General features: G+C 71.8%; 60 protein-coding genes and 1 tRNA gene (1 of these 61 running past the window's edge). 45 read left to right on the top strand and 16 right to left on the bottom strand.

The window, feature by feature from the left end:
• The 10 genes from IEY87_RS46755 to IEY87_RS24415 all read left to right on the top strand — a co-directional run.
• A partial coding sequence (locus tag IEY87_RS46755) for a type I polyketide synthase (RefSeq protein WP_189141078.1) occupies nucleotides 1-5,165 on the top strand: 5,165 nt, incomplete at its 5' end.
• A 12-nt stretch (nucleotides 5,166-5,177) separates the two neighbouring features.
• Nucleotides 5,178-10,559, top strand: coding sequence for an SDR family NAD(P)-dependent oxidoreductase (locus IEY87_RS24455; protein WP_308426452.1), 5,382 nt, complete (start codon nucleotides 5,178-5,180; stop codon nucleotides 10,557-10,559).
• 33 nt (nucleotides 10,560-10,592) lie between these two features.
• The gene (locus tag IEY87_RS24450) at nucleotides 10,593-15,458 is read left to right on the top strand and encodes a type I polyketide synthase (RefSeq protein WP_189141076.1); all 4,866 of its coding nucleotides are present in this window, start codon (nucleotides 10,593-10,595) and stop codon (nucleotides 15,456-15,458) included.
• Nucleotides 15,455-24,934 carry a type I polyketide synthase gene (locus IEY87_RS24445; RefSeq protein ID WP_189141075.1) on the top strand — a complete coding sequence of 3,160 codons (9,480 nt, stop codon included), beginning with the start codon at nucleotides 15,455-15,457 and terminating at the stop codon, nucleotides 24,932-24,934. Before IEY87_RS24450 ends, IEY87_RS24445 begins: the two co-directional genes overlap by 4 nt.
• 62 nt (nucleotides 24,935-24,996) lie before the next feature.
• Nucleotides 24,997-25,845, top strand: a complete 849-nt coding sequence (locus IEY87_RS24440; protein ID WP_189141074.1) for a 3-hydroxyacyl-CoA dehydrogenase family protein — start codon at nucleotides 24,997-24,999, stop codon at nucleotides 25,843-25,845.
• 26 nt (nucleotides 25,846-25,871) lie between these two features.
• Nucleotides 25,872-26,126 (top strand): acyl carrier protein, encoded by a 255-nt coding sequence (locus tag IEY87_RS24435; protein ID WP_189141073.1) that lies wholly within the window; start codon nucleotides 25,872-25,874, stop codon nucleotides 26,124-26,126.
• Nucleotides 26,123-27,280 carry an acyl-CoA dehydrogenase family protein gene (locus tag IEY87_RS24430; protein ID WP_189141072.1) on the top strand — a complete coding sequence of 386 codons (1,158 nt, stop codon included), beginning with the start codon at nucleotides 26,123-26,125 and terminating at the stop codon, nucleotides 27,278-27,280. The genes IEY87_RS24435 and IEY87_RS24430 overlap by 4 nt, the downstream gene beginning before the upstream one ends.
• Nucleotides 27,277-28,365 (top strand): HAD-IIIC family phosphatase, encoded by a 1,089-nt coding sequence (locus IEY87_RS24425; RefSeq protein ID WP_225277524.1) that lies wholly within the window; start codon nucleotides 27,277-27,279, stop codon nucleotides 28,363-28,365. The genes IEY87_RS24430 and IEY87_RS24425 overlap by 4 nt, the downstream gene beginning before the upstream one ends.
• 9 nt (nucleotides 28,366-28,374) lie before the next feature.
• The gene (locus IEY87_RS24420) at nucleotides 28,375-29,169 is read left to right on the top strand and encodes a thioesterase II family protein (RefSeq protein WP_189141071.1); all 795 of its coding nucleotides are present in this window, start codon (nucleotides 28,375-28,377) and stop codon (nucleotides 29,167-29,169) included.
• Nucleotides 29,160-29,843, top strand: a complete 684-nt coding sequence (locus tag IEY87_RS24415) for a 4'-phosphopantetheinyl transferase family protein (protein ID WP_189141070.1) — start codon at nucleotides 29,160-29,162, stop codon at nucleotides 29,841-29,843. The genes IEY87_RS24420 and IEY87_RS24415 overlap by 10 nt, the downstream gene beginning before the upstream one ends.
• Here the strand turns inward: IEY87_RS24415 and IEY87_RS24410 are convergent.
• From IEY87_RS24410 to IEY87_RS24390, 5 genes are read right to left on the bottom strand one after another with little or no spacing between them, the layout of a single operon-like run.
• Entirely contained in the window at nucleotides 29,806-30,963 is a 1,158-nt protein-coding gene (locus tag IEY87_RS24410) for an acyl-CoA dehydrogenase family protein (RefSeq protein ID WP_189141069.1), read from the bottom strand. The genes IEY87_RS24415 and IEY87_RS24410 overlap by 38 nt on opposite strands.
• 4 nt (nucleotides 30,964-30,967) lie before the next feature.
• Nucleotides 30,968-34,759, bottom strand: a complete 3,792-nt coding sequence (locus IEY87_RS24405; RefSeq protein WP_189141068.1) for an SDR family NAD(P)-dependent oxidoreductase — start codon at nucleotides 34,757-34,759, stop codon at nucleotides 30,968-30,970.
• Complete coding sequence (locus IEY87_RS24400) at nucleotides 34,756-39,474, bottom strand: type I polyketide synthase (RefSeq protein ID WP_189141067.1); 4,719 nt, start codon at nucleotides 39,472-39,474, stop codon at nucleotides 34,756-34,758. The genes IEY87_RS24405 and IEY87_RS24400 overlap by 4 nt, the downstream gene beginning before the upstream one ends.
• Nucleotides 39,475-39,517: 43 nt before the next feature.
• Complete coding sequence (locus IEY87_RS24395) at nucleotides 39,518-40,318, bottom strand: ABC transporter permease (protein WP_189141066.1); 801 nt, start codon at nucleotides 40,316-40,318, stop codon at nucleotides 39,518-39,520.
• Nucleotides 40,308-41,138, bottom strand: coding sequence for an ABC transporter ATP-binding protein (locus IEY87_RS24390; RefSeq protein WP_225277570.1), 831 nt, complete (start codon nucleotides 41,136-41,138; stop codon nucleotides 40,308-40,310). The genes IEY87_RS24395 and IEY87_RS24390 overlap by 11 nt, the downstream gene beginning before the upstream one ends.
• Before the next feature lie 187 nt (nucleotides 41,139-41,325).
• Here IEY87_RS24390 and IEY87_RS24385 point away from each other — a divergent pair, with 187 nt between their 5' ends.
• The 3 genes from IEY87_RS24385 (at nucleotide 41,326) to IEY87_RS24375 (ending at nucleotide 43,936) form a co-directional block, all read left to right on the top strand.
• Complete coding sequence (locus tag IEY87_RS24385; protein ID WP_189141064.1) at nucleotides 41,326-42,003, top strand: phosphotransferase; 678 nt, start codon at nucleotides 41,326-41,328, stop codon at nucleotides 42,001-42,003.
• 72 nt (nucleotides 42,004-42,075) lie between these two features.
• Nucleotides 42,076-42,492: a DUF1707 SHOCT-like domain-containing protein gene (locus IEY87_RS24380; protein ID WP_189141063.1), complete on the top strand. Its 417-nt coding sequence runs from the start codon at nucleotides 42,076-42,078 to the stop codon at nucleotides 42,490-42,492.
• Between the two features lie 169 nt (nucleotides 42,493-42,661).
• Entirely contained in the window at nucleotides 42,662-43,936 is a 1,275-nt protein-coding gene (locus tag IEY87_RS24375; protein ID WP_189141113.1) for an acyltransferase family protein, read from the top strand.
• A gap of 120 nt (nucleotides 43,937-44,056) precedes the next feature.
• Here the strand turns inward: IEY87_RS24375 and IEY87_RS24370 are convergent, their stop codons facing one another.
• Genes IEY87_RS24370 through IEY87_RS24345 form a run of 6 tightly spaced genes read right to left on the bottom strand, consistent with a single transcriptional unit; the run spans nucleotide 44,057 to nucleotide 49,441 of the window.
• Nucleotides 44,057-44,251, bottom strand: coding sequence for a DUF4236 domain-containing protein (locus tag IEY87_RS24370; protein ID WP_189141062.1), 195 nt, complete (start codon nucleotides 44,249-44,251; stop codon nucleotides 44,057-44,059).
• A gap of 55 nt (nucleotides 44,252-44,306) precedes the next feature.
• Nucleotides 44,307-44,510 carry a DUF4236 domain-containing protein gene (locus IEY87_RS24365; RefSeq protein WP_189141061.1) on the bottom strand — a complete coding sequence of 68 codons (204 nt, stop codon included), beginning with the start codon at nucleotides 44,508-44,510 and terminating at the stop codon, nucleotides 44,307-44,309.
• Between the two features lie 27 nt (nucleotides 44,511-44,537).
• The gene (locus IEY87_RS24360) at nucleotides 44,538-46,550 is read right to left on the bottom strand and encodes a glycoside hydrolase family 127 protein (RefSeq protein ID WP_189141060.1); all 2,013 of its coding nucleotides are present in this window, start codon (nucleotides 46,548-46,550) and stop codon (nucleotides 44,538-44,540) included.
• Nucleotides 46,543-47,307 (bottom strand): carbohydrate ABC transporter permease, encoded by a 765-nt coding sequence (locus IEY87_RS24355; protein WP_189141059.1) that lies wholly within the window; start codon nucleotides 47,305-47,307, stop codon nucleotides 46,543-46,545. Before IEY87_RS24355 ends, IEY87_RS24360 begins: the two co-directional genes overlap by 8 nt.
• A complete protein-coding gene (locus tag IEY87_RS24350; RefSeq protein ID WP_189141058.1) occupies nucleotides 47,304-48,188 on the bottom strand; it encodes a carbohydrate ABC transporter permease in 885 nt (294 codons plus the stop codon). Before IEY87_RS24350 ends, IEY87_RS24355 begins: the two co-directional genes overlap by 4 nt.
• A complete protein-coding gene (locus IEY87_RS24345; RefSeq protein ID WP_225277525.1) occupies nucleotides 48,185-49,441 on the bottom strand; it encodes an ABC transporter substrate-binding protein in 1,257 nt (418 codons plus the stop codon). Before IEY87_RS24345 ends, IEY87_RS24350 begins: the two co-directional genes overlap by 4 nt.
• A 153-nt stretch (nucleotides 49,442-49,594) precedes the next feature.
• On the opposite strand from IEY87_RS24345, the gene IEY87_RS24340 reads away from it, so the two are divergent.
• The 18 genes from IEY87_RS24340 (at nucleotide 49,595) to IEY87_RS24255 (ending at nucleotide 70,167) form a co-directional block, all read left to right on the top strand.
• The gene (locus IEY87_RS24340) at nucleotides 49,595-50,569 is read left to right on the top strand and encodes a LacI family DNA-binding transcriptional regulator (protein ID WP_229699378.1); all 975 of its coding nucleotides are present in this window, start codon (nucleotides 49,595-49,597) and stop codon (nucleotides 50,567-50,569) included.
• 239 nt (nucleotides 50,570-50,808) lie between these two features.
• The gene (locus IEY87_RS24335; protein WP_189141111.1) at nucleotides 50,809-51,792 is read left to right on the top strand and encodes a LacI family DNA-binding transcriptional regulator; all 984 of its coding nucleotides are present in this window, start codon (nucleotides 50,809-50,811) and stop codon (nucleotides 51,790-51,792) included.
• A 69-nt stretch (nucleotides 51,793-51,861) separates the two neighbouring features.
• Nucleotides 51,862-52,845: an ABC transporter substrate-binding protein gene (locus tag IEY87_RS24330; RefSeq protein ID WP_189141056.1), complete on the top strand. Its 984-nt coding sequence runs from the start codon at nucleotides 51,862-51,864 to the stop codon at nucleotides 52,843-52,845.
• Between the two features lie 64 nt (nucleotides 52,846-52,909).
• A complete protein-coding gene (locus tag IEY87_RS24325) occupies nucleotides 52,910-54,421 on the top strand; it encodes a sugar ABC transporter ATP-binding protein (protein ID WP_189141055.1) in 1,512 nt (503 codons plus the stop codon).
• Nucleotides 54,418-55,431, top strand: coding sequence for an ABC transporter permease (locus tag IEY87_RS24320; protein WP_189141054.1), 1,014 nt, complete (start codon nucleotides 54,418-54,420; stop codon nucleotides 55,429-55,431). Before IEY87_RS24325 ends, IEY87_RS24320 begins: the two co-directional genes overlap by 4 nt.
• Entirely contained in the window at nucleotides 55,428-56,414 is a 987-nt protein-coding gene (gene yjfF, locus IEY87_RS24315; protein ID WP_189141053.1) for a galactofuranose ABC transporter, permease protein YjfF, read from the top strand. Before IEY87_RS24320 ends, yjfF begins: the two co-directional genes overlap by 4 nt.
• A gap of 186 nt (nucleotides 56,415-56,600) precedes the next feature.
• The gene (chvE, locus tag IEY87_RS24310; protein ID WP_189141052.1) at nucleotides 56,601-57,719 is read left to right on the top strand and encodes a multiple monosaccharide ABC transporter substrate-binding protein; all 1,119 of its coding nucleotides are present in this window, start codon (nucleotides 56,601-56,603) and stop codon (nucleotides 57,717-57,719) included.
• Nucleotides 57,720-57,777: 58 nt separating this feature from the next.
• A complete protein-coding gene (gene mmsA, locus IEY87_RS24305; RefSeq protein ID WP_189141051.1) occupies nucleotides 57,778-59,307 on the top strand; it encodes a multiple monosaccharide ABC transporter ATP-binding protein in 1,530 nt (509 codons plus the stop codon).
• Between the two features lie 5 nt (nucleotides 59,308-59,312).
• Nucleotides 59,313-60,572 (top strand): multiple monosaccharide ABC transporter permease, encoded by a 1,260-nt coding sequence (gene mmsB, locus IEY87_RS24300; protein WP_225277526.1) that lies wholly within the window; start codon nucleotides 59,313-59,315, stop codon nucleotides 60,570-60,572.
• A gap of 75 nt (nucleotides 60,573-60,647) precedes the next feature.
• A complete protein-coding gene (locus IEY87_RS24295) occupies nucleotides 60,648-61,631 on the top strand; it encodes a LacI family DNA-binding transcriptional regulator (RefSeq protein ID WP_189141109.1) in 984 nt (327 codons plus the stop codon).
• Nucleotides 61,632-61,686: 55 nt separating this feature from the next.
• A complete protein-coding gene (araB, locus tag IEY87_RS24290; protein ID WP_189141108.1) occupies nucleotides 61,687-63,345 on the top strand; it encodes a ribulokinase in 1,659 nt (552 codons plus the stop codon).
• The gene (locus IEY87_RS24285; RefSeq protein WP_189141050.1) at nucleotides 63,342-63,989 is read left to right on the top strand and encodes an L-ribulose-5-phosphate 4-epimerase; all 648 of its coding nucleotides are present in this window, start codon (nucleotides 63,342-63,344) and stop codon (nucleotides 63,987-63,989) included. Before araB ends, IEY87_RS24285 begins: the two co-directional genes overlap by 4 nt.
• Complete coding sequence (gene araA, locus IEY87_RS24280; protein WP_189141049.1) at nucleotides 63,986-65,440, top strand: L-arabinose isomerase; 1,455 nt, start codon at nucleotides 63,986-63,988, stop codon at nucleotides 65,438-65,440. The genes IEY87_RS24285 and araA overlap by 4 nt, the downstream gene beginning before the upstream one ends.
• Nucleotides 65,441-65,585: 145 nt before the next feature.
• The gene (locus IEY87_RS24275; RefSeq protein WP_189141107.1) at nucleotides 65,586-66,497 is read left to right on the top strand and encodes an NADP-dependent oxidoreductase; all 912 of its coding nucleotides are present in this window, start codon (nucleotides 65,586-65,588) and stop codon (nucleotides 66,495-66,497) included.
• Nucleotides 66,498-66,573: 76 nt separating this feature from the next.
• The gene (locus IEY87_RS24270) at nucleotides 66,574-67,776 is read left to right on the top strand and encodes an FAD-binding protein (RefSeq protein WP_189141048.1); all 1,203 of its coding nucleotides are present in this window, start codon (nucleotides 66,574-66,576) and stop codon (nucleotides 67,774-67,776) included.
• 90 nt (nucleotides 67,777-67,866) lie between these two features.
• Complete coding sequence (locus IEY87_RS24265; RefSeq protein ID WP_189141047.1) at nucleotides 67,867-68,658, top strand: LLM class flavin-dependent oxidoreductase; 792 nt, start codon at nucleotides 67,867-67,869, stop codon at nucleotides 68,656-68,658.
• Nucleotides 68,659-68,693: 35 nt separating this feature from the next.
• Nucleotides 68,694-69,086, top strand: coding sequence for a DUF3224 domain-containing protein (locus IEY87_RS24260; protein ID WP_189141046.1), 393 nt, complete (start codon nucleotides 68,694-68,696; stop codon nucleotides 69,084-69,086).
• 25 nt (nucleotides 69,087-69,111) lie between these two features.
• On the top strand, nucleotides 69,112-70,167 hold the full coding sequence (locus IEY87_RS24255) for a type III polyketide synthase (protein WP_189141045.1): 1,056 nt from the start codon (nucleotides 69,112-69,114) through the stop codon (nucleotides 70,165-70,167).
• Between the two features lie 8 nt (nucleotides 70,168-70,175).
• On the opposite strand, the gene IEY87_RS24250 is transcribed toward IEY87_RS24255, so the two are convergent.
• Nucleotides 70,176-71,960: an asparagine synthase-related protein gene (locus IEY87_RS24250; protein ID WP_189141044.1), complete on the bottom strand. Its 1,785-nt coding sequence runs from the start codon at nucleotides 71,958-71,960 to the stop codon at nucleotides 70,176-70,178.
• Nucleotides 71,961-72,102: 142 nt separating this feature from the next.
• Between IEY87_RS24250 and IEY87_RS24245 the strand changes: the two genes are divergently transcribed.
• From IEY87_RS24245 to IEY87_RS24210, 8 genes are all read left to right on the top strand, one after another.
• Complete coding sequence (locus IEY87_RS24245) at nucleotides 72,103-73,566, top strand: vWA domain-containing protein (RefSeq protein ID WP_229699376.1); 1,464 nt, start codon at nucleotides 72,103-72,105, stop codon at nucleotides 73,564-73,566.
• Between the two features lie 39 nt (nucleotides 73,567-73,605).
• Nucleotides 73,606-74,091, top strand: a complete 486-nt coding sequence (locus IEY87_RS24240; RefSeq protein WP_194511334.1) for a MarR family winged helix-turn-helix transcriptional regulator — start codon at nucleotides 73,606-73,608, stop codon at nucleotides 74,089-74,091.
• On the top strand, nucleotides 74,084-74,941 hold the full coding sequence (locus IEY87_RS24235) for an alpha/beta fold hydrolase (RefSeq protein ID WP_189141041.1): 858 nt from the start codon (nucleotides 74,084-74,086) through the stop codon (nucleotides 74,939-74,941). Before IEY87_RS24240 ends, IEY87_RS24235 begins: the two co-directional genes overlap by 8 nt.
• A gap of 88 nt (nucleotides 74,942-75,029) precedes the next feature.
• A tRNA-Ala gene (locus IEY87_RS24230) sits at nucleotides 75,030-75,102 on the top strand.
• A 176-nt stretch (nucleotides 75,103-75,278) separates the two neighbouring features.
• Nucleotides 75,279-76,232, top strand: a complete 954-nt coding sequence (gene sigJ / locus IEY87_RS24225; protein ID WP_189141040.1) for an RNA polymerase sigma factor SigJ — start codon at nucleotides 75,279-75,281, stop codon at nucleotides 76,230-76,232.
• Nucleotides 76,233-76,325: 93 nt separating this feature from the next.
• On the top strand, nucleotides 76,326-77,627 hold the full coding sequence (locus IEY87_RS24220; RefSeq protein WP_189141039.1) for an NAD(P)/FAD-dependent oxidoreductase: 1,302 nt from the start codon (nucleotides 76,326-76,328) through the stop codon (nucleotides 77,625-77,627).
• Nucleotides 77,628-77,730: 103 nt separating this feature from the next.
• Nucleotides 77,731-78,759, top strand: a complete 1,029-nt coding sequence (locus tag IEY87_RS24215) for a serine/threonine-protein kinase (RefSeq protein WP_189141038.1) — start codon at nucleotides 77,731-77,733, stop codon at nucleotides 78,757-78,759.
• 44 nt (nucleotides 78,760-78,803) lie between these two features.
• On the top strand, nucleotides 78,804-78,986 hold the full coding sequence (locus IEY87_RS24210) for a hypothetical protein (RefSeq protein WP_189141037.1): 183 nt from the start codon (nucleotides 78,804-78,806) through the stop codon (nucleotides 78,984-78,986).
• Nucleotides 78,987-79,133: 147 nt separating this feature from the next.
• Here the strand turns inward: IEY87_RS24210 and IEY87_RS24205 are convergent, their stop codons facing one another.
• Nucleotides 79,134-79,967, bottom strand: a complete 834-nt coding sequence (locus IEY87_RS24205) for a DUF3800 domain-containing protein (protein WP_189141036.1) — start codon at nucleotides 79,965-79,967, stop codon at nucleotides 79,134-79,136.
• Between the two features lie 189 nt (nucleotides 79,968-80,156).
• On the opposite strand from IEY87_RS24205, the gene IEY87_RS24200 reads away from it, so the two are divergent.
• The 3 genes from IEY87_RS24200 (at nucleotide 80,157) to IEY87_RS24190 (ending at nucleotide 82,593) form a co-directional block, all read left to right on the top strand.
• Nucleotides 80,157-80,369 carry a hypothetical protein gene (locus tag IEY87_RS24200; protein WP_189141035.1) on the top strand — a complete coding sequence of 71 codons (213 nt, stop codon included), beginning with the start codon at nucleotides 80,157-80,159 and terminating at the stop codon, nucleotides 80,367-80,369.
• A gap of 95 nt (nucleotides 80,370-80,464) precedes the next feature.
• Nucleotides 80,465-80,902: a UTRA domain-containing protein gene (locus IEY87_RS24195; RefSeq protein ID WP_225277528.1), complete on the top strand. Its 438-nt coding sequence runs from the start codon at nucleotides 80,465-80,467 to the stop codon at nucleotides 80,900-80,902.
• Between the two features lie 200 nt (nucleotides 80,903-81,102).
• A complete protein-coding gene (locus tag IEY87_RS24190) occupies nucleotides 81,103-82,593 on the top strand; it encodes an AAA family ATPase (protein WP_189141034.1) in 1,491 nt (496 codons plus the stop codon).
• Between the two features lie 27 nt (nucleotides 82,594-82,620).
• Here IEY87_RS24190 and IEY87_RS24185 read toward each other — a convergent pair whose 3' ends face one another.
• Entirely contained in the window at nucleotides 82,621-83,442 is an 822-nt protein-coding gene (locus IEY87_RS24185) for an SAM-dependent methyltransferase (RefSeq protein WP_189141033.1), read from the bottom strand.
• 135 nt (nucleotides 83,443-83,577) lie between these two features.
• On the bottom strand, nucleotides 83,578-84,459 hold the full coding sequence (locus tag IEY87_RS24180; protein WP_189141032.1) for a ketopantoate reductase family protein: 882 nt from the start codon (nucleotides 84,457-84,459) through the stop codon (nucleotides 83,578-83,580).
• 55 nt (nucleotides 84,460-84,514) lie between these two features.
• On the opposite strand from IEY87_RS24180, the gene IEY87_RS24175 reads away from it, so the two are divergent.
• From IEY87_RS24175 to IEY87_RS24165, 3 genes are all read left to right on the top strand, one after another.
• Nucleotides 84,515-85,141, top strand: coding sequence for a TetR/AcrR family transcriptional regulator (locus tag IEY87_RS24175; protein WP_189141031.1), 627 nt, complete (start codon nucleotides 84,515-84,517; stop codon nucleotides 85,139-85,141).
• Between the two features lie 147 nt (nucleotides 85,142-85,288).
• The gene (locus IEY87_RS24170; RefSeq protein WP_189141030.1) at nucleotides 85,289-86,479 is read left to right on the top strand and encodes a cytochrome P450; all 1,191 of its coding nucleotides are present in this window, start codon (nucleotides 85,289-85,291) and stop codon (nucleotides 86,477-86,479) included.
• A 19-nt stretch (nucleotides 86,480-86,498) separates the two neighbouring features.
• On the top strand, nucleotides 86,499-86,696 hold the full coding sequence (locus IEY87_RS24165) for a ferredoxin (RefSeq protein ID WP_189141029.1): 198 nt from the start codon (nucleotides 86,499-86,501) through the stop codon (nucleotides 86,694-86,696).
• Nucleotides 86,697-86,721: 25 nt separating this feature from the next.
• On the opposite strand, the gene IEY87_RS24160 is transcribed toward IEY87_RS24165, so the two are convergent.
• Nucleotides 86,722-87,037: the end of a GlxA family transcriptional regulator gene (locus IEY87_RS24160; RefSeq protein WP_189141028.1), read on the bottom strand. The gene runs 635 nt beyond the window's last position; 316 of the gene's 951 nt are visible here — the last part of the coding sequence; its start codon lies off the right edge, out of view; the stop codon is at nucleotides 86,722-86,724.

Raw genomic sequence — 87,037 nt, 5'->3', positions numbered from 1 at the left:
TGGAGCGGGCCGGGATCGATCCGGTGACGCTGCGCGGCAGCCGCACCGGCGTCTACGCCGGCAACATGTTCAACGACTACTCCTCACGGTTCGTGCACGGCGCGGTCCCGCCGGAGGTCGAGGGTGTGCTCCTGTCCGGTAGCACCCCCAGCGTGCTGTCCGGCCGGGTCTCCTACACCCTCGGGCTCGAAGGCCCCTCGCTCACCGTGGACACCGCCTGCTCCTCCTCCCTGGTCGCGCTGCACCTGGCCGTGCGCGCGCTGCGCCAGGACGAATGCGCCATCGCGCTCGCGGGCGGCGTCACCGTGCTGGCCTCGCCCGACGCCTACGTGGAGTTCTCGCGCCAGCGTGCGCTGGCTCCCGACGGCCGCTGCAAGGCGTTCTCCTCCACCGCCGACGGGGCCGCGTGGTCCGAAGGCGTCGGCGTCCTCGCCCTGGAAAGGCTGTCCGACGCGCGGCGCAACGGCCGCCGCATCCTGGCGGTGATCCGCGGCTCCGCGGTCAACCAGGACGGCGCCAGCAACGGGATGACCGCCCCGAGCGGCCCGGCCCAGGAGCGAGTGATCCAGCAAGCCCTCGACGACGCGACGCTGAACGCGAGCGACGTGGACGTGGTGGAGGCGCACGGCACCGGCACCAGACTCGGCGACCCGATCGAGGCCCAGGCGCTCCTGTCCACCTACGGCCGGGCCCGCACAGAGGACAGCCCGATCTGGCTCGGCTCCCTGAAGTCGAACATCGGCCACACCCAGGCGGCCGCCGGAGTGGCCGGTGTGATCAAGATGGTCAAGGCGCTGGAGCACCGCACGCTCCCGCCGACGCTGCACGTCAAGGAGCCGACCCCGCACGTCGACTGGTCCGCGGGGAGCGTCCGGCTGCTCACCGACCCGCGCGACTGGCCGCCCGGCGAGCGCCCCCGCCGCGCCGCCGTCTCCTCCTTCGGCATCAGCGGTACGAACGCGCACGCCATCATCGAGGAGTACATCCCCGAGCCCGTACCTGAGTCAGCCCCTGCCGAACAGGTCGTCACCGGCCCGCTCGCCTGGGCCGTGAGCGGCCACACCGCGCAGGCGCTGCGCGCGCAGGCCGAGCGGCTGCACGCGCACGTCACCGCGCGGCCGGAGCCGCACCCGGCCGACGTGGCCCACTCCCTGGTCGCCACCCGGTCCGTGCACCCGCACCGCCTGGTCGTGCTCGGCCGCGACCGCGAAGCCCTGCTCGCCGGCCTCGGCGGGCGGCCCGCAGGCGAGGTGGTCGAAGGAGTGGCGGCCGAGCGCACCCGTACCGCCTTCCTGTTCACCGGACAGGGCGGGCAGCGGCCCGGCATGGGCCGGGAGCTGGCCGCCGCCTCGCCGGTGTTCGCCGCCGCCCTCGACGAAGCGTGCGCGGCGCTCGACGTACATCTCGACAGGCCACTGCGCGAGGTGATGTGGGCCGCGCCCGGCACGCCGGAAGCGGCGCTGCTCGACGAGACCGCGTACACCCAGCCGGCCCTGTTCGCCTTCGAGGTGGCCGCCTTCCGGCTGCTGGACGCGCTCGGGGTCGCGCCCGCGTACGTCGCCGGGCACTCGGTCGGCGAGTTCGCCGCCGCGCACGTCGCCGGTGTCTGGTCGCTGCCGGACGCCGCCCGCCTGATCGCCGCCCGAGGCCGGCTCATGCAGGAGCTGCGCGCACCCGGCGCCATGATCGCGGTGGCCGCGACGCCGGAAGAGCTCCGGCCCACCCTGGCCGGGCTGGAGGACAAGGCCGGCATCGCCGCCGTGAACGGACCGGCCGGCGTGGTGATCTCCGGCGACGAGAAGACCTGCCTCGCGGTCGCCGAACAGTGGCGCGAACGCGGCCGGCGCACCCGGCGGCTGACCGTCAGCCACGCCTTCCACTCCCCGCTGATGGAGCCCATGATCGCCGGGTTCGCCGCCGAGCTGGAGTCGGTGACGTTCACCCGGCCCCGGATCGCGAGCGTCACCGGCCTCACCGGCGTCCTCGACACCCCGTGGACCGACCCCGAGTACTGGCTGCGGCAGATCAGGCTGCCCGTCATGTTCCAGCCGATGATCGCCCGGCTGGAGGAGCAGGGCGTGAACCTCTACCTGGAGGTCGGGCCGAAGGCCGTGCTCGCCGGTATGGCGCCCGACTGCGTCACCGGCGAGGACGCCACGATCCTCTCCCTGCACCGCCGCGACCGCGCCGAACCCGACGCGCTGGCCGCCTGCCTCGCCGCCGCCTGGGTGGCCGGCGCCCCCGTCGACTGGCCGGCGCTGCTCCCGCGGGGGAACCGGGTGGATCTGCCGACCTACGCCTTCGAACGCGAGCGGTACTGGCTCGGCCCGCCCGCCCGCGTCGCGGACCTGCCCGCCGTGGGCCTGCGCGAGGTCGCCCACCCCCTGCTGGGCGCCGAGGTCGAGCTCGCCGAGGACGGGCCCACCATGCTCACCGGCCGCCTGTCGGTGACGGACACGCCGTGGCTCGCCGAGCACGTCGTCGCCGGGGCCGTGGTGCTGCCCGGCGCGGTCCTGGCCGATCTAGTCCTGGAGGCCGCCGCGCGGACCGGGCTCGGCCTCGTCGAGGAGCTGATGTTCGAGGCGCCGCTGGTGCTGCCACGGCACGGCGGGGTCACGGTCCAGGTCATCGTGGATCCCTCTGACGCCTCCGGGGCGCGGCCCGTACGGGTGCACTCGCGGCCGGACGGCGACCACGAGGCCGGCTGGACCCGGCACGCCTCGGGCGTACTGGGCGATTCGGCCGCTGGTGGTGGTGTGTGGGAGTGGGCTGGGGTGTGGCCGCCGGTGGATGCGGTGGTGGTGGAGTTGGAGGGGGGTTATGAGCGGTTGGCGGAGTCGGGCTATTCGTACGGTCCGGCGTTCCAAGGGCTTCGGGCGTTGTGGCGGCGTGGTGAGGAGTTGTTCGCCGAGGTGGTCGCGCCCGATGGTCTGGACGTCACCGGTTTCGGCGTCCACCCCGCGCTGTTCGACGCCGTGTTCCACCCGCTGCTCGTCGCCGACCCGGCCGACGGGCTGCGCCTGCCCTTCGAGCTGCGCGGCCTGCGCCTGTACGAGGCCGAGGCCGGTGCGCTCCGGGTCCGCCTGACCAGGACCGGCGCCGACGGCTGCGCCATCGACGCGTCCGGCCCCTCAGGGCGTCCGGTCTTCTCCCTGGCCTCCCTGCGCGTACGCCCGGTCCCGGCCTTGGCCACCGGTACGGCGAGTCTGCCGCTCTACGGGGTGGAGTGGGCGGATGCGCCTGCCGGTTCGGGCTCCGGTTCGGGTTCGGGTGATCCGGTGGTGGTGTGGTGTGTGAGTGAGCTGGTGGGTGTGCCGGCTGCGGTGCGTGAGTTGACGTCGCGGGTGTTGGCGGCGGTGCAGGACGAGGGGTTGGCGGGGTCGCGGTTGGTGTTCGCGACCCGGCCGGGGGACCTGGCGGGTGCGGCCGTGTGGGGGTTGGTGCGGTCGGCGCAGAGCGAGCAGCCAGGCCGGTTCGTCCTGGCCGAGGTGCCGGAGGGTTTCACCGACTGGGCCACGGTGCTCGCCTCAGGCGAAGCACAGGTCCGCGTCGTGGATGGCCGAGTGCTGGCCCCCCGTCTGGCCCGCCGAGCACTCCCCACCCCGACCGCCCTCCAGCCCCCCGCCCCGCCCAGTACCCCCGCCTCTGCTCTCCCTGCCCCGACCGGTGTCCCCGCCTCTGCCCTCCCTGCCCCGACCGCCCTCCAACCCTCCGCCTCGCCCGGTGTCCCCGCCTCTGCTCTCCCTGCCCCGATCGGCCTTCGGACCTCCGCCTCGCCCGGTGTCCCCGTCTCTGTTCTCCCTGCCCCGATCGGCCTTCGGACCTCCGCTTCGCCCGGTGTCCCCGTCTCTGCTTTCCCTTCCGTTCCAGGTGGGGATGGGGCGGTGTTGGTGACCGGCGGGACGGGTGGGTTGGGGGCGTTGGTGGCGCGGCGGTTGGTGGAGCGGCATGGGGTTCGGGATCTGGTGCTGGTGTCGCGTCGGGGGCCGGGCGCTGTGGGGGTTTCGGGTCTGGTCGCGGATCTGGAAGGGGTTGGGGCTCGGGTTCGGGTGCTGGCCTGTGATGTGTCGGATCGGGATGCGCTGGCAGATGTCGTGGCTTCGGTGGGGCCGTTGGCGGGGGTCGTACATGCGGCTGGGGTTCTGGATGACGGGGTGGTGGGGAGTCTGACGCCTGAGCGGGTGGATGTGGTGTTGGGGCCGAAGGCGGATGCGGCCTGGTTCCTGCATGAGCTGACCAGCGGGATGGCGCTGCGGTTCTTCGTGTTGTTCTCCTCGCTGGCCGGGGTCGTGGGCAACGCGGGGCAGGGCAACTACGCGGCGGCGAACGCCTTCCTGGACGGATTGGCCGTTCACCGACGGGAGGCCGGGCTGCCGGCGGTGTCGGTGGCGTGGGGGCTGTGGGATGTCGAGTCCGGCATGACCGGGGGCCTGGACGTCGCCCGGTTGGCTCGCGCGGGGGTCGCTCCGCTGGGCGAGCAGGAAGGGCTCGCTCTGTTCGACACGGCTCTGGCCGGTGAGGTGGAGCCGGTCGTGGTGGGGGCGCGCTGGGACACGGCCGGGCTGCGGGCAAGGGCCGAAGGTGGCGACCTGCCGGGAGTGCTGCGCGGGCTGGTACGCCTGCCGCGCCGTACCCAAGGAAAGGGAGCCGCAGCGGGCCTGGTGGCCAGACTCGCCGAGCTGAGCAAGGAGGAGGCGCTGCGGTTGCTGACCGACTCGGTCCGCAACCAGGTCGCGGCCGTCCTCGCGCACGGCAGCGCGGACAAGATCAGCGTCGACCGTGCCTTCAACCAGCTCGGCTTCGACTCTCTCACCGCCGTCGAGCTGCGCAACCGGCTCAACGCCGACACCGGACTGCGCCTGCCCGCGACCCTCGTCTTCGACCATCCGACCGTACGGGAGCTGGCCCAGCACCTGCTCGACTCGCTGGCCCCGGCCCAGCCCTCACCCGAGGACATGCTGCGCGGCGCCCTGGAGCACGTGGGGTCGATGCTCACCACTGCCAAGGACGACGGCGAGATCATCCGCGGCAAGCTCGTCGCCGTGCTGCGGAGCGGCCTGGCCCGCTTCAGCGGGGAGCCGGAAGGCCAACCCGACACGATGGTGAACAAGATCGACTCAGCCTCCGACGAGGAGATCTTCGCCCTCATCGACAACGACCTGTGACCCACTCCCGTGATGACTGGAAAGGCCGGAGCGATGGAGACCGAGCAGAAGCTTCGCGATTACCTGAGGCGTGCGACCGTCGAACTGGCGGAGGCTCGTCAGCGGTTGTCCGAGGATCAGGGGCGTAGGCATGAGCCGATCGCGATCGTCGGTATGGCGTGCCGGTATCCGGGTGGGGTGGGGAGTCCGGAGGAGTTGTGGGATCTGGTGGTGTCGGGTGGGGATGCCATCGGGGAGTTTCCGGTTGATCGTGGGTGGGATCTGGAGGGGTTGTTCGATCCGGATCCGGAGGCTGTGGGGAAGTCGTATACGCGTCATGGTGGGTTCGTTCATGAGGCGGGGGAGTTCGACGCGGCGTTCTTCGGGATGAGTCCGCGTAGTGCGCTGGCGACGGATCCGCAGCACAGGTTGTTTCTGGAGTCGTGCTGGGAGGCGTTGGAGCGGGCCGGGATCGATCCGGTGACGCTGCGCGGCAGCCGCACCGGCGTCTACGCCGGCAGCATGTACGAGCACTACTCGACCCGCTTCCTGGACAAGGCGCCGGACTCGGTCGAAGGCACCCTGTTCACCTCCAGCGCCGCCAGCGTGCTGGCCGGCCGGGTCTCCTACACCTTCGGCTTCGAGGGACCGTCGATGGCGGTCGACACCGCCTGCTCCTCCTCCCTGGTCGCGCTCCACCTGGCCGTACAGGGGCTGCGGCGCGGCGAGTGCTCGCTGGCCCTGGCCGGCGGCGTGTCGGTGATGGCGTCGCCGGTGCCGTTCGTGGAGTTCTCGCGCCAGCGGGCGCTGGCTCCCGACGGCCGCTGCAAGTCGTTCTCCTCGACCGCCGACGGTGCCGCGTGGGCGGAGGGCGTCGGCGTCCTCGCACTGGAAAGGCTGTCGGACGCCCGGCGTAACGGCCGCCGCATCCTGGCGGTGATCCGCGGCTCCGCGGTCAACCAGGACGGCGCCAGCAACGGGATGACCGCCCCGAGCGGCCCGGCCCAGGAGCGAGTGATCCAGCAGGCGCTGGACGACGCGATGCTCGACATGCGTGACGTGGACGTGGTGGAGGCGCACGGCACCGGGACCACACTCGGCGATCCGATCGAGGCGCAGGCCCTGCTGGCCACCTACGGCCGCGTCCGCTCCCAGGACAGCCCGGTCTGGCTCGGCTCGCTGAAGTCGAACATCGGCCACACCCAGGCGGCCGCCGGAGTGGCCGGCGTGATCAAGATGGTCATGGCGCTGGAGCACCGCACGCTCCCGCCGACGCTGCACGTCAAGGAGCCGACCCCGCACGTCGACTGGTCCGCGGGCGGCGTCCGGGTGCTGACGGAGGCCGTGCAGCTACCGGGCGACCGGCCGCTGCGGGCCGGCGTGTCGAGCTTCGGGGTCAGCGGTACGAACGCGCACGTCATCGTGGAGGGCACCCCCGAACCGGAGCGCGTGGCACAGGCCGCCGGGGAGCCGCTGGTCTGGCCGGTGTCCGCGAAATCCGCCGAATCCCTCCGCGCGCAGGCCGCCCGGCTGCTCGCCTACGCCCAGGACATCGCCGCTGACGAGCTGGCCGGCGCCGGGCGGGTGCTGGCCCGGCGGGCGAGGTTCGAGCATCGTGCGGTCGTCGTGGCTCAGGACCGGGACGAACTGCTGGCCGGGCTGGCGGCGCTGGCCGAGGGCAGCCCGCATGCGGCGGTCGCGAGTGGCGTGACGTACGCCGAAGCCCGGCCAGTGTTCGTCTTCCCCGGGCAGGGCTCGCAGTGGGACGGCATGGCGGTGGAGCTCCTGGACACCGACGAGACGTTCCGGGCCGCCCTCCTCCGCTGTGACGAGGCGCTGCGCCCGTACACCGGATGGTCGGTCGTGGACGTGCTGCGTGGCGCGCCCGGCGCGCGCCCGCTGGACGGCACCGACGTGATCCAGCCGGTGCTGTTCGCCGTCATGGTCGCGCTCGCCGAGCTGTGGCGCTCGCTCGGCGTGCGGCCCTCGGCGGTGGTCGGCCACTCCCAGGGCGAGATCGCCGCCGCGTGCGTCGCGGGCGCGCTCTCCCTGCCGGACGCCGCCAAGATCGTGGCGCTGCGCAGCCGCGCGCTGATCCAGCTTCGCGGCAGCGGCGGCATGCTCGCCGTGGCGCTGCCCGCGGCGCGGGTCCAGGAGCGGATCGAGCCGTGGGCGGACCGCCTGTGGGTGGCCGTGCACAGCAGCCCCGCCGGCTCGGTCGTGGCAGGAGAGGTCGCAGCGCTGGAGGAGTTCGCCGCCGCCTGCGGTGACACCGTGCGGGTACGCCGGATCGCGGTCGACTACGCCTCCCACACCCCGCACGTCGAAGCGCTCCGCGACGAACTGCTGACCGTCCTCGCCGACGTGCGGCCGCGCGCCACCGACATCGGCTTCTGCTCCTCCCTCGCCGGCGAGCTCATCGACCCCGCCAAGCTGACCACCCAGTACTGGTACGACAACCTGCGCAACCCCGTACGGTTCCAGCAGGCCGTCACCGCCTTCACCGGCACCCCGCTGTTCGTCGAGGTCAGCCCGCACCCGGTGCTCGGCACCGACACCGAAGCCAGCTGCGACGCGGCGGGCGTGCCCGCGGGCAGCTGCCACACGCTGCGCCGGGGCGCCGGCGACCGCCGCCGCTTCCTCACCGCGCTCGCCCACGCCTGGGTGCTCGGCGCGCCGGTCACCTGGAGCGACGCGCTGCGCCCCGCGACGCACCCGCGCCGGGAGCCGCCGACGTACGCCTTCTCCCGGCGCAGGTTCTGGCTCGTCGGCGGCGAGTCCGGCCGGCTGCCCGGGGCGGGCGTCGGCGGCTCGCGCCACCCGATGCTCGACGCCGTCATCCCGATGGCCGGGGACGGCTACGTGCTCACCGGCCGGATCTCCCTGCGCGGCATGCCCTGGCTGACGGGTCACGCCGTGGCCGGCCGCGTGCTGCTCCCCGGCGCCGCCTTCGCCGACCTGGCCCTCGAAGCCGGTACGCAGGCGGGCTGCGCGCGGCTGGACGAGCTGGTCATCGAGGCCCCGCTCTTCCTGCCCGAGCAGGGCGCGGTCACTGTCCAGGTCACCGTGGACCCGCCGGACGCGGGGCGTCGGCAGATCGCCGTCCACTCCCGCGCCGAGGACGACGAGGACGACGGCTGGACCCGGCACGCCTCGGGCGTACTGGGCGATTCGGCCGCTGGTGGGGGTGTGTGGGAGTGGGCTGGGGTGTGGCCGCCGGTGGATGCGGTGGTGGTGGAGTTGGAGGGGGGTTATGAGCGGTTGGCGGAGTCGGGCTATTCCTACGGTCCGGCCTTTCAAGGGCTTCGGGCGTTGTGGCGGCGTGGTGAGGAGTTGTTCGCCGAGGTGGTCGCGCCCGATGGTCTGGACGTCACCGGCTTCGGCGTCCACCCCGCGCTTTTGGACGCGTCCTTCCACCCCCTCGTGCTGGCCGCCGGGGACGACGAGCTGCGGCTGCCGTTCGCCTTCGGAGACGTCCGGCTGCACGCCCCCGAGATCTCCACCCTGCGCGTACGCCTCACGACCACCGGCGAGGACTCCGTCATCGAGGCCGCCGACGTCACCGGCACGCCCGTCCTGTCCATCGGCTCCCTCCGCGCCCGGCCCGCCGACGTCCACCCGTCCACCCGAACCGGCCTCCCGCCGCACGGCATGGAATGGGTCGAGGCGCCTTCGGGCTCGGCCTCGGGTTCGGGCTCCGGTTCGGGCTTCGGTTCGGGTTCGGGTGATCCGGTGGTGGTGTGGTGTGTGAGTGAGCTGGTGGATGTGCCGGCTGCGGTGCGTGAGTTGACGTCGCGGGTGTTGGCGGCGGTGCAGGACGAGGGGTTGGCGGGGTCGCGGTTGGTGTTCGCGACTCGGCCGGGGGACCTGGCGGGTGCGGCGGTGTGGGGGTTGGTGCGGTCGGCGCAGAGTGAGCAGCCGGGCCGGTTCGTCCTGGCCGAGGTGCCGGAGGGTTTCACCGACTGGGCCTCGGTGCTCGCCTCGGGCGAATCACAGGTCCGCGTCGTGGATGGCCGAGTGCTGGCCCCCCGTCTGGCCCGCCGAGCACTCCCCACCCCGACCGCCTCCCAGCCCTCCGTCTCGCCCGGTGTCCCCGTCTCTGCTTTCCCTTCCGTTCCAGGTGGGGATGGGGCGGTGTTGGTGACCGGCGGGACAGGGGGGTTGGGGGCGTTGGTGGCGCGGCGGTTGGTGGAGCGGCATGGGGTTCGGGATCTGGTGCTGGTGTCGCGTCGGGGGCCGGGCGCTGTGGGGGTTTCGGGTCTGGTCGCGGATCTGGAAGAGACCGGGGCCCGGGTTCGGGTGCTGGCCTGTGATGTGACCGACCGGAATGCGCTGGCCGAGGTCGTGGCTTCGGTGGGGCCGTTGGCGGGGGTCGTACACGCGGCTGGGGTTCTGGATGACGGCGTGGTGGGGAGCCTGACCCCCGAGCGGGTGGATGTCGTGCTGAGGCCGAAGGCCGATGCGGCTTGGTTCCTGCATGAGCTGACCAGCGGGATGGCGCTGCGGTTCTTCGTGTTGTTCTCCTCGCTGGCCGGGGTCGTGGGCAACGCCGGGCAGGGCAATTACGCGGCGGCGAACGCCTTCCTGGATGGGCTGGCCGTTCACCGACGGGAGGCCGGGCTGCCGGCGGTGTCGGTGGCGTGGGGGCTGTGGGATGTCGAGTCCGGCATGACCGGCGGTCTGGACGTGGCCCGGTTGAGCCGCGCCGGCGTCGCCCCGCTGCGGGTGGAAGAGGGCCTGGGCCTGTTCGACGGCGTGCTGGACGGCGACGCCGAGCCGGTCGTGATAGGCGCCCGCTGGGACGCGGCCGGGCTGCGCACCAGGGCCGAGGGCGGTGACCTGCCAGGAGTGCTGCGCGGGCTGGTACGCCTGCCGCGCCGTACCCAAGGAAAGGGAGCCGCAACGGGCCTGGTGGCCAGACTCGCCGAGCTGAGCAGGGACGAGGCGCTGCGGTCGCTGACCGACTCGGTCCGCGACCACGTGGCGGCCGTCCTCGCGCACGGCGACCCCGACCAGGTCGACGTGGACCAGGCGTTCAACCAGCTCGGCTTCGACTCCCTGACCGCCGTCGAGCTGCGCAACCGGCTCAACGCCGACACCGGACTGCGCCTGCCCGCGACCCTCGTGTTCGACCATCCCACGGTCCACCTGCTCTCGGCCTACCTCGCCGAAGTCCTCGTACCGGCGCCACCCACGGCCGAGGAGACGCTGCGCACCGCCCTGGAACGGGTCGACGACCTGCTCGCCTCGGCCAACGGCGAGGCGCGGAGCATGCGCGACCGGCTCACCGCCATCCTCCAGGGCGCGCTCACCAAGCTAGGCGGCGCCGTGCAGAACGACGTCGGCGGCGTCATGGAGAAGATCGACTCCGCCTCGGACGAGGAGATCTTCGCCCTCATCGACAACGACCTGTGACCCATGACTCCCGCGACCGGAAAGGCACCGACGATGGGGACAGAGGACAAGCTCCGCGCCTACCTCAAGCGCGCCACGGTCGAACTGGCCCAGACCCGCCGCCGGCTCACCGAGACGGAGGAGCGCGCCTGCGAGCCCATCGCGATCGTCGGCATGGCCTGCCGTTACCCCGGTGGCGCGGACACGACCGAGGGCCTGTGGGAGCTGCTGCGCGAAGGCCGCAGCGCCGTCCGCGAAGTGCCGGCGACCCGCTGGGACATCGACGACTACTACCACCCCGACCCGCGCACCCCCGGCGGCATGTACACCAGGTACGGCACCTTCCTGGACGACATCGCCGGCTGGGACGCCGAGTTCTTCGGCCTCTCACCCCGCGAGGCGCTGCGCATGGACCCCCACCAGCGCCTGCTGCTTGAGCTGGCCTGGGAGGGCCTGGAGAACGCCGGCCTGGCACCCTCCGCGCTGGCCGGCACCCGCACCGGCGTGATGGTCGGCTTCATGGACACCCTGCAGTACGGCCGGATGCAGATCGAGCGGCAGGGCGCCGACGCCCTCTCCGACCCCTACCTCGGCCAGGGCTCGGTGGCCAGCATCGCCGCCGGGCGCATCGCCTACCAGCTCGACCTGATCGGCCCCACCGTCACGGTGGACACCGCCTGCTCCTCCTCGCTCATCGCGGTCCACCTGGCCGCCGAGAGCCTGCGCCGGGGCGAGAGCGACCTGGCCCTCGCCGCGGGCGCCTCGCTGACCCTGCACCCCTCCCTCTACATCCAGGCGTGCGCGGGCCTGATGATGTGCTCCGACGGGCGGTGCAAGACCTTCGACGAGGACGCCGACGGCTACGTCATGGGCGAGGGCGGCGGCCTGGTCGTCCTGGAGCGGCTGTCCAGCGCCGTCGCCAACGGCCGCCGCATCCACGCCGTGCTGCGCGGCTCCGCGGTCAACCAGGACGGGCGCAGCAACGGGCTCACCGCCCCGAGCCGGCGCGCGCAGGCCGACGTGATCGGCCGCGCGCTCGCCGCCGCCCGTGTCACTCCGGACGACATCGCGTACGTGGAAGCGCACGGCTCGGGCACCCACCTCGGCGACGCCATCGAGTTGTCCGCCCTGCACGACGTCTTCGGCCGCCGCTCGCCGGACCGGCCGCTGCGCGTCGGCGCGATCAAGACGAACATCGGTCATACCCAGGCGGCGGCGGGGGTCGCCGGCCTGATCAAGACGGTGCTGATCCTGAAGAACGGGCAGATCCCGCCCAGCCTGCACCTGACCACCCCGGCCGCCGCGTTCCCCGAGGACGGCACCGTCCGGCCGGTCACCGGCCTGGAACCGCTGCCCGAGGAGGAGGACCGGCCCCGGCTGGCCGGCGTCAGCTCCTTCGGGCTGTCCGGCACCAACGCCCACCTCATCCTGGAGAGCGCCCCCGTACCGGCCCCGCGCGAGGAGCCGGCGGGTGCCGCCACGCACGCGCTGCCCCTGTCGGCAGGCAGCACCACCACGCACGTGCTGCCCCTGTCGGCCGGCAGCGCCGCCGCGCTGCGCGAGCAGGCCACCCGGCTGGCGGACTGGGTCGGCGCCCACCCCGGCACGACCATGCCCGACCTCGCCCGCACCCTCCAGAGCGGGCGCGCCGAGCTGGACCACCGCCGCGCCCTCCTCTGCGGCACCCCCGACGACGCCGTACGCCGGCTGCGCGCCACCGCCGAGAACGGCGGCGGCCACCGGGTCAAGGGCCGCCCCCGCGTCGCGTTCCTGCTCCCCGGCGTCGGCGACCAGTACGAGGGGCTCGGCCGGGAGCTGTACGCCACCGAGCCGGTGTACGCCCAGGCGGTGGACGCCTGCGCCGAGCTCGTCCTGCGCCGCTCGGGCACGGACCTGCGCCCCCTGTTCCTCCCCGAGCGGGAGTCGGCCGCCGACTCCGCCGACCTCGCCGCCCTGCTCGGCCGGGGCGGCGGCGCCGCACAGACCTTCGGCCCGCTCGACCACGCCGAGGTCGCCCACCCCTTCCTCTTCACCGCCGAGTACGCACTGGCGCGGCTGTTCGAGCACTGGGGGGTCACCCCGGACATGCTCATCGGCTACAGCCTCGGCGAGTACGTCGCCGCCTGCCTGGCCGGGGTGTTCACCCTGGAGGACGCGCTGCACGTCGTCCAGGAGCGGGCCCACCTGATCACCGCCGTGCCCGCGGGGCGCATGATCGCCGTCGCCGCGCCCGAGGAGCGGATCGCCGCGGCCCTCGCGGCAGGCGGGATCGACGTGGACGTCGCCGCCCGCAACGGCCCGTCGATGACCGTGCTGAGCGGGCCGCCCGCCGAGATCGAGGCGGCGGCCGCCCGGCTGGCCGACGGAGGCATCGCCTGCCGGACGCTGCGCTCGGCGCACGCGTTCCACTCCCGGCTGCTGCAGCCCGCCCGGGAGAAGCTCGCCGCCGTGCTCGACACCGTGCCGAGGCGCGCCCCGTCCGTCACCGTCATCTCCAACCTCACCGGCCGCCCGCTCACCGCCGAGCAGGCCACCAGCACCTCGTACTGGACCGACCAGCTTGTCAGCACGGTCCGTTTCGCGGACGGGGTGCGGCACTGCGTGAGCCAGGACGTGGACGCGTTCGTCGAGCTGGGGCCCGGCCAGACGCTCGGCGGGCTGGTCCGGCAGAACCTGGCCGGAGGCGCCACGGCCGCCGTCCTCGGCACCCTGCCGGCCCGCTGGACCGGCGGGCCGCGCCCCGACGCGTACGACGAGCTGCTCCGGACGCGCGCCCGGTTGTGGGAGCTCGGCGCCCCGGTGACGTGGGAGCCCATCGGAGAGGGCCAGGTGCTCAGCCTGCCCACCTATCCGTTCCAGCGCACCCGCTTCTGGCCCGAGCAGACCGTGCCCGCCGGATCGGCCACCCCCGCGCCTAGCCCCGAGCCCGCCGACTTCACCTTCGCCCACTCCTGGCGGCAGGACCCGGCGCGAGACACCCCCGCCGCCGCCCTCGTCCTGCCCGGTCCCCTCGTCGTCTTCGCCGACCCCGGCGGCGTGGGCACCGCCCTCGCCGACCTGGCCGCCGCCTCCGGGACCCCCGTGCTGGAGGTGATCGCCGGCGACGGCCCGCCGCGCCGTGAGGGCCGCCGCCTGACCATCGACCCCGCCGTCCCCGCCCACTACACCGACATCCTCACAACCCTCAACGACCCGTCGTACAGCCACGGCCCACTCCACGTCGCCCACCTGTGGAGCCTGACCTCCCCAGCGGGCTTGAACGGCACGGGTCTGCGGGCGGCGATCGCCAATGGCTTCGACAGCCTCATGCTGGCCCTGCAAGCGCTCGGCGACCTGCCCGGCGACCGGGGGGTGCGGCTGCTGACGGTCACCCGAGGCGCCGCCGAGATCCTCGGCGGCGACATCCCGGCACCCCACCAGGCCCTGGCCCACGGACTCGGCCGGGCGGCCCGCCACGAATACCCCGGCCTGACCTGGCAGGGCACCGACCTCGACCCCACCCCCGACGCCACCTTCGGCTTCACCACCTCCGACCCCGCCCCTGGCCCCGCGCTCGGTGCCCGATCGGATCTGGACGCCGCGCGGGTCGCCCGGGAACTGCTGCATCAGCCGGACCCCGACGCGACGACCCCGGAGGCGGACGACCCGCTCGCCGGATGGCGGCGTGGCCGTCGCTGGGTGCGGTCCTGGGCCCCGGTCGCCACCGCGCCGCCCCCTGCCCCCGTATGGCGCGAGGACGGGACGTACCTGATCACAGGCGGGACGCGCGGGCTCGGCATGGCCCTGGCCCAGCACCTCGTACGGGCAGGGGTGCGGCGGCTCGCGCTGGTGGGCCGCACTCCGCTGCGGCGCGGCGCGGCCGACGGCGAGCGGGCGGAGCGGACCCTGCGCGACGTCGCCGAGCTGGAGGCGAGCGGCGCGGAGGTGCTACTGCTCACCGCCGACACCGGCGTACCCGAACAGCTCAGGCAGGCGCTGCGGCGCGGCAGGGAGCACTTCGGCGCGCTGACCGGCGTGATCCACGCGGCCGGCCTGCCGGCGGGCGGCCTGCTGCGGCGGCGCACCGTGGCCGAGGCCGCAGCGGTGCTCGCGCCCAAGGTGCTGGCGATGGGACCGCTGGCCGAGCTGGTCGGCCCGGAGACCCCGGCCGCCGATCGGCCGGAGCTGCTCGTGCTGTACTCGTCCGCGGTGACCGCGTTCGGCGGCATCGGCGAGGGCGACTACTGCGCCGCCAACACCGTCCTGGACGCGTACGGCGACGCGCTGGCCGCCATCAGCCCGTCGACCAGGGTCGTGTCCGTCGCCTGGGGCCCCTGGCAGCACGACGTGTGGCAGTCGGAGAACCTCAAGTCGGCCGGCGGCCTGGCCGACCGGGTGGCCGCCTACCGCGCCCGCTACGGCTTCGCCGATGACGCCGGCTGCGACCTGCTGGACGGGATCGTGGCGGGCGGCCACGGCAGCGTGATGGCGGTGCGGCAGCCGCTGCACGAGGTGATGAGCGCCTGGTCCGACATGCTCGACCTGGACGACCTGATCGGCGCGGCCGCAGCGGTGCCGGCGGGCGAGCGGTTCCCGCGCCCGCAGCTGCGTACCGACTTCGCGGCGCCGCGGACCGAAGCGGAGACCGAGATGGCCGAGCTGTGGGGCGCCTACCTCGGCATCGACCGGGTCGGCGTGCACGACCCGTTCTTCGACCTCGGCGGCAACTCGCTGCTCGGCATGGCCATGGTGCTCGCCCTTGAGCAGAGGCTGGGCCACCCGGTCCCGCCCGCGCTGCTGTTCGAACACCCGACCATCGCGGAGTTCGCCGCCGCCTTGGACGGCGAAGGCGGCCCGGACGGCGGCGTACCGGAATCGCTCACCACCAGTTCGGCGCGGGGGCAGCGGCGGCGCCGGGCCCGTTCCAGTAACCGGAAATGAGGACGGAAGACGTGATCGACGACATCGAGGGCGAGAACTCCGGCACCGACATCGCGATCGTCGGCATGTCGGGCCGCTTCCCGGGGGCGTCCGACGTCGCCGAGCTGTGGTCCGCGATCCGGGCCGGCACATCCGGCATCACCCGGTTCACCGACGACGAGCTGCGGGCCGCCGGCGTCCCTGACGACCTGCTGGCCGATCCCGCGTACGTGAAGGCCGCGCCGGTGATCGAGGACGTCGAGCTGTTCGACGCGGCCTTCTTCGGGTTCAGCCCGAAGGAGGCGCAGATCCTCGACCCGCAGCACCGGCTGTTCCTTGAGCACAGCCACGCGGCACTGGAGGACGCCGGCTGCGACCCCAAGCGCTTCGACGGCTCGATCGGCGTCTTCGGCGGCTGCGCGCACAGCTCGTACATGCAGAACAACCTGCTGCCCAGCGGCATCGGCGAGGTCATGGGCGACCTCGCACTCGGGCTCGCCAACGACAAGGACTCGCTCACCACCCGCGTCGCCCACACGCTGGGCCTGTCCGGCCCGTCGTACGGCGTGCAGAGCTACTGCTCGACGTCGCTGGTCGCGGTCTGCGCCGCCGCCACCAGCCTGGCCGGGTTCGAATGCGATCTCGCCCTGGCCGGCGGCGTCGCGGTCAGCGTGCCGCAGCACGTCGGCTACCTCTACCAGCAGGGCGGGATCTCGCCGCCCGACGGCGAGTGCCGGGCCTTCGACGCGGGCGGCCTCGGCGCCCCGCTCGGCAGCGGCGTCGGCGTGGTCGCGCTGCGCCGGCTGGAGGACGCGCTCGCCGACGGCGACCAGATCTACGCCGTCCTGCGCGGCTGGGCGGTCAACAACGACGGCGGGCGCAAGGTCGGCTTCACCGCGCCCGGCGTGCAGGGCCAGGCCGCGGTGATGGCCGAGGCGCTGGCGAGCGCCGACCTGACGCCCGCCGACATCGACTACATCGAGGCGCACGGCACCGGCACCGCGCTCGGCGACGCCGCCGAACTGGCCGCGCTGCAGCAGGTGTTCCGCGGGCAGTCGCTGCTGATCGGCTCCGTCAAGACCAACCTCGGCCACCTCGACCGGGCCGCCGGCGTCACCAACCTCATCAAGGCGGCCCTCGCGCTGCGCAACGACGAGATCCCGGCGACGCTCAACCTGTCGGCGCCCAACCAGCAACTCGCCGCCGGTGACGCCCAGTTGGAGGTGGTCACCCGGCTGCGCGCCTGGCCGCGCGAGGCGGGACACACCCGGCGGGCGGGCGTGAGCGCGTTCGGCATCGGCGGCACCAACGCGCACGTGGTGCTGGAGGAGGCGCCGCTCGTCCCCAGGACCGAGGAGGAGCCCCGGCCCGAGCCGCTGGTGTGGTCCGCGCGCTCGGCCGCCGCCGCCGACGCGATGACCCAGCGGCTCGCCGCGCATCTCGCGGGCCCCGGCGGCGGCACGCGCCTCGCCGACGTCGCCCACACGCTGCAGAGCGGACGCCAGGTCTTCGCCCACCGCAGGACGCTGGTCGCCTCGTCCACCGCCGAGGCCGCCGCGGCCCTGCGCGACGGGGCGGTGCTCGGCCGCGAGGAGAGCCGCGCCGACCGGCCCGTGGCCTTCCTCATCGCGGGCACCGGCGAGCAGTACCCCGGCATGGCCGCCGAGCTTTACCGCACCGAGCCCGTCTTCCGCAAAGTGCTCGACGAGTGCCGCGCCGTCCTGCGCCGCCGCATGGGCGGGGACGACCCGCTCGCCGAGATGCTCGCCCCCCGCCGCACCGAGGAGGCCGGCGGGCTGGGCGCTCTGCTCGGTCGCGGCCCGGCCGCCGCCGCGACCCCGACCGCCGTCCTGCAGCCCGCCCTGTTCGCGGTCGAGTACGCGCTCGCCCGCCTGGTGCAGGCGTGGGGCGTCCAGCCCGCCATCCTGGCCGGATACAGCCTGGGCGAGTACGTCGCCGCCTGCCTCGCCGGGGTGCTGTCCCTGGAGTCGGCGCTCGCCCTGGTGGCGCACCGCGCGAGCCTCATCGGCGAACTGCCCGAAGGCTCGATGAGCGCCGTGCCGCTGTCCGCCGCCGACGCCGTCGAACGCCTGCGGCGCGCCGGGATCTCCGGCGTGGACGTCGCCGCCGTGAGCGGACCCGAGCTCACCGTGCTGGCGGGCGAACCGCACGCCATGGCGGCGGTACGCGCGCTGCTGGAGGCCGACGCGGTGCCGTGCCGCCCGCTGGCCACCACCCACGCCTTCCACTCGGCCATGATGGAGCCGATCCGCGCGCCGCTCACCGCGTGGATCGCCGCCAACGTGCCGCTGAACGCGCCCCGCGTGCCGTACGTCTCCAACGTCACCGGCGCCCTGGCCACGGCCGAGCAGGTGACGGACCCGGCCTACTGGGCCGAGCACATGTGCGCGCCGGTCCAATTCGACGCCGTCCTGGCCACGCTGCTGCGGGAGGAGGGCGACGCGGCGCTGCTGGAGATCGGCCCCGGCCAGTCGCTCGGCGCGATGGCGCGCGGACACCGGGACTGCGCCCGCGAACGCTGGCCGCTGATCGTCGGCACCCTGCCGGGCGCCCAGGACCCCCGCGCGGCCGGCGCCGCCCTGGCCGACGCGGCCGGCCGGCTCTGGCTGGCGGGCGTGGCGCTCGACTGGCCCGGCTACCAGCAGGACCGGCCGGTGGCCAAGGCCGGCCTGCCCACCTACCCGTTCCAGCGCGAACGCTACTGGGTCGACCCGCCCGCCACCGCCCTTCCCCGCCCCGCCGCCACTCTCGGCGCACCTTCCCCCGCTGCCGCCCAAGGTGCTGGTACGGGTGCCGCTCCCGGTGCCGCCAAGTCGACGGCCGAGCCGCACGTGCGACTCCTGACCCCGCGCTGGACCCCGGCGGACACGCCCGAAGCGTCCACCACGGGCACGCCTGAGGCGCTCGCCCGCTGCGTCCTGCTGGGTGGCCGTGCCCAGGCGGCTGAGACTTTGGCCCGTACGTTGCGCGCCCACGGCCTCGAGGTCGTGACCGTCGCCCCGTCGGACACCTCTGCCGAGGTTCCGGGTGGGCTCGCCGAGACCTCGGGCGGCGGCCGTACCGTCCTGGTGGATCTGCGCCTCCTCGACGAGGAGGACCCTTCCGCCGGCGCGCACGACGGGCTGCTTCCACTGGCCCGGCTGCTCGACGCCTGGGGTGAGGCCGGTGACGGGGTACGGATCATCCTGGCCACCTCCGGCGGGCAGGCCGTGGCGGAGGGCGAGGTGCCCGCGCTCCGGCAGGCCGCCGCCGCGACCCTGCCGATGGTCGCCAACCAGGAATACCTGAACCTCGACTGCGCCACCGTGGACCTCGACCCGGCGGCGAGCCCTGACGCCGTCGCCGAGGCACTCGCCGCCGAGGTGAGCCGGCCCTCCGGCGAGGTGTTCGTCGCCTACCGCGACGGCCGCCGCCTGGTCCGCGCCTTCACCCCGGACGAGCCCGTCAAGACGGTGCCTGACCGTTCTGCCCAAGGAGTGCCGGACGGGTCTCGTCGGGCCGTGCCGGAAGGGGCCGAGCAGGGTGTGCCGGAGGTTGTCGCCGCTGTTCGGGAGGGGGGCACGTACCTGATCACCGGTGGGCTCAGTGATGTGGCGCTGCTCGTGGCCGAGCATCTGGTCCGGGCCGGTGCCGGGCGGCTGGTCCTGACCAGTCGCGGTGGGGTGCCCGACGTCGAGGGGGATCCGCGCCGGGAAGCGGTGCGGCGGTTGCGGGAGCTCGGGGCCGAGGTGCTCACCCCTCGGGTCGACGTCACCGACGAGGCCGCCATGCGGGCGCTGCTCGACGGCGAGCAACGGTTGGACGGCGTGGTGCACGCCGCCGCCGACACCCGGCCTGACACCTTCCGCCCGCTGCGCGATCTGGACGAGGCCGCCGTCGAGCGGCACTTCACCGCCAAGGTGACCGGCGCGCTGGTCCTGGAACGGCTGCTGAACGCGTTGCCCGCCGATCGCGCCCCGAGTTTCTGTGTGCTGTTCTCCTCCACCTCCGCCGTGCTCGGCGGCGTCGCGTTCGCCGGTTACGCCGCGGCCAACGCCGCCCTGACCGCGATCGGCCTGCGCAACCACGCCCGCGGGACGCGTACACGATGGGTGAGCGCCGGCTGGGACACCTGGGCGGTCACGCTGGGCCGGGTCGAGGGCGGCTTCGGCGCGGCCATGGCCGCGCACTCCATGACGGCCGAGCAGGCGCTCGCCGCCTTCGACGAGCTGCTGGTCACCTCCCGGCCCAGCCTGGTGGTGGCCGCCGGCGGCCTGGACGACCGGCTGCCGCACGCCCTCGCCGCCGACTTCGACGGCCCGGCCGCAAGCGCCGCGGGCGCCGGGACCGGCGACCGGTTTCCGCGCCCGGAGCTGCCACAGCCTTACACTCCGCCGCTGTCGGCGACGGAACGCGACCTGGCCGGCCTCTGGTCGGAGGTGCTCGGCGTCGAACCGGTCGGCACCCGGGACAACTTCTTCGACCTCGGCGGCAATTCGCTGGTCGCGCTCCAGATGCTCGCGCTGGTGAAGAAGCGCTTCGGTGTGGCGGTGCCGACGGTCTCGCTGTTCGAGGCGCCGACGGTGGGCACGCTGGCCACCACCCTGGACGAACGCCGCACCCCGGCAGCGCTTAAGGGCGCCGGGCTGCCCGTGTTCGCCCGTGACAGGGGGGCGCCTCCCTCGGGCGACGACGACAGGCGGATCGCCATCGTCGGCATGGCGGGGCACTTCCCCGGCGCCTCCGACGTGGGACAGTTCTGGCGCAACCTGCGCGACGGCGTCGAGTCCATCAGCTTCTTCTCCGAGGAGGAGCTGCTGGCCGCCGGGGCCGACCCCGAGCAGATCAAGGACCCCGCGTACGTCCGCGCCCGGCCGGTGCTGGACGACATCAGCGGCTTCGACGCGGCCTTCTTCGGCATGAGCCCCCGGATGGCCGCGATCAACGATCCGCAGCAGCGGGCCTTCCTGGAGGTGTGCTGGGAGGCGCTGGAGCACGGCGGCTACGCGGCCCCCGGCCACCGGGGCCGGGTAGGCGTGTTCGGCGGCGCCAACATCAGCACCTACCTGCTGCGGATGACGGACCACCTGCTGGGCGGCGGGCAGCAGGAGTTCAGTGACTTCGAGGTCATCATGGGCAACGACAAGGACGCCCTGACCACGACGGTCTCCTACCTGCTCGACCTGTACGGCCCGAGCGTGGCGGTCCAGACCTTCTGCTCCACCTCGCTGGTGGCCGCGCACCTGGCGGTGCAGAGCCTGCGCAACGGCGAATGCGAGCTGGCCCTGGCCGGAGGCGTCTCGATCCGGGTGCCCGACCGGGTCGGCCACCTGTTCGGCCCCGGCGGGCAGGAGTCGCCGGACGGCCACGTGCGCGCCTTCGACGCCCAGGCGCGGGGCAGCATGTTCGGCGACGGCGCGGCGGCCGTCCTGCTCAAGCGGCTGCCCGACGCGGTGCGCGACGGCGACCACATCTGGGCGGTGATCCGCGGCTCCGCGATGAACAACGACGGCGCGCTCAAGGTCGGCTACACCGCGCCCAGCGTCGTCGGCCAGTCCAGGGTGATCGCGGACGCGATGGCCGACGCGGGCGTCACCGGCGAGGACATCAGCTACGTCGAGGCGCACGGCACCGCCACCGAGCTGGGCGACCCGATCGAGGTGGCCGCGCTGACCCGCGCGTTCGGCCCCACCCGGGACAAGGAGTACTGCCCGATCGGGTCGGTGAAGACCAACGTCGGCCACCTCGACCGGGCCGCCGGCGCCAGCGGGCTGATCAAGACGTCGTTCGCGGTGCGCGAGGGCGTGATCCCGCCCACCCTGCACTACACCAGCCCGAACCCGGAGATCGACTTCGAGGACAGCCCGTTCTACGTCAACGCCGAGCTGTCCCCGTGGCGGACACGCGACGGCCGCCCGCGGATCGCGGGCCTCAACTCCCTCGGCATGGGAGGCACCAACGTGCACATGGTCATCGAGGAACCGCCCGTCCGTCCCGGCGCACCGCCGCAGGCCCGCCGCTTCCAGGTGCTGCCCGTCTCAGCGCGCAACGCCCCGGCGGCCGACGCCGCGGTACGGCGGCTCGGCGAGCACCTGGCCGCCGAGCCCGGCGCGCCGCTGGCCGATGTGGCCTACACCCTCCAGGTCGGGCGCAAGACGTTCGAGCACCGGCGGGCACTGGTCGCCGCCGACGGCGCGTCCGCCGCGACCGCCCTGACCGGACCGCGCCAGGAAGGACTGCTGGGCCGGGTGGACACCGTACAGGGCCGCCGGACCGCCTTCCTGCTGGCCGGCGTCGGCGAGCAGTACCCCGGCCTGGCCGCCGACCTCTACCACCACGAGCCGACCTTCCGCACCGCCCTGGACGAGTGCCTGACACTCCTGAACCAGCACCTCAACAGCACCGACAGCACCGGCGACAGCGCCGCGAGCACCGGCACCGGCAGCGTCTATATCGCTGACCTGCTGATCGGTGCGCGCGAGGCGGGCGCGGGCCTGGCCGCGCTGCTGGGGCGGGCGCCCGCGGAAGGGGCGACGGGCCGCGCCGCCGCGCTGCAGCGCACGGAGGTGGCCCAGCCCGCGCTGTTCGCCGTGGAGTACGCACTCGCGCGCACGCTGATGTCCTGGGGGCTGCAACCGGCGATCATGCTCGGCTACAGCCTCGGCGAGTACGTCGCCGCCTGCCTCGCCGGCGTCCTGTCGCTGCCCGACGCCATCGCCCTGGTCACCCACCGGGCCCGGCTGATCTCCGGGATGCCGCCGGGCGCGATGCTGGCCATCTCCCTCCCGGCGGGCGACCTGCGCAGGCGCTTCCGGCTGGAGGAACGCGGGCTGGACGTCGCCGCCGTCAACGGCCCCCAGGCGGTCGTGGTCGCCGGGCCGGTCGAGGCGGTCGAGACGCTGGCCGGGGACCTGCGGCAGGCCGAGATCGCGTGCCGCACGCTGGAGACCACCCACGCCTTCCACTCCCGCATGCTGGAGCCGCTGACCGACGAGCTCACCCAGTGGATCAAGGCCGAGGTCACGCTCAACCTGCCGGCGTTGCCGTACATCTCGAACGTGACCGGCGCGCTGGCCGACGCCGAGCTCGTCTGCGACCCCGGCTACTGGGCCCGGCACATGTGCGCGACCGTGCGCTTCCAGGCGGGGGTCGACACCCTGCTGGCCGAGCCGGAGCTCGCCATGGTCGAGATCGGTCCCGGTCAGTCGCTGGGGGCGCTGGTGCGCGGGGCGGGCTGCCCGGCGGAACGCTGGTCGTTGATCACCCACACGCTGCCCGCCGCGAGCGACCCCACGCCGGGTGACGAGGTGCTGGCGGGCAGCCTGGCCCGGCTCTGGCTCGGCGGTGTCACCATCGGCTGGGACGCCTACCACGGTCGCGTCGAGGGCGCCGACCCGGCGACGCTGCCCGGCCGGGTGCCGCTGCCCACGTACCCGTTCCAGCGGCAGCGTTACTGGATCGACCCGCCCGCCAGGAAGGAGCGGGCGGCCGAGCCGGAGGACCTGTTCGAGGCCATCACGACCCTGCCCAAACTGCCCGAGGAGCAGTGGCTCTACCTGCCCGTGTGGCGGCAGACGGCCGCGCCCGCGCCGGCGGAGCGGCAGCCCGCCTCGTGGCTGGTCTTCACCCGCGCGGGCCTCGCAGACAAGGCGCTCGCCGACCTACGCGAAGCCGCCGCCGCAACCGGCGCCACGATCACGCCAGTACGCCCCGGCGAGACGTACGCCGTCAACGGCGAGGGGCACACGGTCAGGCCGGGCAGTGTCGCCGACATGCTCGCCGTGCTGCGCGACCTGCGTACGGCGGGACGGCGGCTGGAGCGGGTCGTCCACCTGTGGACGCTGGAACGGGCGCCGCACGACACCACCATCGCGTACGGCCTGCACACGCTCGTCGCGCTGGCCAGGGCGGCAGGGGAGTCCGGCATCGGCGACTGGTCGCTCGACGTGGCCGTCTCCGGCACCCAGCGGGTCCTGGGGGAGGAGGTGGCGCATCCCGCCGGCGCGACCCTGATGGGACCGTCCCTGGTGATCCCGTTGGAGTATCCGGGCGTGACCACCCGGCTGATCGACCTCCCGGCCGGCCCGTCCGCACGCGACCTGCACGGCCTGACCGCCGAGCTGGCCCGCCCGCAGCACGACCGTACGGTCGCGCTGAGGCACGGCCGCCGCTACATCCCCGACTACGCCGTGATGCAGCCCCCACCGCTGCCCGGCGGACCGGTCGCCGATGCCACCGGGCTGCGGGAGGGCGGTGTCTACCTGATCACCGGTGGGCTGGGCGGCATCGCCCTCGGCCTGGCCGGGCATCTGGCCCGCGACTACCGGGCCAAGCTCGTCCTGCTGGCCCGGCGTGGCCTGCCACCGCGCGCCGAGTGGCCCGCGATCCTGGCCACCGGCGGCTCAGGCGGCAGTGGTGGCTCCGGTGGGCGTTCGGTGGATGAGGTGACGTGGCGGAGGGTGGCGCAGGTCACCGAGTTGATCTCGCTCGGCGCCGAGGTGGAGATCGTCGCCGGGGACGTCGCGGACGCCGGGGACGTGCGCCGGGCCGTGGAGGCGGCCACCGAGCGCTTCGGCGCGCTGCACGGCGTGCTGCACGCGGCGGGCGTACCGGCCATGGGGCTGATGCAGTTCAAGCGGCCCGAGGAGCTGGACGAGGTGCTCGCCCCCAAGATCGGCGGCACGCTGGCGCTGGCCGAGGCGCTGCGCATCGGCCGCGAGGACGAGGTCGAGTTGGACCTGCTGGTGCTGTTCTCCTCGATCACCTCCGCGACCGGCGGCGGCCCCGGCCAGGTCGACTACTGCGCCGCCAACGCCTTCCTGGACGGCTACGCCCACGAGCTCGCCGCGACCGGGCGCCGGGTGGTGTCCGTCGGCTGGGGCGAGTGGACGTGGAACGCGTGGGAGGCCGGTCTCGCCGGGTACGAGGAGGCGCTGCGCGACTTCTTCCGGCAGAACCGGGCCCGTGTCGGCATCGAGTTCGCCGACGGCTGGCGCTCGCTGCTGCGGGCGCTGGCGACCGGGGAATCCCACGTCATCGTGTCCACCCAGGACTTCCCCACGCTGGTGAGCGGCAGCTCCCGCTTCACCCTGGAGGCGGTGACCTCCCCTGCGATGGGCGGCGGCGGCGAGCTGCACCCCAGGCCCGAGCTGGTCACCAACTACCAGGAGCCCGCCGACGCCACCGAGGAGGCCATCGCCGCGATCTGGGGCGAGTCACTGCGCCTGGACCGGGTCGGCGTGCTGGACAACTACTTCGAACTGGGCGGCAACTCGCTGCTCGGCGTCGCCATCGTGGCCGCGGTCCGGCGCGCGTTCAAGCTGCCGGAGCTGCCGCCGCACATCCTCTACGAGTCGCCGACCGTGGCCGCGCTGAGCCGCACCGTCGAGGCGCTCGCCTCGGGCGCGGCGCCGGCCGCCACCGAAGGCGGCAGCCAGGTACGGGCCCAGCTGCGGCGCTCGGGATTGGAGGCCGCCGCGCGCAGGCGCGGAAGGTGACGGCGACCACGGAACCAACGCCGCGATCAAGGAGCGGAACCGATGAGGGAAGCGGAGATGACATGTCAGTAATCGGGGTGATCGGCGCCGGCGTCATGGGAGTCGGCGTCGCCCAGAACCTCGCCTCGACCGGGCACGACGTGGTGCTGGTCGACAAGGACGAGAAGACCCTGGCCGCCGCGCTGGCGACCATCGAGCGCAACAGCCGGATGAGCCGCCTCATGGGCGGCCCCGCCCTGGACGCCGACGAGATCCTGTCCAGGATCACCACGGCGGTCGGCGCCGCGGGCGCGGCCAAGGCCGAGATCGTCATCGAGAACGTGACCGAGAACTGGGACGTCAAGCGGGAGGTGTACGAGACGCTCGACGCCGAGTGCGGTCCCGACACCGTCTTCGTCGTCAACACCTCGGCCATCCCGATCACCAAGGTCGCCGCCGTCACCGGCCGGCCGGACAAGGTGGTCGGCGTGCACTTCATGAACCCGGTGCCGGCCAAGCCGGTCGTGGAGCTGATCCCCGGCTTCCACACCTCACCGGAGACGGTCGAGCGCACCAAGGACCTGCTGCACGCCATGGGCAAGAAGGCCGTGCACGTCAAGGACTCGTGCGGCTTCATCTCCAACCGGGTGCTGATGCTCACCGTCAACGAGGCGGCCTTCCTCGTGCACGAGGGCGTGGCGGACGCCGCGTCCGTGGACGAGGTGTTCCGCGGCTGCTTCGGCCACCCGATGGGACCGCTGGAGACCGCCGACCTGATCGGCGTCGACACGATCCTCTACAGCGTCGAAGTGCTCTACGAGCACTACGCCGACAGTAAGTACCGCCCCTGCCCGCTGCTGAAGCAGATGACCGACGCCGGGCTGCACGGCCGGAAGAGCGGCCGCGGTTTCTACACCTACGACTCGAACTGAAGACGAACTGAAACGGAGCAACGCCCATGTCCACCACCGCAAAGGATCAGATTCTCACCTTCGTCCGCGAGCGCTACCCGCAGGCGGAGATCGACGCGTCGCAGGACATCTTCGCCCTCGGCTTCGTCAACTCGCTGTTCGCGATGGAGCTGGTGATGTTCGTGGAGAAGACGTTCGGGATCACCATCCCGAACGAGGAGCTGCGGATCGACAACTTCCGCACCGCCGACACGATGGCGAGCCTGGTGGCGAGGCTCTCGGCCGACCTGGCCGTGGCGTGACCCTCACCGACCCGGCGCCCGCCACCCGCACCGCCGACCGGGTCACGGACCGTACGTCGGCCCGCGCCTTCGTCGACACCCACGTGGTGCCGTACGCCGACGTCTACGACCGGGCCGGCCGGGTGCCGGAGGATCTGCTCCAGCGGGTCGCCGAGGCGGGCCTGTGGGCGCCCTTCCTGCCGCCCGGCTCGGGCGGCGCCGGGATGGACCTGGTCACGCTCGGGGAGGTGCACGAGGAGGTCGGGCGCGGCTGCTCCTCCCTGCGCAGCCTGCTCACCGTGCACACGATGGTGTCGTGGACGGTGCAGCGCTGGGGCACCCCCGCCCAGCGGGAGCGGTGGACGACGCTGCTCGGCAGCGGGCAGGTGCTCGGCGCGTTCTGCCTGTCCGAGCCCGGCGCCGGCAGTGACACCTCGGGGATCACCACGACCGCCGCCGAGTCGGGTGGCGGCTGGGTGCTCAACGGGGTCAAGACGTGGACCACGGGCGGCCAGCGGGCGGACCTGTTCCTGGTGTTCGCCCGCACGGCCGCCAGCATCGGCGCCTTCCTCGTGCCGAGGGAGGCGCCGGGCGTCCGGGTCCGCCCCATCCACGACATGCTGGGCACCCGCGCCTCCATGCTGGCGGAGATCTCCTTCGACGACGTCGTCCTCGGGCCGGACGCGCTGCTCGGCCCGAGCGGCTTCACCGCCGGCATGGTGCTCACCGGCACCCTCGACCTCGGCCGCTACAGCGTGGCGGCGGGCTCGCTGGGCATCCTCCAGGCGTGCCTGGAGGCGTCGTCCGGCTACGCCGCGCGGCGCAGGGTGGGCGGCTCGGCCCTGCGTGAGCTGCCCCTGATCCAGGCGAAGCTCTCCGACATGGTCACCGACGCGCGGGCGGCCCGGCTGCTGGTCGCCGAGGCCGGCCGCCTCAAGGACGCCGGGGAGTCGGCGACGCTCATGGCCACCTGGGTGGCGAAGTACTTCGCCTCGACGGCCGCCGTCCGGCACGCGGCCGAGGCCGTGCAGATCCACGGCGCCAACGGGTGCAGCCCGGACTACCCGGTGGCCCGGCTGTACCGCGACGCCAAGGTGATGGAGATCATCGAAGGCAGCAACGAGATCCAGCGGATCACCATCGCCGGCCAGGCGGAAAGGGAGAAGACGACGTGACCGTGACCACCTCGACCACCTCGGCCACCCCGGCCGCCCCGCTCCCGGAGAAGCCGAAGCGGGGCCGGATCAAGTGCATCGTGTGGGACCTCGACAACACCCTGTGGAACGGGGTGCTCCTGGAGGACGGCGACGTCACCGTACGGCCGGCCGTCGTCGAGCGGATCCACGAGCTGGACCGCAAGGGCGTCCTGCACTCCATCGCCAGCAAGAACGACAGGGACGCGGCCATGGCCAAGCTGCGCGCCCTCGGGCTGGAGGAGATGTTCCTGTACCCGCAGATCAACTGGAACCCCAAGTCGGACTCCATCCGGCACCTCGCCACGGCGCTCAACCTCGGCCTGGACGCCTTCGCGTTCGTCGACGACCAGGAGTTCGAGCGCGCCGAGGTGGCCCACGGCCTCCCCGAGGTGACCTGCGTGGACATCCTGGAGCTGGACGAGGCGCTGGCACGGCCGGAGTTCCGGCCACGCTTCGTCACCGACGAGTCGGCGCTCCGCCGCGAGATGTACCGCGGCCAGATCGCCAGACAGGAGCTGGAGAGCGAGTTCGTCGGCACGAACGAGGAGTTCCTGGCCGGCCTGGAGATGTCGTTCACCATCTCCCCCGCCAGAAGGGAGGACCTGCAGCGCGCCGAGGAGCTGACGGTGCGCACCAACCAGCTCAACTCCACCGGGCGCACCTACTCCTACGAGGAGCTGGACGCGCTGCGCGAGTCGCCGGACCACCTGCTCCTGGTGGCCTCGCTCACCGACAGGTTCGGCGGCTACGGCAAGATCGGCCTGGCTCTGGTGGAGAAGGGCGAGGACGCCTGGTGGCTGCGCATGATGCTGATGTCGTGCCGGGTGATGTCCCGCGGCGTCGGCATGGTGCTGCTCAACCACATCATGCGGCTGGCAGCGGAAGCGGGCGCGACCGTACGGGCGGACTTCGTGGAGACCGGGCGCAACCGCATGATGCAGGTGACGTACGCCTTCGCCGGGTTCCACGAGGCGAGCCGGGAAGGCGCGCACGTCGTCCTGGAAGCCGACCTGAGCGCCGTGCAGCCCCCGCCGGCGTACGTGAGACTCGAGATCGTCGAGTGAGGGACCGACATGACCGTCTATGACGAGACGAGCGACGCCCTGCTGACCCAGTGGCTGCCGTTCCGCACCCTGACCGGCGCGGAGCCGGGCGCGCTGCCGCTGTACTGCCTGCCGCACGCGGGCGGCGCGGCGTCGGCGTTCCGGCAGTGGCAGCGCAAACTGCCGGGCGTCGCGGTGCAGCCGGTGCAGCTCCCCGGCAGGGAGAGCCGGCACCGGCAGCCGCCCTACCGGCTCATGGAGCCGCTGGTCTCCGACCTCGCCGACGCGGTGCTCGCCGACGTGGCGCTGTCGGCCGCGGGCCACAGATACGCCCTGTACGGACACAGCCTCGGCGGCCTGGTGGCCTTCGAGCTGGTCAGGGAGGTCAGGCGGCGGGGCGGGCCGGAGCCGGTGCACCTGTTCGTCTCCGGCTCCGACGCCCCGCACATCACCTACGAGGACGGGCCGCCGGTGAGCGGGATGACCAGGGCGGAGGTGGTCGGGCTGCTGCGCAAGCTGGGCGGCACGCCGGAGTGGCTGCTGGCCGACCAGGGCGCGCTGGAGATGATCCTGCCCGCCGTGCAGGCCGACTTCACCGTCAAGGAGACCTACCGCTACACGCCGGAGCCGCCGCTGGCCGTGCCGATCTCGGTGCTGCCCAGCGGCTCCGACCCCCGGGTGGCGCCGGAGAAGGTGGCGGCCTGGCGGGAGCAGACCGCGCGGGAGTTCGCCCTGCACCCGTTCGACGGCGGCCACTTCGCCGTGTTCGAGCAGGCGGACCGCACCCGGGCGATCGTGGCGGAGGCGCTGCGCCCATGGGCGTGAGGCTGTGGCGGGTCCACCTGGACCGCCCGGAGCGGGCGGGGGAGCCGGGGCGGTGGCACTGCCTGTCCGGCGCCGAACGCGACAAGGCCGCCGCCTTCGCCGACCCCCTCGCCCGGCGCCGGTACGTGGCCGCCCACGCGGCCCTGCGCCACGTCCTCGGCCGGTTGTGCGGCGTGCCCGCCGCCCGGCTCGCCTTCGGGACGGAGGAGTCGGGCCGCCCCTGCCTGCTGGCCCGCACGCCCCGGCCCGACTTCAACCTGTCCCACTCGGAGGAGTGGGCGCTGATCGCGGTGGCCGCGCCGGGGTCACGGGTGGGCGTCGACGTCGAACGCGTCCGCCCCGACCTCGACCACCGGGAGATGGCCCGGCGGATCTACCAGCCGGAGGAGGCCGCCAGGGTGTGCGCGGCCGCCCCCGACGCGGGCCTCGCGGAATACTTCCGGCTCTGGACGGCCAAGGAGGCGTACGTCAAGGCGACCGGGGCCGGGCTGGCCGGCCTGCGCGACGTCCTCGTCCGCCCGGCCGCCGCCACCTGCGAGCAGAGCCGGGCGGGAAGCGCGGTCTTCCGCTCCCTGCCCGGCTCCCCGGCCCCGGTCCGCTGGCTGGACGTCGCCCCCGGCTACGCCGCCGCGCTGGTCACGACCGCTTCGACACCGGCACCACGTACCGGCTGAAGACCAGGTCGCGCAGCACGTCGTCGCCGCCCTCCACGATCGAGACGTACCGCATGTCACGCAGCAGCTTGCCGATCACCGCATCGTGGGTGTAGCCGAGGCCGCCGAACATCTCCGACGCCGTCGAGGCGATCTGCCAGCCGGTCTGGCCGCAGAACATCTTCGTGGTCAGCGCCGACTTCAGCGTGCCCACCCGCATGAACTCCTCACCCGCGTCGGGCCGGGCCGCGATCGCGTCGTAGGCGCGGGCGGCGGCCAGGCACTGGTTGGTCATGACCTCGATCTGCATCTCGAACTGGCCCAGCCGGCCGGCGAAGACCGCGTTCGCCGACAGCGGCGCGCCCTTGACCGACTTGGACTTGCCGTACTCCATGCACACGTCGCGGATGCGGCGGGCGATGCCCAGCGCCGTGGTGGCGATCAGGACGCGGCTGGCGTTCAGGCCGATCTCCAGCAGGCGCAGCCCGTTCCCGCGCAGGACGTTGCCGGCCGGGACGCGGACGCCGGACAGCGACACCTGGTAGGTCGCCGAGGAACGCAGCCCGATCACGTCCCAGCGCTTGTCCACGGTGACGCCGGGCGCGTCGCCCGGCACCAGCACCGCCAGGTAGCCCGACGGGTCGTCCTCGGCACGCGCGATCACCACGAGGAACTTCGCGAAGCCGGTGTTCGTGGAGAACGCCTTCTGACCGTCCAGCACGATCATGTCGCCCTCGCGCCGCGCGGTCGTGCCGATCCTGGCCAGTTCGCTGCCCGCGGCGTGCTCACTGCCCAGGGTGGCGGCGAAGCCACCGGCGGACAGCCCGCCGAGATGCTCCTTGCGCAGCTCCTCGCCGCCGTACCACTGGACCATGCTCGTGGTGAGCACCGGGATGAACAGGGTGAAAGCCACACCCGCGTCGGCGTAGGCCAGGTCGGAGACGATACGGACGCTCTCCTCCAGGCCGAGCCCGAGCCCGCCGTACTCCTCGGGCAGCCACCAGCCGGACAGCCCGGTGCGCGCGAACCGCTCATAGAGCGGCAGCGGCGCCTCGGCCAGCGAGTCGAGGTAGGCGTCCTTGCCGGCCAGCTCACGCCGGACGAACCCCTGCAGGGCGCGCAGATGCTCGGGACGGTTCATCTCCTCACCCCTCGTCGCGAGAGTCGAGCAGCTCGGCCAGCTGGCGCACGGTCGGGCACTCCAGCAGGCCGGTCACCGGCACGGAGGCGTTCAGCGCCTTGCGGATCCGGGTGGTCAGCTCGATCGCCAGCAGCGAGTGCCCGCCCAGCTCGAAGAAGTTGTCCAGCGCGCCGATCGGCTCGATGGCGAGCACCCGCGACCAGATCGCGGCGAGCGTGGCCTCGGTGCCCTCCCGCGGCTCGACGTAGGGGTTGTTCAGCTCGGGGCGCGGGTGGCGCTCCTGGTCGTCGGCCTCGTCCCCGGCCTCGTGGATGTCGCCGGTGACCCACTGCGCGACGCGGCCGTCCAGGGAGCCGGTCGAGATGACCAGGTGCCCGGCCCGGTCGGCGGCCGACAGCGCCCGCTCGAACACGTCCACGCCCTCGGCGGGCGCCATCGCGAAGTCGATGACCGCACCGCTGTGCCCTTCGACCCGGTCCGGGTCGATGTTCCAGGTGTCCCAGTCGACCGTGACCCACCGGCCCCGGCCCGCCGTACGGGCGACGCGGACGTAGGCGTCCAGCGCGGCGTTCGCGGCCGCGTACGGCGCCAGCGTCATCCCGCCGAGCACGGCCGCGATCGACGACAGCGTGATCCGGCGATCCGCGGCGTGCTCGCCGAGCACCTTCTGCAGCACGTGGAACCCGGTCACCTTGGCGTCCAGGTGCGCCTCGCACTGCTGGCGGTCCATCAGGTGGGCGAAGTTGAAGTACGCCCCGTCCTGCACGCCGGCGCCGTGCACCACCACGTCGATGCCACCGAACCGGGCCACCGCCTGCTCCACCACGGCCCGCATCGCGTCCTCGTCCGCCACGTCGGCGGACAGGGCGAGCACCGTGGCGCCGCGCTCCTCCAGGTCCACGATGTTGCGGATGTGCCGGGCGGCCCGCTCCCCGCCGGGCGGCGTGGCGGCGAGATAGTCGTCCCACTCCTGCCTGGGCGGCAGCTCGCTGCGCGCGGTCAGGACCAGGCGGCAGCCGTACGCGCCGGCCAGGTGCCGGGACAGGACCAGGCCGACGTCACCGAGACCGCCGGTGATGAGCACGGTGTCGCCGTCGCGGAACGGCCGCTCCTCCTGCTCGGGCGCCTCGATCGGGTACTGCTCGTAGTGCCGCACCCAGGTCTCGCCGGCGCGGATCGCCACCGGCCCCTCGTACGCGCAGACGGCCGCCGCCAGGACGGTGGCGGCGTCGGCCGTGTCGTCCACGTCGATGGCCCGGCAGCGCAGCCGCGGGTTCTCCTGGGCCAGGCTCGGCGCGAGCGTCCCGAGGGTGGCGTGCTCCGGGTGGCGCAGGTCGGCCCCGGCCACGCTGACCGCCTCGGGGGTGAGCAGGACCAGCTCGGCACGGGGAGCCGAGCCGGTGTTGTCGATCAGCTCCCTGGCCAGCGCCAGCACCGAGTAGAAGCCGCGCCGCTGCTCGGCCGCGAAGTGCGCCACCGGGTCGTCGCCAGGATCCGCCCCGGCGGCCAGGCTGAAGCCGTGCACGATCGCGCGCGGCGCCGCCACCAGGGAGAACATCACCTCGGCGAGGTCGTCGGCGGTGCCCACCCGGACCGTGTAGTCGCCGGTGTCGTCCTGGTGGAAGCGCTCGCCCGGCCGTACCGTCGTCACCTCGGCCCCGGCCGCCACCAGCCGCTCGACCAGCCTCTCCGCGCGCGGCTCGGCGGCGAGGACCAGCCACGGCCCGGCCTCGCGCAGCCGTTCGTCCAGGCCCGCGACGGGCAGCGGCCGCTGCCGCCAGCCCGGCAGGTACGTCCACCGCGCCCGGTCGAAGGTCTTCCCGGTGCCGATGTGCGGCTGCGCCTGGTCGTCCTGCTGGCCGACCCAGTACCTGCGGCGCTGGAAGGGGTAGGTCGGCAGCTCCACCCGGCGTCCCGCGCCGCCGTGCAACTTGGCCCAGTCGATGGCGCTGCCGGCCAGCCAGAGCCGCGCCACGGTGGCGAGCAGCCACTCGGCGGCGCCGGCGCGCTCGTCCGGCGAGACGTCCACCGTCTCGACGCCGTCCTCCGCATCGCTGACACTCACCCCGACCCCGCGCAGCCCGTCAGCCAGCGCGGCGAGCGCCTCCTCCCGCCCGGCCGCCGCCACGTCCGAGCTCGGGCGCAGGACGGTGTTGACGGCCGCGTGCAGCTCGGCCCACCACCCCTCCGGTACGCCGGAGTCCGGTACGGCCAGCCGTACCTTGGGGTTGCGCCGCTGGGTCTTGCCGTCGATCCAGCGCGAGGAGTCACCCAGGGCGGCGACGGCGTCCGCACGGTCCTGGCACACCACGGCCCGCCGCAGCGCGAAGCCGCTGCGCGAGACCTGCGACGTGAACGCCACGTCCGCGAAGTCGTCGCCGGTGTCCGTGGCGGTCAGGTGGACGCGGAGTCGTTCGGTGAGCGCGGTCAGCGCCCGGTCGTCGGCGGCCGAGAACACCAGCAGGTGCGGGCCGGGCCGGGCCGGGCGGGCCGGCCGCGGCGGGGCCTGCTCCAGCACGACGTGCGCGTTGGTGCCGCCGAGCCCGAACGAGCTGACCCCGGCGCGGCGCGGATGCGGGCCCGCGGGCCACGCCCGGTCCTCCCGCAGCACGGTGAAGCGGTCGTGCGCGGTCGCCAGCGCCGGGTTCGGCGTCTCGTAGCCGGGCGTGCCGGGCAGCACCTCGTGCTTGAGGTTGAGCGCCGCCCGCATCAGCCCGGTGACGCCGGAGGCCCGGTCGAGGTGGCCCAGGCTCGGCTTGACCGACCCGAGCACGCACGGCGTCTCCCGGGCCTGGGTGAACACCCGGTTCATCGCCGCCAGCTCGATCGAGTCGCCCAGCATGGTGCCCGTGGCGTGACACTCGACGTAGCCGACGGTCTCCGGCTTGACCCCGGCCACGCCGAGGGCCGAATCGATCACCTCGGCCTGGCCGTCCACGCCGGGCGCGGTGTAGCCGGCGCGCAGCCGGCCGTCGTTGTTGGACGCCGAGCCGAGGATCACCGCGTGGATGACGTCGCCGTCCGCGAGCGCGTCGGACATCCGCTTGAGCGCGACCGCGCCCGCGCCGCTGCCCATCACGGTGCCGCCCGCCTCGGCGTCGAAGCTGCGGACCAGCCCGTCGGGCGACAGGATCCCGCCCTGCTCGTACAGGTAGCCGGAGGGCTGGGGGAGCGGCGTGAACGCGCCGCCCGCCACCGCCATGTCGCACTCGTAGGTCAGCAGGCTCTGACAGGCCAGGTGCACCGACACCAGCGAGGTGGAGCAGAACGTCTGCACCGACACGGCGGGCCCGCGCAGCCCCAGCTTGTAGGAGACCAGTGAGGCCAGCGAGTCACGCTCGTTGCCGATCGCCGCGAGCAGCGCCCCGCCAGGCTGCGCGGCCAGGTTCCGGATGTTGCGCACGATGTAGTCAGGAAAGCCGCAGCCGCCGAACACCGCGACCTGGCCGGGCACGTCGGTCGGGCAGTAGCCGGCGCTCTCCAGAGCCTCCCACGAGCACTCCAGGAACAGCCGGTGCTGCGGGTCCATCATCTCCGCCTCACGCGGATTGACCCCGAAGACGGCGGCGTCGAAGGTGTCCAGTCCTTCCAGCGGCCCGCCGACGCGAACGTACCGCGGGTCCGCCATGGTCCCCGGATCGACGCCGGCTTCGCGCAGCTCCTCGTCGGTGATCGTCCGCAGCCCTCTGACCCCGGCCAGCAGGTTACGCCACAGCTCACCCACACTGCCGGCCCCGGGAAAACGCCCGGACATGCCGACCAGCGCGACCGCCGAGTCGTAGTCGGTTTCAGTCATGACGTCCTTCCGCTCTTGAGCATGTTGCGTCGCTGGGCGATACGGGATCGCTGCTGTTCGCGCGCCTCGGCCGGCTCCTCGCCCGCCTCCTGGCCCGCGCGGGCCGCCTCGGCGAGCGAGGCGATCGTGGGTGCCTGGTAGAGGATGTGCGGGGGCAGGTACGGCAGCTCCAGCGCCCGCCTGACCTCGGCGATGATCTCCATGCCGAGCAGCGAGTTGCCGCCGAGCTCGAAGAAGTTGTCGTGCACGCCGACCTGCTCCAGGCCGAGCGCCTCGGACCAGACGCCGGCGATGGCCTCCTCCGCGGGCGACTGCGGCTCGACGTACGCGGTCGACAGGTCCGGCCGCGGATGCCGCCCGAACGCGTCGCGCAGCTTCTTCACCGTCGCCTGATGGCTCTCGATGGAGGACTTACGGCTCATCGCCACCATGGGGGCGAAGTCCTGGGTGCTGGCCACCACGTGCCGCTCGCCGCTGGCCAGCACCCGCAGCAGCGTCTGCCAGCCCTGGTCGAAGGTGAGGCCGAAGTTCTCGCGGTACCACTCGAAGTACTGCTTGGAGCCCTCGTCGTAGTTGTCCAGGCCGTCGGTCCAGCCGTTGTACGTCCACTCGCACCAGTCGATGGAGGTGACGGCCACGCCGGGCAGCGCGTCGGCCAGCGCGAAGGCGTCCAGGAAGGCGTTGGCCGCGCAGTAGTCCACCTGGCCCGCGCCGCCGCCCGTCGCCGAGGTGGTGGAGGAGAACAGCGCCAGGAAGTCCACCGGCACCTCGCGCAGCACTTCGGCGAGGGCGAGGGTGCCGCCGACCTTGGGGGCCAGCACCCGGTCCATGTCGGCGACGGTCTTGAACTGCATCAGGCCGACCGCGGGCACCCCGGCGCAGTGCAGCACGCCGTTCAGCTCGCCGAACCGCTCGACCGCGGCGTCGACCGCGCGGCGCACGTCCTCGGTGCGGGAGACGTCGCCGGCGACGGTCAGCACCTCGATGCCGGCCGCCTCCAGGCGGCGCAGCCCTTCCAGCCGCCTGCGGACCTCGCCCACGGCGGTCTCGGAGTTCAGGATCTGGTCCCACTGCTCGCGCGGCGGCACCGGTGTGCGGCCGAGCAGGACCAGGCGCGCCCGGTACTGCTCGGCCAGCCGCTCGGCCATGGCCAGCCCGATGCCGCCGAGGCCGCCGGTCACCAGGTAGACACCGCCGGGCCGGACGGTCGCGGCGGGGGCGGCCGCCTCGATCACCGAGGCGTCCAGCGCCTCGTAGTCGGGGATCCAGCGGTGGCCGCCGCGCAGCGCGACGACCTGGTCCTCGGGGTCGGCCCGCAGCTCGGCCAGCAGCGCCGAGGGCGCGCCGCCGGCCCGCGTGTCGAGGTCGATCAGCCGGGTCTTCACCTTCGGGTACTCCACCGGGATCAGCCGGGTCGGGCCGAGCAGGGTGCCGCGCTCGGCGTGCACCGCCTCGCCGGGGTGCACCCGATGGCTGCCGGCCGTGACGATGTCCAGCGACCAGCCGGGCAGCCCGAGGTCGCCGGCGGCGCGGGCCAGCGCCACCAGCGCGTGCAGGCCGCGCCGCAGGCACTCCTCGGTCGGCGGGTCCTCCGGGCGCGGCGGCGCGTCGTCCGCCGTCCACAGGTGGACGACCCGCTCGGGGAACCAGTCGCGGCCGGCCAGCTCGCGCAGCGCCGCCAGGGTGTCGTCCGCCGAGCCCGGCCGCAGCCGGAAGCCGTCGGGGCCGCTCTCGTAGCCCTCGCCGGGCCGGACCAGGACGACCTCGTGCCCGGCGGCCGCCAGATGGGTCAGCAGCGGCGCGGCCAGCGTGTCGGCGAACCCGGTGTCGGTGTAGACCAGCCAGCGGGTGGCCTCGCCGGCGCGGGCCGGCCGCAGCGTGGTCTGCCGCCAGGTCGGCAGGTGGATCCAGCGGGTGTCGGGCAGCCGGGGATAGGCCTTGGCGATGCTCGTCGGGTCGCTCTCGTCGAACGCCGGCGTCCCGGAGCCGAGGGCGCTCTCGTCGATCTCCAGCCAGTATTCCTGGTGCTCGAAGGGATAGGTCGGCAGCGGCACCCGGCCCGGCGTCCAGCCCGGGTCGTCGTGCAGCGCCGGCCAGTCGACCGGCACACCGGTCAGCCAGAGCTTGCCGACGGCGGTGGCCAGCGCCGCGTCGGCGTCCTGCGGGTCGTTGGCGGCCGGCAGGGTGGTCACGATCAGCGGCCACTGGGCGCGGTCGCAGCCGGGATGGCCGCGGGTCAGCGCGCCGAGCGACTGCCCGGGACCGATCTCGGCCAGGGCCAGGTCGGCGATGCCGAGCACATGACCCAGCCCGGCGCCGAACTCGACCGTCTCGCACATGTGCCTGGCCCAGTAACCGGGGTCGCCGACCAGCTCGGCGGTGGCGAGCTCGCCGGTGACGTTGCTGAGGTAGGGCAGCTCGGGCGGGCGCGGCGTGACGTTGTTCTTGACCCAGGCGGTCAGCTCCTCGGCGACCGGCGCCAGCATCCGGGAGTGGAAGGCGTGCGTGGTCTCCAGCCTGCGGTGGCCGATCCTGGCCTCCAGCAGCAGCGCGGCCGCCGACTCCACGATCTCGGCAGGGCCCGCGAGCACCACCTGCGAGCCGGTGCGCACCGCGACGTCGAGGTCACGCATGATCGGCTCGCCCAGCACCACGCGCAGCCGCCGCTCGTCGGCGGAGATCGCGAGCATCGCGCCCTCGGGCTGGGAGGTGATCAGCTTGGCCCGGTAGGCGACCAGCCGCAGCGCGTCGGGCAGGGACAGCACACCCGCCAGGCACGCGGCGACGTACTCGCCGAGGCTGTAGCCGATCATGATCTCCGGCTTCAGGCCCCAGCGGACGAGCTGGCGGGCCAGCGCGTACTCCGCCACGAAGATGGCCGGCTGGACCAGATGGGCGTCGGTGGCAGACGCCGGCGCGGCGGGCGCGGCCCGGCCGAGCAGCCCGGCCAGATCACCGGCCGGGGCCTGCGCGCGCTCCACGGGTACGAACACGTCCGACAACTGGGCGGCCTCGGTGAGCCCGAGCATGGTCAGGCACTCGTCCACGTCGGCGCGGAAGCCCGGCTCCGCCGCGTACAGGGCGGCCACCATGCCGGGGTACTGCTCGCCCACCCCGGCGATCAGGAAGCCCACCTTCCTGCCCGTCGTCGCGTCGTTGCGCCCCAGCGGCCCGGCCGGATCCGCGAGCCGCCGCGCGGCCTCGCCGGTGGAGCCGGCCACCACGAACCGGCGGTGGTTGAACACCTTGCGCCCGGCCTGCAGCGTGTAGGCCACGTCGCCCAGGTCGTCGCCGGCGTCGGCCAGGCGTTCGGCGAGCCGGGCACAGGCCTGCTCGGCGGCGGCGGCGGAACGCGCGGAGACCGGCAGGATCTGCAGGCGGCGCGAGCGGGCGCGCCGCTCGGCGGGCTGCGGCGCCTCGGTGATGATGGCGTGCGCGTTGGTGCCGCCCATGCCGAGCGAGCTGATGCCGGCGATGCGCGGACGCTCGGGACCGGCCGGCCAGGGCGTGGTGCCGGCGGTGACCCGGAACGGGCTGTCGGCGAAGTCGATCTCGGGGTTCGGCGCGTTGTAGTGCAGCGTGCCCGGGATGAGCTCGTGCCGCAGCGACTGCACCACCTTGATCAGGCCGGTCACGCCGGAGGCCCGGTCGAGGTGGCCGACGTTCGGCTTGATCGAGCCGAGCACGCAGTACTGCTTGTCCTTCGTCGCGCCGAAGGCCCGGCTCAGCGCCGCCACCTCCATCGGGTCGCCGACCTCGGTCGCGGTGCCGTGCGCTTCCACGTACGAGATCTCCGAGGGATCCACGCCCGCCCTGGCGAGGGCGGCGGAGACGCAGCGGCGCTGGCCGTCGATGCTGGGCGCCAGATAGCTGAACTTCATCGCGCCGTCGTTGTTGATGGCCGAGGCGCGGATCACGGCGAGCACGGTGTCGCGGTCGGCCACCGCGTCGGACAGGCGCTTGAGCACGACGACCGCCGCGCCGTCGCCGAACATGCTGCCCCGCCCCTGGGCGTCGAAGGTTCGCACGTGCCCGTCGGGCGACTCCTGCCCGCCTTCCTCCCACAGGTATCCGGTACGGTCCGGGATGCGCACGGACACGCCGCCGGCCAGCGCCATGTCGCACTCGCCGCGACGCAGGCTCTCGCTCGCCAGGTGCACCGCCACCAGGGACGTGGAGCAGAACGTCTGTACGGACACGCTCGGCCCGCCGAGGTCCAGCCGGAAGGAGACGTTCGTGGCCAGCGAGTCCTTGTCGTTGCCGATCATCAGGGCGGAGGTGTCGATGCCCATGGTGAAGGCCCGCAGGCGGGTCAGCAGGTAGCCGCTGATGTTCATCCCGGCGAACACGCCGACGTCGCCGCGGCCGGAGCCGGGGGCGTACCCGGCCGACTCCATCGCCTCCCACACGCACTCCAGGAAGATGCGCTGCTGGGGGTCGGCCAGCGTCGCCTCGCGCGGGTTGTAGCCGAAGAACCCGGCGTCGAAGCCTCGGATGTCGTCGAGGATCGGCCGGGACCGTACATAGTTGGGCTGCTGGAAGGTCGCCGGGTCGACCCCGGCGGCGGTCAGCTCCTCGTCGGAGAACCGCGTGAAGGACTCCACACCGGTGCTGATGTTGCGCCAGAACGTCTCCACATCGGCCGCGCCGGGGAAGCGACCGGCCATCCCGATGATCGCCACCTCTTCCGCGCCCGGTGGTCGCTGCTCATCCATCGACGTGCCCCTCTTCACTGAAGTCGCCATTGCTTACTCCGCCTCAGATCAGCCCGCCGCGGCCCCAGCCGCGCGCCAGCCGCCGGGCCGCGAACGCGCCCGCCAGCAGGCCCAGCACCAGCAGGACCCCGGCCGAGGGCAGCATGCCCGCGAGGTCGCCGCGGACCGCGGCCTGCATCAGGGTCAGCGCCCAGTAGCCGGGCGAGACGTACGCGGTCGTCTGCGCCCACTCGGGCATGATGCTGAGCGGCACCAGGGCGCCGCCCAGCGAGCTGATCGTCAGCGCGCCCACGTCGCAGATCACGCTCAGCTCGCCGTGGCTGCGCACGATCGCGGCGAGCAGCGCGCCGAGGGAGAGCAGGGCGAAGGCCCAGATCACGATCGCCAGCAGTACGTAGTGCGGCGCGCCCGGCACCGGCAGCCCGATGACCAGGACGCCGTAGATCAGGAGCACCGACTGCTGCACCACCATGATCACGAAGATCGGCAGGATCTTGCCCAGCAGCAGCTCCGCGGAGGCCGCCTTGCTCACCCGCAGCCGGTCCCAGGTGCGCCAGGTGCGCTCGGACAGGATCGCGTTGCCCGCCAGGGAGATCGCGAACACCGAGAACATCACCATGAGGCCGGTGGACACCTGCGTGGCGCCGCCGTCCACCGCCCGTACGTAGAGGGGCTTGAGGACCAGCATGAGCACCATCGGCATGACGATGTAGCTGATCGCCTGGCCCGGATCGCGTAACCGGATGATCGTGTTGTGCCTGGCCACGGCGGCGATGCGGTAGAGCGCGTCGAAGGTGCCCCCCGTGCGTGGCGGGGTGTCGATCAACGCGGTGTCAACTGACATGGTGGACCGCCAGGGAGTTGTAGAGGTCGTCCAGGGACGGGTGGCGCACCTCGACCGAGCTGATCGTGCGGTCGAGGCGGCCCAGCAGCTCCATCAGGGCCGCCGTGGGCTCGGTGGTCGACAGGACGATCTCTTCCTCGTCCTCCAGGACGACCCGCACCTCGCCCGGCAGGTCCTTGGCCAGCTCCTCGTAGGTGCCCCTGGCGATGACCCGGCCGTTCTGCGCCACCGCGATCGTGGCCTGCAACTCGGTCAGCTCGGGCAGGTAGTGGGTGGTGTAGACGACGGCCGCGCCCTCGCCCGCCCGCTGTTTGACCACGTCGAGCATGGCCTGCCTGGTCTCCAGGTCCGCTCCGGCGGTCGGCTCGTCGAGCAGCAGCAGCGCCGGCCGGTGCACGAGCGCGGTCGCGGCCTGGGTGCGCCGCTGCTGGCCGCCGGAGAGCTTGCCGGTCCTCCTGTCCATGATGTCGGAGAGTCGCAGGATGCCGGCGAGGTCGTCGATGGCCGCGCGCAGCGCGACCGGTCGCAGCCCGGCGAGCCTGCCGTAGAGCTCCAGGTGCTCGCGCACCGTGACGGAGGGGTAGAGCGCGATGTGCTGGGGCGCGACGCCGACCTGACCGCGCGTGGCGGACGGCGCTCTGCCGTCAATGGTCACGTGACCGCTGTCCGGCCGGATCAGACCGGACACGATTTCCACAAAGGTCGTCTTGCCCGCGCCATTGTGCCCGACCAGCCCCACAATTTCACCGGCCGCCACGTTCAGCGAGAATCCGTCGAGGGCTTGTACCGTGCCGTACCGTTTGACGAGATCGGTTACCACCAGCAATGTGTCACCTCCTCGGATGCCACACATTCGCAATTGAATAATGCCGATATGCGCGATTGCCCGATGTTCCTCCTTACGATAGCGATGAACACCCTGAGGGCCGGTGGCAACAAGTTGCGGGAAAAAGCGGCCAATGGCCGCCCATCCCAGTCGGACATCCTTACTGCCTAATCTGACAAATATGCGCGTGGGTACTTTGATCGCATCCGGGCTCGACTGCCTCGTCTTCGAGGCGGGCGCCGGCAAGGTCGTCAAGCGCTCCCGCGACGGCCGCAGCCTGGAGCGCGAGGCGTCGGTCATGCGGCACGCGCGCAGGCACGGGTTCCCCACGCCGGAGGTCTTCGACACCGACGGGCCCGACCTCCTCATGGAACGGCTCGAAGGGCCGAGCCTGAAGGAACTGGCGCTTCAGAAGCCCGGCGACGTCGCGGAGCACGGCCGGCTGCTCGCGGAGCTGCTGCGGGCGCTCGCGGGCGTCCGCGCGCCCGGCTGGCTCCAGGCGGCCGAGGGCTGCCCCGGCAACCGCCTGCTCCACCTGGACCTGCACCCGGCCAACGTGATCCTCACCGGCGACGGGCCGCGGGTCGTCGACTGGGCCAACGCCGCCAGGGGCGCACCGGTCGCGGACGTGGCCTGCACCTGGCTCATCCTGGCCACCACCGCCGTGCCCGAAGCGCGGCGGGCGGACTGGCGGCCGGCCATGCTCGGCGCGTTCCTGGCCGGCTCCGACACCGCGGCGGCCCGGCCGTACCTGCCCGTGATCGCCGGACGGTGGCGCACGGACCGCACCATCGAACCGGCGGAGCAGACCGAGATCGACGCCTTCCTGGCCGCCCAGCGTCCCGAGGCCGCCGAATGATCGCCACGCACCGCACCGCTTCGCTTCGCCGAGCGCCGCTTCGGCGCGCACCGCTGACTGAGGGGGAGCAGAATGGACGAACAGCCCGAGGTACGGGCATCGGACGGCGACCGGGAGTTCGCCGCCCAACGGCTCCGCCTGGCGGTGGAGGACGGCTCCCTCGACTTCACCGAGTTCGACGACCGGGTGGGCCTGGCCTTCCAGGCCGTGACCCGCCGCGAACTGGACCATCTGACGGCGGACCTGCCACCCACCGCCCCGCAGACCGGCACGCCCGCGCCGCTCCCGGCCGCGGTGCCCCGCTGGCTCAAGGTGGGCTGGGCGGTGTGGGGCGCGGCCGTCGCCATCGGGGTCGTGAGCTGGGTGGTGGCGAGCATCCAGGCGGCCTGCCCGCTGGAGTTCTGGCCCAAGGACCTGCTCGGCCCAGGACTCGTCCTCCTCATCGTGACCGTGGTAGCCGCCCGTCGGCGCCAGCCCCCGAACCAATGATCGTCAACCGGCGCCCGGCAACCGCGCGCCCGCTTCCGGCGCCAGGCCCCCGACCAGTGATCGTCAACCGGCGCCCGGCAACCGCGCGCCCGCTTCTGGCGCCAGGCCCCCGACCAGTGATCGTCGGCCCGCCCTCGACAGCCGCGCGCCGGTGCCAGGCGTGCGGCCGATGATCGTCGACCCGCGCCCGGCCGCGCCCCCGGAACGCGCCTCCGCCACCCGGCGTAGTGAGCTGGACTCCATTCGGGTGCTGGTGGTCGTCGGGCTGGTGTTCTTCCACTCCGCGCTGGTCTTCGCCGCCGACGACGACTTCTACGTACGCAACGCTGAGACGACGGGCGCGACCTTCGTGCTGTCCGCGCTCGGGGTGGTGTGGGCGATGCCGATGCTCTTCCTCATCGCGGGCTTCGGCGCCTGGCACTCCCTGCGCCGGCGCGGCCCGGCGGGCTTCGCCACCGAGCGGCTGCTGCGGCTCGGCGTGCCGCTGGTCTTCGGCACGCTCGCCCTCGCCCCGCTGCCGCAGTGGCTACGGTTGCGGGCGGACCCCGGCTACCACGAGTCCTACCTGGCCTTCCTGCCGCGCTTCTTCGACGTCCGCCTCGACCTGGCCGAATACCCGTTCGTGCTGCAGGGCGAGCACTTCGAGACCGGGCACCTGTGGTTCATGCTGCTGTTGCTGACGTTCGCCCTCATGCTCGCGCCCGTGGTGCGCTGCTTCCCCGCCGCCGGTGCCCGCCGGATCGCGGGCCGGCTCGTCGCCGTGGCGGGCCATCGGGGGGCGGCGCTGCTGCCGGCCGTCCCGGTGTCGCTGCTCAGCGCGCTGGCCGGGCTGGAGGAGGAGTACGCCGGGTGGAGCCGCTGGGCGTACCTGCTGTTCTTCTGTTACGGCTTCGTGTTCGCCGGCGACGACGGCTTCCGGGCCGCGATGCGCCGTGACGCGCGGCTGTCCGCCATGGCCGGCCTGGCGCTGCTCCTGGTCGGCTTCCCCCTGTTCCTGCTCGCCGGCGGCGACCCTTTCACCGACCTGACTCCCCAGGCGATCATCGCGCGGGGGATGTACGGCGCCGCAGGATGGCTGCTCCTGGTAGCGATCCTCGGCCTACTCGACCGCCGTACCCCCACCCCGACCCAGACCCCCACCCCGTCCCACCCGACCGGCGCTTCGGCCTCCATCAGCGCCCCACCGCGTGCCTCGACCCACCCCACCGGCGCCCGCCGGAAGGTGTACGCCTACCTGGCGGCAGCCGTGCTGCCTCTGTACGTCCTGCACCAGCCGATCGTGGTCGTGGTCGCGTACGGGGTGGTCCGGCTGGACGCGCCGATCGCCGTCAAGTACCCGCTGATCGTGGCGCTCTCTCTCGTGCTCACCGTCGCCGCCTACGACCTGCTGGTACGGCGCACCCGGGTCACCCGTTTCCTGTTCGGCATGCGCGACGGCCACTGACGGCCGACGCCACGGCAGAGTACGTCGCCGGGAGCTCGCTGACCAGGTCAGGGCGCGGACTCATGGAAAAGCCGGCGGGGACACCTCGGATGAGGTGTCCCCGGCCTGGGAGAGGGGGGCTCAGCTCCGTGAGCGGCTGCTGAGGTGCTTGCGCCAGTGAAAGCCGCCCGGCAGGTTGACCGACAGCGTGCGGCGGCCGTCCGCCGAGTGCGTGATGCGGAACAGCCGGTTGCCCCAGCTGTGTCCCACGCCACGGCGGGACAGGTTCAGGCGGAACGGCCCCTTCTTGATCGACTTTCGGTAGCTCCAGCCCATGGTCGCATTCCTCCAAGAGTTGGCGAGGACCATCGACTACCCACGGATTCCGGCTTTAGTAATGCCGGTAATGGCGGCGCTTGCCGAAAGACTTACCGACCTGGAAACCTCCGGGGAGGCGAACCGTCAGGTGGCGACGGCCGTCGGGGGTCGTCGTGACGTGGAAGCGGCGGTTGCCGAAGCTGTGACCGACACCGTGCCGCGACAGGTTGACGCGGAACGGGCCCACCTTGATCGACTTCCTGTAGTGCCAGCCCATGACCCTCCTTCGACTCCGGATCGTCTCTCAGCTGAACGACCGGGAGCCGGGTGAGGTTCCGTGGGCGTCGCCGGCGGCCCTTCCTGTGGTGACATCCGCGGGCTCGGGGGCGGGGTGCACGGCGTCGGCCTGGTCGGCCACGGGCAGCCAGACGCGCATGGTGGCCGGACCGCGGTTGCCCCAGCGGTGGTAGGGGATCAGCCGCACCGCCGTCCCGCCCCCGCCCGCGGGCCACCGGTACGGCGCGTCGTCCGGCTCCGAGCCGTACGGCCACGCGTCCGAGTCCGGCGACCCGGCGACCCCCTCGACCTCCAGCTCCACCGTTCCCGCCGACGGGCGCTCGGCAGGCGGCGCCGGCACGACGGCCAGCTCCGCGAGAGGCGGCTCGTCGCCGACGGATTCCGCGCAGTAGACCAGCGGCCCGCGCTCCACCGCCGCGCACCCGCGAAGCGCGTCGATCCGCCGGTCCGGATACGTCCACCGCGCCGCCATCGGCAACTCCAGCCACACCTCCTCACCCGCCCGCCAATCCCGCTCGACCACGACGTAACCGGGCTCGACCAGCCGCCCGGCCTCCGAATCGCTGCCCCGCGAGAAGCCGCCGTCCCTCGCGGCCTCCGAACCGCCGCGACCGCCGAAATCCCCATCGCCGCCGGTGGCCGGCGCGCCGTACCGGAGGGTGGCCCCCGTGGCCCAGGTGGGCACACGCAGGGAGATGCGTCCACTGCCGCCCGTCAGCACCCGCACCCGCACCCCGCCGGACCACGGGTACCCGGTCTCCACCCGCAGGGCCAGCTCGCCCTGCCGGATCTCGCCCGGCGTGTACTGATGAATCTGGACATCGCCGCCCGAGCCGGTGGCCACGTAGGCGGCCAGTGAGGCCAGGGTGCGGGCGATGTTGTTCGGGCAGCACGACACGTCGAACCACGGCGAGCGCAGCCCGCCGCCCGCCGCGTGGCCGGCCACTCCGGTGCGCGGCTCGGCGGGCACCCGTACGGCCAGGGGGTTGGCGTAGAAGAAGGAGCGGCCGTCCAGCGCCACCGAGGCGGCCACCACGTTGTACAGGGTCCGCTCGGCCAGGTCGGCGTAGCGGGCGTCGCCGGTGGCCAGCAGCAGCCGGTGCGACAGCATGACGGAGGCGACGCCCGCGCACGTCTCGGCGTAGGCCCGGTCCGGCGGCAGCTCGTAGTCGTCGCCGAACGCCTCGTCGGCATGGCGGGAGCCCATCCCGCCGGTCAGGTGGGTGCGCCGGGCGACGGTCCGCTCCCACTGCGCCTCGACCGCCTTCAGCAACTCCTCGTCACCGGTCTCCACAGCCACGTCCACCGCGCCGCACGCCAGGTAGAGGGCCCGTACGGCATGCCCGCGAAGAACCGGCGCCCGCCGTACGGGCAGGTCGTCCTGGAAGTACGCGCGCCCGAGATGGATCTCGCCGAGGGCGGGCAGCCCGCGGCGCTCGACGAAGCGGCGGGCCATCTCCAGATGGCGCTCGGCGCCGGTGGCCCGGTAGAGCTCCACCAGCGCCATCTCGATCTCGGGGTGCCCGCACGTCCGGGCGTCGTCCATGAACCGGCGGCAGACGTGGTCGGCCGCCCGCATGGCCACCTCGGTGAGCTGGTCCGGGCCGTGGGTGCGGAGCCGGGCCACGCCGGCCTGGATGAGGTGGCCGTAGCAGTAGAGCTCGTGGCCCCACTCCAGGTCGGTGTAACGGCTGCCGCTCCAGCGGGTGTTGAGGTAGCCGTCGCCCTCCTGCGCCCTGGCCACCGTCTCGGCCAGCGCCGGCAGCTCGGGGTGGTCGGCCCAGGCCATCGCCTCCAGCAGTTTGTAGATCTCCGAGTCGCTGAACTCGCGGCCCCGGCGTGGGCGCTCGCCGCGGAAGTTGCCGATCCAGCCTTCGCGCTCCATCCACTCCTGGCAGTGCGCGATGGTGACCTCGCGGTTGAGCGCGACGCGGTCGCCCCAGAAGCCGGGCGACAGGCGTACCGCGTCGAGGCCGAGCGGGGACAGCGCGCCCGAGGAGGGCAGGACGGGGTTAGCCACGCAGAGCTCCTGACATGAATCCGCGCACGTAGTGGCGCTGCAGCACGATGAAGAGGATGAGACAGGGGAGGGCCATGACCACGACGCCGGCCTGGAGCATGCCGTAGTCCACGGTGCCGAACGTGCCCGACGTCATGCTGACCACGGCCACCGGCAGGGTGAACGACGCGCCGTCGTTGAGCAGGATGAGCGGCGCGAAGAAGTCGTTCCAGGAGGCGAGGAAGGCGAACAGGCCGACGGTGATCAGCGCGGGCCGTACGGCGGGCAGCAGGATCCGGGAGAACGCCCGGAACGTGCCGCAGCCGTCCACCAGCGCCGCCTCCTCCAGTTCGCGCGGGACGGACTCGAACGCGTTGCGCATCATGAACAGCGCGAACGGGAGCTGGAACATCACGAACACCAGCGACAGCCCGACCAGCGAGTTCTGCAGCCCGAGATACCCGAGCAGCACGTACAGCGGGATGAGGATGGTCGCGTACGGCACCATGAGGATCGCCAGCGTGGCCAGGAACAGCAGGTTCTTGCCGGGGAAGTCGAAGCGGGCGAAGGCGTAGCCGCCGAGCGCCGACACCAGGAGCGTGCCGCCGACGGTCATCACCGAGACCAGCACGCTGTTGGTCGCGTAGGTGCCGACCCCTTCGCCGTACTCGGCCATCCTGAGATAGTTGGCCGGCTTCTCCAGCGAGGCGTAGCCGCTCCACAGCAGCGGGAACAGGAACAGCACGGCCAGCGCCGAGAGCGTGGTGTACCTCCTCAACGCAGCCTCCGCATCATGAGGGTGTTGAGCCCGACCAGCCCGGCGAGCAGTACGACCGACAGGGCCGCGGCGCCGCCGAGGTCGAAGCGGAAGAAGGCGTCCCGGTAGATGACCATGACCATGGACACCGTGCTGTTGTCCGGGCCGCCGTTGGTGAAGATGAAGAACTGGTCGAAGGCGAGCAGCGAGCCGGTGACGCTGAGGATGAGCATCAGGGCCAGCGTCGGGCGCAGCAGCGGCAGGGTGATCCTGGTGAAGATCTGCCACCGGCCGGCGCCGTCGCTCCTGGCCGCCTCGTACACCTCGACGGGGATCGCCTGCAGGCCGGTCAGCAGGATGAGCATGTTGAACCCGGCGAAGCGCCACAGCACCAGCGTGATCGTGGAGAACAGGGCCATGTTCGGCGTGCCGATCCACTTCACCGGCTCGTCGATGAGCCCCAGCGTCCGCAGGATCGGGTCGATGGGGCCGAAGTCGGCGTTCAGCATGCCGTAGAAGAGCAGCGCGGCGGCGGCGAAGCCGACCGCGCCCGGCAGGAAGAACGCGGTGCGGAAGAAGCCGACGCCCGGCCTGCGCTCCTGCACGAGCAGGGCCAGGCCGAGCGCGAGCGCCGACAGCAGGACGGTGGTGATCGCGGTGTACTTGAGCGTGAAGAGCACCGAGTCGACGAAGAGCGGGTTGCCCGCGATCTTGGTGTAGTTGTCGGGGGCGTTGAGGGTCGCCGGCCCCAGCAGGGGCCAGCGGTTCAGCGACATCCAGACCACCAGAACCAGCGGGGCGACGAACAGCACCCCGACGATCACCGCGGTGGGCGCGGCGTAGAGCCAGCCCTGCGTCTTCCTGCTGTGCCGTAGGGAGCTGTGCCGGAAGGAGCCGGTCATTGCGTCAAGGACTTCGTCACCTCGGCGTTGAGCTGCGGGACCTTCGCGGCGTCACCGAACACCGCCTCACGGGCCAGCCGCAGCCACGGCCCCTGCGGGTCGTTGAAGGTCTGGCCGAAGCGCAGCGCGTACGGCGTCTCGCCCTTGGCCACCAGCGAGTTGATCAGCACCACGCGCGGGTCCTCGGCGGAGTACTTGTTGCCGGCCAGGTCCGTACGCGCGAGCACGTCCTTGTTCTTGGCCATGACCTCCACCTGGGCCTCGTCGGAGACGGTCCAGGACAGGAAGTCCCAGGCGGCGTCCGCGTTCCGGGTGGTGGCGGAGACGCCGATCGAGTCGCCGCCGACGAAGGTGGACTCGCCGCCGTCGGGGCCGGAGATGGGCGCGACGCCGATCTTCATGTCGGCGGGCATCACGCCGAGTGTGGTCGACGGCATCGGCATGACGCCGATCTCGCCCTGGGGGAAGAAGCCGGCCCAGGTGGGTCCCTGCTCCTCCTTGGCGGTCGGGCCGGTGACGCCCTTGTCGTAGAGGCCGCGCCAGATCGCGAACACCTCCGTCATCGCCGCCTGGTCGTTCAGCGAGGTGGTGCCCTCGGGGTTCATGACCTGGCCGCCGGCCGCCCAGACGGACGGCCAGAAGGTGAAGACGTAGCAGCCGCCGCAGTTGCCGCCGAAGAAGGTGCCGTGCACCTTGCCGCCCTCGCCGAGCTTCTCGTCGATCGTGGTGGCGTGCTCGGCGAACTCCTTGAGCGTCTTCGGCCCCTGCTCGGGGTCCAGCCCGGCCTTGGCGTACAGATCCTTGTTCCAGAACCAGACGGACAGGTCCAGCGTGTGCGGCAGCGTGTACTGCCGGCCGTCCATCGTGCCCAGCTTCATGTGCGAGGGGGCGAGCTTGTCGCGGTACGGCAGCGCGGCGATCCGGTCGGTGAGGTCCAGGAACAGGCCCTGGGAGGTGTAGTTGGGGACGAAGATCACGTCCGAGGCGAACAGGTCGGGCAGCTGCTTGGCGCCGGCCGCGGCCGCGACGCGCGGCTGGTAGTTGTCCGTCGGGATGACGGTCAGCTTCACCTGGTTCCTGTGGCCGCTGTTGTAGGCCTTGACCAGTCGTTCGCTCTGCGCCTGGGTGGCGGCTCTGGTCCACATGGTGATCGTGACGGGCCCGTCGGCGGGTTGCTCGGCCCCGCCACCTCCACAGGCGGTTGTTAACGCTAACAGGGTGACGATGGCCATTCCGGCGAGCCGTGGTCTCATGGTGTGACTCCTTCGGTCCCCCGTGGACTAAAAGGTTTTCGGAAACGTAAGAGAAACCTGTGGGCATGTCAATGGCTGTTAGGGTTCGGCCTGGTATTCAGGTGACAGAAAAGGGTTTCGAATATGGTGGATAGGCGGGCGACCATCAGTGACGTGGCCTCCCTGGCGGGGGTGTCGATCGCCACCGCGTCCAAGGCGCTCAACGGGCGGCAGGACGTACGCGACTCGACCCGGCAGCGGGTGCTGGCCGCCGCCGAGCAGCTCGCCTTCCAGCCCAGCCCGCTGGCCAGAGGACTGCTGACCGGGCAGACCCGCACGGTCGGGCTGCTCACCTCCGACAGCGCGGGCCGGTTCGGCATCCCGGTGCTGCTCGGCGCGGAGGACGCGTTCGGCGCGGGCGAGATGGCGGTGCTGCTCTGCGACGCCCGCGGCGACGCGATCAGGGAGCAGCACCACCTGCGCGCGCTGCTGTCGCGGCGGGTGGACGGGCTGATCGTGGTGGGGGAGTCGACCGACCCGCGGCCGTCGGTGAGCAAGGACCTGCCGGTTCCGGTCGTGTACGCCTACGGGCCCTCCGACGACCCGTCGGACGTCTCCTTCGTGCCCGACGACGTGGGCGGCGCGATGCTGGCGGTGCGGCACCTGCTCGCGCTCGGCCGGCGCAGGATCGCGCACGTCACCGGGCCGGTCGACTACAAGGCCGCCCGCGACCGGGCCGAGGGCCTGGCGGAGGCCCTGGCCGAGGCGGGCGTGCCGCAGGCCGGGCAGACGCTGTGGGGCACCTGGTCGCAGCGGTGGGGCCGGCACGCGGCGGAGATGCTGCTGCGCGCCGAGCCTGAGCTGGACGCGGTGTTCTGCGGCAGTGATCAGATCGCCGCCGGGTTCGTGGAGGCGGCGCGCGAGCTGGGCCGGCGGGTGCCCGACGACCTGGCGGTGGTCGGCTACGACAACTGGGAGGTGCTGGCCGCCGAGACCCGCCCGCCGCTCACCACGGTGGACCCCGACCTGGAGCGGCTCGGCAGGACGGCCGCCCAGCACCTGTTCGCGGCGATGGGCGGCAGGGCCACGCCGGGCGTGCACCGGATGGCCTGCCGCCTGGTGATCCGGGACTCCACCGCGCGGATGTGACCGCCGCGAGCCGCTGGGGTGTGACCGGCGCGAGTCGCAGGGGTGTGACCGGCGCGAGCCGCAGGGATGTGCCAGGCCCGGGTCACCGGCTCGTCCGGCGTCGGTCGCGCCGCCCCGTCGTGTAACGCGACCGTAATCGGAGCGCCCCTTGACGGGACCTGTTGTTAACGTTCACAGTCATCCCAGGCACGGAAAGGAGCACGGCCGTGACAGCGATCCAGAAGCAGCGCCCGCCGGTCATGGCCGACGTGGCCAAGGAGGCCGGGGTGTCGCACCAGACGGTCTCCCGCGTGCTCAACGACCACCCCAACGTGCGCGGCGACACCCGCGCCCGAGTGCTGGAAGCGATCGACAAGCTCGGCTACCGCCGCAACCTCGTCGCCCGCGCCCTGGTCACCAGGCACTCCAGGACCCTCGGCGTGGTCAGCTTCGACACCACCCTGTACGGCCCCGCCAGCACGGTCTACGGCATCGAGCAGGCGGCCAGGGCGGCCGGCTACTTCGTCAGCATCGTCAGCCTCACCTCCATCGACAAGGCCGGCGTCCGTGACGCCCTCGACTACCTGGCCGACCAGGGCGTCGACGGCATCGTGGTGGTCGCGCCGCAGCGCTCCGCGGCCGAGGCGCTGGCCGATCTGCCGGTCGGCGTGCCGGCGGTCGCGGTCGAGGGCGGCCAGGCCGGGGACGTCGCGGTGGTCTGCGTGGACCAGGTCGAGGGGGGCAGGCTCGCCACCGAGCATCTGCTCTCCCTGGGTCACGAGACGGTCTGGCACGTCCGCGGCCCCTCCGACTGGCTGGAGGCCGAGGGGCGGGTGGCCGGCTGGCGGGCCGCGCTGGCGCGGGCGGGCCGCGCGGCGCCGGAGCCGCTCGCCGGGGACTGGAGCCCGCGCTCGGGTTACGAGGCCGGGCGCGGCCTGGCGCGCATGGCGGACGTCACGGCGGTCTTCGTGGCCAACGACCAGATGGCGCTCGGCGTGCTGCGCGCCTTCGCCGAGCAGGGGGTGAAGGTGCCCGAGCAGGTGAGCGTCGTCGGCTTCGACGACATCCCCGAGTCGGAGTTCTTCTCGCCCCCGCTCACCACCGTCCGGCAGGACTTCGGCGCGGTCGGCCGGCACAGCATCGGCGTGCTGCTGCGGCAGATCGAGGCGGACGGGCCCCGGGAGCCCGAGCGGCTGGTGGTCCCTCCCACGTTCGTCCCACGAGTCAGTACGGCCCGGCGCTAGCAGGACACGGCGCGGCGATTCCGCCCGCGCATTTGTTAACGCTCACATGTAAGAAAGGACACCCCCCACATGATGAAGAGGATCACCGCGTTAGTGATCGCCGGACTGACGGCGGCGGCGCTGACCGGGTGCGGCAGCAGCGGTTCCGAGGGCGGCGGCGGAGGCGGCGGCGACGACGCCATCGTCATGGGCTTCTCCCAGGTCGGCGCGGAGAGCGGCTGGCGGACCGCGAACACCAAGTCGGTGCAGAGCGCCGCCGAGAAGAGCAAGATCACGCTGCGCTTCTCCGACGCTCAGCAGAAGCAGGAGAACCAGATCAAGGCCATCCGCTCCTTCGTCCAGCAGAAGGTGGACATCATCGCCTTCTCGCCGGTGGTGGAGTCCGGCTGGGACACGGTGCTCAAGGAGGCCCAGAACGCGAAGATCCCGGTCATCCTCACCGACCGGGCGGTGGATTCCAAGGACACCACGCTCTACAAGACCTTCCTCGGCTCCGACTTCGTCGAGGAGGGCAAAAAGGCCGGTCAGTGGCTGGTCGAGGAGTACAAGGACGCCAAGGACACGGTGAACATCGTCGAGCTGCAGGGCACGACGGGCTCGGCGCCGGCCAACGACCGCAAGGCGGGCTTCGCCGAGGTCATCGGCGCCGACCCCAAGTTCAAGATCGTGGCCTCGCAGACCGGCGACTTCACCCGGGCCAAGGGCAAGGAGGTCATGGAGGCGTTCCTGAAGTCCACCCCGGACATCGACGTGCTGTACGCGCACAATGACGACATGGGTCTGGGCGCGATCGAGGCGATCGAGGGCGCGGGCAAGGTGCCCGGCAAGGACATCAAGATCATCACCGTGGACGCCGTCAAGGACGGGATGCAGGCCCTGGCCGACGGCAAGATCAACTTCATCGTGGAGTGCTCGCCGCTGCTCGGCCCGCAGCTCATGGACCTGGCGCAGAAGGTGCTCAAGGGCGAGAACATCCCGGCCCGCGTGGTGACGGAGGAGACGACGTTCGACCAGGAGCAGGCCAAGGCCGCGCTGCCCACCCGCGAGTACTGACCGGTGACGAGACCGGGGCCGGCCGCGCAGGCCGGTCCCGGTCAATGAACGGAAGGGGCGCCGGATGGAGGCACCCGCGCCGATCCTGCGGATGAGCGGAATCGGCAAACAGTTCCCGGGCGTGCGCGCTCTGGACGGCGTGGACCTGCGGCTGCTGCCCGGGGAGGTGCACGCGGTCATGGGCGAGAACGGCGCGGGCAAGTCGACCCTGATCAAGGTGCTGACCGGCGTCCACCCGGCCGACGCCGGGGACATCGAGCTGGCCGGCCGGTCGGTGGCGTTCGGCAGCCCGCTGGAGGCCCGGCAAGCCGGGATCAGCACCGTCTACCAGGAGGTCAACCTCTGCGTGAACCTGTCGGTGGCGGAGAACATCCTCATCGGCCGCGAGCCGCGCCGCCTGGGGCGCATCGACTGGAAGCGGATGCGCGCCAGGGCCAGGGAGCTGCTCGCCCGGCTGGAGCTCGACCTCGACGTCTCCGCGCCGCTGTCGTCCTACTCGCTGGCCATCCAGCAGATGGTCGCCATCGCCCGCGCGCTGGACGTCGACGCTCAGGTGCTCATCCTGGACGAGCCCACCTCCAGCCTGGACGCCGACGAGGTCGACCGGCTCTTCGGGGTGATGAAGCGGCTCAAGGACGAGGGCATCGCGATCCTGTTCGTGACGCACTTCCTCGACCAGGTCTACGAGATCTCCGACCGGATGACGATCTTGCGCAACGGGCGGCTGGTCGGCGAGTTCCTGACCAGCGAGCTCAGCCAGGTGGAGCTGGTGGCCAAGATGATCGGCCAGGAGCTCGAGGTCCTGGACAAGCTGCACGGCGAGGCGAAGGTCTTCGACCGGCCGCTGGTGGAGGCGCGCGAGCTGGGGCGCGCCGGCGCCATCGAGCCGTTCACGCTCACCATCCACGAGGGAGAGGTCGTGGGACTGGCCGGACTGCTGGGCTCGGGCCGTACGGAGGTCGCCCGGTTGTTGTTCGGCGCCGACCACGCCGGGACCGGCCAGGTGGCCATCGGCGGCGAGCCCACGCCGCTGCGCACACCCCGGGCGGCGATGTCCCACAAGATCGCTTTCTGCTCGGAGAACCGCAAGACCGACGGGCTCGTCCCGGACCTCACCGTGCGCGAGAACATCGTCCTCGCCCTCCAGGCGACCAGGGGCTGGACCAGACCGGTGCCGCGCGAGCAGCAGGACGAGCTGGTCGGCCGGTACGTCAAGGCGCTGCGGATCAGCCCGGCCGACCCCGAGCGCCTGGTGCGCGACCTGAGCGGCGGCAACCAGCAGAAGGTGCTGCTGGCCAGGTGGCTCATCCTGGAGCCGAGGCTGCTCATCCTGGACGAGCCCACCCGGGGCATCGACGTGGGGGCCAAGGCGGAGATCCAGCGCCTGGTCGCCGAGCTGTCCAGTGGCGGGGTGGCGGTGCTGTTCATCTCCGCCGAGCTGGAGGAGGTGCTGCGGCTCAGCCACAAGGTCGCCGTGCTGCGCGACCGCAAACTGGTCGCCGAGTTGCCCAACGACGACGCGCTCAGCACCGAGGTGCTGATGGAGACGATCGCCAGCGGAGGTCGAGACCGATGAGACGCCTGCTCTGGCCGGTCCTGATCCTGGCGCTGCTGTTACTGGTCAACGTGCTGTTCACGCCCGGCTTCCTCAGCGTCCAGGTCCGCGACGGGCACCTGTACGGGAGCCTGATCGACATCCTGCGGTTCGGCGCCCCGCTGATCCTGGTCTCGCTCGGCATGACGCTGGTCATCGCGACCGGCGGCATCGACCTGTCGGTGGGCTCGGTGGTGGCCATCTCGGGCGCGCTGGCCTGCCTGCAGATCAGCCAGGACGCGGGCGTGTTCACCGCCGTGGTGCTGGCGCTCGGGCTGAGCGTGCTGCTCGGCGCCTGGAACGGGTTCCTGGTGGCGGGCGTCGGCATCCAGCCGATCATCGCCACGCTGATCCTCATGGTGGCCGGGCGCGGCCTGGCCCAACTGATCACCGACGGGCAGATCATCACCGTCAACGACCCCGCCTACAAGCTGATCGGCGGCGGCTACTGGCTGACGGTGCCGTTCGGCATCCTGATCGTGCTGGTGGTGCTGGCGGTCACCGCGTTCCTGACCCGGCGGCTGGCGCTCGGCCTGCTCATCGAGGCGGTGGGCGGCAACGCCGAGGCGAGCCGGCTGGCCGGCATCAGGGCGCGCGGGATCATCGTCATGGTCTACGCGTTCGCGGCGCTGTGCGCGGGCGTCGCGGGGCTGATGATCAGCTCGAACATCTCCAGCGCCGACGGCAACAACGCCGGGCTCTGGATCGAGCTGGACGCGATCCTCGCCGTGGTGATCGGCGGCACGTCGCTGGCCGGTGGGCGCTTCTCCCTCGGCGGCACCGTGCTCGGCGCGCTCATCATCCAGACGCTGACCACCACGATCTACTCGATCGGGGTGCCGCCGGAGACGACGCTGCTGTTCAAGGCGCTCGTGGTGACCGTGGTCTGCCTGATCCAGTCCACGGCCTTCCGCGACAAGGTGTTCCATCGCCGCAGACCGGTGGCTCTGGCCGGACCGGCGACCGAGGAGAAGGCGCGGGTGACGGCATGACGACGCTGACGCTGGGCGGTGGCCGGACCATCCCGGCCAGGTACGTCCCGGTCCTGGTGACCGCGTGCCTGTTCGTGGCGATGTTCGTGGTGGGCGGGATCCGCTACGACGGGTTCGCCACCGGGCAGGTCGTGCTCAACGTCTTCGTCGACAACGCCTTCCTGCTGGTCGTGGCCGTCGGCATGACGTTCGTGATCCTCACCGGCGGGATCGACCTGTCGGTGGGCTCGGTGGTGGCGCTGTCCACGATGATCTCGGCCGGCCTGATGGCCGGGCCGGGCTGGCCGCCGTACGTGGTGATCCCGCTGGTGCTGCTCGTCGGCTCCACCCTGGGGCTGATCATGGGCTATCTGATCCACGCCTTCGAGATCCAGCCGTTCATCGCCACGCTGGCCGGGATGTTCCTGGCCAGGGGCCTGTGCTACACGATCGGCACCGAGTCGATCCCGATCGACGACCCGACGTTCACCGCGTTCGCGCAGACCAGGATCGACCTGTTCGCCGATCTGTGGATCTCGCCGAGCGTGCTCGTCGCCCTCGTGGTGGTGCTGGTCGGGGCCTACGTGCTGCACTACACGCGCCTCGGCCGGGCGGTGTACGCCACCGGCGGGAGCGAGCAGTCGGCGGTGTTGATGGGCCTGCCGGTGGGCCGGACGAAGATCACTGTCTACACGATCTCGGGCTTCTGCTCCGCGCTCGGCGGGGTCCTGCTGTCGTTCTACACCCTGTCCGGGTACGGCCTGCACGCGAGCGGCATGGAGCTGGACGCCATCGCGGCGGTCGTCATCGGCGGCACACTGCTGACGGGCGGCACCGGGTTCCTGTTCGGCACCGTGCTGGGCGTGCTCGTCCTCGGGCTGATCCAGACGATCCTCAGCTTCCAGGGCACGCTCAGCTCCTGGTGGACAAAGATCTTCATTGGGCTGCTGCTGTTCGTCTTCATCCTTCTGCAGCGCCTATTCTCAACCAGGACACGCCGCTGACCTGGGGCCGAGCGTTACCCGAACGTTTCCTGGAGGTTGCCGACAGCCATTGACAGTCCCGTTGTTAGCGATAACAATCTGCGAGAACGTACGAGAGCTTTATCCCGATTTATCACTCTCTGTGATCTATCCCCCTGTATCGACGGCAGCACCTACTGCCGAAAGCCCCATGCGAGGAGAAACCCGATGAGGTTGGCTCGACTCGGCGGACTGGTGTCCGCCATCGCGCTCGCCGCGACCATGACGGCCTGCGGCTCCAGCCAGAAGACGGTCGACGTTCAGCCGTCGGCGGGGGCCGAGGGCGGCAACGCCGGCGCCCTGATCGGCGTCACCATGCCGACCAAGTCGTCCGAGCGGTGGATCCACGACGGCGACAACGTCAAGGCGCAGCTGGAGAAGCTCGGCTACAAGGTCGACCTGCAGTACGCCGAGAACGACATCCCCACCCAGGCCAACCAGATCGAGAACCAGATCACCAAGGGCGCCAAGCTCCTGATCATCGCCTCGATCGACGGCACCGCGATCACCTCCCAACTGCAGCAGGCGGCCGACAACAAGATCCCGGTCATCGCCTACGACCGGCTGATCCGCAACAGCCCGAACGTCGACTACTACGCCACCTTCGACAACTTCAAGGTCGGCGTGCAGCAGGCGTCCTCGCTCCTGGCCGGCCTCGGCGTCGACAAGGGCGAGAAGGGCCCGTTCAACGTCGAGCTGTTCGGCGGCTCGCCCGACGACAACAACGCCACGTTCTTCTGGAACGGCGCCATGTCGATCCTCCAGCCGAAGATCGACGACGGCACCCTGGTGGTCAAGAGCGGCCAGACCGACTTCAAGACCGCCGCCATCCTCCGCTGGGACCCCGCCACCGCGCAGAAGCGGATGGAGGACATCATCACCAAGACCTACACCGGTGACACCAAGGTCGACGGCGTCCTGTCGCCGTACGACGGCCTGTCCATCGGCATCCTGTCGGCGCTCAAGAGCAGCGGCTACGGCACCGGCAGCCAGAAGTACCCGGTCGTGACCGGCCAGGACGCCGAGCTCGCCTCGGTCAAGTCGATCGTCGCCGACGAGCAGTACTCCACCATCTTCAAGGACACCCGCACGCTCGCGGAGACCACCGTCAAGATGGCCGACGCGGTGCTCAAGGGCGGCAAGCCCGAGGTGAACAACACCAAGGACTACGACAACGGCAACAAGGTCGTCCCCTCGTTCCTGCTCGACCCGGTCATCGTCGACAAGAGCAACTACAAGGACGTCATCATCGGCGCCAACTACTACACCGAGGACCAGCTCAAGTAAGGGCGTGCTCCGGGGGCGGTCCACCGCCCCCGGAGCCCCTGACCGAGGGGCTTGAGACATGACCGATCACATCTTGCGGATGAGCGGGATCACCAAGACGTTCCCCGGCGTGAAGGCGCTGCAGGACGTCACCCTGTCCGTGCGGCGGGGCGAGATCCACGCCATCTGCGGCGAGAACGGCGCCGGCAAGTCGACGCTGATGAAAGTGCTGTCCGGGGTCTACCCGCACGGAACCTACGAAGGGGAGATCACCTTCGAGGGCGAGAAGTGCGCGTTCGGCAGCATCCGCGACAGCGAGCACGCCGGCATCGTCATCATCCACCAGGAGCTGGCGCTCAGCCCGCAACTGTCGATCGCCGAGAACATCTTCCTCGGCAACGAACGGGCCAAGCGCGGCCTGATCGACTGGAACCGTACCAACTTCGAGGCCGCCCAGCTCATGGAGCGGGTCGGCCTGCGGGAGAACCCGACGACGGTCGTCACCGACATCGGCGTCGGCAAGCAGCAGCTCGTCGAGATCGCCAAGGCGCTGTCGAAGGAGGTCAAACTCCTCATCCTTGACGAGCCGACCGCGGCGCTCAACGACGACGACTCCGCGCACCTGCTCGACCTGCTGCGCGGGCTGCGCGAGAGCGGCATCACCTGCGTGATCATCTCCCACAAGCTCAACGAGGTCATCGCCATCGCCGACTCCGTCACGATCATCCGGGACGGCCGCACGATCGAGACGCTGGACATGGCGGGCGACGGCGTGAGCGAGGACCGGATCATCTCCGGGATGGTCGGCCGCGCCCTCGACAGCCGCTTCCCGCCGCACCAGCCGACGATCGGCGAGGAGGCGCTGCGCATCGAGGACTGGACCGTCTACAGCCCGAGCCAGCCCGGCCGCAAGGTCGTCGACGGCGCCTCGCTCAACGTGCGCAGGGGCGAGATCGTCGGGCTCGCCGGACTCATGGGCGCGGGCCGTACCGAGCTCGCCATGAGCGTGTTCGGCCGGACCTACGGCGTGCACATCTCCGGCAAGATCTTCAAGAACGGCCGGCCGGTCGAGATCCGCAGCGTCCAGGACGCGATCAAGCACGGCCTCGCCTACGCCACCGAGGACCGCAAGAGATACGGCCTCAACCTCATCGAGGACATCAAGCGCAACATCTCCGCCGCCGGGCTGAGCGGCCTGTCGCGGCGCGGCTTCGTGGACGAGCACGAGGAATACCGGGTCGCCGAGGGCTTCCACAAGAGCATGAACATCAAGGCGCCCAGCGTGTCGAGCGTCGTCGGCAAGCTCAGCGGCGGCAACCAGCAGAAGGTCGTGCTCTCCAAGTGGATCCTCACCGAGCCCGACGTGCTCATCCTCGACGAGCCGACCCGAGGCATCGACGTCGGCGCCAAGTACGAGATCTACACGATCATCAATCGCCTGGCCGACGAGGGCAAGGCGGTCCTGGTGATCTCCTCGGAGCTGCCTGAGCTGCTCGGCCTGTGCGACCGCGTCTACGCGCTCTGCGAAGGCCGGATCACCGGCGAGCTGCCCCGCGAGGAAGCCACGCAGGAACGCCTCATGCATCTCATGACCAAGGGACAGGAGTAGCTCCAATGAGCAGCATCACGCCCGCCGAGGTGAAGGTCGGCGCGAAGGGCGGACCTGAAGGGCCCAGGCGGCCGGGCCAGGTGTCACTGGGCGGACTCTCGCTCAACCTGCGCGCGAGCGGCATCTACATCGCCTTCGCCCTGATCGTCGCGCTGTTCTGGGTGCTGACGGACGGCGCCCTGCTCCAGCCGCAGAACATCTCCAACATCATCGTCCAGAACTCCTACGTGCTGATCCTGGCGATCGGCATGATCCTGGTCATCATCGCCGGCCACATCGACCTGTCGGTGGGCTCGGTGGTGGCGGTCACCGGAGCGCTGGCCGCGGTGCTCATGGTGAACATGGGCCTGCCGTGGCCGCTCGCCCTGCTGATCACGGTCGTCGCCGGTGGCCTCATCGGCGCCTGGCAGGGCTACTGGATCGCCTACTTCGGCATCCCGGCGTTCATCGTGACGCTGGCCGGCATGCTGCTGTTCCGCGCGCTCACCATGACCGTGCTGGGCAACCAGGGCATCGGCCCGTTCCCCGACCAGGTCCGCACCCTGGCCAACGGCTTCACCAGCGGCTACCTCGGCAACATCGGCCTCGGCCCGCTGGGCGGCGCCGACCTGTTCAGCCTGCTGATCGGCGTGACCGCGATCGCCGGCATGGTCGCCTCGCAGTGGCGCAGCCGCGCCGCGCGGGCCGGCTACGGCCAGGTCGTGGAGCCGATGGCGATGTTCGTGCTCAAGATGGCGGCCGGCGCCGGGCTGATCCTCTTCCTGGTCGTGCAGCTGGCCCGGTTCAACAACCTGCCCTGGGTGCTGGTGCTGCTGGCGATCCTGGTGCTGGCCTACTCCCTGATGGCCAACCGCACGGTCTTCGGCCGGCAGATCTACGCCATCGGCGGCAACCTCCAGGCGGCCGTGATGTCCGGCGTCAAGGTGAAGAAGGTCGTCTTCTGGATCTTCGTCAACATGGGCGTGCTGTCGGCCATCGCCGGCATCATCTTCGCCGGGCGGCTCAACCAGGCGGGCCCGACCGCGGGCAACTCCTTCGAGCTGGACGCCATCGCCGCCGCCTTCATCGGGGGCGCCGCCGTACAGGGTGGGGTCGGCAAGGTCGTCGGCGCGCTCACCGGCGGACTGATCATGGCGGTGATCAACAACGGCATGTCCCTGATCGGCTCGCCGAGCGAGCGGGTCATGCTCGTCAAGGGCGCGGTGCTGCTCGCGGCCGTCGCCTTCGACGTGTGGACCAAGCGCAGGGCGGGCGCGGCGGGCTGACGGCCACGCAATACGATCTCGGTGCCGAGGAGAGGAGAGACCGTGGCAACCACCCCCAAGCGCCGCCTGCCGGTCATGGCCGACGTGGCCAAGGAGGCCGGCGTGTCGCACCAGACGGTCTCCCGCGTGCTCAACGACCACCCCAACGTCCGGGCCGACACCCGGGCCCGGGTGGAGGAGGCGATCTCCCGGCTCGGCTACCGCCGCAACCTGGTCGCGCGCGCCCTGGTCACCAAGCGCTCGCGGATGCTCGGCGTGGTGAGCTTCGACACCACGCTGTACGGCCCCGCCAGCACGATCTACGGCATCGAGCAGGCGGCCAGGACGGCCGGCTACTTCGTCAGCATCGTGAGCCTGAAGTCCCTCGACGCCACCAGCGTGCGTGCGGCCATCGACTACCTCACCGAGCAGGGCGTGGACGGGGTCGTGGTGGTCGCCCCGCAGCGCTCGGCCGGTCGCGCGCTGGAGAGCCTGCCCTCCGGCACGCCGGCGGTGGCCGTGGAGGGCACCCACCGGGCCGATGTGTCGGTGGTCTGCATCGACCAGTTCGAGGGCGCCAGGCTCGCCACCCGGCACCTGCTGGACCTCGGCCACGAGACGGTCTGGCACGTCAGCGGCCCGCCGGACTGGCTGGAGACCGAGGGCAGGCTCGCGGGCTGGCGCACCACGCTGGAGGCGGCGGGCCGCCCGGTGCCGCCGCCGCTGCCGGGCGACTGGAGCCCGCGCACGGGTTACGAGGCCGGTCGGCGCCTGGCCGCGATGGACGAGGTCACGGCCGTCTTCGCGGCCAACGACCAGATGGCGCTCGGGGTGCTGCGGGCGCTGTCGGAAGAAGGGGTGAAGGTCCCCGACCGGATGAGCGTCGTGGGTTTCGACGACATCCCCGAGTCGGAGTTCTTCTCGCCCCCGCTCACCACGGTCCGCCAGGACTTCGACGCGGTGGGCAGGCGCTGCATCGAGGCGCTGCTGCGGCAGATCGACTCGGGGCCGGTCGCGTACGAGCGGCTGGTCGTGCCGCCCGCCTTCATCGTCAGATCCAGTACGGCTCCCGCACGATAGAGGCCTGCCCCGCCCGTACAATCCCCAGGAGTCAAGTGTGAACGTTAACAAGTATGTGGTCGGCGTGGACTTCGGCACGTTGTCCGGCCGTGCCGTCGTGGTCCGCGTCGCCGACGGCGCCGAGCTGGGCAGCGCCGTGCACGAGTACGCGCACGGCGTCATCGAGCGCGCGCTGCCCGGCTCCGAGGTGCGGCTGGGGCCCGACTGGGCGCTGCAGTCGCCGCAGGACTGGATCGACGTGCTGCGCCTGGCCGTGCCCCAGGCCGTCGCCGCCGCGGGCATCGCGCCCGAGGAGGTGATCGGCATCGGCACCGACTTCACCGCCTGCACCGTGCTGCCCGCCACCGCCGACGGCACGCCCCTGTGCTTCGAGACGCCGTCGCGCCCGCACGCGTGGCCCAAGCTGTGGAAGCACCACGCCGCGCAGCCGCACGCCGACCGGATCAACGAGCTGGCCGCCCGGCGCGGCGAGACCTGGCTGCCGCGCTACGGCGGCAAGATCTCCTCGGAGTGGGAGTTCGCCAAGGCGCTGCAGGTGCTGGAGGAGGACCCCGAGGTCTACGCCCGGGCCGAGCGCTGGATCGAGGCCGCCGACTGGATCGTCTGGCAGCTCGCCGGCGTGGAGAGCCGCAACATCTGCACCGCCGGTTATAAAGGGATATTTCAGGACGGAACCTATCCGTCGGCGGACTTCCTCGCCGAGCTGAACCCCGGCTTCGCGGACTTCACGAGCAAGCTCGCCACCGGGCGGGTCGGCGAGCACGTGGCGGGCGGGGTTCGGCTGGCCGCGCTCGGCGCGTCCGCCGGGACGCTGTCCGCGCGGGCCGCCGAGTGGACCGGGCTGCCCGAGGGCATCGCCGTGGCCGTCGGGAACGTGGACGCGCACGTCACCGCCGCCGCCGCGGACGCCGTCCGGCCCGGTCAGATGGTGGCCATCATGGGCACCTCGACCTGCCACATCATGCCCAGCGACCGGCTCGCCGAGGTTCCCGGCATGTGCGGCGTCGTCCAGGACGGCATCGTGCCCGGCCTGTGGGGCTACGAGGCCGGGCAGTCGGCCGTCGGCGACATCTTCGCCTGGTTCGTCGACTCGTTCGTGCCCGCCACCTACACCGAGCGGGCCGCCGAGCAGGGCCTCAGCGTGCACGCGTACCTGACCTCGCTGGCCGAGAAGCAGGCCGTCGGCGAGCACGGCCTGGTCGCGCTCGACTGGTTCGGCGGCAACCGGTCCGTCCTGGTGGACCACAACCTGTCCGGCGTGATCATCGGCCAGACCCTCGCGACCAGGCCCGAGGACGTCTACCGGACGCTCATCGAGTCCACCGCCTACGGCGCGCGCATGATCGTGGAGACGTTCGAGAAGTCCGGCGTCCCGGTCGAGGAGTTCGTCGTCGCCGGCGGCCTGCTGAAGAACCCCTTCCTCATGCAGGTGTACGCCGACGTGCTGCGCCGCCCGCTGTCGGTGATCGGCTCCGACCAGGGCCCGGCGCTCGGCTCGGCCATCCACGCCGCCGTCGCGGCGGGCGCGTACACCGACATCGAGGCGGCCGCCGCGACCATGGGCAAGCGCACCGAGGCCGCGTACGTGCCGGACGCGGCCAGGGCGGACGCCTACGACCGCCTGTACGGCGAGTACCGCAACCTGCACGACCACTTCGGCGACGGCAAGGCGCTGCACAAGCTGCGCGCGATCAGGAACGAGGCGAGCGCATGAGGAAGACCGTCAGCGACCTGCACGCCGAGCTGGTCCGCTACCAGCTGGTGGCCTGGACCGCGGGCAACGTGTCCGGCCGGATCCCCGGCGAGGACCTGTTCGTCATCAAGCCCTCCGGCGTCTCCTACGACGAGCTGACGCCGGAGACCATGGTGGTGTGCGACCTCGACGGCAACCTGGTGGAGGGGGAGCACGCCCCGTCCAGCGACACCGCCGCGCACGCCTACGTCTACCGCCACCTGCCCGAGGTGGGCGGCGTCGTGCACACCCACTCCACCTACGCCTCGGCCTGGGCCGCGCGCGACGAGGCGATCCCGTGCGTGCTGACCGCGATGGCCGACGAGTTCGGCGGTGAGATCCCGGTCGGGCCGTTCGCGCTGATCGGCGACGACTCCATCGGCCAGGGCATCGTCAAGACGCTCAAGGGTCACCGATCGCCCGCCGTCCTCATGCGCAACCACGGCGTCTTCACCATCGGCAAGGACCCCAAGGCGGCGGTCAAGGCGGCGGTGATGTGCGAGGACGTCGCCCGTACCGTGCACATCTCCCGCCAGCTCGGCGAGCCGCTGCCGATCCCGCAGGCCGACGTCGACCGCCTGTACGACCGCTATCAGAACGTCTACGGACAGAGGAGCCCACGTTGAACATCTGGTTTCTGACCGGCAGCCAGGGGCTGTACGGCGAGGACACGCTGAGCCAGGTCGCCGAGCAGTCGCAGCGGATCGCCGAGGCGCTGCCCGTGCCCGTGACGTGGAAGCCCGTGCTCACCGACGCGGCCGCGATCAGACGGGTGATGCTGGAGGCCAACGCCGACGACTCCTGCGCGGGCGTGATCGCCTGGATGCACACCTTCTCCCCGGCCAAGATGTGGATCGCCGGCCTCGACGCGCTGCGTAAGCCGCTGCTGCACCTGCACACCCAGGCGAACGTGGCGCTGCCGTGGAGCTCCATCGACATGGACTTCATGAACCTCAACCAGGCCGCGCACGGCGACCGCGAGTTCGGCCATATCCAGACCAGGCTGGGGGTGCCGCGCAAGACCGTCGCCGGGCACGTCAGCGACCCGGCCGTGGCCGAGCGGATCCTCGCCTGGACCCGCGCCGCCACCGGCCGGGCCGAGGTGCGCACACTGAAGCTGGCCCGCTTCGGCGACAACATGCGCGACGTGGCCGTCACCGAGGGCGACAAGGTCGAGGCGCAGCTCCGCTTCGGCGTCTCGGTCAACACCTATGGCGTCAATGACCTGGTCGAGGCCGTGGACGCCGCTTCCGACGCGGACGTCACCGCGCTGGTCAAGGAGTACGAGGAGCTCTACCGGGTGGCGCCCGAGCTGCTCGGGGAGCGGCAGGAGTCGCTGCGGTACGCCGCCAGGATCGAGCTGGGGCTGCGGCACTTCCTCGAAGGCGGCGGTTTCAAGGCGTTCACCACCAACTTCGAGGACCTCGGCGGGCTGCGCCAGCTCCCCGGTCTGGCCGTGCAGCGGCTGATGGCCGACGGCTACGGCTTCGGCGGGGAGGGCGACTGGAAGACCTCGGTGCTGCTGCGCACGCTCAAGGCGATGGCTCCCGGCGGCACCTCGTTCATGGAGGACTACACCTACCACCTGACGCCTGGCGAGGAGCTCATCCTCGGCGCGCACATGCTGGAGGTGTGCCCGAGCATCGCCGCCGGCACCCCGTCGTGCGAGATCCACCCGCTGGGCATCGGCGGCCGGGAGGACCCGGTCCGGCTGGTGTTCGACGCCGAGCCCGGTCCCGGCGTCGTCGTCGGCCTCGCCGATCTGGGCGACCGGTTCCGGCTGGTCGCGAACGAGATCGACGTGGTGGCGCCGCCCGAGCCGCTGCCCAGCCTGCCGGTGGCCCGCGCCGTCTGGCGTCCCCGCCCCGACCTGCGGACCTCGGCCGAGTCGTGGCTGACCGCCGGAGCCCCGCACCACACGGTGCTGTCCACGGTCGTCGGCACGGAGGAGCTGGCCGACCTGGCCGACATGCTCGGGGTGGAGCTGGTGGTCATCGACGCGGAGACCACCACCCGCCGGCTCACCAAGGAGCTGCGCTGGAACCAGGCCTACTACCGGCTGGCCCAGGGCTTCTGACAGCCGCCTGAAAAGTCCTACCAAGAAGCGCCATGTCCGGATTGGCGGTGGTGGTCAGGGGGACGTCTACCTCGTCCAGGAGTCGTCGACGGGGGTCCTCGTGCGCGCCATCGCCATTACCGGGTTCGGAGCCGATCCGGAGATCATGCAAGTACCCGCGCCCGAGCCCGGCCCGCGTGAGGTGTTCGTCCGGATGCGCGCCGCCGGTTACAACCCCGTCGACACGAAGGTCGCGGCCGGGGCCATGAAGGGCATGGTGCCGTTCACGTTCCCGCTGATCCTCGGCACCGACGGCGCGGGCGTCGTGGAGGCCACGGGGGCCGAGGTCACCGCCTTCAGCCCGGGCGACGAGGTCTTCGGCCGCTTCGCCGACTACCCGCGCGGCCTGGGCGCCTTCGCCGAGTACGGGGTGGCCGCCGAGGACGGCCCGATCGCCCACAAGCCACCGGGCGTGCCCTTCGAGCAGGCGGCGGCCGTGCCGACGGCCTCGGGCACGGCTCACGAGGTGGTCGAGACGGCCCGGCTGAACGAGGGCAAGACCGTGCTCATCATCGGCGCCACGGGCGGCGTCGGCCAGAGCGCCGTCCAGCTCGCCGCCCGGCACGGGGCCCGCGTCATCGCCACCGCCGCGCCCGACGCCGAAGCGCTCGTGCGCGACCTGGGGGCCTCCGACACCGTGGACCACAGCGCGGGCTCAGGTGGCGGCTCTGTCGCCGACCAGGTGCTCGCGCTCTGCCCCGACGGCATCGACGCGGTCCTGGACCTGGTGGACCCGGCCGAAGCGATCGGCGACGTGATCCGGATGCTGCGCCCCGGCGGCATCATCGTCAGCATCGTCGGCGCGCTGGACCCCGACGACCTCACCGAACGGGAGATCCGCGCCGTCAACCTCGTGCACCGCCCCAGCGGCCCGCTGCTCGCCGACCTCGGCGCCGCCCTCGACAGCGGCGACCTGCGCGTCAACATCCAGGCCCAGGTGCCCTTCGAACAGCTCCCCGACAGGCTGCGCGACCTCCAGCACGGCCACGCGCGCGGCAAGGTCGTCATCGAGATCTGAGAGCGGCCGCCCCGGCCGGCGTGGCGAGGTGAGGCCACCCGGGCCGGTGTTCCGGGTGGTGTGGCAAGGTGAGGCGGTGACGCTGACGAACTGGTCCGGAAACACCGAATTCCGGGCAACCCGGCTCCACCACCCCACCTCCCTCGACGAGCTCCAGCGCCTGGTCGCCGCCACCCCACGGGTGCGCGCCCTGGGCAGCGCGCACTCCTTCAACGACGTCGCCGACACCCCCGGCGAGCTGGTCCGCCTGGACCGCATGCCGTACCGGATCGAGATCGACGGCGCGGCGGCGCGCGTGCGGGTCGGCGCGAGCACCACGTACGCCCGGCTCGCCGCCGAGCTGCACGCCCAGGGGTTAGCCCTGGGCAACCTGGCCTCGCTGCCGCACATCTCGGTGGCCGGGTCCGTCGCGACCGGCACGCACGGGTCGGGGCCGGGCAACCAGAGCCTGTCGGCCGCGGTGTCGGCGCTGGAGCTGGTCACCGCCGACGGCTCCCTGATCACCCTCGACCGCGGCGACGCCGACTTCCCCGGCGCGGTGGTCTCGCTCGGCGCGCTCGGCATCGTCACCACGCTGACGCTCGACCTGGTGCCCGCCTTCGAGCTGCGCCAGTACGTGCGCGAGGGCGTGCCCGACGACGCGCCGTTCGACGAGCTGATGGGCGACGGCCACAGCGTCAGCCTGTTCACCGACTGGCACGACACCCGCGCCTGGATCAAGCGCCGCACCCCCCTGCCCGAAGGGGACTGGCACGGCACCCGGGCGGCGGACGGGCCCCGGCACCCGGTGCCGGGGATGCCGCCGGACAGCTGCACCGAGCAGCTCGGCGTGCCGGGGCCGTGGCACGAGCGGCTGCCGCACTTCCGCGCCGACTCCCCGCCGAGCAGCGCGGGCGACGAGCTGCAGACGGAGTTCGTGATGGACCGCGAGCACGCGGCCGGCGCGCTGCGCGAGCTGCGGGCCGTGCGGGACCGGATCCGGCCGGTGCTGCAGATCACCGAGGTGCGTACGGTCGCCGCCGACGACCTCTGGCTGAGCCCGTTCTACGGCCGGGACAGCGTGGCCGTGCACTTCACCTGGATCAGGGACACCGAGGCCGTGCTGCCGGTGGTCAGGCTGGTGGAGGACGTGCTGGCGCCGTTCGACCCCCGGCCGCACTGGGGCAAGGTGTTCACCCGGTGGCCGTCCTGCCCCGATCGGTTCCGCGAGCTGGTGGGCCGGTACGACCCGCGGGGCAAGTTCGCCGGCGACTTCACCCGCCTACTGCTGGGGGAGTAGGGCCCGGCCGGGGACGTGCGTCCGGCGGCGTAGCGGGTCACCAGCCTCGCGGACGATGTGCCGGGCGGGCCGATGGGTGATCGTTGAGACATGATCCACCATCCCTTCCGGTTCGGCGTCGTCGCCGGACACGCCCCCGACGCCGGCGCGTGGGCCGGCCTGGCGCGCCGGGCCGAGAGCCTCGGCTACGACACCCTGCTCGTGCCCGACACGCTGGGCACCCTGTCGCCGTTCGCCGCCGGGGCCGCCGCCGCGACGGCGACCACGACCCTGGGCGTCGGCACGTACGTGCTGTGCGCCCCGCTCCGGACGCCGGAGGCCGTCGCCTGGGAGACGGCCACGTTGCGCACACTCAGCGGCGGCCGGTTCGAGCTGGGCCTCGGCGCCGGACGGCCGGACGCCGCAGCCGACGCCGTCCGGCTCGGCGTCGATTACGGCACCCCGAGCCGGCGGATCGACCGGCTGGAGCGGACCCTGGACGCCGTCGAGGACGTGCCGATCCTGATCGCCGCCACAGGGCCGAAGATGCTCCGGCTGGCGGCGGCCAGGGCCCGCACCGTGGCGCTCGGCCTACCGCCGCACAGCACCGAGGAGCACCTCGCGGCCAAGCTCGACGAGCTGTACGAACTCGCCGGGGACCGCTTCAAGGAGCTGGAGCTCAACATCAACCTGGCCGTGGTGGGGGACGAGCAGCCCGCCTGGACGGTCAGCCGTTTCGGCGCCCTCGACGCCACCGCCGTCGGCAGGCTGTCCGGCACGGTCGAGCAGATGGTGGACAGGCTGAACAGGCGCAGGGACAAGCTCGGCGTGTCGTACGTGTCGGTCAACGGGCAGTTTCTGGAGCAGTTCGCGCCGGTGGTCGAACGGCTCGCCGGTACCTGACGGGAACTGACAGGTACGCCCGCCACCATGGACACATGATCGCAACAGGCCCTTTCGACACCGCCGACTGGAACGCCCAGCCGCCCTTCGACGACCGCGCCGGCGTCACGCTCGGGCACGTCACCATGAGCAAGACCTTCCACGGCGACCTGACCGCGACCAGCGTCGTGCACCTCATGGTCGTGTCCACCCCGGTCGAGGAGTCCAAGGCGTACGTCGCGGTGGAGCGTGTCGAGGGCGTCCTGCACGGCCGGTCCGGCAGCTTCGTCGTCCAGCACCTCGCGGTGAGCGACCCGGCCGGCCGGTCGCTGCGCGTCACCGTCGTCCCCGACTCCGGCACCGGCGAGCTGCGCGGCCTGCGCGGCGAGATGGACATCGCCATCGCCCCGGACGGCTCCCACTCCTACACCTTCGACTACACCGTCTGAGCGATCCTGTCGCCTGGTGGGGCGGATGTTAGCCCGCTCTTCTCAGCGGCAGAAACGGTGTATGTACATATCGGGGGTGCAGACCGTCCTGCCGGAGCACCGCTATGGGCAGGAAGAGATCACCGAGGCGTTCGCCCAGCTCACCTCGGCCGACGAGGAGCTGCTGACACGCTTTCACCTCGCCACGGGGGTGACCGGCCGCCACCTGGCGCTGCCGCTCGACGACTACGCCAAGCTCGACTCCTTCGACCGGGCCAACGAGGCGTACGTCGAGGTGGCGCTCGACCTGGGGGAGCGGGCGATCGCCGGCGCGCTGGAGAAGGCGGGATCGTCGCCGGACAAAGTCGATCTCCTGGTGTTCTGCTCGTCCACCGGTCTGGCCACGCCGTCGCTCGACGCCCGGCTCGCGCAGCGCGCGGGGTTGCGGACGGACGTCAAGCGGGTCCCGGTGTTCGGCCTGGGCTGTGCCGCCGGGGCCGCCGGGCTGGCCCGCCTGCACGACTACCTGCGCGGCTGGCCCGGCCACACGGCGCTGCTCGTCTGTGTGGAGCTGTGCTCGCTGACCGTGCAGCGCGACGACGTCTCGATCGCCAACCTGATCGCCAGCGGCCTGTTCGGCGACGGCGCGGCGGCCGTCGTGGCGACCGGGCGCGGCCGGGGCCGTGAGGTGGTGGCGACCCGCAGCAAGCTCTATCCGGACACCCAGCACCTCATGGGCTGGGACGTGGGCGGGCACGGCTTCCGGATCATGCTCGACGCCGGGCTGCCCGCGTTCGTCGATCGGGTGCTGGCCGACGACATCAGGGCCTTCCTGGCCGACTACGGCCTCACCACCGCCCAGGTGGGCACCTGGATCTGCCATCCCGGCGGGCCCAAGGTGATCGAGGGGATCGTGGCGGCCCTGGAACTGCCCGCCGAGGCGCTGGAGGTGACCTGGCGGTCGCTGCGCGAGCACGGCAACCTGTCGTCGGTGTCGGTGCTGCACGTCCTGCAGCAGACGCGCGGGCGCCCGAACCAGCCCGCCGTGCTGCTCGCCCTGGGGCCGGGGTTCTCCGCCGAGCTGCTCCTGATGCACTGGTGAGCGCCGGACTACGGCTTGGACACCGCAATCTTCTCCAGGCCCTCCGGCTGCTTGCCCGGGTACGTCCCGGTCAGCAGCGTACTGACCGTGTAGAGGTGCCAGGCGAGGCCCGGCTTCTTGACCACCGGGTCGGCGAACAGGGCGCGTACCTCGTCCGGGTTCACGATCGGCGTCAGGGCGTCGAGGTGGCCGAGCACCTGCGCGCGCAGCACGTCCGTCAGCGCGGGCCCGGGGCTGGTGCGCCAGCTCCAGCCGCCGCCGGTCTTGGCCGTCGGCATGTGCTCGGGTGGGACGTGGGTCCGCGTCCACCACTTGCGCTGGGCCGCCAGCCCTTCGGCGAACCGCCACGGTTTCCCCTCGATCGGCACATCCCGCAGCTCAGGGGCGAATCGCAGAATAAGTGAATAAATCACCTCTTCGGAGAGGCGCCAGCCCTGGTCCAGGCTGAGCGCGGCCCGTACCACCCGGTTGTCCAGGAACGGCCGGACCGGATCTCCCCGGCGCAGCGACCCGGCGCGGGCGCTGGCCTGCCAGCGCCCGACCTTGTACCAGATGTAGATGTGGTCCAGCGCTTCGAGCCGGTTCGTCCGCGCCTGCCAGGGCTTGGCGAGCTCGCGGGCGTGCTCGTTCGCCTCGGCGGTGAACAGCTTCTCGTCCTTGTAGAAGGTGTTGTTGACGCGCCGCAGCAGCGCCTTGTCGCTCAGGTCGCTCTGCAGCAGGTTCAGGCTGCCCGCCCGGAGCGTCTCGCCGCTCTGCCCGGACATGGTCGCCTTGCCGGAGTAGGGCAGGTAACCCACGATCGACTCGTACGCCGACGTCATGCCCTCACAGGTGCGCAGCGTCTCCCAGGCCCGGCTCAGCGGGTGCTCCACCAGCACCGCGTCCTGCTGGGCGGTCTGCGGGGGAGCGATCACCGTGTGCTCGACCTTGAGCAGGGCCGCGATCCGGCGGGCCAGGATCACGTCAGGATGGGTGTCGAGCCCGTTCGTGGTCACCCGGAACGGCACCCGCGCCGCGTGCAGCAGCGCGGCCAGGATCCGGGTGTCGCGCCCGCCGGTCAGCGCGAGGTTCACCGGCTCTCCGGCGTCGCGCAGCGGCGCGACGGTGGCGAGCAGCGCGTCGGCGAGCTCCGTGATCGCCGCCCGCTTGCTCCGCGCCGACCCGGGCACGGCCGCCGCCTCCGGCAGCGGCGTCTCGGTGATCGTCCGCCGCCCGTCCCGCACGTCCAGCCGCGAGCTCGGCCGCAGCGCCGTCACTCCCATGTACGGGGTCTCGTCCGACAGGAAGAACCCCTGCCGGATCATCGTCTGCAGCGCGAGCACGTCATGCTCGATCCGCTCGGTCGGCTGGGCGGCCAGGTGCACCAGCAGGGCCCGGCTGCCCACGATGTGCAGCTCCGGCGTCTCGGCGTAGAAGACGGGGCAGACCCGGTTGATCGCGGTGGCGGCGGTCAGCTCGCCGTCCCGCGCGACCCAGGCGGAGAAACAGCCGCCCACGTCGCCGCTGGAAGGATCGTCCAGCAGCCGGGTGGCCTCGCCCGGATCGGCCAGGTGACCGTTCAGCCCGAGGACCCGGCCGCCGTGGTCGGCGATCAGCGGCGGCTGCCGGGAGTCGTCGGGCTCGTTGCTCCACCCGAACAGCGACACCCCCCTGCCCTGCCATTCCCGCGCCCGGATCACGTCCGGAGGCACCGGGAACACGGTCTCGATGACGGCTCGGACCCGGTCCTGGACATGGGCGGGAACGTCGCGGCCTTTGGCGGCCAGCCCTAAATAGACACGCACGAGGTCCATGACTACCGGATATGACCGGTTCACCACAATTGATCACGCGTGGATAGCGGTTTGCGCTCGCTTGCGTCACCGGCCCGGCCAACTGTGGCCGGGGAGCCGTCGTACGGCCTGGAGGTGCATTGCGATGAAATTTCGTCCCTTAGTGGCGAGTATCGGGATCGCGGCGCTGTTGGCGCTCGCCGCGTGCGGCGGCGGACCAGGTGGCAACGCCACCGCTCCCGAACGCGCTCCCGACCAGGCATCCGGCAACGAGCAGCGGCCCCGGCCCACCGCCTCGGCGAGTCAGGCCCCGAACGAAGACCAGGACACCACCCGGGCGCAGATCTCCACCTTCGCCCTCGACGTGGACACCGCCTCCTACGCCTACGCCCGCCGTACGCTCGAGGAGGGCCGCTGGCCCGAGCCGCACCAGATCCGGCCGGAGGAGTTCGTCAACTCCTTCAGGCAGGACTACGCCGAGCCGCCCGGCGACGGCTTCGCCGTGCACGTGGACGGCGCCCGGCTGGGCACCCGCGACGAGGCCGTCCTGCGGGTCGGCCTCCAGACGCGCGCCACCTCCGACGAGGCGCGCCGCCCCGCCAACCTCACCTTCGTGGTCGACGTCTCCGGCTCGATGGCCGAGCCCGGCCGGCTCGACCTGGTCAAGCGGGCCCTGCACACCCTGCTCGACCAGCTCGCCCCCGGCGACCAGGTCTCCATCGTGGCCTTCAGCGACACCGCCGAGGCGCTGGCCTCGATGACCCCGCTCACCGCCAAGGACGACCTGCACGCGGCCGTCGACCGGCTCGTCGTCGCGGGCGGCACCAACCTGGAGAGCGGCATGCTGCTCGGCTACGAGCACGCGGCCAAGGGCTTCCGCCCCGCCGCCACGAACAAGGTCATCCTGCTCTCCGACGGCCTGGCCAACCAGGGCAACACCGCCTGGCAGGCCATCCTTGACCGGGTCAAGGAGCAGGCCGGCGAGCAGGTGACGCTGCTGACCGTCGGCGTCGGCCGGGAGTACGGCGACGAGCTCATGGAGCAACTGGCCGACAACGGCGACGGCTCGGCCGTGTACGTCTCCACGCCCGAGGAGGCGGAGAAGACGTTCACCACGCAGCTCCCGGCCAACATCGAGCTGCGCGCCCGGGACGCCAAGGCGCAGGTCGCCTTCAACCCGTCGGTCGTGGCGAGCCACCGGCTCCTCGGCTACGAGAACCGGGCACTGGCCACCGAGGACTTCCGCGACGACTCCCGCGACGGCGGCGAGGTCGGCCCCGGCCACTCCGTGACGGCCCTGTACTCCGTACGGCTCAAGCCCGGCGCGACGGGCCAGCTCGCCACGGCGACCGTGCGCTGGCAGCACCCCGACACCAGGGTGGCCGCCGAGACCAGCGACTCCGTCGAGGTGGACGCGCTGTCCGGCGCGCTGTGGAAGGACGCGCCCGTACGGCTGCGGGTGGACGTGCTCGCGGCGGCCTTCGCCCTGTACATGCGGGACCGCGACGCGTTCGGGATGGACCTCGACGCGCTGGGGGAGCAGGGCAGGCGGCTGGCGGGCGAGGCCGAGGACCCGATGGTGACCGACCTGGTCACCCTCATCGACCAGGCCCGCGAGGCGGCCTGACCTCCGCCCCACTTGCCCGCTTCGCCGTAATATAGCAACATGGTTGACATGTTGACGGATGAGCGCGATGTCGCACTGTTCTTCCTCGGCTGGCGCTCCTTCATCGACGACGCCGACACCGTGCTCGCCGAGCACGGTCTCGGCCGGATGCACCACCGGGTGCTGTACGTCGTCGCCCGCAGCCCCGGCATCAGCGTCGGCGAGCTGGCCGGGGCGCTCGGCATCTCTCGCCAGGCGCTCCACCGGCCGCTGTCGGACCTGCGGCGCCGTGACCTCATCACGGGCGACGTCTCCGCACGCAGCGGGCGCGAGCGGGCGCTGTCGGCCACCACCGCGGGGCAGGCGCTCGAACGTGCCGCCACCGGTCCCCAGCTCGCCCACCTGTCCGCCGTCTTCGACGCCGCCGGCCCGGCCGCCGCCGAAGGCTGGCGGCGCGTCATGCGCGGCCTCGCCCACGACGCCGTCACCCAGGCGTCCCCCGCCACTCGTCACCTCGTCGACGAAGGAAGCGCCGATCATGCCTGACCTGGCCGACCAGTTCCTCGATCTGCCCGCCGGCCGTACCCACTATCGTCTCGACGGGCCGGCCGGCGCCCCCGTCGTCGTCTTCGTGCCCGGCGCCACCCTGCCGATGTTCGTCTGGGACGGTCTCGCCGACACCATCGCCGCCGGCGGCTACCGCGTACTGCGCTACGACCTCATCGGCCGGGGCGCCTCGGCCGCGCCGCGCATCACCTACGACGCCGACGCCTTCGACCGCCAGCTCACCGAGTTGCTCGACCGTGTCGAACCGGCCGGACCCGTGCACCTGGTCGCGCTCGCGTTCGGGGCCCTCATCACCGCCCGCTTCGCCGACCGCCGCCCCGAACGGGTGGCGAGCCTGACCTACGTCGCGCCGGACGGCTTCGGCGTCCGCATGTCCCCGGCCGTACGCCTGATGCAGCGCCCGGTGCTCGGCGACGTGCTGCTCGCGGCCGTCGGCACCGCCGTCCTGCTGTCCCGCCTGCCCGACTACTCCGACCGGCCCGAGATCGTCCAGGCGCTGCGCTCGCGGTTCCGTCCCTACGCCACCGCGCCCGGATTCCAGCGCGCGGTGCTCTCCTCCGTGCGCCGGATGCCCGTCCACGACGCCGGCGCTCTCTATCGGCGCAACGACGACCGGGGCGTTCCCACGCTCGTGCTCTGGGGGCGTGCCGACCGCGTCACTCCGCTGCCCGACCCCGAGCGTCTGCGCCTCGCCCTGCCCCATGCCGGGCTGCGCGTCTTCGACGAGACGGGCCACCTGCCCCACGCCGAACGGCCCGCCGAGGTCGCCACCGCCCTCACCGCGTTCCTCCAGGCCAACACCGCGGGCACTTCGGGCACGCCCGATTGACCATGTCCATGGGAGTGGGGGTCTACGCCGGAAATGGCGTACTTGGGGGCCGGGGAAGTCCGATACACTGGGGAACACAGCACTGCACGGGGCTATGGCGCAGTTGGTAGCGCGCCTCCATGGCATGGAGGAGGTCTGGGGTTCGAATCCCCATAGCTCCACCTCGAAGCGTCAGTGTTCACCAGCAAGGCCACCCTCTGGGGTGGCCTTGCTGGTTTTGGAGCATGACGACCCAGTGCTGCGCGGCTTGCCGCTCCGCGAGGTCGGGCAGGCCGTCGAACGGCGAAGGGCCCATCGCGGCGCGGCCGATTCGGGCCGGGCGACCTAGGATCGGGTCATGGCCCTGACCGTGAACGATGTCAACCGGTTCGAGGCGTTCAGGCCGCGCCTGGAGGCCATCGCCTACCGCCTTCTCGGCTCCGCCGGGGAGGCCGAGGACGCCGTACAGGAGACGTTCCTGCGCTGGCAGGCCGCCGACGTCGACCGCATCGAGGTTCTGGAAGCCTGGCTGACGAAGGTCCTCACCAACCTGTGCCTCAACCAGCTCAGCTCCGCGCGGGCCCGTCGCGAGACCTACGTGGGCCAATGGCTTCCCGAGCCGCTGCTTGCCGGGGACCCGATGCTCGGCCCGGCCGAAGCCGCCGAGCAGCGCGAATCGGTCTCGTACGCGGTCCTCGCCCTCATGGAGCGCCTCTCCCTCACCGAGCGGGCGGTGTACGTGCTGCGGGAGGCCTTCGCCTTCCCGCACCGGGAGATCGCCGAGATCCTCGACCTCACCGAGGCCGCCAGCCAGCAGATCCTGCACCGCGCCAAGAAGCACGTCGCGGACGGCAAGGCCCGCACCGAGGTCGACGAGGTAGCCGCCCGGCGGATCATCGAGGAGTTCCTGGCGGCCGCCACCAGCGGTCAGATCGAGCCGCTCGTGCGCCTGCTCACCGAGGACGCCATCTCGATCGGCGACGGGGGCGGGAAGGTCCCCGCCCGCGCCAAGGTGTTCGAGGGCGCCGTCGCGGTCGCGAAGTTCCTGCGGGGGCTGTTCAAACCCGGCGAAGCCAAGCGTGCCATGGTCGGCGGCGCGCCCGAGATCTACGCCTGGACCGCCAACGGCGATCCCGCCGTCGTGGCCGTCGTGGCCGTCGTGGACGGACGGGTGGTCGGCGTCACGTGCCTGGAGGTCACCGCCGAGGGCATCGTCGCGATCCGCAGCCAGGTCAACCCCGACAAGCTCGCACGCGCAACCGCGCAGTGGGCGGTCGCCGACCATGGGGAGCCTCTGTTCAACGCCTTCTGATCGCTGTGTGAGGTGCTTCACATCGCGTTCCTGTCAGGAAACGGCGGGTCGCCCGGTTCAAAGGGCGAACCCGCACCAGACAGGAGCAAGGACATGCAGCACCGCATCGTCGTCCTCGGAGCCGGATACACCGGAGCCATCGCCGCCGGCCGCCTCGCCAAGCGGCTCCGCCGCGAGGACGTCACCATCACCCTCGTCAACGCAGAGCCCGACTTCGTGGAACGCGTCCGCATGCACCAGCTGGCGACCGGCCAGGACCTCAAGCCCCGGCCGTTCAGCGAGATGTTCGCGGGCACCGGCGTCCACCTGAGACTCGCCAAGGTCATCACCATCGACGTCGACCGCAAGACCGTCACCGTCATCGACGTGAACGACCCGGCCTCGACCGCGTCCGGGTCCGGCGCAGGCTCGACCGCTTCGGAGTCCAGCGCCGGCTTGATCGCGCCCGAGTCCGGCGCCGACCTGATCGCGCCCGAGTCCGGCGCCGAAGAACTCGCCTACGACACGCTCGTCTACGCTCTCGGCAGCGGCTGGAACGCCCAGGGTGTCCCCGGGACCGCCGAGCACGCCTATGAGATCGCCGGCCGTCCCGGAGCGCTTCGGCTGCGCGAGCGCCTGGCCCGTCTCGACGCCGGGCAGACCGTGGTGGTCGTCGGCGGCGGTCTCACCGGCATCGAGGCCGCGACCGAGATCGCCGAAGCCCGCCCGGATCTCGACGTCTCCCTCGCCGCCGGTGGCGGCCTCGGCGACTGGCTCTCGCCCAAGGGCCGCGAGCACCTGCGGAAGGTCTTCGGCAAGCTCGGGATCACCCCGTACGAGCACACCGAGGTCACCGGCGTCGAAGCCGGCCACGTCGCCACCGCCGACGGCAGGACCATCCCGGCTGCGGTCACCGTGTGGACCACCGGCTTCGCGGTCCGCCCCATCGCGAAGGCGACCGCCCTGGAGGTCACCGGCACCGGCCAGATCGTGGTCGACGGAACCATGCGCTCGGTCTCGCATCCGGACGTGTACGCCATCGGTGACGCGGCCATGGCGATGGGCCCCGGTGACAAGCCGCTGCGGATGTCGTGCGCCTCGGGTATTCCGACCGCGTGGCAGGCCGCCGACGCGATCGCGGCCCGCCTGACCGGCGGGAAGCTCCCGAACGCGCCGCTTCGCTACTTCAACCAGTGCATCTCGCTGGGCCGCAAGGAGGGCTTGATCCAGCTCGTCACCGCCGACGACCGCGCCGTACAGGCGGCCCTGACCGGACGGCTCGCCGCCGTCTACAAAGAGCTGGTCTGCAAGGGCGCCGCCTGGGGCGTTGCCAACCCGATGCTCGGCCTGCCGACCCGCCGCCGCGTCACGCGGGACCAGGTTGCGGCGGGCTCGGCCGTCAAGGAGCCGGCGTAGAGCCCGAAGCTGCCGACCGGCTCCTTGACGGCCGGGCGAAAGATCAGGAAGCCTCACGGCGAGTACCCTGACGACTTCGTCACAACCCTCGGAGAGGCGGCGCATGCATCCACAGCACGTGGCGCGTCTGGCCGCCTACCAGGCCGTCTCCACCCGGCTGTCGATGCTGAGCGACCGCCGGATCGCCGACCTCGTGGCCACGGCCCCGGCGCACGGTTCCGGTATCGGCGGCAGGTCGGCGGAGCTGGACGTCGGCGGGAGGCAGGTCTTCGTCAAGCGGGTCCCGCTGACGGACCTGGAGACCGAGCGCTTCCGATCGACGGCCAACCTGTTCGACCTGCCCACCTTCTACCAGTACGGTCTCGGCTCGGCGGGCTTCGGAGCCTGGCGCGAACTGGCGACTCACATCATGACCACCAACTGGGTTCTCGCGGGCACGTACGGGAGCTTCCCCCTGATGTACCACTGGCGGATCATCCAGGACTCCCCTCCGGTGGGGTTCGCCGACGAGTTCGGCGGCATCGATGGCGCTGTCAAGCACTGGGAGGGCTCGGAAGCCGTACGTGCGCGGCTGGAGGCCATCGGCCGATCCACGCTCAGCCTGGTGCTCTTCCTTGAGCACATCCCGCACAGGCTGAGCACATGGCTCGCCGACGGCCGGGACGTCGCACGGCACGCCTGGGCCGAGCGGCAGCTCGCCCAAGGGGCCGCCTTCATGAGTTCGCAGGGCCTGGTCCACTTCGACGCCCATTTCCACAACGTCCTGACCGACGGCCGGCTGCTCTACTTCGCCGACTTCGGGCTCGCGCTGTCGTCCCGCTTCGACCTCTCGCCGGCCGAGGCCGCCTTCCTCACCGACCACCTCACCTACGACCGCCACTACATGGCGACCCACCTGCTCCGCCACCACCTGCCCGGCCTCCGCCACGACGACGCCCAGCACGAGTCGTTCCTGCGCAGCCGGCTCGCGCGCGACGCCGAGCCCGTCCCACCTGCCCTCGCCGAGATCATCGACCGGCACGCGGAAGCCGCCCTGATCCTGCACGACTTCCACCGCCGACTCACGACCGAAACCAAACGAACCCCGTACCCCGTCGAAGAGCTCCGCAGAGCCTCAGCGGCCGGTCCGTGAAGTCCGCTGCGTGGCTTGAACACAGGCGGTGGTAAGCATCGTTGGTGGACACAGCCAGCTGGACGCACGTCGGGCATGCGTACGCCACCATCGCCACGAACGGCACGTGCCAGTCTCCAACGATCACCGGCCGCACCGGCTCGCCGCACAACGCCGCCTGCCCACCCCTGTCCATAGCGGTGCCGAAGCTCGTAACAACCGGCCCGGCGGTCAAGGAGCCGGCGTAACGCACGAAGCCGACCGGCGAAGAAAGAGGGGCGAAGCCTCACGGCGAGGGCTCTGACGACTTCGATATTTCACAACATCGGGAAACGATCATAGGTCTGCTGGCCCGGCTGCGGCCTGAGGGCCGGTCCGGGCCAGCGCCGCTGGCGCTATTCGGCTCCGAAAAGCTGAGAGCCGGGCTTCTTGGACACGGGATCGCTGACGACAAGACCTCCACGCCACTTCCCCGTCTCGTCGCGGTAGCGATATTGCAGACTTCGGAGTCGGGCACCGAAGTCTGTTTGCACGTTGGCGTAGAGCCCTGATGAATGAGGATTTCCAGGCCGTCGAGGGCAATATGCCCACGCCGCCATGGGGAATACCAGGGTAGTTGCCAGCAGATCGGCGATCTGGAGCCCGGCGTGGTTGTCGCTGGCGGAGAACAGCGGTACTTCGCTGAGGGGCGTGTAGGGGTCACCACCCGTTCTCCACTTCTGGGTGAAGATCGAATGTGCCACGCCACGGTTGGTCTCATGATCTCTGCCGTCGGCGATCAATACGCCCGAAGTGCCCCTGGACGTAAGATATTGACTGAAATGACGAGCTATGTCTTGAACGGCATAGCTATAACTGGCCGACGGATTGAGTCCCTTGCCGGCTTCCTTGATCCACACTCGCCCTACAACCCTGCAGTCGTGTGCTTCTACAAGATCCAATAGGTCTTGACGGAACCGATGCGCCTTGCGCCGCTGGTTGCGCGAAGGCTTCCGGGTCATCTGCAGGATCTCGCTACCCTTGACCTCTTCAAGGATATGATCAAGGGCATGCCCACGGGCGAATCTCGCAGGGAAGTGATTGCGTTTCAGGGCTAGAAAGTCCCTGGTCAGCGAGGGGACCGAAGCGCCATTGACTACCAGTCCCAGAAGCACCATGACCGGGGTGGCCGACAAGCTCATGTCGGGGGACTCGCAGCCACCAGACTCATCGAGGTAGCAGAGTTGCACCAGGTCAAGATAGCGCTAAGGCCGCCCGTAGGCGGCCTTAGGATGTGGTGTTCGGGTTACCCCTAGGCACCGGTAGAAAATTTCTAGTTTCAATGTAAGCACGCCCGCATACCCGAAAGCAAATGGGTCTCACTGCGAGCCACCTGCTCCGCCACCACCTGCCCGGTCTCCGCAACGACAACGCCTAGCATGTGCGACGAACGGGACGAGCCGCTCAATGGCACCGTTTATGCTCCGTACTTGGCCGTGCTCTGCGGGGTGCTGAGCCTGGTCCCGGTTGCGGTGATCACCGGTCTCCTGGGCCTGATCGCGCTCGGCATCGCGGGGTACGACGCGATCTACAACTGGCTGGACCGGGGCGGACTACGCCGCCGGGAACGTGAAGGCCGCCAGGATCGCTGAACGGAGAGCCGAACCGGGAACGACTACCGTCCAGGCCCCCCCGGCGCTCAGGCGCCCTTGTCGAGCCTTCGCTTCGGGGGGCTAACGTGTGCCGGATGCTCTACGTAGGGCTGGAGCCCGCCGGAGATCAGGTGGCGGCTTGCCTGCGGGTTGAGCCCGGTGTGGAGATCGTGGCCCGGCGCAAGATGATGACGGCGAACGACGTGCCGGTGCGTATCGCGACGAGCTACTTTCGCGCGGATCTATTCGGTGACACCAGGCTGGCCGAGCCGGAGTTCGTACAGCCTTCCCTGCAGTCAGCGTTGACCGCCCTGGGTTACTCGTTCGGGCATGCGGAGGAGCATCTGACCGCCCGGCCGCCGACGGCTTTCGAGCGCGAGACGTTGGAGCTCGAGGCCGGAGAGTGGATCGTTCAGGTGCTTCGCGCGAGCTACTCCGCCGAAGACACGCCCGTCCACGTACTGGAGACGATCTGCGCCGCCAACCGGCACATTTTCTCCATCGGTCAGGTCGCCGGATACGACGAATTCTGAGTAACCGACTACCGGGCCCACGTCAGTCCCCCCAGGCCAACTGGTTCCGGTCGCGGTGATCACCGGCCTTATGGGCCTGAACAAGGCCCGCCGGGCACGGGAAGGCCGCTGAGTCGTAGACCGCTCATGCGTCCGGCAGATGGCTGTCTTTCATAAGTATAGTTATGAGAACTGTACTTACGAAAGACTAAGGGGTGTGCATGGCGCTACTGCCCAGGCCCGCCGAGATGTTCGACCGGAACCGCGAGTGGGCCGCTCTTACTTCCTTCGCGACGGACGACTCACCCGGCGCCTCTCTGGGCGTGGTGTCCGGACGGCGACGGCAGGGCAAGACCTTCCTGCTCAGAGCCCTGTGCCAGGCCGCCGGTGGCTTCTACTACGCGGCCGAGGAAGCCACGGACGGCGAGTCGTTGCACCGCATCGGGGCGGCCCTCGCCGAGCGGCTCGGGGCTCCGGCGCCGCTGTCCTTCCGGGACTGGAGCGAGGTCGTGGACGCCCTGCTGGCGCTGGGACGCGACAAGCCCGTCCCCGTTGTCATCGACGAGTTTCCCTACCTCGCCCGGGCGAACCCGCGGCTGCCTTCCATCATCCAGAACGCCCTCGCCCCGCTGCGGGCCGAACGGGACGAGAGCCGTACGCGATTGCTGCTGTGCGGCTCCGCCATGTCGTTCATGGGCCGGTTGCTCAGCGGCAGCGCGCCCCTGCGCGGCCGGGCCGCCCTGGAACTCGTCGTCCCCACCCTCGATCATCAACTCGCGGCAGAGTTCTGGGGCGTGCACGATCCGGTGACTGCGATCAAGGTGAACGCCATCGTCGGAGGCACGCCCGCCTACCGCCGTGAATTCGCCCGCGACGACACGCCGGCCGGGCCCGGGGACTTCGACGCATGGGTCCTGCGGACCGTCCTGTCCCCGACCAGCCCACTCTTCCGCGAGGCCCGCTACCTCCTGGCCGACGAACCCGACCTACGCGACACCGCCCTCTACCACTCGGTGCTCGCGGCGATGGCGTCGGGCAACACCACCCGTGGCGGCATCGCCTCCTTCATGAGCCGCAAATCCGGCGACCTCACCCACCCGCTCACCGTTCTCGAGGATGCCGGCCTGGTCAGCCGCGAGCCCGACGTCTTCAAGGACAACCGCTCAAGCTTCCGCATCGCCGAGCCCCTGATCACCTTCCACCACGCCGTCATGCGCCCCATCTGGTCCGACCTGGAGCACACCCGGGACGCCTCACGGCTGTGGCAGCGCTCGCAACGGCGCTTCACCGCGAATGTGCTGGGACCGCACTTCGAGCATCTGTGCCGCCAATGGACCCGGTACTACGCTCCTGAGGAAGTGCTGGGCGACTTCCCCCACCGCGTCGGGTCCGGCACCGTCAACGACCCTGCCGCCCGCACCAGCCATGAGGTCGACGTCGTTGCCTACGGTCTCGACGACGACAACCGACAGCCCCTGCTCGCGATCGGTGAGGCCACATGGGGCGACATCATGGGTCTCGGTCACCTTGACCGCCTCACCCGGGTCCGTGCTCTGCTCACCGCCCAGGGCCGCCACGGCGCGGGTACGGCCCGCCTCCTGTGCTACAGCGCCGCCGGCTTCACTGACGAGCTCCGTGTCCGCGCCGCATCCGACCGGAGCATTGTTCTGGTAGGGGCCGGGGGTCTCTACCCATCTGATCGTGCCGCATGACGAAGCGGCCGTACGGAGACATGGCGTTCAGCGGACGCGGGCTACGCCTGCCAGGATGCCGGGGCGTACCAGGTCGACCGTCTCAGGGGGTGTCTCCGCGTCCCAGTCCGCGACCGGGGTGATGCCGGGCGGGATGAGGTCCATGCCGTCGAAGAAGGCGGAGATCTGGTCGAGGCCGCGCCGGGCGAGGCCGCCGGGGGCCGTCTTCCGGTAGATCAGCTGGCTGGCCTGGGTGACGTCGTCGGCGGCGTTGCCCTCGTACAGGTGGGAGAGCACCAGGTGGCCGCCCGGCACCAGCCGGTCGCGGACGGTGGCGGTGATCCGGGCCGCTTCCGCGTCGTCGACGATGAAGTGCAGGACGGCGACCATGAGCACGGCGAACGGCTGGGTCAGGTCGAGGTGGCCGATGACCTTCGGATCGTCGAGGATCGCCTCGGGGCGCCGGGCGTCACCCTGTACCGCGATGACGTCGGCGTCGCCGGCCAGCAGGGCCCGGGCGTGGATCAGCACGATCGGGTCGTTGTCCACGTACACCACCCGCGCGTCGGGGACGTGCCGCCTGGCCACCTGGTGGACGTTGTCCTGCGTCGGCAGGCCCGCGCCGATGTCGATGAACTGGCGGATCCCGGCCTTGGCCAGCAGGGTGACGGCCTTGCCGAGGAAGCGGCGGTTGGCGCGGGCGATCTCGCGGGTGTCGTTGCCCATCTGACGACCGATTTCGATCATCTTCTCGGCCGCCTCGCGGTCGGAGGCGAAGTTGTCCTTCCCGCCGAGGTAGTAGTCGTACATGCGGGCGACGCTCGGCACCCGAGCGTCGATCCCGGCGGGCACGTCGTCGAAGCCGCCCATGCGACCACCTCTCTCGTCGTGGATCTCCGAAGTGATCTTACGGGCTGGTGAAAGTACGCTCAGGTATCCGTAGGACTGGATCTTCATTTTGTACTGGTCGGACCAGAAGTACGGCGCCGGGGCCGACGTCGACCTTCATCGGGATCCCCCTCTCGACTGTGCGGCACGCAGCTGCTCGGTCAGCCGATCGAGCTCGGCCGGTGTCGCGGGCGAGGTGTCGTTGAGCCCGCTGTGCGCGGTCGTCGGGCTGCGCAGGAAGCGCCGCAGCACGGCCACGAGCAGCCCTTCCGGCAGTGTCCGCAGCGCGGCGAACGCGCGGGGGACCGGCGGCATGGGCAGGGCGGCCAGGTTGTCCCGCATGAGGCGGATCATGTCGCGGACCGCGCCCGGGTCGTCGGCCAGCGCTTCCGGGCCGCCGGCCGCGTACGCCGCCTGCCCGAGCGGCACCGAGAACGCGGCGTGCGTCTTGAGCCAGGCGTCCATCCGCGGCTCGGCCTTGGCGTTGAGCCCGGCGGCGCGGAACGTCCGCAGGATCCGGTCCAGCCGGGGGGTGGTGCGGCCGTCGGGTTCGCCGATCGGCATCGGCACCCGGCGGGTCAAGAGGCCGGCCGGGCGGTAGCGGACGATGTCGCCGTCCATCGTGCCGCCGGCCGAGCCGAAGCCGAGCAGCACCCGCTCGTGGCCGAGCACCGCGCCCAGCGGCTGCGCGCCGGCCGCCCAGTTGAGCAGGAACAGCACGTCACCGTCGAGATCGGCGAGTGACGTGAGCACCGCGTCCACCTGATGGGTGCGGACGAAGACGGCGGTCAGGTCGTACCCGCCGGCCGGGTGATCGACCACCGGCACCGGCACCTGTTTGACGGCCGGGCCGTATCCCTCGGCCAGCCGCACGCCGTGCCGGCGCAGGGCGGCCAGGCGCTCGCCCCGGGCCAGCAGCGAGACGTCGAGCCCCGCCTCGTGCAGCCGAGCGGCGTACAGGCTGCCGAGCACGCCGGCGCCGTACACGAGCAGTCTCATGGCGCTCCTCTTCAGTCAAACGTTCGTATGGATCATACGCATGTATAGTACGCCCATGGCAACCCCCGACACCCGCACCCAGCTCCTCGACGCGGCCGAGCGCCTCTTCGCCGAGCGCGGGTTCCGCGGCACCTCGGTCCGCGCGATCACCGACCTCGCCGGGGCGAACCTGGCCGCGGTCGGCTACCACTTCGGCTCGAAGGCGGAGTTGCTGGCCGCGGTCGTCCGCCGGGTGGTCGAGCCGATCAACGCCGCGCAGTGCGCCAGGCTCGACCGGCTGCTCGCCCGGACCTCGGACCCGACGGTCGCCGACCTGGTGGAGGCGTTCGCGGGGCCGCTGTTCGACGAGATGCCGGGCGGTGACGAGGGCGGCGCCCGGACGTCGCGGCTGATCGTGACGATCATCACCGACCCGGCCGAGGAGGCGCGCACCTGGACCGGCCCGTCCGAGGTCGCGGTCCGCGACCGCTACCTGGCCGCCTTCGAGCGCGCGCTGCCCGACCTGTCCCAGGAGGAGTTGTGGTTCCGGCTGCGGGGGATCATCGCCGTGACGGCCGTGGACCGCATCCAGGTCTACCAGAATCCCCCGGCCAGCCTGTCCCCGGTGGCGGGCGAGGCGGCCCGGCGCTGGGCGATCACCTACCTGACGGCAGCGATGAGCGCGCCGCCGACCGGGACCTGACGGCCGGCGTCCGGCCCTCATGTGGCGGGTATCGGGGGTTGTCATTTCCCCGAAGTCTAACGTACGTTTGAATCATACAAACGGTTGAATGACGGAAAGCGCGAAGAGCTCTGACGTACTCGCTCGAGACCCTTGGAGACGTTCCGCATGACTTCCCAGCCCCTGCAGGTCGCACGGACCTGTCCTTACGCTCCGCCGGCCCAGCACGTCGAGATGCGCGACAACGGCGGCATCACCCGGGTGCGGCTGCCCAATGGCCGGGAGGCCTGGGCGCTGAGCCGCATGGATCACCTCCGGGCCATGCTGTCCGACCCGCGCTTCAGCTCCGATCGCGACAATCCGCACTATCCCTCGTTCCGCGCCGATGAAGTGCCCCCGTCCGGCGGCGGGGGCAGGATGCTCATCAACATGGATCCGCCGGAGCACGGTCCCGCCCGGCGCGCGATCACCGGCGAGTTCACCCTGCGGCGCGTGGCCGAGCTCCGGCCGCGCATCCAGGAGATCGTCGACGAGCTGATCGACGCGATGCTGGCCGGTCCGCAGCCGGTCGACCTGGTGCGGGCGTTCTCCCTGCCGGTGCCCTCGCTGGTCATCTGCGAGATGCTCGGTGTGCCGTACACCGACCACGACTTCTTCCAGGCCCACACCGCGACCATGGTCAACCGCGATACGCCGCCCGACGAGATGCAGAAGACGATGCAGGCGCTGTGGCTCTACATGGCCGAGCTGGTGCAGGGCAAGAGCCGTGAGCCGGGCGACGACGTGCTGAGCCGGCAGCTCGCCGACGGCGCCGCTCCGGAGGACGTGATCGCGCTGGCGTTCCTGCTGCTGGTCGCGGGCCACGAGACCACGGCGAACATGATCTCGCTGGGCGTCCTGACCCTGCTCGAACGGCCGGAGCACCTGGCCGCGCTGCTCGCCGACCCGTCGGGCACCCCGATGGCGGTCGAGGAGCTCCTGCGCTACTTCACCATCGTCGAGTTCGGCAACTCGCGCGTGGCCACGGACGACGTGGAGCTCGCCGGGACGACGATCCGCGCCGGCGAGGCCGTCGTCTCGCTGACCAACGCGGCCAACCACGATCCGGAGGTCTTTCCCGAGGCGGACCAGCTGAAGCTCGACCGCGGCGCCCGCAACCACCTGGCCTTCGGATACGGCCGGCATCAGTGTCTCGGGCAGAACCTCGCCCGGCTGGAGCTGGAGATCGTCTTCAACACCCTCCTCCGGCGGGTGCCCTCGCTGCGGCTCGCCGTGCCGGCCGAGGAAGTGCCGTTCAAGGACGACGCCGAGATCTATGGCATCCACCGGCTTCCGGTGGCGTGGGACGCCCGGCCATGAATACATCCAGGGAGGCTCAATGAGAATTCTGCTCGATGAGGACAAGTGCGTCGGGGCCGGACAATGCGTGCTGGCCGCCGGCGAGGTGTTCGATCAGCGCGACGAGGACGGCATCGTCGTGCTCCTCGACGGACACCCCGACGAGGCGAGACGGGGCGAGGTCGAGACGGCCGCGCAACTCTGCCCGGGGCAGGCCATCGAGGTCAGGACCGACTGACCGGCCGCCCCTGGCACCGCGGCGCTCAAGGGCGGCGGAAGGTGTGGCGATAGGCCAGCGGTGACACCCCGACCGAGGCGTGCAGGTGCTGGCGCAGTGAGACCGTGGTGCCGAAGCCGGCCCGCCTGGCCACCTCCTCGACCCCGAGGTCGGTCGTCTCCAGCAGGTGCCTGGCCTGCTCGACCCGCTGCAGGTTGAGCCAGCGGGCCGGGCTCATGCCGGTCTCCTCCCGAAAACGCCTGGTGAAGGTCCGTACGCTCATGCTCGCGTGCTCGGCCAGCGCGTCCAGGTCCAGGGGCGTGTTCAGCTGGGTGAGCATCCAGGTGCGCGTGGTGGCCGTG

Source organism: Nonomuraea glycinis (assembly GCF_014646515.1).
Lineage (GTDB): Bacteria > Actinomycetota > Actinomycetes > Streptosporangiales > Streptosporangiaceae > Nonomuraea > Nonomuraea glycinis.
Note: the sequence above shows the minus strand (reverse complement) of the source record. Positions and strands in the feature narration are given on the sequence as shown.

Bases quoted from the DNA above. Each gene is read 5' to 3' on its own strand.
- IEY87_RS24235 (WP_189141041.1), top strand. From the start codon at position 74,084: ATGCCTGACCTGGCCGACCAGTTCCTCGATCTGCCCGCCGGCCGTACC.
- IEY87_RS24190 (WP_189141034.1), top strand. From the start codon at position 81,103: ATGGCGCTACTGCCCAGGCCCGCCGAGATGTTCGACCGGAACCGCGAG.
- IEY87_RS24400 (WP_189141067.1), bottom strand. From the start codon at position 39,474: ATGGATGAGCAGCGACCACCGGGCGCGGAAGAGGTGGCGATCATCGGG.
- IEY87_RS24435 (WP_189141073.1), top strand. From the start codon at position 25,872: ATGTCCACCACCGCAAAGGATCAGATTCTCACCTTCGTCCGCGAGCGC.
- IEY87_RS24285 (WP_189141050.1), top strand. From the start codon at position 63,342: ATGAGGAAGACCGTCAGCGACCTGCACGCCGAGCTGGTCCGCTACCAG.
- IEY87_RS24345 (WP_225277525.1), bottom strand. From the start codon at position 49,441: ATGAGACCACGGCTCGCCGGAATGGCCATCGTCACCCTGTTAGCGTTA.
- IEY87_RS24320 (WP_189141054.1), top strand. From the start codon at position 54,418: ATGAGACGCCTGCTCTGGCCGGTCCTGATCCTGGCGCTGCTGTTACTG.
- IEY87_RS24275 (WP_189141107.1), top strand. From the start codon at position 65,586: ATGCAAGTACCCGCGCCCGAGCCCGGCCCGCGTGAGGTGTTCGTCCGG.
- IEY87_RS24295 (WP_189141109.1), top strand. From the start codon at position 60,648: ATGGCCGACGTGGCCAAGGAGGCCGGCGTGTCGCACCAGACGGTCTCC.
- IEY87_RS24260 (WP_189141046.1), top strand. From the start codon at position 68,694: ATGATCGCAACAGGCCCTTTCGACACCGCCGACTGGAACGCCCAGCCG.
- IEY87_RS24380 (WP_189141063.1), top strand. From the start codon at position 42,076: ATGGACGAACAGCCCGAGGTACGGGCATCGGACGGCGACCGGGAGTTC.
- IEY87_RS24450 (WP_189141076.1), top strand. From the start codon at position 10,593: ATGGGGACAGAGGACAAGCTCCGCGCCTACCTCAAGCGCGCCACGGTC.
- IEY87_RS24180 (WP_189141032.1), bottom strand. From the start codon at position 84,459: ATGAGACTGCTCGTGTACGGCGCCGGCGTGCTCGGCAGCCTGTACGCC.
- IEY87_RS24165 (WP_189141029.1), top strand. From the start codon at position 86,499: ATGAGAATTCTGCTCGATGAGGACAAGTGCGTCGGGGCCGGACAATGC.
- chvE (WP_189141052.1), top strand. From the start codon at position 56,601: ATGAGGTTGGCTCGACTCGGCGGACTGGTGTCCGCCATCGCGCTCGCC.
- IEY87_RS24455 (WP_308426452.1), top strand. From the start codon at position 5,178: ATGACTGGAAAGGCCGGAGCGATGGAGACCGAGCAGAAGCTTCGCGAT.
- yjfF (WP_189141053.1), top strand. From the start codon at position 55,428: ATGACGACGCTGACGCTGGGCGGTGGCCGGACCATCCCGGCCAGGTAC.
- IEY87_RS24350 (WP_189141058.1), bottom strand. From the start codon at position 48,188: ATGACCGGCTCCTTCCGGCACAGCTCCCTACGGCACAGCAGGAAGACG.
- IEY87_RS24405 (WP_189141068.1), bottom strand. From the start codon at position 34,759: ATGACTGAAACCGACTACGACTCGGCGGTCGCGCTGGTCGGCATGTCC.
- IEY87_RS24240 (WP_194511334.1), top strand. From the start codon at position 73,606: ATGGTTGACATGTTGACGGATGAGCGCGATGTCGCACTGTTCTTCCTC.
- mmsB (WP_225277526.1), top strand. From the start codon at position 59,313: ATGAGCAGCATCACGCCCGCCGAGGTGAAGGTCGGCGCGAAGGGCGGA.
- IEY87_RS24185 (WP_189141033.1), bottom strand. From the start codon at position 83,442: ATGGGCGGCTTCGACGACGTGCCCGCCGGGATCGACGCTCGGGTGCCG.
- IEY87_RS24440 (WP_189141074.1), top strand. From the start codon at position 24,997: ATGTCAGTAATCGGGGTGATCGGCGCCGGCGTCATGGGAGTCGGCGTC.
- IEY87_RS24415 (WP_189141070.1), top strand. From the start codon at position 29,160: ATGGGCGTGAGGCTGTGGCGGGTCCACCTGGACCGCCCGGAGCGGGCG.
- IEY87_RS24445 (WP_189141075.1), top strand. From the start codon at position 15,455: ATGAGGACGGAAGACGTGATCGACGACATCGAGGGCGAGAACTCCGGC.
- IEY87_RS24385 (WP_189141064.1), top strand. From the start codon at position 41,326: ATGCGCGTGGGTACTTTGATCGCATCCGGGCTCGACTGCCTCGTCTTC.
- IEY87_RS24395 (WP_189141066.1), bottom strand. From the start codon at position 40,318: ATGTCAGTTGACACCGCGTTGATCGACACCCCGCCACGCACGGGGGGC.
- IEY87_RS24265 (WP_189141047.1), top strand. From the start codon at position 67,867: ATGATCCACCATCCCTTCCGGTTCGGCGTCGTCGCCGGACACGCCCCC.
- IEY87_RS24420 (WP_189141071.1), top strand. From the start codon at position 28,375: ATGACCGTCTATGACGAGACGAGCGACGCCCTGCTGACCCAGTGGCTG.
- IEY87_RS24175 (WP_189141031.1), top strand. From the start codon at position 84,515: ATGGCAACCCCCGACACCCGCACCCAGCTCCTCGACGCGGCCGAGCGC.
- IEY87_RS24255 (WP_189141045.1), top strand. From the start codon at position 69,112: ATGTTAGCCCGCTCTTCTCAGCGGCAGAAACGGTGTATGTACATATCG.
- sigJ (WP_189141040.1), top strand. From the start codon at position 75,279: ATGGCCCTGACCGTGAACGATGTCAACCGGTTCGAGGCGTTCAGGCCG.
- IEY87_RS24375 (WP_189141113.1), top strand. From the start codon at position 42,662: ATGATCGTCGACCCGCGCCCGGCCGCGCCCCCGGAACGCGCCTCCGCC.
- IEY87_RS24250 (WP_189141044.1), bottom strand. From the start codon at position 71,960: ATGGACCTCGTGCGTGTCTATTTAGGGCTGGCCGCCAAAGGCCGCGAC.
- IEY87_RS24195 (WP_225277528.1), top strand. From the start codon at position 80,465: ATGCTCTACGTAGGGCTGGAGCCCGCCGGAGATCAGGTGGCGGCTTGC.
- IEY87_RS24330 (WP_189141056.1), top strand. From the start codon at position 51,862: ATGATGAAGAGGATCACCGCGTTAGTGATCGCCGGACTGACGGCGGCG.
- IEY87_RS24365 (WP_189141061.1), bottom strand. From the start codon at position 44,510: ATGGGCTGGCACTACAGGAAGTCGATCAAGGTGGGCCCGTTCCGCGTC.
- IEY87_RS24335 (WP_189141111.1), top strand. From the start codon at position 50,809: ATGGCCGACGTGGCCAAGGAGGCCGGGGTGTCGCACCAGACGGTCTCC.
- IEY87_RS24370 (WP_189141062.1), bottom strand. From the start codon at position 44,251: ATGGGCTGGAGCTACCGAAAGTCGATCAAGAAGGGGCCGTTCCGCCTG.
- IEY87_RS24215 (WP_189141038.1), top strand. From the start codon at position 77,731: ATGCATCCACAGCACGTGGCGCGTCTGGCCGCCTACCAGGCCGTCTCC.
- mmsA (WP_189141051.1), top strand. From the start codon at position 57,778: ATGACCGATCACATCTTGCGGATGAGCGGGATCACCAAGACGTTCCCC.
- IEY87_RS24220 (WP_189141039.1), top strand. From the start codon at position 76,326: ATGCAGCACCGCATCGTCGTCCTCGGAGCCGGATACACCGGAGCCATC.
- IEY87_RS24170 (WP_189141030.1), top strand. From the start codon at position 85,289: ATGACTTCCCAGCCCCTGCAGGTCGCACGGACCTGTCCTTACGCTCCG.
- IEY87_RS24200 (WP_189141035.1), top strand. From the start codon at position 80,157: ATGTGCGACGAACGGGACGAGCCGCTCAATGGCACCGTTTATGCTCCG.
- IEY87_RS24325 (WP_189141055.1), top strand. From the start codon at position 52,910: ATGGAGGCACCCGCGCCGATCCTGCGGATGAGCGGAATCGGCAAACAG.
- IEY87_RS24410 (WP_189141069.1), bottom strand. From the start codon at position 30,963: ATGAACCGTCCCGAGCATCTGCGCGCCCTGCAGGGGTTCGTCCGGCGT.